Below are 115343 nucleotides of genomic sequence, written 5' to 3' on the forward strand. Positions count from 1 at the left end.
GCGCCAGCTGGCAACGGCCCCAGTCAGCATAACGAGCAACCAACCGATCGAATGCTGGACACCTGGGTCACTCAGCTTGGTCAGTTGACCGCGCAGTTCCGGCCCCATTGCTCGCAAGGTAGAGGTATGGCTCAGTACCAGGTGTTTGACCTCGTCAGGCATCAGAGCCCGCGAGGCGCTATTGGCCAGCCCTTTACCAGCAGCTTTGTATGCGCTGAATACCGCTCCGAAAATGTTGCCTATGGCAGCCTTCGGATCACTGAGCAGTTTGTCGCCAGCAGCGCTGATCTGCTTCTTCGCAGCCTGCACAGAGCCCTTTGTATCGAGCTCACCTTTGACAACGGTTTCAAGTCCTTTCGCAATCTCGTTGATCGCACTCTCACCAAGCTTGCCTGCATCAGAAAGTATGCCGGCCAACTTTCCCTGGGCCTGTTTCGCGAAGTCGTCAATAGTACCGACGATCGTGGCATTCAGATGACCAATCAAGACTTCGATCAATGAGTCGCCGAGCAACATCTTTGCGCTGCTACGCAACTCCTGTCTGACCAGGAACAACGTGGGCCGCAGACTCATGCGTGCCGCAGCCATGCTAGGTGGTGCAGGCAGCACGCCTATCAAGTTGATGCCCAGACTGACCCAATCGAGCACTTCGCGCTTTTTGCTCTTGGATAACGTAACGATGTCACCCAATGCGTCGACCAGCGCCATGATATTGCCAACCACCGGCAACGAGCCCGCAACGTTTTTAATCCGGTCAAGCGTAACAACACCTCCGCTGATGGATTGGAGCCAGGCATCGAATTTAGCCGCTCCGCGTCCAACATCCTTTGCGTCGATAACATTGAGCGGAACGACGGCAACCTGAGGCTCGCGTTTTACAACAGCAGTTTCAGTGGTCATGACAGCATCTCACCCGCCGGCAGGCCCGGGGTTTTAATAGAAGTTTTTGGCAGGGCTGGAGCCGGAAGCGTTGGCAACTTGCCCGCCTTGCTCGCCGCCCCGAGAATCCCCGACGCACTCGGCATCGCCGCACTCGCCAGCTTCGGCAACCCTGCCGCCCCGCCCTGCATCACACCTTTCACCTGCTGCGCCGTTTGCATCGCACCCATCCCTGTCTGTGCCAATTCCTTGCCCTTCTCCAACATGTCCCAGTTCTTGCTCGGCAACGCCTGCGCCACCATCGCCTGCACCTGACTCGGCACGTCTTCGGCACCCGGCGGATTCAACGGCCATTCCGGCTTGCCGATGTAGCTGCCTTCACTCCAGGTGTCCGCCGGATCCTTGCCGAACAGCACGCGCGCCGGCCCCGGTGCGGCGCCGGCAACACTGGCGAAGCCCTTCGCATCGAGCTTGCCCTTGATGCTCTTGCCCAAGGCATCGATGACTTCGTAATCGCCGTCCTTGATGCCCTGACGCCCGGCGTACTGGTTGAACAATTCGAGGTTGCCCTTGCCCGGTTTCGGCGGTTCCGGGAACACACCGGCCAGACTTTTGGCGCCGGTGTAGGCGAAGTTCGCCGCATGCGCGGTGTACGGGCCGCTAGTGGCGTGGGTGATGCCGCCGGCGTTGTAGGTCGTGGCGCTGCCGCCGCCCTGGATCACCAGTTCGGTCTTGGCGGTGATGGTGATCCGGTCGGCGTTGGCGGTGATGTTGAGTTTGGCCAGCAGGTTGATGCTGTCCTTCAGCGCCTTGACGTCGATGTCGCCGGAGGCCGCCACCAGCCGCCAGCCCATGCTCTGCACGAACAGGCGCATGCCGCGACTGGCACTGGCCAGCAGGCGTTTGCCGATGGAAAAACTGGTGTGGCCGGTGCTGCTCAGCGCCAGGTGTTCGCCAGTGGCGATGTGGCTGGAGCGCGGCGTGGTCAGGGCGATGCCGGCGGGACTGGCGAGCACCAGATGCGGCTCGGTGAACTCGGGGAATTCGTTGGCGGTGAGGTTCGCCGGACCGCTGCCGAGTACGCCTTGATGCTGCGCGTGCAGGGCTTTGGCCACGTCGTCCTGATCGCCCGCCTCTTGGGCTTGCAGCTCTTTGGCCTGCGTAGCAAAACCGTCCTGTTGATCGCTGGCGGTGGCCAGGCGTTCGGCGGTTTCCGGCAGGTCTTTGTGGTGTTTCGATTCGTTCGGGCGCGGTTCGGTGGTGATCAACAGACCGGCCCCGGCGCGCACGGCGCCGTGGCGGTCGGTGCGCAGTTCGAAACCTTCGCCCCGTGGCTGGCCGCCGCTCGGGCGCGGATGGGTCAGGTAACCGAGGTTGATCGCACTTGCACCGTGGTCACTGCGCAGCGCGATGCTGATCTCGCTGGTGGTGTCGTCGATGCGCAGTTCGTTGGCGCGGCTGCCCTTGTATTCCTTGCTCTTGACCGTGGCCAGGGTCTTGAAGTCCGGCAGTTTGTACGGCGGCAGGTTGGCGCCGTGGTACAGGCAACCGGTGATCAGCGGCTGGTCGGGATCGCCTTCGAGGAAGGTGATCAGCACTTCCATGCCGACCCGCGGAATGTTGATTGAGCCAAAGGTTTCGGCGGCCCAACTGGAGGCCACGCGCATCCAGCAGGTGGTCTTGTCGTCGTGCTGGCCTTCGCGGTCCCAGAAGAACTGCACCTTCACCCGGCCGTACTGGTCGCAGAAGATTTCTTCGCCCTCGGGACCTGTGACCACGGCGCTTTGCGAGCCAAGGACCTTGGGCTTCGGGTGATCCAGCGGCGGACGGTACGGCACGTCCCAGGGGATGGCGTTGAAGCGGTTGCGATAGCCCTGATGGAAATCGTCCTTGTCGTCGGTGGTGTCACTGGTGACCGACTCTTCCAGCACTTGCGGCTGCTTGCCTTCGTGGAAGATTTCGGTGAGCAGCCACAGGTCGTTCCACGTCGGGTTGGCGTGGTCGGTCAGGGCCAGAAAATGGCCCGTGACCAGAATCGGCTGGTCGCTGTTGCCCTCGGCCAGGCGATAGTCGCTGCGGTGGCGTTCGAGGTTGCGGTTGGCCAGGTGCTTGCCACGTTCGCGGTCCACGAATCGGCCCGGGTAATCGTAGTCTTCCAGGTCCGGTTGGGCACTGCTTTTGGCGTCGCTTTCCAGTTCGATCTTCGGTTTGACGAAGTCGTAATCGCGCCGCGTGGTGCGGCTGGTGCGCGTGGCCAGGCGCAGGCCGAAACGCTTGACCACCGGTTTGTCCGCCACCAGCCCGGAGTCCTGCTGGTAGGCCACGGGCGCGAGTTTCGGGAACACCGTCTGATCATCGCCGAAGGTCAGTTTGTGGCCGCTGGACGTGTGCTGGAAGTGGTAGTGAATCCCCTCCTCTTCGCACAGGCGCTGGACGAAGTGCAGGTCCGATTCGTCGTACTGCGTGCAGTAGATGCGCTCGGGATAGATCGCGCTCAGCTGGAAGTGGTAATCGCTGGCGAGGATGCCGTGTTCTTCCAGCACCTTGCTAATGATTTGCTGCACGGTCATCTGCTGGAAGATGCGCTGATTGAAGCGGTGCGCGAGGTAGGAAAGCTGCGGGCGCAGGGAGATCTTGTAGCGGGTCAGGCGTTTGCCCGCTTCGCCTTGGGCGATGCTGTAGATCAGCCCGTGAATCCCGGTGCCGCTCGGCGACAGCTGAAGAAACGCCAGTTTGTGCAGCAGGCTTTCGAGGTTGATCGAGGCCTTTTCGCTGACCAGTTCCAGCTCGAATTCGAAGGGCGTGTTGAGGGCTTCCCGGCCGGTGAACGACAGCACCTGGAAATCGCTGTCCGCGCCATCGATGGTCAGGTTGAAATGAGGCTGGTTGGCAGGTGAGAACATTCCCTTGTCCCTCGCGCAGTGCTGCAACACACGCCAGATCGGTAAGGATCTGACGTCGAAAAATCATTGAGTTGTAAAGGTACCTCGACCGAAAAAACCGGCCGAGGCGATACAACCATCAGTCGCGATTAAACGACTGGAGCACGCCAGTCATCGGAACCCGAAGTACCGGATACTTCGTGGGTCCAGGTGATTTTGCGGTAGGTGAACTGCACTTCTTCCAGGTGGGTGAAGTGCGCGTTGCCTGGATCCTGGCAGTTGTGCATTTTGTTGTTGATGGCGACGATGATCGCGTCTTCCAGTTTGGTGGTGTAGTAGTGCTCTTGGGTACCTTGAGCCGAAGTGCGGTACCACTGGATAACGATTTCGCTCATGCGCTCGCCGGAGGTCAGAGCCGCTTGCAGCAGCGGCGAAGCCTTGTCGTAGACCTTGGTGATCACAACTGGCTTGTGCACGCGCTGACCGGTTGGCTGACCGGATTGCGGGTCACGCGGGATGATCACGTCGTGGGTGAAAGCCTGAACCATGACCTGGTCTTCGTGGCCTTCCTGAAAGGTGTTGCCAACGGAGTCGGCAGTGAAGGCGCCGGCAGTGATCAGGCCTTGTTTTTCGCCGGTAACCGACATGTACGCGGGTGTTGCCATGGGGTGTGCTCCTTGCTCAAAAGACAGGACCGGACGGCGTGATTGCCTGTCCAGGCGACAAAGGAGGAATCAAAAGTCATGCCAGCCATTACATGGCCATTACCCATCAAGGGCTTACGAATCTCGCGTGAGAATTTTCCATTCTTTGCTGTAGGAAACAGCGAAAAAGTGCGCAAGAAGTTGCGCAGTACTGTGCAACTTCTTGCGCACTTGGCTGGAGGCCTTGATCGGCAAGGCCTGCCGGGGTTTTGACCGTGGTTTTATTACGGACAACTGCGCAACTTTTTGCGCACTTCCTAAACGCCCTTTCAATACATAGCAACAACAGAACCTCGCCATAATCGCCTCAACGGGCCGACACACCTCATTTGGAACCCATGGGCTATCCTGCTGCCCACTTAAAGGTATCGACCGTTTCGGAAAGGAGGTTTGAATGCGTACCCTCGAACTGGCTGGCGTGCAGGTTCCGGTGATTGGCCAGGGCACCTGGCGCATGGGCGAAGACCGCTCGGCGCACAAGCGTGAAGTGGCGGCCCTGCGCAGCGGCATCGAGCTGGGCATGACCCTGATCGACACCGCCGAAATGTACGCCGAGGGCGGTGCCGAAAGCGTGGTCGGCGAAGCCATCGCCGGCCTGCGCGATCAAGTGTTCCTGGTGAGCAAGGTCTACCCGCACAACGCCAGCCGCAAAGGCATTCCCCAGGCCTGCGAGCGCAGCCTGCGCCGGCTCGACACCGATTACATCGACCTCTATCTGCTGCACTGGCGCGGCCAGTATCCGCTGGACGAAACCGTCGAGGCCTTCGAGCGCCTGCGCGAGGACGGCAAGATCGGTCGCTGGGGCGTGTCGAACTTCGACGTGGACGACCTCGAAGAACTGTCTTCATCGGCGTGCGCGACCAATCAGGTGCTGTACAACCTGGAAGAGCGCGGCATCGAATTCGACCTGTTGCCATGGTGCCAGCAACAGCGCATGCCGCTGATGGCGTACTGCCCGATCGGCCAGGGCGGCGCGATGCTCGCCGAGCCGGTGCTGAAACAGATTGCCGCTCGTCACGGCGTGACCCCGGCACAGGTTTCGCTGGCGTGGATTCTGCGTCAGGATGGGGTGATTGCGATTCCCAAGGCCGTGCGTCCGGAACACGTGCAGCTCAATGCACAAGCGGCGCAGCTGCAACTCGATGCCGGGGATCTGGCGGCGCTGGACCAGGCGTTTCACGCGCCACAACGCAAGCAGCGGCTGGCCATGGTCTGAGCCACCGCCGACTGACAGAGGGCTTCGCCATGAGAAGCACTGATCAGGACGATCCATTCAATCTGCAACGTTTCGTGCTCGCCCAGGACCCGGTGTTCGAGCGGGTCCAGCGCGAGCTCGGCGAGGGTCGCAAGCGCAGCCACTGGATGTGGTTTGTTTTCCCGCAGTTCGCCGGGCTCGGCGGCAGTGAGATGTCCCGGCGCTTCGCCATCGGCTCCGCCGGGGAAGCGAGGGCTTACCTGGCCCATGAGCTGCTCGGCGCCCGGCTGCGCACCTGCGCGCAGCTTGTGCTCAATGTGCCGCAGCGTTCGATTGCCGAAATTTTCGGCCACCCGGACGACCTGAAATTCCACTCATCGATGACCCTGTTCGCCCAGTTCGCGGACGACGACAGCCTCTGGCATCAGGCGCTGGAGCGCTATTTCCACGGCATTCAGGACGAATGGACCCTGCAGTTGCTGGACTCAAAACAGGCCCAGTTGCCCCCCGATCAGGGTTGAGAAGTCGTCGTCGACAAACGGCAGGATCGCATCCGCCACCGGTTGCAGCTGGCGGGTGATGTAGTGGTCGTAGTCGATGGCCGCGCGGCGTACTTCCAGCGGCTCGGGCCCGGCCAGGGTGATGACGTAACTGATCCAGCCACCGTTCTGGTATTGCCGTGGCCGCCCGTGCTGCGCGTTGTAATCGTCAGCCAGTCGCGCCGCACGCACGTGGGGCGGAACGTTGCGTTCGTAGTCGTCGAGGGTGCGGCGCAGGCGCTTGCGGTAGACCAGTCGCTCGTCGAACTCGCCGGCCAGGGTCTTGCGCACGTATTCACGCACGTAATCCTGATACGGCTTGCGCTGGAAGATCCGCTCGTACAGCTCCTGCTGGAATTGCCGGGCCAGCAGCGACCAGTCGGTGCGCACGGTTTCCAGGCCTTTGTAGACCATTTCCTCGCTGCCATCGGCGCGGGTCACCAGGCCAGCGTAGCGTTTTTTGCTGCCCTCCTCAGCGCCGCGAATGGTCGGCATCAAGAAGCGTTTGTAGTGAGTTTCGAACTGCAATTCGAGGGCGCTTTCCAGCCCGTACTGCTCGCGCACATGCTCACGCCACCAGTCGTTGACGTGCGCAACCAATGCCCGGCCGATTTGCGCTGCCTCCTCCTGACCGTGGGGGCGACGCAGCCAGACGAACGTCGAGTCGGTATCGCCATAGATCACCGCGTGGCCCTGAGCCTCGATCAGTTGCCGGGTACGCAGCATGATTTCGTGGCCGCGCAGGGTGATCGACGACGCCAGCCGCGTATCGAAAAACCGGCAACCGCTGGAACCGAGCACGCCGTAGAAGGCGTTCATGATGATCTTCAGCGCCTGGGACAGCGGCGCGTTGTGCTCGCGCTTGGCGGTTTCCCGACCTTCAGCGACCCGGGCGACGATGGACGGCAGGCAATGCCGGGTTCGCGAGAAACGCGCGCCGCGAAAGCCCGGCACCGAATCGCTGTCATCGGGATGCTGCAAGCCTTCGATCAGCCCCACCGGGTCGATCAGGAAGGTGCGGATGATCGATGGATAAAGGCTCTTGTAGTCGAGCACCAGCACCGATTCGTACAACCCCGGTTGCGAGTCCATGACAAACCCGCCGGGGCTGGCCTGCGGCGGATTGGTGCCGAGATTCGGCGCCACAAAGCCCTGGCGATGCATCAACGGCATGTACAAATGAGTGAACGCCGCCACCGACCCGCCGCTGCGATCCGCCGGCAGACCGGTGACGCTGGCGCGTTCCAGCAGAAACTTCAGCAGCTCGGTCTTGGCGAAGATTCGCGTGACCAGTTCGCAGTCCTTGAGGTTGTACTTGGCCAGCGCCGGTTTGTCCTCGGCGAACATGCGGTTGATCTCGTCCATGCGCTGGTACGGGTTGTCGATGGACTTGCCCTCGCCGAGCAACGTCTGGGCGACGTTCTCCAGGCTGAACGACGGGAAACTCCAGGTCGCCGAACGCAGGGATTCGATGCCATCGATGATCAGCCTTCCTGCCGCTGCCGCGAAGTAATGATTGCGGCTGCCGTGTTCGCGCCACTGCATTTCCTCGCCGCCGCGCCCGAGCTTGAGCGGCACGCCGAGGCGTCGGGCATGTTCGTGGAGGATGCGCAGGTCGAACTGCACGAGGTTCCAGCCGATGATTGCGTCCGGGTCGTGGCGGGCGAACCAGTCGTTGAGCTTCTTCAAAATCAGCGTGCGCGATTCGCAGTACTCAAGATCGAAGTCGACGATGCTGTCATCACCGTTGGGCGCACCGAGCATGTACACCTGCCGTTCACCGCAGCCTTCCAGCGCGATGGAGTACAGCTCGCCCTGCTCGGTGGTTTCGATGTCCAGCGAGACCAGTCGCAGTTGCGGGCGATAATCGGCTGAAGGCTTGAGATGAGCGTCGAGCAGCACACCGTCGGCATCGGGCGTGCCGCTGAACCACACCGGCGCGGTGATGAAGCGCTCCATCAGGTAACGCTCGGGCGGTCGCACATCGGCTTCGAAGACATCGACACTGTGGCGGTTAAGCGCGGTTTCCAGACGCATCAACTGACCGTGTTGCTGGCAATACAGCCCGAGCACCGGGCGATGTTCGAAATCCTGCAGGGCCAGGGGGCGCAGTTCGACGTTCTTTTCGTCCGCCAGCACCCGCTCGGCCTGCTCGCGTTGCACAGCCGGGATGAACGCCACCGACGGCTGATGCGGCAGGCGTACGCGGCGCGGCCCGGCGTCGGTCGCCAGCCAGAACTCGACTTCGGTGCCGGCCGGGGTGTCGCGCCAATGCCGGGTCAGGACGAAGCCCTGCTGTAAATCCACCACTGCGACCTCAAGAATTGATTCAGACGGGCATTCTACGCGGCATTGCAGCAACGAGTGATAAAGGGCTCGTCATGAAAAAACCCGTCAAATGACGTTTTTTGCGTGTTATCTGCCGTTTTGCGACCTTGCTCTGCGCGCCACGGTCTACGATGCTTGGAGAACAACGACAACACCTGAGTAACCGCCATGAAAACCGTCGCCCAGCTGCTCAAGCTCAAAGATCAGAAAAATCAGGAAGTGCACCAGATCAAGCCCGATCACATGGTGCTCGAAGCGCTGATGAAGATGGCCGAGAAAAACGTCGGCGCCTTGCTCGTGGTGGAAGACGAAAAAGTGGTGGGCATCATCAGCGAGCGCGATTACGCGCGCAAACTGGTGCTGCATGGGCGCTCGTCGGTAGGCACGCCGGTACGAGACATCATGGTGGCGAACGTGATCACGGTGGACACCCACCAGACCGTCGACACCTGCCTGAGCATCATGTCCGACAAGCGCCTGCGTCACTTGCCGGTGGTGGAAAACGGCAAGCTGCTGGGCCTGCTGTCGATCGGTGACCTGGTCAAGGAAGCGATTGCCGAACAGGCCGAACTGATCAAACAGCTGGAGCAGTACATTCGCGGGGAATGATCAACCGGGCCAATGCCTTGCAAAGACCGGCGCCAGCACCGGGTGCCGGTCGATGCGTTGCAGCCACGCATAAAACCCCGGCCGGGCCTGGCGCAGGTGTTCGCGGGTGCCGGCCCAGCGCGTGACCACGGCCGCCAACACATCCAGCGCCCCCGGTGTTTCATCGTCCAGGTACAGCTCGGCGGAAAACTGGTCGGCGAACACTTCCCACATCCAGTGCAATCGCTCCCGGGCGCCGGCCATCAGGTTCTGCCGCGATGCTTCGTCCGGCATCACCAGCCAGCGCTCGGGGTAGTCGATGACGCCGATGGCTCCGTAGCAATTGCTGACGATGTACACCAGGCCGCGAATGGCCTGGTCACGGTCAGCGGTATCGACCGGCAGCAGGCCTGACTTGGGAAAGCTCAGCCCCAGGTGAATCAGGATCGCCGCGCTTTCGGTCAGAGCGCTGCCATCGGGCAATTGCAGGGTCGGAATCTGTTTGAGCGGATTGAGCCTGGCCAGCTCCTGTGCCGCTTCGGCGCTGGCTTCGGTGTCGATGAAGCGATAAGCGATCTGGCACAGTTCGAGCGCGGCCTCGATGGCCGCCGCCCCTGAATTCCTGTGACCGTAAAGTTGATACATGTTCCCCCCTCTAAATAGCGACTCCCCGTCTGCCCTGGAGTGTAGAAGGCGCGGCGGATATCGCCGCCGCGAGCCGATGACTGAATCGTCAATCCCGGGCCATGCAGCGCCGATAACGCTCATCGACCCGCTTGGCAAACCACGCGGTGGTCAGTTTGCGGGTGATCTTCGGGCTTTGCAGGACAATCCCCGGCAGCACCGCCCGGGGCAATGATTTGCCTTCTGCCTTGTCCGCCAGTTCGAAGACCCGTTGATACAGTTCGGTCTCCTCGAATCCCAGGGTGTTGCCCTTCTCCAGTTGCTCGCGGATCACCGGATTGCGCATGCCCAATGATTTGCCGAGTCGGCGCACCGCCAGTTCGGTGGTGCCCGGCATGATCGAGTCATAGCGAATCAGGTCGCCATCCAGCGCCAGCGGCACACCCGACACGCGACTGACCGCATTCTGAAACGCCGCGTTGCGACTGGCGTACCACCCGGCATTGAAGTCGGCAAAACGGTACAACGGTTCGCGATAACTCACCGGATACCCCAGCAAATGGGCGATGCCGAAGTACATGCCGCCTCGGCGGGTGAACACTTCGTGGCGAATCGTGCCGTTCACCGGATACGGATAACCCTTGGCGTGCTGCTCGGCGAATTCGATGCTGACCTGCATCGGGCCGGCGGTGTGCACCGGGTTGAAGCCGCCAAACAGCGTGCGCCCCATCGGCACCATGCCGATGAAGTCATCGAAAATGGCGCTCAGGTCTTTCTCGGTACGTGCTGCACTCAGGCGCTCGCTGTAGCTCTTGCCGTTGGGCGAGCGCACCTGCAAGGCGCCGCTGACCAACAGGCTCGGGATGTGCACTTTGGCGGCGCGCCGGTCGATCTCGTCGCGGGCGATCTTGCCCAGGCCGGGTACTGGCGGGTCGACCTGAAAGGTGGACTCCTGCTCGGCGACGGCCAGCACCGAACACAGGTTTTGCGTGGTCGGGCTGATGCCCTGGGCGGCGAACGCGGTGTAGATGTCCGTGGCCCAGCCCTGGCGGTCGGCGGCTTTCGCCGGCAGCAGGCGCACGATCTGCGCCTTGACCTCGGCCGGCGGGCGCGGGGCCGGTTCATGGCTGCGCTGCCCGGCGCAACCGGCCAGCACCAGCAGCGCGGCGAGGCTGAGAAATATTCGAGGGCTTTGCATAACGCTCCATAAAATCCGTTGAGCCGGGTTTACCCTACGCCCAATCCCGGGTTGCAGGATAGGACTGCGGGCCGGCGACGCTGTTCCATCACCCCGTTTGGCAGGCCGACTGGCCGCCCTCGCCCGCTGATCCATACTTGCTGCTGCACACTCAGTGGCAAAGGGCATGCGAGGAGGACAGACCATGAACCGCAGTGACGTTCTGATCATCGGCGCAGGCCCCACCGGACTGGTACTGGCCCTGTGGCTGAGCAAACTGGGCGTGCGCGTGCGCATCCTCGACAAGACCTCCGGCCCCGGCACGACCTCGCGAGCGCTGGCGGTGCAGGCGCGAACGCTTGAGCTGTACCGGCAACTGGACCTCGCCGAAGCCGTGGTGCGCAATGGGCATCGGGTGGCGGCGGCAAATTTCTGGGTCAAGGGCAAATCCGTGGCGCAACTGCCGCTCAACCGCATCGGCGAAGGCCTGACGCCTTACGCCTTTCTGGAAATCTACCCGCAGGACGAACACGAACGACTGCTGATCGACCGCCTCGAAGACTACGACGTGACGGTCGAGCGCAACACGACGCTGGAGAGTTTCACGGAAAACGGCGACGGCCTCACCGCGCATTTGCGCCTGCCGGATGGCGAGCAGGAGATCTGCCAGGCCTGTTACCTGGCCGGTTGTGACGGCGCCCGTTCGGTCGTGCGCAAAACCCTCGATACCGGTTTCCCCGGTGGCACCTATCAGCAGATTTTTTATGTCGCCGACGTCAAGGCCAGCGGCCCGGCGCTCAACGGCGAACTGCATCTGGATCTGGATGAGGCGGACTTTCTGGCAGTGTTCCCGCTGGCCGGCGAAGGTCGCGCGCGACTGATCGGCACCGTGCGCGACGAACGTGCGGATCGTGCCGAAACCCTGGAATTCTCCGACGTCAGCAGCCGCGCCATCGAACACTTGAACGTGCACATCGAAGACGTCAACTGGTTCTCCACTTACCGCGTGCATCATCGGGTGGCGGATCACTTTCGCAAGGGCCGGGCGTTTCTGCTTGGCGACGCGGCCCACGTGCACAGCCCCGCCGGCGGTCAAGGCATGAACACCGGCATCGGCGATGCCATCAACCTGGCCTGGAAGCTCGCGGCGGTGCTCGGCGGCGCAGCCACGCCAAAGCTGCTCGACAGCTACGAAACCGAGCGCATCGCCTTCGCCCGACGGCTGGTCTCGACCACTGACAAAGTCTTCAGTTTTGTGACTGCGGAAGGTCGCATGGCCGATCTGTTGCGCACACGGCTGGCACCGTTCGTAATCCCGAAAATGGCCTCATTCGAGACCAGCCGCGAATTCCTGTTTCGCACGGTGTCGCAAATTACCGTCAACTATCGGGGCATGGCATTGAGCGAAGGCGTGGCCGGGCACGTCCACGGCGGCGACCGTTTACCGTGGGCCCATGATGGCGAGGGGGACAATTACGAACCGTTGCGCAACCCGTGCTGGCAGGTGCATGTGTACGGCGACACCAGCGACGAGATGATCGCCTGGTGCAATGAGCATCACTTGCCGCTGCACGTGTTCGACTGGCGCCCGGCGTTTGAAACGGCAGGACTGGGGCGCAACGGCTTTTACCTGCTGCGCCCGGATACTTACGTGGCGATTGCCGACAACAGCGCGGATCCGAAGGTGATCGAACGGTATTTCCGTGATCATGGGATCCGGCCGTTTTTCAGTTGTCCCTGAAGGATCAGATCCCGGCCAAGGCCAGGTCCATCGCAAAATAGGTGAAGATCAGATCCGCACCGGCGCGTTTGATCGCGCCGAGGCTTTCGCGCACCACGCGGTCTTCGTCGATGGCCCCGGCCTGGGCGCCGAACTTGATCATCGCGTACTCACCGCTGACCTGATACGCCGACAGCGGCAGGTTCGAGGCTTCGCGGATGTCGCGGATGATGTCGAGGTACGCGCCGGCCGGTTTGACCATCAGCGCATCGGCACCTTCCTGCTCGTCGAGCAATGATTCGCGCAGGGCTTCGCGGCGGTTCATCGGGTTCATCTGATAGCTTTTGCGGTCGCCCTTCAGCGCGCTGCCACCGGCCTCGCGGAACGGGCCGTAGAGCGCCGAGGCGAATTTGGTCGAGTAGGCCATGATCGGAATCTGCGTGAAGCCGGCATCGTCCAGTGCCCGGCGAATCGCCCGCACCTGGCCGTCCATTGCCGCCGACGGCGCGATCACGTCGGCACCGGCGCGGGCGGCAGCCACGGCTTGCTTGCCGAGGTTGATCAGGGTCTGGTCGTTGTCGACTTCATGGTTGTGCATCACGCCGCAATGGCCGTGGTCGGTGTACTCGCAGAAGCAGGTGTCGGACATCACGATCATTTCCGGCACGGCGTCCTTGGCGATCCGCGACATGCGCGAGACCAGACCGTTTTCACGCCAGGTGTCGCTGCCGTTGGCGTCCAGGTGATGGGACACGCCGAAGGTCATCACCGACTTGATCCCGGCACGGGCGTAACGCTCGATCTCGCCGGCCAGTTTGCGCTCCGGAATGCGCATCACGCCGGGCATGCTCTTGATCGGCACGAAGTCGTCGATCTCTTCTTCGACGAAGATCGGCAGCACCAGATCGTTGAGCGAAAACTCGGTTTCCTGGAACAGGCTGCGCAGGCTCGCATTGCGGCGCAGACGGCGTGGACGTGCTTCGGGGAACTGACTGGACATGGGGCCTTTCCTGAAAAACGGGCAGATGAGACGAAAGTCGTAGGGGGCGAAGCTTATGCCTTGCGGGGGACGGGGTACAAACCTGGATCAATCAACAGTGCATTACCGGGCGCGCAATAATGTGCGCACCCGGCTCACATCGGCTTATGAAGGGATGGTCAAACCGCGCACCACCGCCGGCCGTGCCAGAAAACGCTCCAGCACCCGGGTGACGTTCGGGAAGTCCTTGATGCCGACCAGATCGCCCGCCTCGTAGAACCCGATCAGGTTGCGCACCCACGGGAACGTGGCGATGTCGGCGATGGTGTAGCGCTCGCCCATGATCCAGTCGCGCCCTTCGAGGCGGGTGTTGAGGACGCTGAGCAGGCGTTTGCTTTCGTCGACGTAGCGGTCGCGGGGACGTTTGTCCTCGTAATCCTTGCCGGCGAATTTGTTGAAGAAGCCGAGCTGGCCGAACATCGGGCCGATGCCGCCCATCTGGAACATCAGCCACTGAATGGTTTCATAACGCAGTGCGCCTTCCTGGGCCAGCAACTGGCCGCTTTTGTCGGCGAGGTAAATCAGGATCGCGCCGGACTCGAACAAGGGCAGCGGTTTGTCCTCCGGACCGTGAGGATCGAGGATCGCCGGGATCTTGTTGTTCGGGTTCAGCGACAGGAATTCCGGGGACATCTGATCGTTGGTGTCGAAGCCCACGCGGTGCGGCTCGTAGGGTAGACCGATCTCTTCGAGCATGATCGAGACCTTGACGCCGTTGGGGGTCGGCAGGGAATAGAGCTGAATCCAGTCAGGGTACTGCGCCGGCCATTTCTGGGTGATCGGGAACGCGGACAGATCGGTCATATGTAGCATCCAGTCACAAAATGAAAGGCCTGAGCATAATCCACGTTTTCCGCGCTGGCTCGGGTTCTTTTTGTCCCGGCCTGCGGACTTACTTAAATCCGCAACATCCTGTCGCTAACCTGCCCTTCAGCCGCACAGCGACGCCTTTAAAGTGTGCCGCGCCAGACGGATCGAACCAAAGGCCTTCAGAGGGCTCCAAGGAAACCATTCAAGACAGGGAAAACACCCGGCCCCGGCAGCCTGCGGTGCAGAGGTTTGTCAGCCTTAACCGAACAGACTGAAGACCCTTTATTTCATGACGAACTTGATGAAAGTCGCCAGACGCTTCAAACATCGCGCCTACGTTGCCCTGCCCTCGCTGCTGGCGATGAGCGCGCTGTTCCTGTCCCTCGAATCCAGCGAAAGCCGCGCGCAACCGGTGGACGGCACCCAGACCCTGATCTTTCTGCGTCACGGGGAAAAACCTGCCGGCGGCCTCGGCCAGCTCAACTGCCAGGGCCTGAACCGCGCCATCGAACTGTCGACCCTGCTACCGGAAAAATTCGGCAAGGCCGACTATGTGTTCGCCGCCAACCCGACGCGCAATGTCGAGGAAGGCGAGCTGGACAACTCCTACAGCTACATTCGCCCGCTGATGACCATCAGCCCCGCCGCCATCAAGCTCGGCCTGCCGGTGAACATCGAGTTCTCGGCCAATGACACCAGCGACCTGGCCCGGGAACTGATCGCCGACAAGTACCACAACTCGATCATCTACACCGCGTGGTCACACGGTTACCTGCCGGAGCTGATCAACAAGGTCGCCGGCAAGGCAGTGGGCGAAAAGCAGACCATCACCGAAGACTGGGAATCCGGCGACTATGACTCGCTGTACGTGCTGACCCTGACCTGGCACAACGGCAAGGCCAGCCTGCAGAGCCACAGCTACAAGCAAGGGCTGGACAACGGCAAGGTCACTTGCCCGACCTGAGTTTTGTACTGCCTGATCTACCCCTTTCGCGGGCAAGCCCGCTCCCAGATTCGATCTTGTGCCGAACTCAAATGACGGGTTCAGCTGATTTCCGGTGTGGGAGCGGGCTTACCCGCGAAAAGGCCGCTGAATACAGCATCAAGCTTTCTGATTCAGGCGATCATGCAGATACTCAAGGACCGCTTTCTGCTCCCCGGCAAACTCGATCCGCGCACCCTTCTTCTCGCGCTGGAACACATACATCGGGTCGTAATATTCGCGCAGCAAACCTTCGATCCAGCCCCGGTGCAAGTCCACCGAACCGCTGCGCCCCTGCTCGGCCAGCGCGTCTTCCATCAACAGCAGCATCCGCCGGTGGCGTTCGCCGCCCAGACGTTTCTGCACATTGTTCAGGCTCTCGAGCAAGCGTTCGGAGAACAGCTCGAAACCCTGCTCGCCATGCACCGTCGAAAACTCGGCCGACAGGTCCACCACGTAATCACGCAGGATGCGCTGCACCCGATCCTCGAAGCTGTCTTCCAGCCAGACCATCGGGTAGTGCTGCATGCCCTGATACAACGGCAGCGGCAGCGCGCAACTGCCCACCACCCGGCTTTCGTCTTCGAGGACGAACTGGTCGATTCCGGCGTCGCGTTTCTTGAGGAGGTCGATGGCCAGGCGGTTTTCGAAGTCGATGTTCGATGGCTGGCCGGTGGCGCGCTTGCCGAAGCTGGAGCCGCGATGGTTGGCGTGGCCTTCCAGATCCAGGCCGTTGCGCAATTGCACCAGCAGTTCGGTCTTGCCGGTGCCGGTCATGCCGCCCAGCAGCACGAAATCACATTGGGTCACCGCTTGTTCAAGGGTGTCGATCAGGAAGTTGCGCAGCGCCTTGTAGCCGCCACCGATGCGGGGATAGTCGATCCCGGCTTCGCTCTTGAGCCATTGCTGGGTGATCTGCGAGCGCAGGCCACCGCGAAAGCAATAGAGATATCCGTCGGGATGGGCCCGGGCGAATTCGGCCCAGGCCTCGATGCGTTCGGCCTTCACCGCACCGGACACCAGATGGTGGCCCAGTTCGATGGCGACCTGCTGGCCGTGCTGTTTGTAGCAGGTGCCGACCTTTTGCCGTTCGAGGTCATTCATCAGCGGCAGGTTGACCGCCCCAGGGAACGCGCCCTTGTGAAACTCGACCGGTGCGCGGGCATCCATCAGCGGCCGGTCGTTGAGGAAAATGTCGCGGTAATCGGTGCAGTCGCGGAGCATCAAACCACCTCGACTGCGTGGGTCTGTCGCTCGACCAGTTCGCCGATCGGCGCCAGGTTCAGGCCCAGCTCTGCGGCCACCGCGAGGAATTCGGCGTTGCCTTCCGGGGTCACGGCCAACAGCAGGCCGCCGCTGGTCTGCGGATCGCACAGCACCCGCTTGTGCAGTTCCTGCACACGTCCGAGCTTGCTTGAATAGCTGTCGAAATTGCGCAAGGTGCCGCCGGGTACACAGCCCTGATCGAGGTAGTACTCGACGCTGTCCAGACGCGGCACGCGGTCATAGGCGATGCGCGCGGTGAGGTGGCTGCCATCGGCCATTTCCACCAGATGCCCGAGCAGGCCGAAACCGGTGACGTCGGTCATCGCGGTAACCCCGGACAACTTGCCGAAACGGCTGCCGGGCTTGTTCAGCGTGCACATCCAGTCCCGGGCCACGCCGATGTCGGCGTTACGCAGCTTGCCCTTCTTTTCCGCGGTGGTGAGGATGCCGATGCCCAGCGGTTTGGTCAGGTACAGCAGGCATCCGGCGGTGGCGGTGTCGTTGCGCTTCATGAAACGCTTTTCCACCAGACCGGTGACGGCCAGGCCGAAGATCGGTTCCGGCGCATCGATCGAATGGCCGCCGGCCAACGGAATACCCGCCGCGTCGCACACCGCGCGACCACCGCGAATCACTTCTCGCGCCACTTCCGGCGCCAGCACATTGACCGGCCAGCCGAGGATGGCAATGGCCATCAACGGGTCACCGCCCATGGCGTAGATATCGCTGATGGCGTTGGTCGCCGCGATGCGGCCGAAGTCGAACGGGTCATCGACGATCGGCATAAAGAAATCGGTGGTCGACACCACACCGCGTTCGGCATCGATTTCATACACCGCCGCGTCATCACGCGAGGCGTTGCCGACCCACAGTTTCGGGTCGAGGTTCTGCGCGCCGCTGCCGGCAAGGATCACTTCCAGCACCTGCGGCGAAATCTTGCAGCCGCAACCGGCACCGTGGCTGTATTGGGTCAGACGGATGGGTTCGCTCATGGGGCAACCTCTGGCTGGGAATGGGGCGGATTCTAGCAGAGGGGATTGCCGAGCAAAAAAAACCGCCCTTTCGGGCGGTCAAAGTGCTTCGACCACGATCAGAAGCTTTGGCTGAAGCTGATGGTCATTGCGCTGTCGTTGTTGTCGCTGGACACCTGGCCCGAATAGCCGATGCCGAGCTTGCCGGTCGGGCTGATCTGGAAGTCCACGCCGGCTTCGAGCAGCGCACTGTCCTTGGCGATCGGCACGCCCTGGGTGCTGAACGACGCGCCGCCGTCGATGAAGGTCAGGTCGGCATCCGGCTTGGTGTCGCCGTAGGCATGCCGCCAGCCGATGGCTGCGCGCGGGGTCAGTTGACTGCCGTTGGCCAGGGTCACCAGCTTGCCGATGCGCACACCGAGGGTCGAGTAGGTGATGTCCTGATCGGCATCGCCCTTCAGGCGCCCCACCCCGCCTTTTTCCTTGGCGGTGTCGCTGTCGTAGTTGACGTAAGCCAGGCCGGCGAACGGTTCGATGGCCACGCCGGCCGCATTGATGGCGTAACCCACTTCACCGAACACCTGGGCACTGCGGGCGTCGTAGTCGGCCTTCAGACGGTCGTTGTAGGCACCGACGCTGACGTCGCGTTTGGTCTCGATGCTGTGCCAGCTGTAAGCCGCGCCGAGGCGCACGGCCAGTGCATCGAACTGCGAACTCAGGTATGCCGCCAGGTGGTAGCTGTCGACCTTGGCATCGGAGTTGCGATCGTGGGCGTTGAGGTTGCCACGGGTGTAGCCCGCTGCCATCCCGGCGCGCCATTGATCGTCGAGTTGCTTGTCGGTGCCGAGCATGAAACCGCCGAGGCTGCGATCGACTTTCGCCGTGTTGCTGTCGCCGCCCATGTCGCCCCAGGCGCCGATGGCACGGGCCCAGCCGACCATTTCACCGTGGCAACCGTTGCTGCTCAACTGGGTGTCGCTCGGTGCCAGCGTGCGGCGTGGATCGTCCGATGCGCTGCAAGTCGGTTGACGCATCCGGTCATTGACCGCTTCACGCACGAAGCGTGAATCCTCCAAAACCGCGCTCGCGGTGCTGGCATGGATTTCCCCCGACAGACTGTCGAAGGCGTGACGCGCACCGGCCACGCTGAGGTTGACGATTTCGTTCTGCAACGCAGCACCCGCCGGACCGTTGCGCATCAACGCCGAAGCGGTGTTGCGCTGGTTGCGGGTGGCGGCGACGTCGGCGAACGAATTGCCGTTGCGGCTGACCACCAGGTTCACCGCGTCAGGGCTGTACACCAGCGCCGTGTCGAGGAACGCGTATTGCGGCAGATCGGCGGCGCTGAACGTGCCATTCACGCCACCGCCGGCGGTGATCAGCGAGTACACGGTGTTGCCAGTGAACGGCGCCAGGCTGTTCACTTGCAGGCCACCGCCCAGGGTTGCCGTGCCGCCGACGGCCAGAGGCGTAGCGGTTGGCGAACTGACGGTCAGGGCCAGCACACCGTCCGGGGCGTTGGTCAGGTTGCCCGCCACACTCAAGGTGCCGTCACCGCCACCGGAGGCCACCACACCGTGGTTGACCACCGAACCGACGCTGCCGTTACCGCTCAGGGCCGCGCCGTTGGCGACGGTCACTTGCCCGCCCAAGGAAGCCCGGGCTGCCCGGCTGCCGACTTGCAGAACACCCTGATCCACCGACACGGTGCCGCTGAACGGTTGATCGCCGGTCAACAGCAACCGCGCCACGCCACGTTTGGACAGTGCGCCGACGCCACTCAGACGACCGTTCAACTTCCCGTCGGTGTCCTGTTGGAACACCAGCGAAGCGTTGTCGATGATGTTGCCTTGCAGGCTGGTGGTGTTACCGATCAGCGTACCGCCGCTGACGGTGGTGCCACCGCTGTAGGTGTTGGCTGCGGTGAGAATCAGGGTGCCGGAGTCGAGTTTCTCGATCCCGCCAGTGCCAATCAGCGGCACATTGATTTGCGTGGTGGCACCGGCATTGACGCGGATCGGCGCCGGGGTGCCGCCAGGGCCGTTGACCGGGGTCAGCGTGTCACCGGCATCCGGTACCAGGCTGTAGCCGTTGACGAGGAATTGCAGCCCCGTGAAGTTCTGATTGCCCTGCACGGTGACCGTCCCGCCCTGCCCGCCGAACACTGCGAACTGGCCATTGGAGCCCAGCGCCTGAGTGCCGGTCGGGTCGGTCCAGTTGGTGCTCGGGCCCCACACGCCACTGCCGCCGCCGATGCTGCCGTCCGGATTGGTCTTGCCGCCGTTCCAGAACTGCACTTCGCCCGGCGTGTTCTGTACCAACAGGTTGACCTGATTAGCCAGCGCGGTTTGCAGGGTCAGATTGGCCGCCGAAACCGGCAGGCTACCGTAGACCAGACCGTTGTCGGTCAGCGTGCCGCCGTAGCTGAACAGTTGATACACACCAGTGCCGAAGCCGCCGGCGTTAGTGATGTTCAGCGTACCGTCGAGGGTCAGGTTGCCGGCGACATTGACCACGGTGGTGGAACTGGTGGCCGAGCCGAGGGTGAAGTCCAGATTGGTCCCCGAAGACAACGCCAGGGATCCGACCGACAACGGCGTCGCGCTGCCGCCACCCAGCAGGGTCGCACCGCTGGCCAGTTGCACGGTTCCACCGAGTTGCCCCCCGCCGCCGAGCTTCGCGCCGCTGGCGACATCGACGCTGGCACTGTTGAACACGCCATTGACGTTCAGCGTACCGGCCTGAACCGAGGTGTTGCCGGTGAAGGTGTTGTTGCCGGTCAGCAGCAAGGCGCCGGTGCCGGTTTTGTTCAGGATGCCGGCGCCGGTCAGATTGCCGGTGTAGCTGCCGTCGCTGTTCTGCTCGAAGGTCAGCGTCGCGTTGTTGACGATGGCGCCTTGCAGGCTGCTGGTATCACCACGGGTGCTGCCGCCGTTCAGTGTGGTGCCGCCGCTGTAGGTGTTGGCGCCACTGAGTACCAGGTCGCCGCTGCCGTTTTTCACCAGACTGCCGCTGCCGGTGATCGCACCGATCAGCGTGGTGTTCTGGTTGCCGGCCAGGGTCAGTTGCGCGCCGAGGTTGATGGCATTGGCCAGTTGCAGCGCCGAGGTGCTGTCGAGAGTACCGTTACCCGACACACTCAGTGCACCGCTGCTGATCGCGCTGTTGTTGCCCAGAACCAGCGTACCGCCGGCGAGCTGGGTACCGCCGCTGTAAGAGTTGCTGCCGTTGAGGGTCAGGCTCGAAGGTCCGGTCTTGATCAGGCTGCCGCTGCCGCTGACCACGCCGCCGAGGGTCAACGCGTTGGAGCCGGCGACGGTGAGTCCGCCATTGAGCACCACATCGTTGGCCAGGCTGACGGCCGTGTTGCTGTCCAGCGCCGTGCCGTTGGCGGCGGTCAATACGCCAGTGCCGAGGGCGGCGTTGTTGCCGACCACAATCTTGCCGCCGTTGAGCGCGGTGCCGCCGGTGTAGCCGTTGGCGGCGTTGAGCACCAGGGTGCCGGTGTCGTATTTGCCCAGTGTGCCGGCGCCGTTGAGCGCGACGCCAATGGTCGCCGTAGCGTTCGGATCGACCCGCACGGTGGCATTGCCCAGCGAACCGTTGACCAGATTCAGCGAACCCGCCGTACCGTTCTGCAGGCTGTAGCCGTCGGTGACGAACTGCATGCCGGTGATGGTTTGCGCGCCGTTGACGGTCACGGTGCCCGCCGCACCCTGGAACACCGCGAAGCTGTTGGTCCAGGCCTGGTTGGTGGTGCCGTTGACATCGGTCCAGTTGGTGGTCCCGCTGCCCCAGGTGCCAGTGCCGCCATCCACCGAACCGTTGGCGACGAGTTGGTTGCCGTCCCAGAACTGCACGGTGACGCCCGGTGCGGTGACCAGCAGGTTGATCTGGTTGGCCAGCGCGGTTTGCAGTGTCAGGTCGCCCGGGGTGACGCTGCCCGGCACGGTGCCGATCAGCATGCCGTTGTCGGTCAGGCCGCCGGTGTAGTTGATCAACCGATATACACCGCTGCCGAAACCGCCGATGTCGCTGACGTTGAGGGTGCCGTCGAGGGTCAGGTTCCCGCCGACGTTGACCAGCGCGTTACCACCACCGGACACCGGTGCGCCAAGGCCGACGTCGAAGTTTGAGTTGGCGTTGAACACCAGCGAGTTCACCGACAAGGTGCTGCCGGTGGCGCCGGCCAGATGACCGCCATCTGCCACGGTCACCGCCCCGCCGAGCGAGCCGCCGCCGGTCAGGGTGCCGCCGCTGTTGACCAGTACGCTGGCGCTGTCCAGCGAGCCACTGACGTTCAAGGTGCCGGCGTTGACCGTGGTGTTGCCGGTCAGGCTGTTGAGGCCGGTCAGGGTCAGCGTTCCGGTGCCGAGTTTGCTCAGTTCGCCGGTGCCGGTGAGCACGCCGTCGAAAATGCTGCTGGCGTTGTTGCCACCGATGCTCAGGGTGTTGCCGCCGCCGATCAACGCTGTACCGCTACCGGTCAGGCTGGCGAGACTGCCGGAGCCGCCGAGGTTCAACGTCGCCGCAGCGCCGAGATTGACCCCGGCGTTGCTGCCCAGTGCCGAGTTGCCCAGGGTGGTCAGGCTGCCGGACTGCACATCGAAGGTGCCGCTGAAGGTGTTGTTGCCGGTCAGCGTCAGGTCGGCCAGACCGTTCTTGGTCAGGGTGCCGGCCCCGGCGATCACGCCACCGAGGGTCAGGTTGTTGTTGCCCGCCACGCTGAGGTTGGCATTGACGTTGACATTGTTGGCCAGTACCAGCGGCGCCGTGGTGTCGAGGGTCGATGCGCCCGCCACGGTCACCGCGCCGGAGCCCAGGCCCGCCGAGGTGCCGAGGGTCACGGTGCCGGCATTCAGCGTGGTGCCGCCGCTGTAGGTGTTGATGCCATTGAGGGTCAGGTTGGAAGCGCCGTTCTTGATCAATCCACCAGTGCCGCTGACTACGCCGCTAATGGCTACGTCGCTGTTGCCGGTGTTGGTCAGGTTGGCGTTGAGCACCACGTTGTTGCCCAGCGACACCGAGGTGTTGCTATCCAGCGCCGAGGCACCGGCCACGGTCAGGTTGCCCAGACCGAGGGCGCCGTTGCTGCCGGCGGTCAGGGTGCCGGCATTGAGAGTGACGCCACCGAGGAAGTTGTTGGCCCCGCTCAGGATCAGGTTGGCCGCGCCGTTCTTGGTCAGGCTGCCGGCGCCGTTGATGGCTCCGCTGAGGGTCAGATCGTTGCTGCCGACGATAGCGAGGTTGCCCGCCAGGTTGATCGCGTTGGCCGCGCTGAAGGCGCCGCTGGCATCGAGAGTCGTGCCGTTGGCCGCGTTCAGGGTGGCCGAGCCCAGCGCGCTGTTCGACGCCAGAATCAGACCGCCCGCGTTCAGTGCCACCGGCCCGAGGAAGGCGTTGTTGCCGCCGAGGGTCAGGCTGGCCGTACCATTCTTGATCAAGCCGCCGGTGCCGGAAATGACACCGTTGAGGGTCAGCGCATTGCTGCCGAGCACGGTGAGGTTACCGTTCAACGTGGTCGCGTTGGCCAGGGTCACGGCGGTGTTGCTGTCGAGTTGCGTGCCGGCATTGGCGATTAGCGCGCCGGTGCCCAGTGCGGTGTTGCTGCCGACGACCAGGGTGCCGCCGTCCAGTTGGGTGCCGCCGGTGTAGCTGTTGGCGCCGTTGAGTACCAGGGTGCCGGCGTCGAGTTTGTTAAGAATGCCGCTACCGTCGATGTTCACACCGACCGTGGCGGTCACGCCCGGATCGACCCGCATCGCCGTGGTGCCACCGCTGCCGTTGACGGCGGTCAGCAGACCCGACGTGCCGTTGACCACGTTGTAGCCATCGGTGAGGAATTGCATCCCGGTGAACAGTTGCGTGCCGTTGACCGACACCGTGCCCGCCGTACCCTGGAACACCGCGAAGTCGCCGGCCCAGGTCTGGTTCAGCGTGCCGTTGGAATTGGTCCAGTTGGTGCCGCCGGCATCCCAGGTGCCCGTGCCGCCATCCACCGTGCCGTTGGGGATTGTCTGGCTGCCGTCCCAGAAACGCAGGTTGGTGTTCGGCGCCGACACCACCAGGTTGACCTGGTTACCGAGGGTCTGCACGAGGATGTCGCCGAGGCCGTAACCCACCGGCACGCCGGCCACGGTCAGGCCGTTGTCGGTCAGTGCACCGATGTAGTTGAACAGGCGATAGACACCGACACCGAAGCCGCCGGCATCGGTGACGTTCAGATTACCGTCGAGGGTCAGGTTGCCGCCGATGTTCATCAGCGAGCTGGTCGATGGTGTGGCGAGGCTCGCGTCGACATTACTGTTGGCCGTAAGGATCAGCGACGAGGTGGACAAGGTATTGCCCGAGGACAACGCCAGATGACCGCCGCTGTTGATGGTGATGAAACCCAGCGCCGAACCGGTACCTGTGAGCGTGGCGCCGTTGTTGATGTTGAGCTGGGTGCTGGCCAGCGATCCGGTGAGATTCAGCGTACCGGCGTTGACGTTTGTATTGCCGGTAATGCCGCTGCTGCCGGTGAGGTTCAGCGTCCCGGTGCCGACTTTGGTCAGGGCGCCGCTGCCACCGAGGTCGCCGTCGAAGGTGCTGGTGCTGTTCACGCCGCCCACGGTCAGGGTGTTGCCGCCGGCGATCTGCACACTGCCACTGCCACTCAGCCCGTTGAGGCTGGCGCTGCTGTTGAGATAGAGATTGGCACCGGCGCTAATGTTGGCGCCGGAGGTGTTGCCCAGCGCCCCGCTGCTCACGGTGGTGACGCTGCCGGAGGCGATGTTCAGCGCACCGGTGAAGGTGTTGTTGCCGCTGAGCGTCAGGTCGCCGAAGCCGTCCTTGGTCAGGCTGCCGGCGCCATCGATCACGCCGCTGAGGTTCAGGGTGTTGCTGCCGGCCAGGGTCAGGCCGGCGTTGAGGGTGATGTTGTTGCCGATGCTCATGCCGGCGCTGGTATCCAGCGTCGAAGCGCCACCGACGGTCAGGCCGCCACTGCCCAACGCAGCGGCCGAGCCCAGTGTCAGCGTACCGGCGTTGAGGGTGCTGCCGCCGCTGTAGGTGTTGGTGCCGTTGACGGTCAGGTTGGCCGCGCCGTTCTTGATCAACTGGCCGGCGCCGCTGATCACACCGCCGAGGGTCAGGTCCTGGGTGCCGCCGACGCTCAGCGCCGCATTCAGCACGACCGCGTTGGCCAGGCTGACCAGCGGCGAACTGCTGTCGAGGGTTGCTGCGCCACCGACGGTCAAGGCGCCAGTGCCGAGGGCCGAGCTGTTGCCGGCGGTCACCGTACCGGCGTTCAGCGTGGTGCCGCCGACATAGGTATTGGTGCCATTGAGGTTCAGATTGGCCGCGCCGTTTTTCACCAGGCTACCGGCTCCGGCGACGGTACCGGTGAGGGTAAGGTCTGCGCTGCCGCCGACGTTCATCGCACCGGCCAGGTTGACCTGGTTGCCCAGCGTAACAGCCGTATTGGTGTCCAGCGTGGTGCCCGCCGCGGCGTTCAATGCGCCGCTGCCGAGCGCGGTATTGCTGCCGACAATCAGCTTGCCGACGTTGAGTGCGGTGTTGCCGAAGTAAGTGTTGGCGCCGTTGAGAATCAGGTCGGCGGGGCCGCTTTTGGTCAGGCCGCCGACACCGGAGACCACACCCGCGAGGGTCAGCGCGTTGCTGCCGCCGATGGTCACGTTGCCGCCGAGGTTGACGTTGTTGGCCAGACTGGTCGCGGTGCTGGCGTCCAGCGTGGTGTTGTTGCCGGCGTTGAGCACGCCAGTGCCGAGCGCCGTGTTGGAGCCGACGATCAGTGTGCCGGCGTTCAGCGACGTAGAACCGGTGTAGGTGTTGTTGCCGGTCAGGGTCAGGGTCGAGGAGCCGGTCTTGATCAGGTTACTGCCGCCGCTGATCACGCCGCCGAGGGTCAGCGGGTTGGCGCCACCGGCGGTGAGGTTGGAGTTCAGCGCAATGGCGTTGTTCAGCGTCACGTTGGCGCTGCTGTTGAGCGTTGCACCCGCACCGCCCACGGTCAGCGTGCCGGTGCCGAGTGCCGCGCCGTTGCCGACGGTCAGGCTGCCGGCGTTGAGTGCGGTGCCACCGGTGAAGGTGTTGGCGCCGTTGAGGGTCAGGTTGGCGGTGCCGTTCTTGATCAGTTGACTGGCGCCACTGAGCACGCCGCCCAGGATCAAGCCGTTGCTGCCAGCGATGGACAGGTTGCCATTGAGGGCGACGTTGTTGTTGAGGATGACCGAGGTGTTGCTGTCGAGTGTCGCAGCATTGGCGACGGTCAGGGCGCCGCTGCCCAGTGAGGCGGCGTTGCCGACGGTCAGGGTGCCGGCGTTCAGCGTGGTGCCGCCGCTGAAGGTGTTGGCGCCGTTGAGAATCAGGTTGGCCGCGCCGTTCTTGGTCAGCCCACCGCTGCCGCTGACCACGCCGCCAAGGGTAAGGTTGGCGTTACCGGCAATGTTCAGATTGCCGCCGAGGGCGACCGCATTGCTTAGCGCCACGGTGGTGCTGGCATCGAGGGTGGTGCCTGCCGCCGTGGTCAGTGCGCCGGTCCCGAGTGCAGTGTTGGAGCCGACGATCAGCGTCCCGTTATTCAGCGCCGTACCGCCGGAGAAGGTGTTGTTGCCGCTGAGGGTCAGGTTCGCGGTGCCGCCCTTGATCAGGCTGCCGGCGCCGCTGATGACGCCGCTCAAGCCAAGCGCCTGAGTGCCACCGATGGTCAGCCCGCCCGCCAGCGCCACAGCGTTGGCCAGGGTTACCGCCGTGGTCGCATCCAGCGTTGTTCCGGCCGCTGCGTTCAATGCGCCTGTGCCGAGGGCGGTGTTGCTGCCGACGAACAAGGTGCCGCCGTTGAGCGCGGTGGTGCCGCTGTTGGTGTTGTTGCCGGTCAGGGTCAGGCTGGCGCTGCCGCTCTTGGTGATCGCGCCGGTGCCGGAGACGATGCCGGCCAAAGTCAGGGCATTGCTGCCGAGCACGTTCAACGCACCGGTGATGCCGACGTTGTTGGCCAGGGTCACGTTGCCGGTACTGTCGAGGCTGGTGCCGTTGCTGGTGTTGAGCACCCCGGTGCCCAGGGCGTTGTTGTTGCCTACGCGCAGGGTGCCGGCGCTGAGGCTGGTGATCCCGGTGTAGGTGTTGATGCCGTTGAGGGTCAGGCTGCCGCTGCCGGTTTTGGTCAGGTTGGCGGCGCCGCTGATCACCCCGCCCAGGGTCAGCGCGCCGGTGCCGGTTGCGGTCAGGGTGCTGTTGAGCGTGATCGCGTTGGCCAGCGAAATCGGCGCCGTCGCCGAGATGCTCGAAGAGCCGCCGACGGTGATGCCACCGGTACTGAACGCCTGGTTGTTGCCCACCAGCACCACACCGCCGTTGAGCACGGTGTTGCCGGTGTAAGTGTTGATGCCGTTGAGGTTGATCTGGCCGCTGCCGATCTTGGTCAGGCCACCTGTACCGGAGATCACACCGTTGAGGGTCATGCCGTTGATGCCCTGCAGGGTCAGGCCACTGGCGCCCAGATTGATCTGGTTGGCCAGGGTCAAACCGGCGTTGCTGGCCTGAAGGATCCCGCCGTTGGACGTCAGCACACCGCTGCCGAACGCGCCGTTGTCGTTGAACTGTGCGACACCGCCATTGAGGGTGGTCGCACCGCTGACCAACGGACCCTGCAAGGTCCAGGTGCCGCTGTTGAGGGTCAGGTTGTTGAAGTTGACATAGACCGCGCTGGACGCCGTGCCGGTCCCGGTGGTGCCACCGCCGAGGCCGATCGGGTTTTGCAGGATCAGTGTGTTGGTACCGGCTGCGCCGCCGTCAATCGTGCCAGTCGGGGCGAAGGTCAGATTGACGCCGATCAGACCACCAAGGCCCACGGAGACTTGCACACCGTCACCGACGTTAACGCTCGAACCGGTGATCGCGTAGAAGGTGTTGGTGCTGCCCGCCCCCATCGACAAACCGCCGGTGATGTTACCGGCGTTGGTGAAGGTGTTGCCCGCCACTGACGTTTCGAACGCCATCCGCCCGTTGATCGTGCCGCTGGCGCTGTTGGTCATATTGACCTGCGAACCGCCATACACCCCGACCACCGGCGTATCGGCCAGGGTGATTCCGCCGACCGACAATCCGGTGGAGGTGATGGTGCCGTCGTTGGTGATGGTCGTCGTGCCCGACACCGAGTTGTTCACGGCAATCCCCAGACCGTCGATGCTGGTCAGGTTGAGGCCGAGCAACATGCCGGTGCCGCGAATGATCCCGGTGGTGTTGTTGGCGATGCTCACCGTGCTGGTCGCGCCGGTGCCGATGAACGCGCCGCCACTGAGAATCGACACCAGGCCGAGCAACGCCGGGTCGAGGGTGCCGGAGTTGTTCAGGTTGATGTTGGCCCCGGTCAGGTTGATCACCTTGCCGCCCAGCGTCGCGTTCATCTGCGCGCCGTTGGTGACGTTGACCGTCACGCCGCTGCTGGCGCTGCTGTAGTCATTGAGAAACAGCGGCAGCGTCGGAACACCCGAACAGGTGATCGTGGAGCCCGCGGCCGAGCAGGTGGCGAACGCCTGCTCGCTGGCCCCGCCGAACAGAAGTCCGGCGACGCTCAGGTGCACTGCAAGGGAAAGTGGGGAAAAGCGCGAAACGAGGGCGACACCAAACCTTGCTTCCACGGGTTACTCCTTTCGTGGCCAATTTCATCCTTGAAGGCGTGCGACGGCGGCAAGATTCAACACGCGTATCAAGCGTATGACGGTCATCAGATAAACCGTCTATTCCAGACACACGCTAGTTGATGCCCTGCGATGGGGCATTGATTAAATAGTGTTAATACTTTTGTGCGATAAGGCGCTGCGGTGATACTTCCAGCCGTTCTGAACAAGGTTTTGAGGTGCTTGATACGGGCCAGGCCTGCACCTGACCGAGGTGCCAGATAAACCACCGAATTGATCGATTTTTCAGGGCATTGCGAAAACTGGTACGGCTTGTGCAAACGTTTGCGAGTCGCTGTTGACCGCATTTTCGTAACAAAACCGTACAGCCCCGAAAAACCGGGCCCTGATCCGCAAAAAGGACTTTGAATGCACGCTTCTTCCTGCCGCCGCCGTCGTGGTGCGCGACCATTTGCTGTTTCCCTGCTACTGGCCGGCGTTACCGGAGTTCTCAGCCACACGGCGCTGGCGCAACCTGCCTTGCCCGAAGAATCCGCCCAGGGCGAAGCCCTCAGCCCCGAAGCCAGCCCGCCGAAAAAAGGCGCGTACCTGTCGGACTGGTATAACCAGGACCTGATGCTGATCGGCAGCAAGGACATCAGCTTCGGCCCGCAACCGGCGGACGATATCTACCTGGAATACGAATACTTCGGGCGCAAGGGCCCGTTCGAGCTGTACGGCTACATCGACATTCCGAAGATCTTCAACATCGGCAACAGCCACGACAAAGGCGTGTGGGATCACGGCTCGCCGGTGTTCATGGAGCACGAACCGCGCATCTCCATCGACTACCTCGCCGGCCGCAGCCTGGCCATCGGGCCGTTCAAGGAATGGTACGTGGCGTTCGACTGGATCTACGACCACGGCAGCCGCAAGGAAAACCGCGCCAACACGCTGTACAGCGGTCTGGGGACCGACATTGACACCCACTCGCGGGTCAACCTGTCGGCCAACCTGTACGGGCGCTACCAGTGGGAAAACTACGGCGCCAGCAATGAATATTCGTGGGACGGCTACCGTGCGCAGCTCAAGTACATCGTGCCGATCGACAAATTCAGCAACGGTGCCTCGCTGACCTACATTGGCTTCACCAACTTCGATTTCGGCTCGGACCTGCACAAGGACAACCCCGCGCGCACCGCCAATGCCACGGTGGCGACCAACGTCTTGCTGTACTCGTTCACCCACCTGCGTTTCACCCTGGTGGGTCGTTACTTCCACAACGGCGGCAACTGGGAGGACGGCAGCGAGCTGAACTTCGGCGACGGCAACTTCCGCGCACGTTCCAACGGCTGGGGTTACTACGCCGGCATCGGTTATCAGTTCTGAATCCAGGAGCCATCATGAAAGCAATGACGCGTGTATCACTGGCCGCTGCGGCCCTGCTCTCCTCCACCGCCTGGGCGGCCGAGGCACCGATTCAACCGAAAGTGGTGCTGATCACCATGTTCGCCCCGGAGGCGCAAAACTGGATCGAGCGCCTCGAACTCAAACAGGAAATCCGCGTGCCGGGCCTGTCGGCCGAGTACCCGACCATCCGCTGCAACACACAGCAGGTGTGCCTGATGACCACCGGCATGGGCCAGACCAACGCAGCCGCCTCGACCCTGGCACTGGCGCTGTCACCGAAATTCGACCTGCGCAAAAGCTACTTCCTGATCGCCGGGATTGCCGGCATCAGCCCGAAACACGGGACCATCGGCACCGCTGCCTGGGCGCATTATCTGGTGGAGTTCGGCACCCAGTGGGAACTGGATTCACGCGATGCGCCGTCGAGCTGGCCGACCGGTTACCTCGGCATCAACACCAAAGGCCCGAACGAAAAGCCGCCGCTGGACTACAAGACCGAGGTCTTCGAACTCAACCCGAAACTGCAGGCCAAGGCCTTCGCCCTGAGCCACAAGGTCGAACTGAGCGAGAGCAAGGAATCGGCCGCGTGGCGCCAGAAATACCCGGCAGCACCGGCCAATCAGCCACCGGTGGTCACCCGCTGCGACACGCTGGCAGGCAACACCTGGTTCTCCGGCACGCGCCTGAGCGAACGCGCCGAGGTCTGGACCAAATTGCTGACCGACAACAAGGGTGAATACTGCACCACCCAACAGGAAGACAACTCCACCTACGAGGCTTTGCTGCGTGCCAGCCGCGAGGGCCTGGTGGACGTGCAGCGCCTGGCCGTGGTGCGCGCCGGCTCCGACTTCGACCGCCCGGCGCCGGGCGGCAGCGAAGTGGACAACCTGCTCAAGTACGCCGACCAGGGCGGATTTGTGCCGGCATTGGAAAACCTCTACCGCACGGGGAATCCGCTGGTGCAGGACATCCTCAAGCACTGGTCGGCGTGGGAGAACGGCGTGCCGGACGCATAAGCATCAAGGCATCAGGATGACCTTGTCGCCGCTGCCCTGATTGACATCGGCATAGCGCGCCAGCCCTTCGGCCAACGGTGCTTCGACCAGTCCTTGCGGCAGTGGCAGCAGGTCTTCGTCGAAGAACCGGCCGAACTGCTCGAGCATTGCCGCACAGGCTTCAACGCCGTACAGCAACGAGTTGATGCCGACCACGGAGCCACCCTTGCGATACAGGGCCAGCGCCGGCAGTTGTACATAGCCGTCCACCGGCGCAGCGATGATCGCAATGCGTCCGAACGGTGCCAGCGCCGGCACCGAGGCCGGCAGCCAGAACCCGGTGGTGTCGAAGATCACGTCGGCGCCGCCGCGGTATACCGCATTGACCTGCGCGCCGAGCTCTTCAGGCTTGTCCAGCTGAATCGTCTGATAACCCTGCGCCTGCAAGTCCTTGACCTGCTCCGGCCGCCGCGCCGCCGCCAGCAACTGCGCGCCACGCACTTTGGCCAGCGCCAAGGCTGCCGTCGCCACCGCCCCGCCGCCGATCACCAGCAAACGGGTTTCTGCATTCACCAGACTGCGCTCCAGCGCATCCCACGCCGTGGTGTAAGGCACGCCGAGGCTGGCGGCCTGGGTGAAACTCAGGTGCGAAGGTTTGTGCGCCACGCCATTGGCCGGCAGTTTGACGAACTGCGCATGGGAGCCATCGGCAAAAAAGCCCAGCTCGCGCCCGGTGCCCCAGACTTCCTGGCCGATCAACGCCCGCGGCCCTTCGACCACCACCCCGGCAAAGTCCCGACCGGGAATGCGCGGCAGCGTGGTGTACGGGAAACGCCCGAGCACGTTTTTCACATCGCTGGGATTGAGGCCTGCCGCCTTGATCTGCACCAGCACCTCATCGGCCCCCGGCACCGGCGTCGGCACCTCGACGAAGCGCAGGGAAGACAGGTCGCCGGTTTTATCGAATTGCAGTGCTTTCATGAGTTCATCCACCGAATGAAAAAAGGAAATTCAGGACAACCAGCCGCTGACCAGTTGCCGGCCCAGCGGCCACAACTGCTCACCCGCCAGCATGCCCAACAGGCCGACCCGCGCGATGGCCGGCGGTGCCGGGGAACGGAAATCCAGCGCGCCATACAACAGGCCGACGCCCAGACCGATGCCCAGGGAAATCAGGTAGTTCATGGGATCACTCCGCCACATAAAGGGAATGGGCAAAGTCTAGGGAAGGCTGTGCGAAAGCACCGGCCAAGGACTTCTGAATTTCGGCCAAATCAGCCTGAAAGCTGCCCGACACCGAACTGCGAAGGCGCCACGCCCAGCTCACGACGGAACATGTCGCTGAAACTGCTCGGCGAATAACCCAGCTCCCGGGCAATCGCGCTGACCGGCACGCCCTGAATCAACTCGGCCACTGCCGTCGCCAGTTGCACCTGCCGCCGCCATTCGGCGAAGCCCATGCCCAGACCTTCCTTGAACAACCGCGCCAACGTTCGCACGCTGGCCCCGGCGTTTTCGGCATGTTGCTCGAAAGGAATCTCCAGCGATGGCGCGGCCATCACCGCCTGACACAGACTCATCAGCCGCCGGTCGGCGTCGTCCGGCAACGGGATCTTCAACTGTGAACGCCTTGCGCGTTTCAGCTCCAGCAGCGCCAGCCCGACCAGCGCTTCGTAATATTCGGCATCGCCGCTGTCACCCTGCTCCACCAGCCCGACGATCAGCTCGCGCAGCAAACCACCGACCTCGATCACCTGCACCGTCTGATCCAGCGTCGCCGCCAGCGCCGGGCGCAGGTAGATATTGCGCATCTGCAAATCCGACACCACGCGAATCCCGTGGGGCACTCCCGGCGGCAACCACACCGCCCGTTGCGGCGGCACCACCAGCGCCTCGTGCGGGGTTTCGACCCACATCACCCCGCTCATCGCATACAGCAACTGCCCCCAGACATGCTCGTGCGGTTCGATAAACAACCCACGCGGATAGGTACGCGCCAGCGGCTGCACCGGCACATCGGTATCACTCAGATCGGGGGGCGCGGCAAGGGCCATGGCGAACATTCATCAGAGTTGGCGAAGGCGTCATGGTAACCAGTGCACCCGGTCAATCGCCATTGATAGATACCGTCGGACAATCCGAGTGAATTTTCCCGGTGCGCAGCGATCCTTCTATTACCACAGGGAGGAAGAACGGCTTTATGAACAACGCAAAACTGTACGTCATCGATTACACCCTTCACGGCACGCCAAAGTCGTTCATTATCCGTTCGGACAAAATGGACAACACCGAGGCGTGGCACTGGGCAAGCTGCGACGCCGGGGTGGGCCGCATCCCGCGCTTCGGCCGGGAAAAAGTGCAAAAGACCAGCAAGCCGATGGCAGAAAAATTCGGCGTGGAAAATGTCACCTGGCGACCGGCAAGCTAAGCTTGCGCGCAGGCGGGGACACTTTCGGGGGAACACACATGACAACCATCAGCAGCCCGGCGCATCTGGACTACAGCCTGGACACCGCAACCGGCCGGGTCACCCGAAGCATCGACTGCCCGGTTGGCCTGGAACCCGTCGAAAACGATCCCTACTGCTTCGCCCTGCGCGCCCCGGCCCCACAACCGGAAGACCTAGAACGAGCCACAACCGTCGACGTCCGGGTCGAAGGCCGACGCCTGCAAGGCACCGTCCGCCACACCGAACGCCTGGACGACGACAGCCTGAAACTGCAAGTGGAGCCTGACTAGGCTCCACTTTTTCATGCAGCCCGTTATTTCGGGTGCGCGCAATGGCAACCCTTGCCAGAGCACTCTTCACCACCCTTGTGGTGATGAGCGCAGGCCTCACAGCAATAGTGCTTGCCGTGCGCCACGTAAGAATGCTCGCCTTCCTTGATCTTGCAGCTACATCCCGGGCAATCGCATTTTCTGTCGGCCATGAAACAGACTCCTTTGGTAGTGGTTGTCTGAGGCTGAAGGAACAAGCCGTGCTACCAGTGTAGAAGCTGAAAAGCACTCAACAACCAAACCACTCACCACTCACCACGATGAGCGTTAGCTCGAGTACCGCTTTTGATCGCGAGGCCCGTCGGCAGGCTGAGTGGAGGGATTGATCCGGGGGTGGGAGCGCAGCGACCGTGCGGCGCAGCGACCGTGCGGCGCAGCCGCATGCATCGAGAGGAGGTGCAGCGAAGCAAACCGTAGGCGATGCCCCCGGATCGATCCCGGAGCGAAGGAACCCGAGCCACAGCGAGGGCCGTACGTCAGGGCCTAAGACCTTTGGTTACTTTGGGGCGTTTGCCAAAGTGACTCGCTGTAAGAGCCATCCCTTTCAAGGTCTTTTCGTTTTAGCGGCCTTGATTACCCGGTCCGTTGAAACATGTGCATGCACCGCAGTGCCTTGCACCCATGTTTTGGGTTTAGGCACCTTGGGGCCCCGTGGACTTTTCGCAACTTGTTTGGGTTGGATGTTTCTGGCCAGTTCCAACAAGCGCTGGGCCAGTTTTTCCAGAGGTATGACGGGAAAATATTCCAGGGGCAGCGCGATTTGCAGGCCTTCATAACCACTCCGGACCTGAACCGCCAAGTGATAGGTTGAGGCTTCCCAGCCGTCAGGCTGAGTATCCTGATGGGCTTGCTCGACGCTTCGCTTGAGTACGGCCAGGACGTTGTAGGCCAATACCGCGGTAGCGAACCCGAGCAATGCAGCCTTTGGACTACCAAGGGTTTCGATTTCGCTTTCCAGGATTGCTTCCAGTCGCTGGAACATGCCTTCTATGCTCCAGCGACGGCGATAGAGTTCCGCGATCTGCTGTGCGCTGATGCTTTCAGGCAGGTTGCTCCAGAACATCAAGCTGCTGTCACCCGAGTCCGTTGGCGAGTGAAGCGTCAGTTCAACACGCCGACACTGGTAACCGCCTCTGACCTGAATAATCTGCTCACGCACAGTGCCCGTGTTTACAGGCACTGGTTCTTGCCAATGCCCCTCTTGAATCAGGCGTGGATGCTTGGCTTGTTGACGAATGACAAAGGAGGTTTTGACCTGCTCGCAAGCCTCCATGACCGGGAGCGTGCAATAGAGTCGATCGGCCAGCCACACCTGGCCCGGCTCGGCATCGGCCAAGAGAGGCAACACGCAAACACGCTCGCTTGCGTAGGCATCCTCGCACGCCTGCAGGTCGATGACCTGGTCCAGGTCGGGGTCGTAGACAACCACCGAGAAACCGGGTCGAGCGGCACCACGCTCGTGGCGTAAAGCCCCCAGTCGTTTCTCGGTGGATGCCAAGTGATTACCGTCTACCACCCGGACCTGCCACTCCGGCAGCATCTGCGTGCAACCCAACTCCTTGATGGTTGGAGCCAGGCGCTGCGCACAGCCCGTGACCAGTGCGCGCAACAGAGCTGGCTCGGTACGACTGATCTTGTCGTAGAGCGCCGCCAGACTGACAGGAAGATCTTCCAGTTGCCGCGCGGCGGCGTGCAGGGAAGGCTTCAAGCCCAATGAAACAAGGGACATCAGCTTGATAATGGTCGAGAACAACAGCTCACGAGAATACTGCCGTTGCCGATGTTCTTCGAAGACCTGATCAACCCACTCAGGGGCAATAGCGTGCTCCAGTGCCAATTTGGCCATAACGCTGGCAGGTGCTTTTTTCTCGAACCTCGCTAAAACCTCTGCCCACATCGCTTCGTCGTCCTGACTGAATTTTTGGGGCATTTTAACCAAAGACCTTGAAAGGGATGGCTGTAAGAGCGAAACCGCCAGCGCCAGCACCCGAAGAAACGGATATGTACCCAATAACCCGGGAACCTGGTCGGCCCAAAGGCCGCCACGTTCAAACAGCCTGCCGAACACTACTGCGAAACATGAATACCAACGCCAGCCCCAAACAAACCATCGCCAAAACCCGACTCGAAGACAACTCAATCGCCGGATTCCCCAACCACCCAAAATTATCAATCAACATCCCCATCCCCAGTTGCCCGACAATCACCGCCACCGTCGCCACCGCCGTCCCCACCCGAGGCACCGCCCCCACCATCACCATCATGTACACCACGCCGAACAGTGCACCGCTGAGTTGCCACTTCGGCACCTCAAGCAGACTCACCGCCTGCGCAGGCTCAAAAAACAGAATCAACAACCCCGTAGAAACCGCCCCCACCACAAACGTCAACAAACTGCTGCGCAACACACCAACGGTCTCCCCCAACCGCCCATTGATCGCCGCCTGCACACTCAACACCGCACCCGCCAACACCACCACCGCCAACAAAATAACCAGACTCATCACTCACCCCCGCGCAATCAAAATCAGTGCCGCCACAATCAACCCCAACGCCAGCCAACGCTCGCCGTTGACCTTCTTGCGCGTAGCGCCAAACCAGCCGAAATGGTCGATCAGCACACTCTTGCCCACCTGCCCCGACAGAATCGCAATCATCGTCATCGCAATCCCGATGTGCGGCGTCGCCAGCGTCAGCACCACCACGTACATCGGCCCCAGAAACCCGCCGATCAACTGCCAGCGCGGCAGATCCGTCAGCGCCGGGCCTTTCTGTGGCCCCGCGAACAGCAACAGCAAAAACAGAATCGCCGACCCCACCCCAAAGATGCTCAAAGTCGCCCACAGGTGCCCGACCTGCTCACCCAGCGGCCCGAGCAACCCGGCCTCCACCGACAAACCCATGCCGGCCAGAATCACCAGCGACAACAGCAACAAGCGCAAACCCGGCCGGGCGACCGGAGCCGGCGCGGCACTCAATTCATCAAACGACTGCATCTGAAAAACCTCTGAAGGACACGATGGCGCGGATTATCGGCTGGCGCAGCTGTGCGATAAATGGGAGCATCCGGACAACACTTTTGCGCAACTCGCACAACAGGACACTCGATGCACGGGCTCAACGAACTGGGATTCAAGGCGCTAAGGCTGTTTGTGGCGGTGCTCGACCACGGCAGCTTTTCCGAAGTCGCCCGCCGCGAGGGCGTGGCACCCTCTTCAATTTCCCGGCAAATCCAGTTGATGGAACAGGCGCTGAACCAGCAACTGCTTTACCGCCACACCCGCGCAGTCACGCCGACCGAAGCCGGGCGCATGCTCGGCCACCACGCGCGGCTGGTGCTGGTGCAACTGGAGGAAGCCGAACAGGCGTTGCAGGAACAGCAAAGCGAGCCCACCGGGCTGGTACGGATCAACGCCCCGGTCGTGTTCGGCCAGCGCCATCTGACGCCATGGCTCGGCCAATTGTGCGAGCGTTATCCGAAGCTGCAACTGGACATCCAGCAAACCGATCACTACATCGACCCGCTGCAGGAAGGCGCCGACCTGCTGTTCCGCATCGGCCCGTTGCATGACTCGAGCATGCAGGCACGGATCCTCGCGCCGCACCGGTTTCAGGTCGCGGCCAGCCCGGCGTATCTCCAGCGTTTCGGCACGCCACAGCATCCTGAAGACCTCGCCCGCCATCAGTGCCTGGCCTACAAGGGTGCGACCGGCCAGCAGCGCTGGTTCTTCCGGCAGGATCAGGGTGAATGGACGCCGTATTCGGTCAAAGGCCCGATCACCGGCAATCACGCCGACACCCTGACCCAGGCCGCCGAACAGGGTTTGGGGCTGGTGATGTTTCCGTCATGGCTGATTGGCGAGGCAGTGCGTGAGGGCACGCTGGTGCCTGTGCTGGGGGATTTTCAGGTGTCGAACAGTGTGGAGCCGCAGCAGATTGCGGTGCTGTGGCCGGGGAGCCGGCGGTTGTCGGTGAAGGTGCGGACGGTGATTGATTTCTTTATCGAGTGTTTTGGGGAGGTGCCGTATTGGGACAGACCTTGACGGCCTGCCCCGACAACGCCATCAGATCCGGAACTGCCCGACCAGTTTGCCCAACCGCTGCCCCAACTCAGCCAGACTCCGCGAAGTCTGCGCCCCCAACTGTGTCTCATCCGCCACGTTGTCCACCGCCACCGCAATCTGATGCACGCTACGGTTGATCTCTTCGGCCACGGCCGTCTGCTCCTCAGCGGCACTGGCGATCTGCGCGTTCATCGAGTTGATTGTGGCGATCAGATCCGCCATGGCATCCAGCGATGCCCCCGCCTGATTGGCCTGAGCCGACGTGCCGTCACCCGCTTCACTTGAGCGGCGCATCGCTTCAACCGCCGACTGCGTACCGGCCTGCAAGCGATCAATCATCCCCTGGATTTCCTGAGTACTGATCTGCGTGCGCGAAGCCAGCGCCCGCACCTCGTCCGCCACCACCGCAAACCCGCGCCCGGCCTCGCCGGCCCGGGCCGCTTCGATTGCGGCGTTGAGCGCCAGCAGGTTGGTCTGCTCGGCAATCGAGCGAATCACCCCGAGTACACCGACAATCGATGACACGTCCTGCTGCAAGCTGTCTAGGGACACGCCGCTGCTGCGGATGTCGTCCACCAACGCATGAATCTGTTTGATGCTGCCGGCCACCACGCGCTTGGCGGTCTGGCCTTCTTCGTCGGTCTGCTGCGCGGCGACGGCGGCGTTCTGTGCGCTCTTGGCGACTTCTTGCGCGGCGGCGGACATTTCGTTGATCGCCGTGGCCACCTGATCGGTCTCGTGGCGTTGACGCTCCATGGCCTGATCCGAACGCTGGGCCTGATCCGAGACTTGCGTCACCAGCCCGGTCAGTTGTGTGGTCATCTCGGTGATCTGCCGCACCAGGCCGTGGATCTTGTCGACGAAGCGGTTGAACGAGCCGGCCAGTTCGCCGAGCTCGTCCTGACTGGTGATGGTCAGGCGCCGGGTCAGGTCGCCCTCGCCCGCTGCGATGTCATCGAGGTTGGCTTTCATCAGGTTCAGCGGCCGCAGAATGGTATTGGCCAGCACCAGCCCCGCCACCGCGATCACCAGCAACACGACCACCGCCACGCCGACGATGCTCAGCACCACGCCTTCCATGCGCTCCTGAACCTGGGCCTGGACCAGCGCTACTTGCGCCTCGATGCCGTCGAGATTGACCGACGTACCGACCGCCATGTCCCACTTCGCCAGGTATTCGGTGTAGCCGAGTTTCGGCACCAGCACTTGCGCATTGCCCGGCAGCGGCGAGCTGTATTGCAGGTAGTGAGTACCGTCCTTCGCCACTTTCACCAGGTCGCGGTTGACGTAGACGCCGTTCGGGTCGCGGTTGTCCTTGAAGCTTTTGCCCACGCCTTCGGGATCGGTGGACTTGAACAGGCGCACGGTCTCGGAATCGTAGCCGAAGAAGTAGCCGTCCTTGCCGTACTTGATGCCCGACAGCAGCTTGATCACCTGCGCCCGTGCGTCGGTGTCGCCGGGCGCGGCAGCGTCGTAAAGCGGTTTGATGGTGGTCATGGCCACCGCAACATAGCTGGCCAGAGTGGCCTTGGCATCACCGAGCAGGCGTTCGCGGGTCTGTTCGACTTCCTTGTGCGCCTGTTCCTGGAGGATGAACAGCGTGGTCAGGCTGATCACCAGTGCAAAGAGCAAGACCGGAAGGACGGCAAGGGACAGGACTTTAGCCTTGAGACTCAGGCGCATGGGGGCTCACTCTTTTGGTTTTATTGGCGTGGTTAAAGGCGTTAACGGCACGCGAAAGCAAAAGTTGAGTCTGGAGACACCTCATGTCCTTGTGGGAGCGGGCTTGCCCCGGGCGGCGATCCGACGATAGCGGTGTTTCAGTCACATAAATATTGAATGTGCGGACGCCATCGCGGGCAAGCCCGCTCCCACAGGGAATTTGGTTGTTACAAGACCATTGCGGCCATCCAGCCGGCCGCCAGCAACGGCAGGTTGTAGTGCAGGAAGGTCGGCACCACGGTGTCCCAGATGTGGTGATGCTGGCCGTCGATGTTCAGGCCGGAGGTCGGGCCGAGGGTCGAGTCCGAGGCCGGCGAGCCGGTGTCGCCCAGGGCCCCGGCTGTGCCGACGATGCAGACGATCGCCATCGGACTGAAGCCCAGCTGCACGCACAGCGGCACGAAAATCGCCGCGAGGATCGGCACCGTGGAGAAGGACGAACCGATGCCGATGGTCACCATCAGCCCCACCAGCAGCATCAGCAAGGCGCCGATGGCCTTGCTGTGATCGATCTGCGCCGCCGCGCTTTCGACCAGCGTGCGCACCTCGCCAGTGGCCTTCAGCACTTCGGCAAAACCCGAAGCGGCGATCATGATGAAGCCGATCATCGCCATCATTTTCATGCCTTCGGTGAACAGGCCGTCAGTCTCGCGCCACTTGACGATGCCCGAGGCCGAGAAAATCAGGAAACCGGCCAGCGCCCCGATAATCATCGAGTCCAGCAGCAGCTGGATAATGAAGGCTGCAGCAATAGCCAGACCGGCAATCCCGATGGTCATCGGGTTGTAGGCGACGCTGACCTGCTCAACCTGTTCGATCTTCTCCAGATCGTAGACACGCTTCTTGCGGTAACTGAAGAACACCGCCATCAACAAGCCAAACACCATGCCTGCCGCCGGGATGGCCATCGCATGCATGACGTTGACCTGGCTGATGTCGACGCCGGCCTTGCTGACGTTGGCCAGCAGAATCTGGTTGAGGAAGATGTTGCCGAAGCCCACCGGAAACACCATGTACGGCGTGATCAGGCCGAAGGTCATGACGCAGGCAATCAGCCGGCGATCCAGTTGCAGCTTGGTCAATACATATAGAAGCGGCGGCACCAGCAACGGAATGAACGCAATGTGGATCGGCAGGATGTTCTGCGAAGCAATCGCCACCACCCACAGCAGGCCGATCAGCAGCCATTTGACGCTGCCACCACCGGATGCGTGCTGACGATCGACCATCGCCAGGGCCTTGTCGGCCAGTGCATGGGCCAGGCCGGACTTGGCAATCGCCACGGCGAAAGCGCCGAGCAACGCGTAGGACAACGCCACCGTCGCCCCGCCGCCCAGGCCACTGTTGAAGGCCTTGAGCGTGGCGTCGATGCCCAGGCCGCCGGTCAGGCCACCGACCAGCGCACCGACGATCAACGCGATCACCACATGCACCCGGGACAGGCTGAGGATCAGCATGACGCCGACCGCAGCAATCACTGCATTCATTTCACTACCTCAAAAACACGACGGTAAAGCCATTCACCGCCAGACAGGATGAGTCCGGCCGGCAAGCCACGAAGGTCGCCAGCGGATTTGCATAGAGGGTCTTATTAGAAGGGCGCGCACTGTGCCGCAGAGCGCGCGCAGTGTCAAAGCGACCGGTCGCGTCACTGTGTAACTTTCCATGATCAAACCGGTGACAACGGCATATCCGCCACAAAGTGCGTCAATTCGCCCTATTGCGTTTGCGCCATAAAGAAAGTCGAAACGCGGCCGTTACAGTGCAAAGTCTCAGATATTTATCGAATAAGGACGTCTCCATGTCGCTCAGACAACTTTCCATCCAATGGAAAATCACCCTGCTCGCCGGCCTCTGCCTGGCCGGTATCGTGACCCTGTTGGTGGGTCTTTCGCTGTATCGCATGGAGCACAGTTCCGAACTGGTCAAAGCCTCCAGCATGGAGATGCTCACCGAATCGGCCCAGGCGCGCATCGAATCCCAGGGCGAAGTTCAGGCCGCGGGCATTCGCCAACAGTTCATGGACGCCTATCAATATGGCCACGGCTTCTCGCGCCAGGTGCTGTTCCTGCGCGAACAGGCCGAGAAGCGCTTCCTCGATGCCTTCGACCTGCGCGAAGACATGACCCGTCAGGTGAAATCGGCGTTGCAGGCCAACCCGGAACTGCTCGGCCTGTCGCTGGTGTTCGAAGCCAATGCACTGGACGGCAAGGACGAGCTGTTCGCCGGGCAAAGTGAATTAGGCAGTAACGACAAGGGCCGCTTCGCCCTATACTGGTCGCAGCCGACGCCGGGCAAAGTGACCTCGATGGCGCTGCCGGAAAGCGACATGGCCGACACCAGCACCGGCCCTAGCGGCCAGGCCGCCAACGCCTGGTTCACCTGCCCGCGCACCACGCTCAATCCGTGCGTGATCGAACCGTACTTCTATGTGATCGACGGGCAAAAGGTGCTGATGACCAGCATCGTGTTCCCGCTGATGGTCAACGGCAAAGTCATCGCCTCGCTGTCGGTGGACATCAATCTCAACAGCCTGCAGGCGATCAGCCAGGGTGCCAGCAAAAAGCTCTATGACGGCCAGACCGCCGTGAGCATCATCAGCCCCGCCGGCCTGCTCGCCGGTTACAGCCCGGACGCCAACAAACTCAGCCAGCGCCTGGATGCCGTGGACACCACCAGCGGTGCCGAACTGCTGCGCCTGCTGGCATCGAGCAAATCCGTCAGCAGCCTGCACAGCAATGCACAGCTGAAAGTGCTGTCGCCGTTCCAGCCGATTCCTGGTGGTCCGTCGTGGGGCGTGCTGCTGGATGTGCCGGAGAAAGTCCTGGTCAGCCGTGCCGAAGCGCTCAAGCAGCAACTGGACGCCAGCAACACCTCGGGCACCCTGATCGAACTGAGCCTGGGCGTGCTTGCAGCACTGCTCGGCCTGCTGCTGGTGTGGCTGATGGCACGCAGCGTGACCAAGCCGATTCTCGGCGTGGCGCACATGCTGGAAGACATCGCCAGCGGCGAAGGCGACCTGACCCGCCGTCTGGCCTACGACAAGAAAGACGAACTCGGCCAACTGGCCGGTTGGTTCAACCGCTTCCTCGACAAGCTGCAACCGATCATCGCCGAGGTGAAACGCTCGGTGCAGGACGCGCGCAACACCGCCGACCAGTCTTCGGCCATTGCCACCCAGACCAGCGCCGGCATGGAGCAGCAATACCGTCAGGTCGATCAGGTCGCCACCGCGTCCCACGAAATGAGCGCTACCGCCCAGGACGTGGCCCGCAGCGCGGCACAAGCCGCCGAAGCAGCCAAGGATGCCGACCGCGCCACCCGTCAGGGCCTGACCGTGATCGACCGCACCACCGCCAGCATCGACACCCTCTCCGCCGACATGAGCGCGGCGATGGTGCAAGTCGAAGGCTTGGCCGCCAACAGCGAGAAGATCGGTACGGTGCTGGAGACCATCCGCGCCATCGCCGAGCAGACCAACCTGCTGGCCCTCAACGCCGCCATCGAAGCCGCCCGTGCCGGTGAAGCCGGACGTGGCTTTGCCGTGGTCGCCGACGAAGTGCGCAACCTCGCCCGCCGCACCCAGGAGTCGGTGGAAGAAACCCGCCAGGTGATCGAGCAATTGCAGAACGGCACCCAGGACGTGGTCGGTTCGATGGGCAACAGCCATCGTCAGGCCCAGGGCAGCGTCGAACAGGTCGGCCAGGCCGTAACCGCGTTGCGCCAGATCGGCGATGCGGTGACGGTGATCAGCGACATGAACCTGCAGATCGCCAGCGCCGCTGAAGAACAGAGCGCGGTGGCCGAAGAGATCAACAACAACGTCGCGACGATCCGTGATGTGACGGAGTCGTTGTCGGGGCAGGCGAATGAGTCGGCGCGGGTGAGTCAGTCGCTCAATAGCCTGGCGAATCAGCAGCAGAGTTTGATGGATCAGTTCCGGGTCTGACGCTCAAACCCGCTCACCACAGATTCCTGTGGGGGGCGGGTTCACCGCCGGGGCAACTGAATCTCCACCTTCAACCCGCCCCACTTACTTTCGCCAAGCAACAAAACCCCGCCCCAAGTCTCGACAATATCCCGCACAATCCCCAGCCCCAACCCATGCCCATGGGTCTGCTCATCCAGCCGCGTGCCCCGACTGAACACCTGATCGCGCTGCGCCTCGGGAATCCCCGGCCCGTCATCTTCCACGCTCAGCACAAAACCTTCAGCCGTCTCGACCACGCTGAGACGCACCTCGGCATCCGCCCACTTGCAGGCGTTGTCCAGCAGGTTGCCAAGCAGTTCCAACAGGTCCTCACGATCCCACGGCAATTGAAGTCCCGATGGCGCAACGTAACTCAGCGAAAGGTGTTCGCCGTGGATCATGTTCAAAGTCGCCAGCAACCCCGGCAGCTCCGCGTCGCAATCGAACAGCGCGCCCGGCAGCGCATCACCGGAAAGCCGCGCACGGTTGAGCTCGCGGTTCAGCCGCTGCTGCACCTGTTCCAGTTGTTCCTTGAGGATCCTGCGCAGTTCGGGATGGGCATCGAGCTTTTCGTTCGAGGCCAGACTCAACAGCACCGCCAGCGGGGTTTTCAGCGCGTGCCCGAGGTTGCCCAGGGCATTGCGCGAACGCTTGAGGCTGTCTTCAGTGTGCGCCAGCAAGTGGTTGATCTGCGCCACCAGCGGCTCCAGTTCTGCCGGCACTTGCTCATCGAGTTGTGAGCGCTGGCCTTGCTGTAACTGGGCGATCTGTTCGCGAGCCTTTTCCAGTGGTCGCAAGGCGCGGTGCACGGTCAATCGTTGCAGAATCAGGATCAGCAGCAACCCGGCCAGCCCAAGGCCGAGACCGATCTGGCGCATGCGCTGGAAGCTCTCGCGCACCGGGGTGTAATCCTGGGCCACGCTGATGGAGATCGACTGGCCGAGCCGTCGGTAATCCGAGCGCAGTACCAGCAGTTGCTGCCCGTCCGGCCCCAGTTGCAGATTGCTGTGCAGACCGGGCTCCGGTAGCAGCGGCAGATCCTGATCCCACAGCGAGCGCGAACGCCAGTGACTGTCGGCAAAGTCGATGCGGAAATAATGGCCAGAAAACGGCCGCTGATAAGCCGGCGACAGGTGTCGCTCATCCAGTTGCAAGCCTTGCGGACCACGCACCAGAGCCACCAGCAGGCTTTCACTGTCATTGCGCAGACCGGCTTCGAGGTAGCGCTGCAAACCCACTTCGAACAGCCACAGGCTGGTTTGCGCCAGTATCACGCCGACAACCACCATCACGCTGATCAGGCCAAGGCTCAAGCGGCGCTGGATCGATCTCACGAAGCCTGTCCGCCGAACAGATAACCCTGGCCGCGACGGGTTTCGATCACACTTTTGCCAAGCTTGCGTCGCAGGTGGTTGACGTGGACTTCGAGGACGTTGGAGTCGCGCTCGGTCTCGCCGTCGTAGAGGTGTTCGGCGAGATGGCTTTTGGAAAGTATCTGCTCCGGGTGCAGCATGAAGTAGCGCAGCAGGCGAAATTCGGCGGCGGTCAGTTGAATGTCGGCGCCGTCACGCACGACACACTGGCGGCCCTCGTCCAGATGCAGCCCTGCGGCCTTGAGCGTCGGCTGGTTGGCCTGCCCCTTGGAACGGCGCAGCAGCGACTGGATGCGCAGATGCAGTTCTTCCGGGTGAAAAGGTTTGGTCAGGTAATCATCGGCGCCGGCCTTCAGGCCCTCGATGCGTTCGGCCCAGGAATCCCGGGCCGTGAGGATCAGCACCGGCGTCGCCAGCCCGCCGGCACGCCATTGCGCCAGCACTTCAAGGCCCGGCACGCCCGGCAGGCCGAGGTCGAGCACAATCAGGTCGTACGGTTCGCTACGGCCCTGATAGACCGCATCGCGACCGTCCGCCAGCCAGTCCACGGCATAACCCTGACGTTGCAGGCCGGCGATCAGCTCATCGGCCAGGGGGACGTGGTCTTCCACCAGAAGCAAACGCATCGATCAATCTTCCTTGTCTTTCAGCAAACGGCCGGTGGCGGCTTCGAAATGCAGCTCGCGGGCCTCGCCTTCAGCGGTCAGGAGCTCGATTTCATAGATGTACACATCGTGTTTCTCTTCCAGCTCGGCTTCCAGCAATTTGGCACCGGGGTAGCGTTCCATCGCGTTATGCAGCACCTGCTCCAGCGGCAGAATCACGCCTTGCTGACGCAGGCGCAGGGCTTCGTCCTGATTCAGGTCGCGAGCAAGCGTCACCGAGCAGAACGTAACAAGCGCCAGGGCCAGAAGTCCCGTGGCGCGCGTCGATGAATACGGCAAAAACAGTTTCATTAAGTGTCCTGATGATCCCTGCGCAGCAGCCCGTCGCTCGCGTCCAGTTCCATTTCCCATTCCACGCCTTGCGAATCTTTCAGCTCGATCTGGTACAGATAAATGCCGTAACGCTTTTCCAGTTCGATATCGATGACGGTCGAATCCGGATGGCGAGTCATGACCGTGGCCTTGACCGTTTCAATCGGCACAATGGTACCAGCGTCGATCAGTTTTCGGGCTTCATCCGCCAGCAGATCGCGGGTATGGGCGAGGTTCGAGGTCAGACCGTAAAGAAGGAGCGCGATGAACAGGGGCGCGAGAATTTTCATGGGTTTTCCTGATGTCCGGTGTTTCTTCCTGAGCGCCACCTTAGTGATTCGAACTTAACTGAAGCTGAATGGCCATCACCGGGCCAGTTTCAGCAAGGCCGGCAACATGTGCTTATAATCTTTCGCTTGCTAACGATCGAGACCGGTATGACAGCCATCCACATCAAGTTCCCTGCCCTCACCCTCAAGGCTGGCCCGCGTGCCATGGCACGCATCCGCGCCCAGGGCCTGAACGCTGCCGACGTCGGCACCCTGCCCGGTGCGGCCGGCGGACCGAAGGCGCTGGGGATTCAGGGTCTGGATCTGGCGCTGTTCGGCGAGTGGCTGCCGGCGGCTCCCCGTGAGCGTTCGCTGATCGGTGCGTCGGTGGGCTCCTGGCGCTTCGCCAGCGCCTGTCTGCCGGACGCCGCTGAAGGCATTCGCCGCCTCGGTCACCTGTACACCGAGCAGAACTTCAACAAGGGCGTGACCATCAGCGACGTCAGCCGCAGTTCGCAGCGCATGCTCGATGACCTGCTCGACGGCCGCGATGCGGTATTGCTCGACAATGCCCATTACCGCTTGAACATCATGGTGGTCAAAAGCCACGGCGGGCTGGCGGACGACCATCGTGGCCGGCTCGGGCTGGCGCTGGGTTCGGTGATCGCCGACAACCTGCGGGGCCGGGCGCGGCTGTCGCGACACTTCGAACGGCTGATCATCCACGACCCGCGCCTGGCGCCGCCGGTGCATGCGCTGAACGATTTCCCGTCGCGCTTCGTCACCCTCAATGCCGGCAACCTGCGTCAGGCGCTGCTGGCCTCGGGGTCGATCCCGATGGTCATGGAAGGCGTGCGCGACCTGCCGGGCGCCGGTGCCGGCACCTTTCGTGACGGTGGCCTGCTGGACTATCACCTCGACCTGCCCTACAGCGGCGACGGCATCGTGCTTTACCCGCACTTCACCGACCGGGTGATCCCGGGCTGGTTCGACAAGACCCTGCCGTGGCGCAAAGCCTCGACCGAGCGCCTGCAAGACGTGCTGCTGCTCGCGCCGTCCAAGGAATACCTGACGCGCCTGCCCTACGGCAAACTCCCCGACCGTAACGACTTCAAGCGTTTCATGGGCGATGCACCGAGCCGGCAGAAATACTGGCGCGCGGCGATGGACGAGAGCCGCCGGCTGGGCGACGAGTTCCTTGAACTGACTGCCAATGGTCGCCTCGCCGAGCGCTTGCTGACCCTTTAGTCAGCACAGCCGGGGACAAGCTGGTAAACTCGCCGCCTGCCCGAATTCGCTGCGGCGAACGCCATCTGAACAGAGCTGAAATCACTGTGGAAATCTTCAAGGAATTTACGTTCGAATCCGCCCACCGTCTGCCCCACGTACCGGACGGCCACAAGTGCGGACGCCTGCACGGTCACTCGTTCAAAGTGGCGATTCACCTGAGCGGCGACCTCGACCCGCACACTGGCTGGATCCGTGATTTCTCCGAGATCAAGGCGATTTTCAAGCCGCTGTACGAGCGTCTGGACCACAACTACCTGAACGACATTCCGGGCCTCGAGAACCCGACCAGCGAAGTGCTGGCCAAATTCATCTGGAATGAATTGAAGCCCCTGCTGCCGGAACTCAGTGCGATCCGCATCCACGAGACCTGCACCAGCGGTTGCATCTATCGCGGCGAGTAACTCCCACGACACAAAAAACCACCGAGACCGGTGGTTTTTTTACGCCTATGCTTTTTGGCTCGAACCCGCCAAGAGGACAGGCCCATGACGGACTGGCTGCTGGATCAGGTCTTTGATTTCAACGGGCGACAGATTCGCCACGGAGTGCGCGGCGACGGCCCGCCGCTGGTGTTCGTGCATGGCACGCCCTTCTCTTCCTGTGTGTGGCACCGCATCGCGCCGCATTTTTTCGCCAGCCATCGGGTGCATTACTTCGACCTGCTGGGCTACGGGCGCTCCGAGCAACCGGACGCCGACGTCTCCCTCGGCGTGCAGAACGAATTGCTCGCACAACTGCTGGATCACTGGGGCCTGCAACGCCCGGACGTGGTTGCCCACGACTTCGGTGGCGCCACCGCCCTGCGCGCGCACCTGCTCAACGGCAAGGATTACCGCACCCTGACGCTGATCGACCCGGTGGCGCTGACGCCCTGGGGTTCGCCGTTCGTGCAGCACGTGCGCCAGCATGAAGCAGCGTTCAGCGGCCTGCCCGATTACATCCAGCGCGCCATCGTCCCGACCTACATTCGCGGGGCCGTTCACCGGGATATTCCCGATGATGAACTGGCGCCCTACGTGCAGCCGTGGCTGGGTGATCCGGGGCAAGCGGCGTTCTACCGGCAGATCGCGCAGATGGATCAGCGCTACACGCAGGAAGTACAGCCGCTGTACCCGACGATCCGCTGCCCGGTGCAGATTCTCTGGGGCGAGGAAGATCAGTGGATTCCCATTGAACGCGGCCGGGCCTTGCACCAGATGGTCCCCGGATCGCAGTTTCATCCGATTCCGAATGCCGGGCATCTGGTGCAGGAAGATGCGCCGGAAGCCATTGTCGCCGCGCTGCTGCGTTTTCTCTGAGCCGAAAAACAACCGGCCTGATGGCTCCCTCATTGTGCTTCAGCGGAGGCAGGCGCACCGCTTTCGCGCCAAATCCGCTCCCTCGTCTATACATAACCTCGCCAATCGGTAACTGGCACGACCGCTGCAACCTCCTCGCGTCCTCCCCTTTCCAGCAAGGAACGCCCGCCATGACGCAGAACGATCCCGGCAACGACTACCCCCTCAGCGAAGTCCCCATGCACGCCCGCAAGGGCCTGGCCTCGACGGCCATGGTGCTGCTGGGTTTCACCTTCTTCACCGCGACCATGTTTGCCGGCGGCAAGCTCGGCGTGGCGTTCGACTTTGGCGAGATGATGGCCGTGATCATCATCGGCAATCTGCTGCTGGGCCTGTACGCCGCAGCGCTGGGTTACATCGCCTTCAAGAGCGGCCTGAACTCGGTGCTGATGGGGCGCTTCTGCTTCGGCGAAGTCGGCAGCAAGCTCAGCGACCTGATCCTGGGTTTCACCCAGATCGGCTGGTACGCCTGGGGTACGGCGACGGCAGCGGTGGTGCTCGGCAAATATTTCGCCCTGGACGACGGCACGGTGCTCGGGCTCATGGTGCTGTTCGGCCTGGTGTTCTGCGCCACGGCTTATGTCGGGTATCGCGGGCTGGAGATTCTGTCGTACATCGCGGTGCCAGCCATGATGTTGCTGCTGATGCTGTCAATGTGGGTGGCCACGGTGAAGGTCGGCGGCCTTGATGGTTTGCTGGCCGTGGTGCCGACCGGTTCGCTGGACTGGTCGACCGCCATCACGCTGGTGTTCGGCACCTTCGTCAGCGGCGCGACCCAGGCCACCAACTGGACGCGTTTCTCCCGTTCGGCGCGGGTAGCGGTGCTGGCCAGCCTGATCGGCTTTTTCATCGGCAACGGTCTGATGGTGCTGATCGGTGCCTATGGCGCGATCGTCTATCAGCAGCCCGACGTGGTTGAAGTGTTGCTGCTGCAAGGTTTCGCCATGGCCGCGATGGCCATGCTGTTGCTGAACATCTGGAGCACCCAGGACAACACCATCTACAACTTCGCCGTCGCCGGCTGCAACCTGCTGCGCACCGGGCGCCGCAAGACCGTGACCCTGGCCGGTGCGGTGATCGGCACGCTGCTCGCGCTGTTGGGCATGTATGACATGCTGGTGCCTTATCTGATCCTGCTCGGCACCGTGATTCCGCCGATTGGCGGCGTGATCATGGCCGACTTTTTCTTCCGCTGGCGCGGTCACTATCCGCGTCTGGCCGACGCACGGCTGCCGGCCTTCAACTGGCCGGGGCTCGGGGCCTACGCGGTTGGCACCCTCGCGGCGTTTCACTCGCCGTGGATCGCGCCGCTGGTGGGGATCGCCGCTGCCGCGCTAACGTATGTCATCGTCACCGGCCTGCTGGGCGCCCGCCGCGCCAGCGCGCCACTACAAGACCTATAAGAAGGATTTGCCTGATGCACATCATCAACGCCCGCCTGCGCAACCAGGAAGGTCTGCACGAATTGCACCTGGAAGACGGCCTGATCCGCAGCATCGCGCGCCAGACCGAAGCGCCGACCCTGGGCCCCGACGACCTCGACGCCGGCGGCAATCTGGTGGTGCCGCCCTTCGTCGAGCCGCACATTCACCTCGACGCCACCCTGACCGCCGGCGAGCCGCGCTGGAACATGAGTGGCACGTTGTTCGAAGGCATCGAATGCTGGGGCGAGCGCAAGGTCACCATCACCCAGGAAGACACCAAAACCCGGGCGAAAAAGACCATTCAGACGTTGGCCGCCCATGGCATCCAGCACGTGCGCACCCACGTCGACGTCACCGACCCGCAACTCACCGCGCTCAAGGCGATGCTCGAAGTGCGCGAAGAAAGCCGTCACCTGATCGATCTGCAAATCGTCGCGTTCCCCCAGGAAGGCATCGAGTCGTTCCGCAACGGTCGCGAGCTGATGGAAGAAGCGATCCGTATGGGTGCGGATGTGGTCGGCGGAATTCCGCATTTCGAATACACCCGCGATCAGGGCGTCAGCTCGGTGAAGTTTCTGATGGACCTGGCCGAGCGCACCGGTTGCCTGGTGGACGTGCACTGCGACGAAACCGACGACCCGCACTCACGCTTCCTCGAAGTGCTGGCCGAAGAGGCCCGCAGCCGCGACATGGGTGCCCTCGTGACGGCCAGCCACACCACCGCGATGGGCTCCTACGACAACGCCTACTGCGCCAAACTGTTCCGCCTGCTCGGGCATTCGGGCATCAGTTTTGTCTCCTGCCCGACCGAAAGCATTCACCTGCAGGGCCGCTTCGACAACTTCCCGAAACGCCGTGGCGTGACCCGCGTGAATGAATTGCTTGAGGCCGGGATGAACGTCTGCTTCGGCCAGGATTCGATCGTCGACCCTTGGTATCCGCTGGGCAATGGCAACATCCTGCGCGTGCTCGAAGCCGGGCTGCACATCTGCCACATGCTCGGTTACCGCAACCTGCAAAGCGCACTGGATCTGGTCACCGACAACAGCGCCAAAGCCATGCACCTCGGCGAGCGTTATGGCCTGGAACAGGGTCGCCCGGCCAATCTGCTGATCCTGTCGGCGGACAGCGATTACGAAGTCATCCGCAGCCAGGGTCTGCCGCTGTATTCGATCCGTGACGGAAAGGTGTTGGTGAAGCGGCAGATGCCGGTGGTGGAGTTCGTCTAAGGTGTAGAGGTCGGCGTCGCAACGGCGCCGACCTTTCCCGATGGACGCCCTGTCATGCCGTAGTTCGCGCGTAGTTGCTCCGCTGCCATCCTCATTGCTGCATGAGGACGCGACATGAACCCCAAAACTGCTTCCGATCCCATGGCCACGCTGTATCGCGAAGGCCGTCATACGTTCATCGATCTGGTGCCCGATGGCGGCGCCCGGCTCGATGCCTTGTTTCATACCGCTCCCGCGTTGGGCGAACTGGCCGTTGGCGTGGTGTACGGGTATTTGCACGCGCGCCCCGGTCTCGACCCGCGATTGCGCGAGGCCGTGTCATTTGCCTCCGTTGTGGCATCGGGCATGGTGGGGCCACCTCTGAGCGTGCACCTCAAGACCGGGCTCGCATCTGGCCTGGCGCCCGGCGAAATGACAGAGGTGCTGCTGCAAGCCTCAGCCTTTGCCGGTTTTCCGCGAGCCGTCAGTGCGGCGGAGCAGCTCAATCATTTATTTGCAGAAGCAGGCCTGGCTTCACCGTCACCGCCCACACCAAGAGAAATCTCCCTGAAATTCTGCACAGCGGTTCGCGAGGGCCACCCACCGATCCCGGTCAGTGCGGCGGTGAAACGGCAGCTGCGCGACGCTGACCGGCTGGCGATACAGGCCTGCGCGGCGCAAGCGGTCATCGTCGAATGTTTCAAGGATGCTCAAACCACTCCGCAGGCACTGCTGCATTTGACGGTGGACACCACTGCCGTGGTTGCAGTGAAACTGTTCAAGGCTCACTGAATCGAGGAATTAGAAGGTTATGGTTCGCGGCGGCCTTATCGCAAAACGATAGAGCCGCCCTGTCAGATCTGACAGGCGACAACCACAGCGAACCGGCTCACAGTGAAGTCCAAGGGATCCATCGTTCCCGGGGGGACGATCATGAAAGGGACTTCATCTTTTTGTCTGATGCGCGGTGCCGAACAGACGCACGCCAGTCAGTTCACCGCCCTCTTCTTCCAGTAATACCGGTGCCGTCCCGCCCGGCATGACCACCTGTACTTCTCCCGCCGACACCCAGCCCGCCCGCCATGCCGCACACGCCACCGCACTGGCGCTGGTGCCGGAAGACGCCGTCGGCCCCTCGCCCCGTTCGAATACTCGTGCGGCGATGCGTTGATCGCCTGCGTGCATCGCCCACTGCAGATTGATCCCGGCCGGGCACGGCTGGCCGGCGCCGACGGGCATGGCGTACGCGATGGCGGTCAGGCTGTCAGCCAGCGGCGATTCAAGCATCTGTGCATTGCTCGGCAGTGCCGCTTCATCCTGCACCAGCGTCACGCAATGGGGATTGCCGATGCGCACGAACTGGCTGTGTTCCCAGGCAGGATCGAGTTGCGCCAATGGCCAGACGCGGCTGACTTCCACGTTGTTGAACTGCACGGGTTCAACGCCGACTGCACCGACGGCCGCCGGACCGAAACCGGGTTGCCCGAGATCCAGCCAGAAGCCTTGCACGCCCGCCACCTCAGCCGGCTTGACGGCAACGGGCACTGGCGATGACGCATCCTGCTTGTCGTGATGCACCTGCAACGATGCGCCCTCTTCCGGCATCAGCCCTTGCTCAAGCAGCGCCTGAGAGAAAATGGTCAAGCCGTTGCCACTGCGCTCGGCCAGCGTGCCGTCGGTGTTGACGATCAGCAGATCAAAGGGTGGCGAGGACTGGAACGGGCCGATCAACAAGCCATCGCTGCGGTGGGACTTGCTGCCGGCAGGTCGCTGACCGTCGGGCCAGTCGCAACACAGGGCAATCGCGGCGCGGCTCCACGCCTTTCGAGACAAGGCACATTGCGCGGCATCAATGGGCAGGTCGATGCCCGACTCCCGCAGCGCCCGCGGTGAGATCACCCCGTAGATATTGCCCCGTGCATCGTAGAACTGCGTCATCAACCGGCCCTTGTTTTCCTGTTTTCTGAAACGCCACTTTAAAACGCAATTCACCGCAAGGGCGAGCTGTGCAAGGATGCCCACTGCTGAAACGTTTTTTGCCAAGGATTCCCATGACCAGTCTCACGCCCAACGACACCTTCGTCCCCGGACGCCTGCAACAGATGTCCACGCGCATCGCCTTCTTCATCGCCGGGCTCGGCATCGCCGCATGGGCGCCGCTGGTGCCGTACGCCAAGGCGCGGGCCGGGCTCGATGAAGGGACGTTGGGTCTGTTGCTTTTGTGTCTTGGCGTCGGGTCGATTCTGGCAATGCCGCTGGCGGGGATTCTGGCCACGCGGTTCGGCTGTCGGCGCGTGGCCACCGGAGGCACGTTGCTGATCTGTGCAGCGTTGCCGTTGCTGGCGACGGTGTCGTCGATACCTGCGTTGATCGCTACGTTGTTCATGTTCGGCGCCGGGCTCGGCACGGTGGATTCGACGGTGAACCTGCAAGCGGTGATCGTCGAGCGGGCCAGCGGCAAGAACATGATGTCGGGGTTTCACGGCCTGTTCAGCCTCGGCGGGATCGTCGGCGCGGCAGGCGTCAGCGCCCTGCTTGGCCTTGGGTTGTCGCCATTGGCGGCGATGCTGGTGGTGGTCGTGGTGCTGATCGCGGCGCTGTTCAAGGCTGTGCCGCACATGTTGCCTTACGGCAGTGAAAGCTCGGGGCCGGCGTTCGCGATCCCTCACGGAATCGTGCTGTTCATCGGCGGCATGTGCTTCATCGTGTTCCTCACCGAAGGCGCGGCGCTGGACTGGAGCGCGGTGTTTCTGGCGCAGGAACGCGGGATCGATACGGCGTATGCAGGGCTGGGTTATGCCGCGTTCGCGCTGACGATGACTGCGGGCCGTTTGACCGGTGACCGGATCGTTCGCGCACTGGGTGCGACGCGGATCATTCTGTTCGGCGGTCTGCTGGCGGCGGCGGGATTGTTTCTGGCGACGTTCGCCCCAAGCTGGGAAGCCGCGCTGGTCGGCTATGCACTGGTCGGTGCTGGCTGCTCGAACATCGTGCCGGTGCTGTACACGGCGGTGGGCAAGCAGACGGTGATGCCGGAAAGCATCGCCGTGCCGGCAATCACCACGCTGGGTTACGCGGGGATTCTGGCGGGGCCGGCGGTGATCGGGTTTGTCGCCCATGCCAGCAGCCTGAGTTTCGCCTTCGGGTTGATGGCGACGCTGCTGGTGGCGGTAGCGATAGGCGGCAAAGCCCTCAAGGTCTGAACCGGCTCGTTCCCACGCCGTGCGGGAACGAGCCGCGCACGGTCAGAAACCGACGCTGGCCTGCACGAAGAACGTACGCGGCGCGCCGACATACATCCCCGAGTTGTTGTCGCTGGAGCGGGTGAAGTACTGCTTGTCAAAGATGTTTTTCACCCCGGCGCCGAGCTTCAGGTTCGACAGCTGCGCACCGAAGTCATAGCCGCCGCGCACGTTCCAGGTCACATAACCCGGGATGTCGCCGTACTGCCCGTCCGCCGTGCCTTCGGTGATGTAGTTGTTGCTGAAGCTGCCATCGGCATTCACGCCGGTGCCCGGTGAACGCTGTTTGGACTGGGCGAAACCGTCGATGTTGTAGGTCCAGCGATTGATGTCGTAACGCAGGCCGACGGTCGCCACCTGACGCGAGTAGAACGGCAGGTCGCGGCCCTTGAAGCCTGGAATCTCGCCTTCATACGTGGCGCGGGTGTAGGTGAAACCGGCGTTGGCGGTCAGGCCATCGAGGCGCGGATCGAGCGCCGCCATGTCGTAATGCACAGAAGCCTCGATGCCCTGGTGCTTGGTGGCGCCGAGGTTGGTCCAGCCCACGTCGTTGCTGATGTATTGCAGTTCGTCGTCGAAGTCGATGTAGAACAGCGTCACTTCTCCGCCCCACACGTCATCGTTGTAGCGGGTGCCGATTTCGTAGGTCTTGGCCTTTTCCGGCTCCAGGCCGTTGGCGGTCTGGTCACCCGAGCCGCCCTGCCCCAGCTGGAAATACTGCAGACTGCCGAACGAGGTTTCGTAGTTGGCGAACAGCTTCCACGCATCCGACAGGTGATACATCACGCTCAGCGCCGGCAGCGGTTCGTTGCTCTCGATGCTGCGGTTTTTCTCCGGCACGCGTTTGCCGGCGGTGTCGAGCACGGCGCGGTCGTGCCAGTCGGTATTGATGTGCTCGAAGCGGATGCCCGGGGTGATGGTCCATTTGCCGACGTCGATCTTGTTGTCGACGTAGACCGCGTTGGCCTCGGTGCCGCCGGTACGGTCCTGGAACACGTGGCCGTCGGACGTCTTGGTGACCACCGGCTCATTGTTGACCAGCGCCAGACGGCTCGATTGCTCGTGCATCGCTTCTTTCAGGTAGCGATAACCGACGCTGACTTCCTGAGTGGTCGGGCCGACGTCGAATACCCGCGAGACACGTGGCTCGATGCCCAGCGTGTAGTAGGAACGCGGGTACGAGCTCAGGGTTTTCAGGTCGCGGGCAGCGATGGTGCTGCCACGGAAACTGTCGGTGTAATAGGTCAGCACTTCGGCCTGGGTGCGCTCGTCGATCTGGCGGATCCACTTGAACGACACGTCCTTGCGACGGCCGCTGAAGTTGTCGTAGTCGCGCACCGAGTCATACGGCTTGTCGTCGTACTGCTTCTGCGTCAGGCCGCCGGGCATGTCGGCGCTGGCATCGTAGTAGTGGAAATTGAGACTGAAATCGTCCTGATCGGTCGGCGCCCAGTGGGTCTTGAGCAGCACGTCGTCGATGTCGTTGCCGTTGTTGCGCTCGCGGTAACCGTTGCCGTTGACGCCGGAGTACAACAGCGCCACCCCCATGCCGTTGTCGGCCGTGCCGCCGAGGAAAGCGGTGTCGATGTGTTTCCAGCCGCCGTAGCGAGTGGTTTCCAGGGTGGTGCCGATTTCACCGGTGGCTTTTTCCGGGATGGCACGGGTCACGAAGTTGATCACGCCGCCGACGTTCTGTGGCCCGTAACGCACGGAACCAGCGCCGCGCACAACGTCGATGCTGTCGAGGTTGCCGGAAGAAATCGGAGCCATCGACAATTGTGGCTGACCATACGGCGCGAACGCGGCCGGCACGCCGTCGATCAGTACGGTGGAGCGCGGCGACAGACGCGAAGTCAGGCCACGAACGCCGACGTTCAGCGAGATGTCGCTGCCGCCGGTGCCGTTGGAGTCCTGCACCTGCACGCCCGGCACACGCTTGAGGACGTCGCTGACGTTCATCGCGCCCTGCTCGACCATGGCCTCGCGGCGGATCACCGTGCGCGCGCCCGGATGGTTCTGCACCACGGCGGCATCGGCGTCGCCGAGCCAGTCACCGACCACTTTGATGTCGGTCACGCCCAGTTCCAGCGGGCCGTTGGCGGCTGCGGTCGGCGCTGGCGACAGGGTCACCGAGCCTTCATTGATCTGATAGTTCAGGCCGCTGCCTTGCAGCAACTGACGCAGCGCGTCTTCCGGCGAAAGATCGCCATCGACGGCCGGCGCCTGTTTGCCGGCGACCAGGTCCGGGCTGAAAAACACCTGCAGCGAGGTTTGCTGACCCAGTTCGCTCAGCGCCTGGCCCAGGGGCTGCGCGCGGATATGAATGGCGTCGGCGGCAAATGCCAGTGGCATCGCAGCGTTGACCGCCAGCGCAAGCGCCAGCGGCAACCAAGGGGATTTTTTGTTGTTGGCAGTGGTGTTTTTCACGTCGTACGGAGTCCTGTGGATCGCAAGAGTGTGCGGCTGTTAATGCAAACCAGTTGCAGTTGAACAGGAAGACGACGAACTCGAAAAAAACCTGAATTTTATTTTGAAATTATTTCCTGACTGCCGTCGGCGTGGGTCCGCACGGCCACCGGAAGGATGCTCGGCAAGGCCTTGAGCAAGGCGTCGGTGTTGTCGGATTTGAACACGCTGGTCAGGCGCAGACTGGCCACGGCCGGGTTGGCGACGGTCAACGGCTTGTCACGGTAACGGGACACTTCTTCGACCACTTCGCTGAGACTGGCGTTGTTGAATACCAGTTTGCCGCTGCGCCACGCCGTCAGCTCCGCCGGGTTGACCGCGTAGGCCTGAGCCACAACGCCATGGGTGTCGACATGGGTGCCGAGACCAGCCGTCAGATTGATGAATTGGTTGTCCGGCGCATGCCGCCCCTGCACCTTGACGGTGCCCTGCTCCACCGCGACCCGGGTTTGCGTCACGTCGCGACGCACATCGAAGCGCGTGCCGGTGACCGTGACTTTGCCACTGCCGGCCTCGACCACGAAAGGGCGGGACGTGTCGTGCTCGACGCTGAACATCGCCTCGCCTTCGGTCAATTCGATCAGTCGCCGATCCTTCTCGAATCGCACCTGCAGGCGGCTGCGGCTGTTGAGATCAATCACCGAGCCGTCCGGCAATGCCACATGCCTGCGCTCGCCCAGCGCCGTGACGAATTCGGCGCTGTAACCCGCCGGGTGATTCAAGCCACTGAACAGACCGAGCCCGAGGGCCACCGCGACCACACTCGCTGCCACGGCATAACGCAGCAGCGGACGACGTTCGCGACGCGCTGGCGGAGTCTCACACAGGGCCTTGAGCCGTGGCGCCGGCAGCAGATCCGCCGCCGTCCACAGGCCTTGCAGCAACTGGAATTCGTCACGGTGCTGCGGATGTTCGATCAGCCAGGCTTCGAAGTTCCGATATTGTTCGGCGTCGACAGCAGGCTCCTGCAAACGCACAAACCAGCGTGCCGCCTCATCGCGCACCGTTGTTTGCCCGCACGCGCAATCACGAGTATCCATCATGGAATGTCCTGTTTGGCTGGGGATGAAAAGACCCTGCGTCTCATGATTGCGCCCCGTCCAGGCGATCACGCAGATGCCGCAGGGTGCGGATCATATACTTTTCCACCATGTTCTTGGACAGGCCCAGGCGCTCGGCGATTTCCGCCTGGGTCAGGCCCTCGATCTTCTGCCAGACGAAAATCCGCCGGCAGTTGACCGGCAACTCGGTGAGCGCGCGTTCGATGGAATCGGCCAGCTGGATCGCATGCATATAATGCTCCGGGTCACCGGTCGGCGACTCACTGTGATCGATCGCCTCCGACTCCATGGCACCCCGCCGGTCCTCACGCCGATAGCTGTCCACCGCGATGTTGCGCGCCGTCTGATGCAGATACGCCCGGGGTTGCTGCACCGCCGATGAATCGGATTCGAGCACCCGCACAAAGGTGTCGTGCGCCAGATCCTCGGCCTGCGAGCGATTGCGCAGGCGACGGGTCCAGGTGCCGATCAACTCTTCGTAATGCTCGAGAAAGCCGGGTCTGCGGGGCAGCATGGGGATCATTGCGGCGTGCTGAGGAAAGGGGCGGGAATGGTAATACTTCCTATTAAGCCCGGCAAATCATTCCTCGGCCCCTCGACAAGAGGATGCAAACACCCTATTTGACTTTGACCTTGCCGATACCTTTTCCCTGATCCGGGTCGACAATCCCGAAGCAGCCCACCGGTGGGTGCAGGTACTGATACAGGGGATTGACCAGCAGGTGCGCATCACCGCAAGTAATCAAATGCATGTGGTCACGGTAAGTGTCGATGAGGTGCTGGATCGAAGGCGCGATGTAGGGATGAATGCCAGTGCGCAATCCCATGCCGGCCTTCACGTAGTTCGAATAGAGTTCTTTGAACTTGCCACCGTCCTTGGCTGACAGCCGCGTAGTTGGCGATGGGGGAGCACTGAACAGATCCTGAAACTTCTCGAACCCCGTCCTCTCTCCCACGTAGGGCCTGGCAAAATCTGTGAGGGCCTTGTACTCGGCCTTTAGAAATCCCATGTCCGCGACTTTTTTGCAGTCGTCCAGCATGCCTTGGACGAATGCAACCATGACATTGGCGGGAAAGTCTTGCGCTTTGTTGTAGTAATTCTTCATCAGGTTTTCAAGGATCGGGAAAACCGAGTGCTCCCAGCCGAAAACCTTGCCCCGGTCGAAAACCGGCGCGAACAACGGCGGCACTGACTGACGCGTGACGTCCCTTGGATACTGCTCGACATGGCAGACGATCTTGTTGTCTTCGATCAGCGGACCGAAGAAGTCTGCCCATACACCCTGAGCCGCCCACTGAAACGGCGGTTCCCGGTGGGCATCGCCGGTGAGAAAGATCATCGGGTCGTACTCATCCGGAAAATGTTTGGCGGCCGCTGCAAGATCCTCCGCCCGCTCATCCGACATCAACACCCCTTCATCGATCCACCAACTGCTGCCGAACTTCTTGCCCATGAAATTGCACTCCGTCAGTCCCTTGCAGTGAGCATCCGTTTCATGACGCTAGCCGTCATCCGGGATTTTTCCAGCAGCCCACGACACCCGGGGCTCCTGGAAAGACCCGAGCGCTGTTTCTGCGGCAAAAAATTGGGTTTGGGGGATGGCTGAAATTTTGGGCGGATTGATATTGGTTGGCTGCGATGAGGCGCCGTGTTGGGCCGAAATGGCGGTCAGCGACTTCATAAAATGTTCATGACGGGCTTTCTTTAACAATAGGTCTCAGCGTGCGTCCTGAATCGCCCCGGGTTTCGTAGACTCCTCCGTCGCTCTAACTCGCGGCAATCTCTGCCTTGCGCGAGCAGAACCACCCGTGCATCAACCCCGCCTGAAAGAACTGCACCGGCGCCTCGAACCCCGCCGACTCGATCAGTCCGGCGACCTGTGGCGCCGGCAGGATCGCCACATCGCTGGCATACGCCGCTCGCGCTCGTTCGAGCATTTGCGCCGGCACCTGGGCCGAAGCCATCAGCGTCATCCAGTGACGCAGCAATGCTTCGTAGGCTGGCGACGCAGTGTCAGAAGCGAGATCAGCGTTCGCCAGAATCCCGCCCGGCACCAGACGACGGGCAATCTCGTGGAAAAAGCCGATACGGGCCTGCGGGTCGAGCAAAAACTGCGACACCAGAAAACAGGTCGCCCCGTCGTAAGCGGATTCATCCGTCAGCGTATCGAGATAGCCTTCGTGAAAACGGCAACGGGCCAGGAAGCCGCCTTCGGTCGCTCTTTGACGGCACACCTCGAGCATCGCGCCCGAAGGATCGACCCCGGTGAATTGCCAACCGGGAAACCGCTGCGCCAGGTGCGCCATTTCCACACCGGTGCCCACGCCGACACAGAGAATCCGGGCATTTTCCGGCAGGCCCGCGAACACCGAATCCAGCAGCAAATAAAGAGCATCACGAATGGGCGCCATGCCGCTCCACTGCTTGTCATAGACAGCGGACTGCTGGTCGAACAAAGCCTTGAGTGCTTGATTGTCCATGGAGAAATTTCCTCTGCATCATGATCGCGTTGAAGTTTCATTATCGCAGGGCTGTCAAGGCCTCCCCGGTCCAGCCTGCGATTGATCATTCCGTCCAGCAACTGGTCGCAATCCATCAACCCCCACACCGCCCCGCACCCTAGATTAGATCCCACAACAACAAGCCGTGGAGATCGCCTCATGCACAGTTTCCAGACCCGCAAGCAGCACAGCCCGGTCGACGCCTGGGATCAGCAGGATCCGGAGCAGGCTTTCACCCTGCCCTCGCGCTATTTCTACGATGACAGTCTGTTCCGTGCCGAGCGCGACAACATTTTCATGAAGGCCTGGCATGTCGCCGGGCATGTCAGTGAGTTCGCCGAGCCAGGGCAGTTCGTGGTCACCGATCTGTTCGATCAGAGCGTGGTGGTGGCGAAGAACCGGCAGGGGCAGATCCATGGTTTTCACAACGTCTGCCAGCATCGCGGCAATCGCTTGCTCGAAGAACGCCGTGGCACCACCGGCGGCGTGGTGCGCTGCGCCTATCACTCGTGGTGCTACGAGATGGACGGCAGCCTGCGCGGTGCGCCGCGTTGCGAGCGGATGAAGAATTTCGAACTGGCGCAGTTCAACATTCCCCAGGTGCGCACCGAAGAACTCGGCGGCTTCGTCTACTTCAACCTCGACCCGAATGCGCCGTCGCTGCGGGATCTGTTCCCCGGTGCCGATGAGGAAATGCGTCGGGTGTTCCCGGATCTGGCCGACATGCACCTGATCGAGGAACAGGACGTCATCGTGCCGGCCAACTGGAAGGTGATCATGGACAATTCCATCGAGGGCTATCACTTCAAACTGTCCGGCCCGTGCCACATCGACCTCGCCCGGTTGATCGACTTCAAGGGTTATCAGTTGATCAAACGCGACAACTGGTGGACCTACGCCGCACCAGCCAATCTGTCGGCGACCGAGGCCTATGGCGTGCCGCTGAAAAGCGAGCTGAATCCGCAGGAATGCTTCTTCAACATCGGCATGTGGCCGAACAACACCTTCTACACCTTCCCGTTCTCCGAGTTTCTCGGCTCGTTCATCATGATTCCGCTGGATGCCGAGCGCTCGCTGCTGCGCTTCGGCTACTACTCCAGCAACCCCGAGACCGCCGCCGTCAGCATGGCGTGCATGAAGTGGATGAACGAAGACCTCGGCCCCGAAGACATCGCCCTGAACATCTCGGTGCAAAAGGGCCTGCGCTCGCTCGGCTACGACCAGGGCCGCTACATGATCGACGCCCAGCGCAGCAACGAAAGCGAGCATCTGGTGCATCACTTTCATCGCTTGGTGTTCAACGGCATTCACGGCCAATCCGTGGACTGATCCGCCCTTCCCTCGTCATTTGTCAGAACGGAGCAAACCATGGACGAAACCGGGTTTGATTACCTGATCGTGGGCGCCGGCTCGGCCGGTTGCGTGTTGGCCAATCGCCTGAGCGAAGATCCGAGCGTGCGCATCCTGCTGCTGGAGGCCGGCCCCGAGGACAAGAGCTGGTCGATCGACATGCCGTCCGCCGTGGGCCTTGTGGTGGGCGGGTCGCGCTACAACTGGCGCTATCAGTCGGAGCCGGAGCCGTACCTCGACGGGCGGCGGATCGGTACGCCAAGAGGACGCACCTTGGGCGGTTCATCATCGATCAACGGCATGGTCTACATCCGTGGCCATGCCCGGGATTACGACGGCTGGGTCGAACAGGGCTGCACCGGCTGGAGCTATCGCGAGGTGCTGCCGTACTTCAAGCGTGCGCAGACTCACGCCGACGGTGGAGATGACTATCGCGGCGCCAGCGGCCATTTGCACGTCACTCCCGGCGATGTCGAAACACCGTTGTGCGCGGCGTTCATCGCGGCCGGGGTTGAGGCCGGTTATGGCGTCAGCGAGGACTTGAACGGCTATCGGCAGGAGGCTTTCGGTCCGGTGGATCGCACCACGCGCAACGGTCGACGCTGGAGCACTTCGCGCGGTTATCTGAGCGAAGCGTTGGCTCGGGGCAATGTGCGGGTGGTCACCGATGCATTGGTGCTGCGCATTTTGTTCGAGGGGCGGCGAGCGGTCGGGATTGACTATGAACAGAACGGCGAAACCAACACCGTCCGCGCCCGTCGGGAAGTGCTGCTGACCGCCGGGGCGATCAACTCGCCGCAGTTGCTGTTGCTCTCGGGCGTGGGACCGGCGGCAGAATTGCGCGACCTCGGCATCAGCGTTATCCACGACCTGCCCGGCGTCGGCAAACGCCTCAACGATCACCCGGATGCGGTCGTGCAATTTCGCTGCAAGCAACCAGTGTCGCTGTATCGCTGGACCACCGCGCCGGGCAAATGGTGGATCGGCGCGCGCTGGTTCGTCCGTCACGATGGTCTGGCGGCAAGCAATCATTTCGAGGCCGGCGCGTTCCTGCGCTCCCGGGCCGGCGTCGAGCACCCGGACCTGCAACTGACCTTCATGCCGCTGGCGGTGCAACCCGGCAGCGTCGAGCTGGTGCCGACCCACGCGTTCCAGATCCACATCGATCTGATGCGCCCTACGAGCCTGGGCAGCGTGACGTTGCACAGCGCCGAACCGCGGCGGCCGCCAAGGATTCTGTTCAACTACCTGAAGACTGCGCAGGACCGTGCCGACATGCGCGCCGGCGCACGGCTGGTGCGCGAGATCCTCGACCAGCCGGCCATGGCTCCGTTCAAGGGCGAAGAACTGGTGCCGGGCCGTTCGGTGCAGACCGACGCCGAGCTCGACGCCTGGGCGCGGCAGGTCACGGAAACCGGCTACCATGCCAGCGGCACCTGCAAGATGGGGCCGGCGGGCGATCCTGAAGCGGTGGTCGATCCACAATTGCGGGTGCATGGCCTCGACGGTTTGCGGGTGGTGGATGCGTCGATCATGCCGGTGATCGTCAGCGGCAACACCAACGCGCCGACGGTGATGATCGCGGAAAAGGCCAGTGACCTGATCCGCAACCTCGCCCCGCTACCAGCCGCCGATGTACCGGTGTGGACCCATCCGCACTGGCAGACCGAACAACGATAAAGCAGAGATGGCGATGACCCGACCCGCTGAAGCTGTACCGCGCCATGAAGCACCGCTGCGAGTGGCGGTGCTGTTGTTGCCGGCGTTTTCCAATTTCGGTCTGGCGGCAGTGCTGGAACCGCTGGCCATCGCCAACTGGCTGAGCCAGCGTACGCTGTTCGAGTGGACGCTGTTGTCGTTGCAGTCCGGCCCGGTGACGGCCAGCAACGGTCTGGCGAGCATCGCCGAGGACGGTTTGAACACTGAGCAGGCTTTCGACGCCTGCGTGGTGCTGGCCAGTTTCGAGGTGCATCAACACAGTCGCAATCCGGCGCTGAAGAGTTGGTTGCGCAAGCAGGCGTTGTTCGGCGCGGTGTTGATCGGCGTGGAAACCGGAACTGAATTGCTGGCGGCTGCCGGTGTGCTCGATGGCTACGAAGCGGCGGTGCATTGGGACAACCTGCAGGGTTTTCAGGAGAGTTACCCCAAGGTCCGCGCCCGACCGCAGCTCTACACCCTCGAACGCCAGCGCCTGACCTGCGCCGGCGCGACCACCATTCTCGACATGCTGCTGGGCTGGATCGGCCAGCGCATCGATCCTGATCTGGCCCGGGAAATCGGCCTGCACCTGTTGATGGGCCAGATGCGCGCCCCGGCGGACAATCAGCTCGACGGCGGTCTGGGCAACAGCGGGATGTACGGCAACAAGATCCGCCGCGCCGTGCAGTTGATGGAAAAGGCTCTGGAAGAACCGCTGGACTGCGAGGCGATTGCCAGCGAAGTGGGCCTGTCGCGGCGGCAACTGGAGCGCCAGTTCAAACATCAGACCGGGCTCTCGCCGCTCAAGTACTACATCACCCTGCGCCTGGCCCGGGCGCACAACCTGCTGCAACAGACGCAAATGAGCGTGGCCCAGGTGGCGGCGTGTTCGGGGTTCGGCTCGCTTGAGCATTTCTCCCGCACTTACCGCGCACGTTTCGGCTGCCCGCCGAGCGAGGACCGGCGCCAGGCGTGGAGCGCGCCGGTGATGCGCCAGCCGTTGAGCAAGGCGCACTTGTCGCAAGAATGAGTCACTGCCGGTACGCCGGCTCTTCCTCATCAAGAATGCCCATCAATGCATTGAAATGCTTGTCGGCAAACCCCGGATAATCCAGCCACTGCCGACACGTCTTGCGCGCCACTTCATCGCCAGCCACCCGCAACTCAAGCCCGGTAGCCAGTGCGGTGATATACACCTCGCAAGCCCGCTCGAAGTAATACAGATCATCAAACGCCTGGGCCACGCTCGGCGCCGCGACCAGCAAGCCGTGATTGCCCATCAGCAGGATCGGCTTGTCGCCAAGTAGCCTGCTGACCCGCTCCGCTTCGTCTCCAAGGCCCATCCCATCAAAGCCGTCATCAATCGCCACCCGCTCGAAAAACCGCATGCTGTTCTGCTCGATCGGTGGCAGTCGTGAGTCCTTCAGGCAGGCCAGGGTCGTCGCGTATTTGCTGTGGGTGTGCAGGATGCAACGAGCCTGGGGCTGGTTGCGGTGCAAGGCGCTGTGCAAGGCCCAGGCGGTGATGTCCGGGGCGTTCGGGCGGTCGAGACTGGCCGGATCGTCGGCATCGAGCAACAGCAGATCACTGGCGCGGATCCGCGAGAAATGCTTGCCGTAAGGATTGATCAGAAACTCGCGGCCGTCCGCTAAAGTGGCCACGCTGAAATGATTGGCGATGGACTCGTGCAGGTTCAAGCGCGCAGCCCAGCGCAGGGCACAGGCCAGCTGGATTCTCAGGTGTTGGACGTTGTCGTGCATGGCGCGGCCTCTCGGTTTCATCCGAGTGTAGAGCGCATGCATTCATCGACTTGACGGGAAACGACAGTGGCTGCCGTTTTGAGCGGGGAATCCATCAGAAGCGGGAGCGAGCTGGCTCGCTCCCGCCGGTTTCACTGACGGTGAATCAACCTTTTTCGTCGATCCCTGCTTGCAGGGACTGACTGTCCAGATGCCCGCTCAGGGTCACCGGGCCGACTTTCAGGTTGCCGTTTTCAAGGGAAACCTTCGGTGCGTTTTCTTCGCTTTTGTGTGGCAGGTCCAGACCGGCTTTCACGCCGTAGTCGCGATTGCTCAGGTCGCTGCTGTTGACCTTCGAACCACCCAGATCGACCTTGCCTTCAGTGGCGGAAATCCGCGCACCGGTCAGCTGCGTAGCGCCGCCGACAGTGAGGTTCACGCCCTGGCTACCGCTGATGCCGGAGGCCTGTTTGACGCTGTCCTTGTACGCGTATTCGCCTTCGGCTTTCAGCGTCGGCTTGTAGTCGGTGCCCGCGAGTTTTCCTTTGTCGTCGGCCGGGGTCTTCTTGGCAGTCAGACCCAGATCGACATCGACCTTGGCGTGAGTGCTGGAGTCCTGACGGCTCTCGACCGACAGATCACCGGCCACGTTGCCGCTGACCTTGCGCGCATCGATCCGCGCACCGCTCAGGCTCGCATCGCCCGCGCTGTTCAGCACCACAGTGTCAGCCTTGATCTGACTGTTCTGCTGGGTGGTGCCTTGCAGGTAGTCCACGCCCACCTTGGCCCCGGCATTGAAGCCGTGATCGCTGCTGACTTTTTCATCGGCGGCGGTCGGCGTGCTTTTGCTCAGATTGCCACCGGCGTTCAGCGCAACGTTCCAGTTATTGCGGCTGTCGGTGGACTGCGCGGACTCTTGAACGAAACCACCCTTCTGCGCGTCGATGCCGACATTTGGCGCAGTGACCTGAGTACCTTGCAGGCGCACCGAGTCACCGCTCAGCGCGATGCCGTTCTGGCTGTTGAACTGGCCACCGGTGAGGGTCTGTGTGTTCTCGTTGACCCGACCGATGTTGAAGTTGCCGCTGAGGTTGCCGCCCTGATCGCGGCTCTTCTCGCTGCTGGTCTTGCTGCCGCCCGCCTTCAGGCCACCGCCGAGATTACTGCCGGTGGCGACGTGCGTGTCAGTGGCCGCTTGCAGGTCGAGTTTGCCGCCGGCCTTCAGGTCGATAGCACCAGCGCTGTCGATCTTCGTGCCCTGCTGAACCTGATTGCCGCCGCTGCTCAGTTGTACCGGACCGGTGCCGCTGAGGCTGGCGACGTGCGCCTGGGTATCGGTGGTCTGGTTGCCTTTGTGATCGAGCTGGAACCCGGCGCCGAGATCGACGTTGGTGCCGTCGGTGCCCGGCAAGGTGCCGACGGTCAGCGAGCCGTTGCCGCGCAGGCTGGAGCTGTCGCTGCTCTGGCGGTCGTTGGCCTGATTCAGCGCCAGGTCACCGCCGGTCTTGATGCTGACACCACCCTGCCCGCCATCGAAACGGCTGCCTTCGAACTGTGCATCGCGGGTGACATTGATGTTCACACCCTGATTGCCGGCGTAACCGCCGACCACCGCCGTGGAACTGTCCTTACTCGACTGGCTGCTGCCACCCGCGCCGCTACCGGCCACGTTCACGTCTTCACCTGTCTTGGTGTAAACGCGCACATCGACCTTGGCATCCACCGAATTGTCGGTGCTGCTGCGGGTGTTGCTGGCCGCGTCGGCCACCAGTTTGTCGGCGCTGATGTTCACTTTGCCGGCGCTGGCGTTGTACTGGGTGCCCTGGTCGTACAGCGTGCCGCCGACCTTCACGTCCACGGTCTGGCCGTCGAACCGGCTGACCACGGCATTGCTGCTCTGCCCGGTTTTATCGGTGCTGGAGTGACCGATCGCCACGTCGATACCGACGTTCGGCTGACCGAGATTGGCCAGTGCGTCCTTGTCCGGCACCTTGCCGTCGAGCACGTCTTTCACCGCGCCGGCAATCGGCCGGGCGATGTCTTTGTACTCGACGTTGGCGCCGATGTCTGCCGACCAGTTGCTCTCGCTGTGGGTGCTGCTTTCGGTGTTGCTGGCGGCACGGTTGTCGACTTCGTTGGCAGCGACGTTCAGGCCGTTGCCGGACTTCAGTTGCGCGCCTTCGGTGGCGAGTTTGTCCGCATTGATGTTGAGGCTGCCGCTGCTCTGCACGCCGGTGGTTTGCGCGGTGGTTTTGCCGGTGGTGTCTTGCGAAGTGCTGTGCGAGAAGTCCACGCCGCTGCCCGCGCGGTCGAGGCCGCCGGTGTAGTAGAAACCGCCGCCGGTGCTGCGGGTTTCGGTCGAGGTGCTGTGGCTGTCCTGCTCGGCCAGCAACGAAACGTTCTTGCCGCTCAGCGTGGTGTCGCCAGCGGTGGATTTCACCTCGGCGCCCTTGAGCGTCACGTCGCCGCCCGCCTTCACTTGCACGGTGCCGCCGCTGAGGCTGGAGCCCTGCTGGGTGACGTCGTTGGCAGTGACGGTTTGCGCCTTGTCTTCGTAATGCACGCCGGCGCGGTACTGCTCTGCCGTTTGCTCCTTGGCGTAAGCGTCGAAGCCACGGGTCTGGGTGCTGTTGCTGCTTTCGTTGGTGTTCTGGGTGGAATGCACATTCACATCACCCGCTGCCTCCGCCGTCAGCGAACCGCCGGCCTTGACCGTGGAGCCGGCGACTTCGATGTCCTTGGCGCTTTTCAGCTTGAGGTTGCTGTCGGAAGCCAGCTCGCTGCGCACCGTGGTGCTGTCCTTGCTGTTCTGCCGGGACTCGTCCTTGGTGATGCCGAAGAACTTGCTGTCCTTGTCGTGATTGTTGCTGTGCGAGGTGTCCTGCACGCCGTCGATGGTCAGCGAGCCGTTGTCGCTGATCACGCTGGCGTCCTTGGCGCCACGCACCTGGCTGCCGCTGATGCGCACGTCGTCGGCCTTGACCAGCAGCTTGCCGGCGGCGTTGATCTTGCTGCCCTGATGCTGGGTCTGGCCCTTGTCGGCGTCACCGGTCTTGCCGAAGAAACCGCCGCCGACCAGATCACCGGAATAGCGGTTGTCGCTGCTGCGATTGGTGCGGGTCGCGGTGGTGATTTCCACCTGTTTGCCGGCCAGTTGCAGGTCACCGGCGCTGTCGATTTCGGCGCCTTCGGAGCGCAACAGTGCAGCGGTTTGCAGGGCGATGTTGCCGCCCTTCAACTGGCTGGTGACGCTGCGCTGCTCTTCGCTGCTGCTGTCCCAATCGGCTTTCCACAGGTGTTTGCGGTGCTTGCCCTGATCGGTTTGCACGTGGCTTTCAGTGGCGGCGGTCAGGCGCAGGTCGCCGCCGCTTTGCACGCTGAGGTTGTTTTTCGCGTCGACCTTGGCGGCCTTCAGTTCGGTGTCTTTACCGGACGACAGTTGCGCGTCGCGGCTGGCGATGATCTGGCTGCCGTGCTGGCGCGAATCGCTGTCGGTCTTGGTGCGCTCGTAGGTTTCCCAGGTGATGCCGATGGTGCTGTTGTTCCAGTTTTCGCGCTGTTCCTGGAGCTTGCGGCTTTCGACGGTGGTCAGGGTCAGGTTGCGCTTGGCCTCGACCTTGACGTCACGACCGCTGACATCGGTGGCGGCCAACGTCAGGTCCTTGCCGCTGTGCAGGCCGACGTCGCCCTGGCTGCTGCGGATGCCGGCACGGGTCACGTCGAGGCTGTCCGGGATTGCCTGGCCGCTGACGCTCAAGTCGCCAGCCGAACGGATCTGCACACCGTCACGCCCGGCGACTTGCACAGCCCCGACCTTCACGCCCGCGCCTTCAGCGGTGCTGACGATGTTGATGCGCCCGGCCTGCATCGCGCCGAACAGGCTGGCGTCAATTCGTTGATCGGTGGTGTTGCCTGCCGGGTCCACGGCTTTCACCTGACCGCTGGCGTAGTCGATCTGATTGCGCCCGACGGTGAGGTTCAGTTGATCACGGGCACTGATCGCACCCTGGCTGTCGATGCGCGGTGCGATCAGGTTGATCGAGCCTTCGCCGTTGCGCAGGCCGCCGCTCTGGATCTGCAACTGACCGGTGGCGTCGCGGGTGCTCAGGGCTTGCAGCTTGCCGTCGTTCAGCTCGGGACGGCCGACCACCAGATTGGCGTTCGGCGTGTTGATGAAACTGCCGCCGTTCACCGAAATGCCGTTCGGGTTGGCGAGTACATAGTCGGCGGCGCGACCGAAGATTTCCTGGGCGCCGTTGATGGCCGACGGATTGCGGCTGATCACTTCGTTGAGGATCACACTCGCCGCCTGCCCCTGCAATTGCGGGTTGGCTGCCAGTTGCCCGGCGAGCTGCGATTGCCCTGCCTGCAAGGCGTTGTTCAGGACCAGGCCCTGACGATCGACGTTGTAGTCGAGGAACTGGTTATGCGACAGGCCCGAGCCGTTCGGCGCGACAATGTTGACGATCGGGACGCCGCCCTGGGTTTGCAGTTGCGCGGTGCCGCCGGGGCCGGGCGCGACCACCACACCGCCGGCCATGGCGCCCGGCAGGTGAGCGACCAGGAACAGGCTGGCGATGGCCCAGCGCAGTTTGCCCCGTGGGGAAAGATGAAACGCAAAGGTATTCATTGGCATAAAAAACTCTCCATGTAGTGCGGCATCACGTTGCGCGTTGAGTTGAAGGCCACGGCTGTCGCGCTCAGGTCCGATGGCTGTTGTTCACTGACGTTCATATCTGTAATCCGACGCGCATCAGCCAGGTTTCAGGCTCGCGGTGCAGGCCGGTCGGGGTGTTCAGGCTGCGTTGGTAATCGACATCCACCTGCAGGTTTTTCCAGCCCAGATTGAGGCCGATGCTGGCGCCGCTCAGGCGTTGAACCGGGGCGCCGTGATCGGCCTTGATCCAGCCGTGGTCGAGACCGACACGCGGGGTGAGCTGCACCGGCAAATCGGTGCGCAGCGGCAGGCGCAGGGTGTTGCGCCAGATCGCACCGCTGGCGCCGGACGCACTGCTGACCCGGTAACCGCGCACGGCGGAATCGTCGGTGCCGAGCAGTTGTTCGATGGCCGGCAGCGGATCCGGGCTGTACTGCACGTTCAGTTGGCTCTGCCATTGCCAGGCTTGCGCACCGAACTGGCCGTTGCGCCACTGGCTGAGGCCGGCGCGGTACTTGCGAAACTGTGCCTTGGGCAGGTTCTTGACCTGATGATCGGCATCGTCGTCAGCACCCAGCCAGCGCAGGCCCTGGGCGTAGTTGAAGTCGAGGTTCCACACCGCACGGTCGAGCCAGAACAGATTGAGCCCGGCTTCGGCCACGGTCAGGGTCGGGCTCTGGATGCCGAGGCGAACGTTTTCCAGATAGCTGTCGACATCCTTGTGCGCCAGTTGCAGGTTGGCGCTGAGCTGATGGCTCTGATCGCGCCACAACACGCGGTCGGCGCGCAGGCTGAGCTGATCGGTGATGCCGGTGCTGTACAGGGTCGTGCCCGGCAGTTTGAACGGCGCACGGTATTCGGCGTGGCTGGCGAACGTGCTGAACGTCCAGTAGCCGTAGGGAATTGCGTAATAGAGGCTGGCGTTGCGGTTGTAGCGGTCGCCTTGGTTGAGGGTGTCGCTGGCACTCACGCTCAACAGGTCGTTGAGTTCCAGCGGGCTGTCAAGGCTCAGGCTCAGCGTGTTGCGATCGCGCCCGGTGCTGGCACTACCGAGGTTGTCGAAACCGGCACCGAGGGCCCAGCGTGACTGCCCGGAAGTACGCGAGCGCAAGATGACTTTTGACGCACCGGGCTGGCTGCCGGGGGCGATGTCAGCGGTCAGATCGAGCGAGCGCAGACGGTTCAACTGATCCAGCCCCTGCTCCAGATCACGCAGGTTCAACGGTTTGCCGAGCATGCCCGGGAATGCACCGCCGAGAGACACCGGCAGGCTCTGGTCGGCCAGTTCGATGGACTCGATGTAGCCTTCGTCGATCAGGATATCCAGCGACTGCCCCGCCGCTGGCGCGCTGCTCAGATATGGCCGGCTGGCGATGTAGCCCTTCTCCACGTAGAGCGCGGTGATGGTCGCCAGCAGATGGTTGATCTGGCCGACGCCCATGCAAGGCGCCAGCAGTGGCTGGATGCGGGCGTTGAGCTGGTCTTTGTCGATCAGCGTGACCCCGCCGATGCGCGTGCCGCTCAGGGGCCAGCAGCGTTCGTCGGGTTTGATCGAATCGGGAATGGCCGGGGTGGCAGGCGTCGGGCCGAACGCGCCGCGCTCCAGTTGCCGCTTGCGCTGTTCAAGCTGCAGTTGTTGCAGGTCGCGCTGTTGCTGTTGCTGCTGGCGCAGCACTTCCTGGCCTGGATTCGACAGTTCGGCGGCGAAAAGGCTGGGCGCACACACACTCAACAACAAGGCCGACAACAGCGGACGAGGCAGATAACTACGACGAGAAACAGCGCGAATCGAATACGGCACTCAACATCCTTGCAATCAAATGGCTTAATGCCATCCCATCAATTGCAGTGATAGTCAGAGCCTTCCTACACAAATGCAAGACGCTTCCTACATCGCTTACATTTCTTAAACAAATGCGTTTTTAGCATGGATCGCCAGCGATAACGCCAGCAAGTTGCAGACCATCAGGGTTTCCCCGAGGGCCTGAGACCATGCGGCCAACATCAATCCCGCACCGATCAGCAGGTAATAAAACAGCCCCAGCAATGCACCGGCGGTGCCCAAACGATCCGTGTAATTGCGCAAGGCTGCGCCGAGGATATTCGGGATTGCCATGCCAAACGCCAGTACCACAAGGAGCATCGGCAGCACGAACCAGACGTGCGCTTCTGACAGCCACACGCCGATGCCACCGAGCAAACCGGTCAGCGCTGCCAGGCGAATCAACTGCAGTGGACGACAACCGATTTGCAGCAATTTTTTGTTAAGCCATGCTCCAAACCCTGAGGCCAGCGCGAGCATCACGCCGCTGTAGCCGAACCACTCGCCGCTCAGGCCGAGACGTTCGAACTGGAAAGGTCCGAGGCTGTAATAGCTGAACAACGCCACGTTGAACGATGCGATCCACAGTGCTGATCGCCAGATGCCCGGATCACGCAACATGTCGCCCATGGTTGCGAACAGGCCGACGGAGGTGAGTTGTGGCGGACGGGTTTCCGGCAGGTTGCGCCAACTCCAGATCCACAAGATCGATGCCAGCAGCAACAACGCAACGAGCACGCCGCGATAGCCGAAGCCTTGAACCAGACTCGCCCCGCTGAACAGACCGATGGCCGGGCTGGCCGCCAGCGCCATGCCCACCAGAGAAAACACCTGGGCCAGTTCGGTCCCGCGAAAACGATCGCGCAATAAAGTCTGGGTCACCACCGAGCCAACCGCAGCGCCGAAAGCCGCCAGCGCCTGGGCCATCAACAAGCCGTTGAAACTGCGAACGCTCAAGCCCAATGCGCAGGCAAGCGCATAAATCGCAAGACCGGCGAGCATCGAAGGCCGCCGGCCAATCCGGTCACATACCCGGCCCCACGTCACCACGCCAAAGGCAAACGCCAGGAAGTACACCGACAATGTCTGCGCCGCCACTTGCGGACCAACATCGAACGCACGGCCGATATCCCCCAGCGCCGGGCTGAACAACGTCTGGGCGATCTGCGGAAACATCAGCAGCGCAATCGCCAACACCAAAAACTTTCTATGGTTCATCACCATGACTCCTCACAAAAACGCCGAAGAGTTTAAAAAGCCGTGACTGGCGTATTATCCGAACCCTGACAATTTATCGTTGAAATCGGACAACCCATGGCCTGGCTCGAAGCCCACGACCGTTTTGACCCGGATCGCTTTCCGGCGCCGGTAGTCGGCATCGCTTCCACCCTTGGCGATCACGACTCCGGCCTGCATCGGCATCAGCGCGGGCAATTGCTCTACACCCGACAGGGTTGCACCCGCATCACCCTGGCGCAGCAGTTGTGCCTGCTGCCGCCGTCGCGGGCGGCGTGGATTCCCGGTGGTGTCACGCATCGAGCGGTGATGCAGCAAAGCGTTGATTACCGCTCCATCTACCTGACGCCCGAACTGTGCCGCGAACTGCCGCAACAGGTCTGCGTGATCGAGGTCAGCCCCTTGCTGCGCGCCGTGCTGGAACCGATGGCGATTGCCGATTTCGATACCGATTGGCAGCAGGGCAAATTCGTCCATCTGCTGGGGCTGTGCCTGAGTGAAATCCGTGACGCGGCGCAGCAACCGATGCTCCTGCCCCTGCCCCGGGACAAACGTCTGGCACCGCTTCTTGCCACACCCGAAAAACTCCCCCCGGAGCTGCAAGTGCTCGAGCAACAGATCGGCGCCAGCAGCCGCACCATCGGCCGGATCTTCCAGCGCGAAACCGGCATGAGCTATCAGCAATGGCGCCAACAGTGGCGATTGATGCGCGCCATGGAATTGCTCGCCACCGGGCGCAACCTCGGCTATTGCGCATTTGAACTGGGCTTCGCCAGCGACAGCGCATTCATTGCGTTCTTCAAATCCATGACCGGCAGTACACCCGGCGCCTGGCTCAGATAAGCAACTGACGACCGGCGATAAAAATCAATTGCCACAAAATATTACTCGCGTCATATTACAGCCGTAATAACACCCTCGCTTCGCAGGTATTACGCCATGACCAGCATGCCCACCGTTGAACCCGACCTCGCCGTTCCGGTCAGCACTCCCAAACCTCCCTTGCTCAAACGCCTGCTGTTGCCCACTGCGGGGCTGGCCGCGCTGGTGTTTGCCGGGCTGTACGCCGCGCATTGGTGGAGCGCCGGACGCTTTCTCGAAGAAACCGACGATGCCTACATCGGCGGTGACGTCACGGTGATCGGGCCGAAAGTTGCGGGTTACATCGAAGAGGTGCTGGTCAGCGACAACCAGTCCGTGAAGGCTGGCGACGTGCTGATCCGCCTCGACGCCCGCGACTATCGCGCCAATCTGGCCAAGGCCGAAGGCGCGGTCGCCGCTGAAGAATCGCTGCTGGCCAACCTCGACGCCACTGAACAACTGCAGCAGGCAGTGATCGGCCAGGCCCGCGCCGGCATCGATGCCGCCGGTGCCGAAACCGCTCGTTCACGGGATGACAACGCACGCTACAAACGTCTGGTCACCACCAATGCGGTTTCGGTGGAAGCCGCACAACGGGCCGACGCCACCTTCAAGACTGCCCAAGCCCTGAGCGCCAAGGCCCAGGCCGAATTGCTCGCTGCGCAACGCCAGCTCTCGGTGATCGAAACCCAGAAACAACAGGCCCGCGCCGCCCTCCAGCAGGCCCGGGCCGAACGCGATCTGGCGCAACTCAACCTCGGCTACACCGAGCTGCGCGCCCCGGTCGACGGCGTGATCGGTAACCGTCGCGCGCGGGTCGGCGCTTATGCCCAGGCCGGTTCGCAACAGTTGTCGGTGGTGCCGGCCAGCGGTCTGTGGGTCGATGCCAATTTCAAGGAAGACCAGTTGGCGCGGATGAAGCCGGGCCAGCGCGTGAGCATCCGCGCCGACGTGTTGTCCGGCCAGGAATTCCATGGCCGCCTCGACAGCCTTGCCCCGGCCACCGGTTCGCAGTTCAGCGTGCTGCCGCCGGAAAACGCCACCGGTAACTTCACCAAGATCGTGCAGCGGGTGCCGGTGCGGATCTTGCTCGACCCGGCTGACAGTGTGCTCGGCCATCTGCGTCCAGGCCTCTCGGTGACCGCTGAAGTCGACACCCGCGCCCAGCCAGAAACCACCGCCGTGGCCAGCGCGCCATGAGCCGCGCCCTCGCCGTTCCTGCACAGCCGTTCAATGCCGCCGAAATGGCGACGGCGACCAAGGTGTTCGCCTTCGCCACCATGTGCATCGGCATGTTCATCGCGCTGCTGGACATCCAGATCGTCTCGGCTTCGCTGCGGGATATCGGCGGCGGACTGTCCGCCGGCACCGATGAAACGGCGTGGGTGCAGACCAGTTACCTGATCGCCGAGATCATCGTGATCCCGCTGTCGGGCTGGCTGTCGCGGGTATTCTCCACGCGCTGGTTGTTCTGCGCCTCGGCGGTCGGTTTCACCCTCGCCAGCCTGTTGTGCGGTGCGGCCTGGAACATCCAGAGCATGATTGCCTTTCGGGCGCTGCAAGGGTTTCTCGGCGGCTCGATGATTCCGTTGGTGTTCACCACGGCGTTCTTTTTCTTCACCGGCAAACAGCGAGTGATTGCTGCCGCGACCATCGGCGCCGTGGCTTCGCTGGCACCGACGTTGGGCCCGGTGATCGGCGGCTGGATCACCGATATTTCGTCCTGGCACTGGCTGTTCTACATCAATCTGGTGCCGGGGATTTTCGTCGCCGTGGCGGTGCCGATGCTGGTCAAGATCGACCAGCCTGAACTGTCGCTGCTCAAGGGCGCGGACTATTTGAGCATGGTGTTTCTGGCGCTGTTTCTCGGCTGCCTGGAATACACCCTCGAAGAAGGCCCGCGCTGGAACTGGTTCAGCGACCAGACCATCCTCACCACCGCGTGGATCAGCGCCCTGGCCGGCGTGGCGTTTGTCGGCCGAACGCTGCACGTGGCCAATCCGATCGTCGATCTGCGCGCCCTCAAGGATCGCAATTTCGCCCTCGGCTGCTTCTTTTCCTTCGTCACCGGCATCGGCCTGTTCGCGACGATTTACCTGACGCCGCTGTTTCTCGGCCGGGTGCGTGGTTACGGGGCGCTGGACATTGGCCTGGCGGTTTTCTCTACCGGGGTGTTCCAGATCATGGCGATTCCGCTGTACGCCTTTCTGGCCAATCGCATCGACCTGCGCTGGATCATGATGGCGGGCCTGGCGTTGTTCGCCTTGTCGATGTGGGAATTCAGTCCGATCACCCACGATTGGGGTGCCGGGCAGTTGATGCTACCGCAAGCCCTGCGCGGGATTGCCCAGCAACTGGCGGTGCCGCCGGCGGTGACGTTGACCCTCGGCGGTCTGGCGCCGGCACGGTTGAAGCACGCCTCGGGCCTGTTCAACCTGATGCGCAACCTGGGCGGTGCAATCGGGATTGCCGCGTGCGCGACCATTCTCAACGACCGCACCAACCTGCACTTCACCCGGTTGGCCGAGCATCTGAACAGCAGCAACGAAGCCTTGAACCAGTGGCTGGCCCAGGTCGGTGGCAACTTCGCCGCACTGGGTCAGAGCGGTGACGTGGGCATCACCGCCGGCCTGCATCAGTTATGGCTGCTGACCTACCGCGAGGCGCAGACCCAGACCTACGGCGATACGTTCCTGATGATCATGGTGTGCTTCGTGATCGCCACGGCGATGGTGCCCTTGATGCGCAAGGTGCAACCACCGGCCGCGCCGAGTGCCGATGCACATTGACCGATCAGGCTTGTGGGGTTTTGCGAAAGCCCACGGCCAGACGGTTCCAGCTGTTGATGGTGCTGATCGCCACGGTCAGATCGACCATTTCTTTCGGTGAGAACTGGGCAGCGACGGCTTCGTAATCTTCGTCCGGGGCGTGGGTCAGGCTCAGTTGGGTCAGGGATTCGGTCCACAGCAGCGCGGCGCGCTCGCGGTCGGTGAAGAACGGCGCTTCACGCCAGGCCGTCACGGCGAACAACCGGCGTGGGGTTTCGCCGCCTTTGATCGCGTCAGCGGTGTGCATGTCAATGCAGAACGCACAGCCGTTGATTTGCGAAGCGCGCAGTTTCACCAGTTCGATCAGGGTCTTTTCCAGCGGCAGTTTCGAGACGGCGGTTTCCAGAGCGATCATCGCTTTCAGGGCATCTGGGGAGGCGGTGTAGAAATCGGCACGAGGTTTCATGGTGGTTCTCCGGGGCGAGTGAATGTGTGGCTACGTTAGTCCCGGGGCCGGGCCAAACAAATAGCCAATCTCCCGGAAGACGGGTAGGCCACTCCTTTCTGACGTCAGAAAAGAAAGTGCAACAGGGCAATTGCCAGCGCTCGTTCCGCGCCACTAGAATGCGATCAATTCTTAATTGCACTCTAATTGCAGCCAGGCATCGGATGCCCGCAACGAGTATCTGCCGCCCATGTCGTCTTTCGATCCGCCATTGAATCAGCAAGTCCAGACGCTCTACAGCGAACACCACGGGTGGCTGCAGGGCTGGTTGCAACGCAAGCTGGGCAATCGCTGCGATGCGGCTGACCTTGCGCACGATACGTTTTTGCGCCTGCTCAGCCGTCAGGTGGTCAAACCGCTGGGCAGCGAACCCCGGGCGCTGCTGACGCACATTGCCAAAGGTCTGGTGATCGACCGCTGGCGGCGTCAGGACATTGAGCGCGCCTACCTGGAAACCATCGCCAGCCTGCCCGCCGCCGAGGTGCCGTCACCGGAAACCCGCTACCTGATTCTCGAAACCCTGTGGCGCATCGAAGCCTTGCTGCGTGAGTTGCCGGCGCAGACCCGCGATACCTTCCTGCTGTCGCAGATCGAAGGCCTGACCTACGCGCAGATCGCCACACGCCTGAATGTTTCGCTGATCACCGTCAAACGCCATATGCGCGCCGCGTTCATTGCCTGCCTGAGTGTCGCCTGATGAGTTCGTCGATGATCAATCCGCAGATTCTTGGTGAAGCCGCCGACTGGCTGGTGCAGTTGCATTCCGGCACGGCCTCCCCGTCCGATCATCAGGCCATCGCCCAATGGCGCAACCGCAGCGCCGAACACGCCATCGCCTGGCAACGAGCCGAAGCCCTGCTCGGTGATTTGCGCAGCGTGCCAGCCAACGTCGCGATCCAGACCCTGCAACGGGCTTCGCGCAAGGAAGGCCTCAGCCGTCGCCAGACCCTCACCCGCCTCGGCCTGCTGTTGATGGCCGGGCCGTTGGGCATCGCCTCGCAACATGTGCCGTGGCAGCAATGGACCGCCGATCAGCGCACCGCCGTCGGCGAGCAAAAAAACCTGCAACTTCCGGACGGCACTCAGCTGCTGCTCAACACCGACAGCGCCGTGAACATCGCTTACAGCCCGGTCGAGCGCCGAGTGCTGCTGCTCAACGGCGAAGTGCTGATCAACACCGCCAGCGATGCTGCCGCCCGCCCGTTGATTGTCGAAACCCCGCAAGGCCTCGCCCGCGCGCTCGGCACGCGGTTCTGCGTGCGCACCGAGGGTTCTCGCAGCCTGGTGTCGGTGCTGGAGGGCCAGGTGCAAATCACCCCGGAATTGCTCAAGCAAAACGCGATCATCACGGCCGGCGAGCGCCAGCGCTTCAAGCTGAACAGCTTCGACAGCGCCGAAACCTTCGACACTGCCAGCCTGGCCTGGGACAAGGGCATGCTGCTGGCCAGCAACATGCGTCTGGACGAGTTGCTCGGCGAACTGAGTCGCTATCGTCGCGGCGTCTTGCGCTGTCATCCGGACGTCGCGGCGATGCGCGTGTCCGGGGCGTTTTCCCTGCGCGACACCGACGCCAGCCTGCGTCTGCTCAGCGACACCCTGCCGCTGAACATCAACAGCCTGACCCGCTATTGGCTGTCGGTGGAGCCTCGCGTCTGAGCCTTTGGAAAATAATTTCAATGTTCACTGATACCTTTTCGCGCCTCGTCCGGTGAGTGGATAGACCTTTAATTCCACGCGCCCGACAGGATCGCCGAATGACCGCATTGCCCACGCCCCGCCCCGCCACTTTTCCATTCAAGGCCCTGAGCCTGGCCCTCGCTTTCAGCGCACTGTTGCCGACTGTCGGCCACGCCGCCAACAGCGTCAGCGAAAGCACCAGCCAAAGCGTCAACATCGGCCCCGGCCTGCTCAGCCATGTGCTGGCGCAATTTGCGGTCAGCGTCGGCGTGCCGCTGTCGTTCGACCCGGCGCAACTGGGCAACCGTCAGAGCCCGGGCCTGCAAGGCAATTACACCGCGCAAAGCGGTTTTGCCCGGTTGCTGGAAGGCAGCGGTTTCGAACTGATCAGCACCGGCGACAACGGCTACACCGTGGCGCCGAAAGTCGCGGCGGACGGCGCGCTGGAACTGGGCGCCACCACCGTCAGCGCCCTCCACGACAACAGCGACGACACCTACGGCGGCGAACAGGTCGCCCGTCGCGCGCAGGTCGGCATGCTCGGCAATCAGGCAGTCAACGACCTGCCCTTCAGCGTCACCAGCTACACCGCCAAAACCATGGCCGACCAGCAGGCGCAAACCATTGGCGATGTGTTGCTCAACGACTCTTCGGTTCGCCAGTCCAACGGCTTCGGCAACTTCTCGCAGATGTTCATGATCCGTGGCCTGCCGCTGGCCTCCGATGACATTTCCTATAACGGCCTGTACGGCGTGCTGCCCCGGCAGATCATCGCCACCGAAGCGCTGGATCGCGTCGAGCTGTTCAAGGGCCCGAATGCGTTCGTCAACGGCGTCACCCCGAGCGGCAGCGGCATCGGCGGCGGGATCAACCTGCAACCGAAACGCGCCCTGGACACCCCGACCCGCAGCGTCACCCTCGACTACAGCGCCGACGGCCGAGTCGGCACGCATCTGGACCTCGGCCAGCGTTTTGGCGAGGACAACCGCTTCGGTGCCCGGGTCAACCTGATGCAGCGCGAAGGCGACACCGCGGTCGATGAAGAAGACCAGCGTTCGTCGCTGTTCAGCGTCGGCCTCGACTATCGCGGCGAGCGCCTGCGAGTCTCGACCGATTTCGGCTATCAGAAGCAAGTGATCAATCAGGGCCGCTCGGTGATCTACGTCGACTCAAGCCTGAGCAAAGCTCCCAAGGTGCCGCACGCCAACGCCAGCTACGCCCAGAGCTGGAGCTACTCGCAGCTCGAGGACACCTTCGGCATGGCCCGCGCCGAGTACGACCTCAACGATAACTGGACCGCCTACGTGTCCGGCGGCGCCAAGCACACCCGGGAAAACGGCGTGTACTCGTCGCTGACCGTCACCGACCTCAACGGCAACGCCCGTGGCGGCATGCTCTATCCGCCCCACGACGAGGACAACCAAAGTGCAATGGCCGGCCTCAACGGTCATTTCGACACCGGCCCCGTCAGCCATCAGTTGAATGCCGGCTGGGCGGGCATCTGGGGCGAGCAACGCTCGGCGTTCGAAACCATCGGCAATGCCTCGCGCTACTCCACCAATCTGTACAACGTCACCGACAAACCGCGCCCGCCGGCCACCTCGTTCGCCGGTGACATCAACGATCCGCGCGTCGTCGGCAAGAACACCCTGCGCAGCGAAGCGATTTCCGACACCCTCGGCTTCCTCGACGACCGCGTGCTGCTGACCCTCGGTCTGCGCCGCCAGCAAATGAAAGTCGATGGCTGGGCCACGGCCACCGGGGCCCGCACTTCGAGTTACGACGAATCGATCACCACTCCGGTCTACGGCCTGGTCATCAAGCCGTGGGAACACGTGTCGTTCTACGCCAACCGCATCGAAGGCCTGGCCAAGGGCCCGACGCCGCCGACCAGCGCGATCAACCGCGACGAAACCTTCGCCCCGGTGCGCAGCAAACAGGTCGAGGCCGGCGTGCGGCTGGACATGGGCAGCTATGGCGCCAGCCTCGGCGTCTACCGCATCGAGCAACCGTCGAGCTACACCCAGGACGGGATCTTCCGGGTCGACGGTCAACAGACCAACAAGGGCGTGGAACTCAATGTCTACGGTGAACCCGTCGACGGCCTGCGCCTGCTCAGCGGCGCGACCGTGATGAAGACCGAACTCGACGGCAGCAGCAACGGCGTCAACGACGGCAACCGCGCCATCGGCGTGCCACGCTTCCAGTTCAACATCGGCGCCGACTGGGATGTTCCGGGCCTTGAAGGCGCAGCCCTCAGTGCACGGATGTTGCGCACTGGCGGTCAATACCTGAACGCGGCCAACACCCAGAGCATCCCGTCGTGGAACCGCTTCGACCTCGGCTCGCGCTACGCCTTCAAGCTCGATGAAAAGCAGATCACCCTGCGCGCCAATCTGGAAAACGTCGCCAACGAAGCCTATTGGGCCTCGGCCAATGGCGGCTACCTGACCCAGGGCGCACCGCGCACGTTGAAGGTTTCGGCCACCGTGGATTTCTGAGTACCGCTGGTCACCCGGTCGGCACCAAGCGATGCGCGCTTCAGACCAATATCAGGTAAATCCCCTTTCTGGAGACGTACCATGAAGACGCGCACATTGACCTCGATGCTGCTGGCCGGTTTGTTGGCCACAGCGTCCGCCGCCAGTTTTGCCGCCAATGACGGTGCCAACACGTCGGGCACCCAGTCCGGCGCCAACGGCGGAACGAGCATGCCGCCGGACAACACCACTAACCGACCTAACGACGGCCCTTCCGACGGGATGAAAACAGGTACCGGAACCAACGGCAGCGCCAGCGGCTCAGGCTCGGGCGCCGGTGGTGGAACGGGCGCAGCAGGTGGCGGAACGGGTGGATCCGGGGCCGGTACCGGCGGCTGAACGAACAAGAACAGGCCATGGTGAACGCATCATGGCCTGTGTCTGAACCCTTTTTCCGTCAGCGATCCGAACGCATCAACTCACCAATGCCGCCGTCCATGGACAACACTGCCGCACGGTTACGGCCCGCGTTCTTGGCCTGATACAGCGCCGCATCGGCGCGCTGGATGAACAGTTCCGGGCTGTCGTTGCCCAGCGGAATGAACGAATAACAGCCCAGGCTCACGGTGAGATAACCGGTGGGCGAGCCGCTGTGGGTGATGTGTTTGTCCATGACGCTGCGGCGGATCTGCCCGGCAATCGCCAGCGCGCCGTTGATGTCGGTGTCCGGCAACAGCACCGCGAATTCTTCGCCACCGTAGCGCACCGCCAGATCGGATTTGCGCTGGCAGCAGTTTTTCACCACCAGAGCAACCTGGGTCAGGCAGTGGTCGCCGGCCACATGGCCGTAGGCATCGTTGTAGCGCTTGAAGAAATCGATATCGAGCATAATCAGGCTGACCGGGCTCGACTGCCGGGCGCCCCGGGCGAACTCAATTTCCAGCGACTGCTCGAACAGGCGCCGGTTGGCCAGCCCGGTCAGGCTGTCGTGGGTGGCAATCAGCTCCAGCGCCCGCTGGGCCTTGATCAGGTTTTTCTCGATCCGCTCACCGTCGCGCACCTGATGAATGAACACCCAGCCAAACAGCCCCACGCCGAGCATCACCAGCGCCACGATCACGCTGGATTGAAAGGCACGGTCATGCCAGCCCTTGAGAATCGTGTCCCGGGATGAAGAGGCAGACACCACCAGCGGATAACTGTCGAGCTGCCGATAGCCATAAAGGCGCGTGACCCCGTCGACCACCGAGTCGATCATTGCCGTGCCGGCCGAGGCGTTGGGGAGCAACGTCTGATAGATCTCGCCCTTGGCCAGCGAGGTGCCGATCAAGGACTCGTCGAACGGCCGGCGCGCAAGCAAGGTGCCGTTGGTCAGGCCGAGGAACATGGTGCCGTTGTCGTCCAGGCTGAAGCTTTTGAAGAACTTGTCGAAGTACGACATCTTGATGCCGGCCATCAGCACACCCTGAAAATTGCCGGCGTGGTCGTTCACTCGCTTGGAAATCGGGATGATCCACTCGCCGTTTTCGCGACTGCGGATCGCCGGGCCGATGTGCGCCACGGACGACACGTTCTGCTGGTGATATTTGAAGTACTCGCGATCGGCCACGCCGTTGCCACGGGGCAGATCAGGGAATGAGGTAATCACCCACTGCCCTTCGCGATCGAACAGGAACATGCCGTGCAACTGCTCCAGCTGCTGCACCCGGCGTGCGAAGGTTCTCTGCAAACGCGGTTTCTGCGCCGCGCCATAGCCGTCTTCCTGAATCCAGTCGACCAGGCTGGTCATTACCAGATCGGCAGCCAGAAAGGTGTCTTCGGCCTGCTGCGCCATCGCCCGGGTCAGGTTGGCCGAGGCCATCTGCGCATTCGCCAGATCCTGCCGACGTGACTGCTCGATCTGCAGATACAGCAGACCGGACAGGCACAGACACACGGCAACGATGAACAGCACCGCCGCCTTGCGCAGGGGCAGACGCTTGAGAGTGCCGCCGGGGGCCTGATGCGGATCGTGAATGGGGATAGGCAAAAGCGTGTCCTGGGCAGGTACGACAGGGGCAAAGGCCCGAAACCCTTGTTTTTTGTGAGCGTAGCCCACCGGATAGTGCGGGGCAACCAAGTGCCACCGAGACAATCCCGACCCCGTTGATATCGGCGCGCAGTGGAAATGGATGACCTGCGATGCGATTTATTTTTCAGAACTCGCCATGCTCTTAGTCCACCAACGACGGTTGGGTAGCGACCGAGACGACAAACAGCACTACGAGTGCCCAGAACATCACCACAAGTATCTGCATGACGACCTTCAAGCTTTTATAAAGCCAGCGCAACCAATGGCCTTCAGGTTTAGCTTCCGAGCGAGTTCTGAGTACGCCATTCAAATAAAAGCCAAGAAGGGCCAACAGTGCGCCATCAATGAACAGCGCAGGCAGACCGGCTGAGGGGAAAATGCTTCCCCACCGATAAAAAGACGACCGGCTCAGGAACACCACATAACACGTGAGGCTGCCGTAGGGGATGGCTCTCCACCATTTGCCGGTCAGCGCTCCGGCCATCAGGCACATCATCACCATGAACGGATTGAGGAGAATATGGATCATCCAATCCAGTACGTTGGGGAAGTAGTCAGGGGAATTGATGCTGCGCCAGATATATTCAAACATTATTCAGCTTCTTGCCTTCTATAGAATCATTGGTGCTTCCGTGCCGCTGTACGGTATCGGCGTATCCTCGGATGACATAAGCCCTGTGGTGTAAACATAAAAAACAGGCGCCTGAAAAGGCGCCTGTTTTTTATGGCCGGTAACCGATTGAGTTACCGCGACGGTGGAACCCGAATATCCCCCGCCCGGCACTGGGTTTTCACGCCTTTGCCGCACGCGCCGAATTGCAGGTCCTTGCCCATGCACACCCGCACTTCCGAGAGCTCCGGGCCGCTGCAGATGACGGCGATGCCGTCGGCCGGGATGCCCGGATTGCTCTTGCGGAACAGGTCGGCGATTTCCTGTGCTTCGAAGTAATAAGAGTTGCTGAACGGTTGCAGCTCTTGCGGGATTGTCACCGCCGCCACGGCTTTGTCCGCTTCGTCGAAGTAGCCCATAGCGCCGAGGCCGCTGCAGGTGCCGTGCTTGCTCCATTCGTGGTCGAGGAGTTTTTTCGTCGGAAACAGCGTCATGCCCTTGGCTGTTTCAGCAGCCGAGAGCGTGGTCACTGGCGGGCAGGATTCCGGCCAGCCGCCCTTGGCGTATTGCGGCCACAGGCCATGCAGGACAAAACCGTAGCCCTTGCCGGTGCATTGCGGGTCGTCCTTGTGGGTGAGGCAGAACGTCGGCGACCAGGACAGCGTCAGCAGGTAGTAATCGAACACCCCCGCCACCGACTCCGTCGGTGCCTTGTTGGCGTGTGACTGGCGCGCCGAACTCAGGCCGATGCTACCGACCGTCAGCGCAATCAGCGCCATAATTGTAAAAAGCTTTTTCATGTTCCCGTTCCTTGGGACGCGTGCGTCCGTGGTTTTTGTGGTCTGACCGTCAACTGGTCAGAGGCTGATTGAGTCATGCCAGTGTTGCAGGCGCATGACGCAAGGCAAAGCTGTACTACGTTGAAAGGTCTACGATTAATAAGCAGACACCACAAACAGGGATCCCGACATGAGTAAAGCAGACGAACTCGCCGCGAAGCTCAAGCAAACCCGGCACACCCACGCGGACGACATCACCTGCGCCGAACTGGAAATCGATTGCTGGCCGGCGGTGGTCTACGACCTGTATCACCGCATCGAGGGCTGGTTGCAACCGGTCACCGAGGTGGGACTGAAGATTCGGCGAAATCCTACCCATGTTTGCGAAAGTTCACCGGACGGCGAACCCCACGACTACGCCATCGACCAATTAATCATCGAAGCCAACCATCACAACCTGACGTTCGACCCCATTGCGCGATTCACCGAGGACGGTGCCGGTCGCGTGCAGATCGTCCTGCCGGGCCGGGACACTTCCCTGCTGCGGACCGTCGACGAACACGGCGAGAGTCATTGGTGGTTGCAGACCCTGGAGACCGGGCAACAGTTGGACGCAATTGCCCTGACAGAAAACAACCTGTTGCTGGTAGTCCAGGAAGGACTCGGCCTCTAAGTCGAACCTGACGCAACTGTAATCCGCGCCTCAGCCAACTGAAAGCTGCCGCTGGTTAGCCTCCCCGTCATTGGTCAAACGGGGACTTCCAGCGCATGCTTTCCAACACCTCAAGACGCACCTTCGTCAAAGGCCTGGCCGCCGGCGGTCTGCTCGGTGGCCTCGGCCTGTGGCGCACGCCAGTGTGGGCACTCAACAGTTCCGGTCAACTCAACGAACTGACCGGCACCGACTTCGAGCTGTTCATCGGCGAAACCCCGGTCAACTTCACCGGTCAGTCGCGCACCGCGATGACCATCAACGGCGGCGTCCCCGGTCCCCTGCTGCGCTGGCGCGAAGGCGACACCGTGACGCTGCGGGTGCGCAACCGGCTCAAGGCCGACACCTCGATCCACTGGCACGGCATCCTGCTGCCGGCCAACATGGACGGCGTGCCGGGCCTGAGCTTCAAGGGCATCGAGCCCGGTGGCGTGTACGTCTATCAATTCAAGGTGCGTCAGCACGGCACCTACTGGTATCACAGCCATTCCGGGTTGCAGGAGCAGGCCGGCGTCTACGGGCCGTTGGTGATCGACGCCCGGGAGCCGGAGCCGTTCCAGTACGACCGCGAGCACGTGGTGATGCTCAGCGACTGGACCGACGAAGACCCGGCCAGCCTGATGAAGACCCTGAAAAAGCAGTCCGACTACTACAACTACCACAAGCGCACCGTCGGCGATTTCATCCAGGACGTCGGCGAAAAAGGCTGGGGCGCCACCGTTGCCGATCGCACGATGTGGGCGCAGATGAAGATGAATCCCACCGACATTGCCGATGTCAGCGGCGCCACGTACACCTTCCTGATGAATGGCCACGCCCCCGATTCCAACTGGACCGGCCTGTTTCGCCCCGGCGAAAAGCTGCGCCTGCGGCTGATCAACGGCTCGGCCATGACCTACTTCGACGTGCGCATTCCCGGATTGAAAATGACCGTGGTCGCCGCCGACGGCCTGCACGTCAAACCGGTGACCGTCGATGAACTGCGCATCGCCGTGGCGGAAACCTATGACGTGATCGTCGAGCCTGCCGCCGACGCCTACACCCTGTTCGCCCAGGCCATGGACCGCACCGGCTACGCCCGCGGCACCCTCGCCGCCCGCGCCGGGTTGTCGGCCCCGGTGCCGACGCCGGACCCGCGACCGCTGGTAACCATGGACGACATGGGCATGGGCGGCATGGATCATGGCTCGATGGACATGAGCGCCATGGACCACGCCAGCATGAACATGGGCCCGATGCAGTCGCACCCCGACAGCGAAAAGGACAACCCATTGGTGGACATGCAAGCCATGACCACCGCGCCGAAACTCGACGACCCCGGCCTCGGCCTGCGCAACAACGGTCGCCGCGTGCTGACCTACGCCGACCTGCGCAGCACCTTCGAAGACCCCGACGGTCGCGATCCGGGCCGCACGATCGAACTGCACCTCACCGGCCACATGGAGAAATTTGCCTGGTCGTTCAACGGCATCAAATTTTCCGACGCTGAACCGTTGCGTCTGAAATACGGCGAGCGCATCCGCCTGGTATTGGTCAACGACACGATGATGACCCACCCCATCCACCTGCACGGGATGTGGAGCGATCTGGAAGACGAAAACGGCAACTTCCAGGCGCGCAAACACACCATCGACATGCCCCCCGGCACCCGCCGCAGTTATCGCGTGACCGCCGATGCGCTGGGCCGTTGGGCCTTTCACTGTCACCTGCTTTATCACATGGAAATGGGCATGTTCCGTGAAGTGCGGGTGGAAGAATGAGGACGCCGACCATGACTCCATTTGCCGTGTTTTCGTTGTCACTTCTGTCGCTGTCTTCGGCGTTGGCCGCCAGCGACATGCAGGGCATGGACCACAGCCAGATGGGCGATCTGCAAAGCATGGACGACGGCATGATGCAGCCCGCCGCGCCGACCGAAAGCCGCACACCGATCCCGAAGTTGACTGACGCCGACCGTGCCGCCGTGTTCACCAGTCACGGCGGCCACCAGGTGCACGACAGCGTCATCAACACTTACTTCCTCGCCGACAAACTCGAATGGCAGAACGGCGACGACGCCAGCACCCTGGCCTGGGATTTGTCCGGCTGGATCGGCGGCGACATCGATCGCCTGTGGCTGCGCTCCGAAGGTGAACGCAGCAACGGCAAGACCGAAGACGCGGAAATCCAGGCGCTCTGGGGCCACGCGATTTCGCCGTGGTGGGACGTGGTCAGCGGCGTGCGCCAGGACTTCAAACCCGGCGCCCCGCAAACCTGGGCTGCGTTCGGTCTGCAGGGCATGGCGTTGTACAACTTCGAAGCCGAAGCCACGGCGTTCCTCGGCGAAAACGGCCAGAGCGCGGTACGGCTGGAGGGTGACTACGACATCCTGCTCACCAATCGGCTGATCCTGCAGCCCACCGCCGAACTCAACGTCTACGGCAAAAACGATCCGCAACGCGGGATCGGCTCAGGCCTTTCGAACACCGAAGCCGGCTTGCGTCTGCGCTATGAAATCCGCCGCGAATTCGCGCCGTACATCGGCGTGACCTGGAACCGCACCTACGGCAACACCGCCGATTACGCACGGGAAGAAGGCGAGGATCGCAGCGAAGCGCGACTCGTCCTTGGCGTGCGGATGTGGTTCTGAATCCCTTCAAAAAACAACACAGAGGTCCTGCATGCGCACACTGAAAATCTCCCTCGTCCTCGCCGGCGGTTTGCTCCTGAGCACGTTGGCCCAGGCCCACCCGAAACTGCTGTCGTCGACCCCGGCCGAAGGCGCGGACGGCGCACCACCGGAGAAAATCGAACTGCACTTTTCCGAGAACCTGATGACCCAGTTCTCCGGCGCCAAACTGGTGATGACCGAAATGCCCGGCATGGCCCACTCGCCGATGCCGATGAAGGCCAAGGTCAGCGCCGGCAGCGATCCGAAAACCATGTTCGTTACCCCGCTCTCGCCCTTGCCGGCCGGTACCTACAAGGTCGAATGGCGCGCGGTGTCGTCGGACACCCATCCGATCACCGGCAACGTCACGTTCAAAGTGAAGTGACCGATGGCCGACCTGATCAACATCCTGCTGCGGATGGCGTTGTACGTGGATTTGCTGCTGTTGTTCGGGATGGCGTTGTTCGGGTTGTACAACACTGACTCGACGCTGCGGTTTCGGCCGATGCTGCGCGGGATGGCGTTGATCGGAGCAATGTTGTCAGTGGTAGGACTGGTGCTGATGACCCGCACCATGAGTGGCGAAACGGAATTCGCGGCGCTGTGGTCGCATCTGCAAATGATGCTGTTTGAAACCGATGTCGGCGTGGCGTGGGCGGTGCGGATGTTTGCACTGATCGTCGTGATGATCTGGCCGGGTGTGTGGCTGGCGTCGATGGCCGGCGCGCTCGCCCTCGCCTCTCTGGCCTGGAGCGGGCACGGCGCGATGGATGGCGCCTGGCACCTGCTCAGCGACATCCTGCACCTGCTCGCGGCGGGTGCGTGGATGGGCGCGATGTTGGCGTTGATCTTGCTGTCGCAGCTCGACTCACTGTTCAGCGAAGCGCGCATTCGTTCGCTGACCGATGCCGTCAAACGTTTCGAAGGCGTGGGCGCGGCGATTGTGCTCATCCTCTCGGTGACCGGTGTGGCGAACTACCTGTTCATCGTCGGCCCGACACTGGACGACATGTTGCTCCGCACCTACGGAATGCTGCTGGGGATCAAGATCGTGCTGTTTGCCGGCATGCTGGTTTTAGCGGCGCTGAACCGCTTTCACCTCGGCCCGTTGCTGGAACAATCGTTGCGCGACGGCCAGCATCAAGTCGCAGCCAACGCGCTACGACGCAGCGTTGCCGTCGAGCTCGGGATTGCGCTGTTGATCGTGGCGCTGGTGGCGTGGCTGGGAACGCTCGGGCCGGACGCGGGATGACACCCGGCAAACCCTTTCACTACACTGGCCCGCACTCCCACCGCACAAGCCCGATCACAATGACCATTCGAAAAAACACGATGATCTTCTGCGGTCTGCTGGCGCTGGCCGGCACCGCTCAGGCACAGGAACCAGCCTCGCACCTGGACACCATCCAGCAACAAGGCCAGTTGCGCGTCTGCACCACCGGCGACTACAAGCCCTACACCTTCAAACGCGAAGACGGCGGTTTCGAAGGCATCGACATCGCCATGGCGCAATCGCTGGCCGACAGCCTCGGCGTGAAGATCGAGTGGGTGCAGACCACCTGGAAAACCCTGATGCCGGACATGCAGGCCGGCAAATGCGACATCGGCATGGGCGGGATTTCGGTGACCCTGGAGCGGCAGAAAAAGGCCTATTTCAGCAACACCCTCGACGTCGACGGCAAGATCCCGCTGGTGCGTTGCGCCGACCAATCGAAGTACCAGACCATCGAGCAGATCAACCAGCCGAACGTGCGCCTGGTCGAACCCGCCGGCGGCACCAACGAAGCCTTCGTCCACGCCTTCCTGCCCAAGGCGCAACTGGCGTTGCACGACAACGTGACCATCTTCGAACAACTGCTCGACAACAAGGCCGACGTGATGATCACCGACGCTTCCGAGGCGCGGTATCAGCAGAAACAGAAACCCGGTTTGTGCGCGGTCAACCCTGAGCAGTTCATGCAATACGGTGAAAAGGCTTACCTGCTGCCCCGTGATGACATGAGCTGGAAGCTGTATGTCGATCAGTGGCTGCACCTGAGCAAGGTCACCGGGAAATATCAGAAGGTCATTGGCGAGTGGCTGGCAGGGCCGCAGTAAAACGCTTCAAGACGAAAAAAGGGCGCCTCGATGGGCGCCCTTTTCTATTCAATCGTCATGCAACATGCCGGAGCTGTACTGGTTGAGACTGGCACCAATACCGGTGCCGCCGAACTTCAGCGTATTGGCGCTGGCGCGCCCTTCCGGCGACTGGCAATCCGAAGAAAAACAACTGGTGGTGGTCAACCCACCGGAGCCCGAACAGGCACTCAATACCGAGACAGCTGCAGCGATCAACAGCACTTTGACGACATTGGCACTCATGGCACGGCTCCCCTTGGATGAAACGATCTTATCGCTGCATCCTAGGCGCCCGCGCGCGCCGACAACATGAAACTTTCGCCATCGACAGCGCGGGTTCAGGCAGACCGGCGATTACTCGTTCAGATCCTTGACCAGGTAAGTGCCAACAATCTGCGAAACACCGGTCAACGCCTCACGGACCAGCTCCGGCTCGGTGCGATAACGCAGCGGCTCGTAACCAAAGGTGTTGGCGCCGTTGAAGGGAGTGATGGGTTCCTTGCGCTGCCAGATCAACTCATCGCCACGCTTCAGGGCACCGTTCACGGCAATCGTCGGATACACCACACTGCTGAAACCTTGTGTCAGCGCAAAGCCCCAGGTGACCACCGTCAACTCGATCTGCGCATCGGCGGGCTCATTATCGGCGACGATCTTGAAACGACCGCTGGCCGCCAGTTGATCCTCGAACCCCTTCTTGACCAGTTTGCCCAGGTCGATATCAGCACTCGTCATGTTGTACTGAATCGCCTCGACCGTAGACATCGACGCCAGATCCCCGGCCTTCAACCCCGCCGCAAACCCGGCCCCGCTGAGCGCCGCCGTCCCCAGTTTCCCGGCATGGGACGCCATCCCGACACCCGCGCCGACACCGGCCCCGATTGCAGCGCCCCAGGCCTGCTCGCGGCCCATGTAGGTCATTTCCTTGAAGCTCCAGGTCACCGGAAGGACTTTCACCGTGTGGATCTGGGTGCGGTATTCGGGTTTGAACTTCTGATTGGCGCAACCTGCGAGAAACAGGACGGCGAACATCACGACAACTAGTTTTTTCATGGACAACTCAAAACGCGGAATGGAATGCGTAAGTTGTCGTCCACGTTGGGGAAATCTGAAGAAACACTGCCCTCCCGTGGCGGCATCCGCCACGGGAGGTATTTGCACTTACGACTTCGGCTCGACGTGATCCAGCGCCTGATTCACCGCCAGCCCCGCGACCATCACCACTTGCGCGATGCCCAGCGCCGTTTTGCGATGACCGGGTTCCAGGATCGCGGCGAAGTTGCTGAGCATTTCACTGGCGGAATCGAGGGACTCGCTGGCGTTGGCCAACAGGGATTCGCTGGTGTAGGCAGGGTTGGCCAGGAACATGGGGTCGTGTTGGGTGTGACTGCCCATGATGCGTTGTTGCGGGGTGAGGTAATGGTCGAGGGCGCGTTCGGCGGCTTCGTTCAGGGTTCGGGAATCGGGGAATTTGTAGGGGGAGACTGGATCGGTTTCTGGTGGGTTTGGGGTTGGTTTGATCATGGATGAAACTCCTAACACTCTTAGTGAAGGCTTCACCCTTTCGCTACCAAACGAAGGGTGGCGGCCATGAACAGGTTGGTAGACCGGGTGTTAGGAGCCGGCGCGCCCGAAGACGCCCTGTACATGACCACCATAAACCCCGATCAAAAGCACGACCGGAGACGATGACGCTGTACATCTAACACGCGGGCTACCAAACCCGATCACTGGTTTTCAGTGACCCGAGAACGATAAAAGCCACGGCCTAGACGCACAAGCCGGCGGATTCTGTCTTAGGTGTAGGGGGTGGCGCAAGGTTGTGTAGGGCTAGGATGACGAAAGAATGAGTCATTTAAACGAGTAAGATTTTAGGTTTAGAACAGTCCTAGTTTTTTGGCTTGCAAGGCGCCGTCTCTACCGCAATGCTGTGACGTACTGAAGCTAACCATTTCGCGCCTTATCAAATAGATGCGGGTCTTCAGGGGCTCTGTGATGGGAGCAAAGAGGACAATCGCGTGTGCCAAGATTTTTCCGGTGACGACAGAAGAGTGGCGGCTGTAGCCGCCAAAATCCGAGCTGAAGTAAAAGCTAGCAACGTGAGCTTAATTAGCCGCAACCTACGACAAGGACAGTAATGAGCTATATCACCCGCATCTGTCAAAATGACTCCAATTGGCAGTACCCCACTAGGAGCTCAGCCGAAGCATCCAATACCTTTTCCTCGCAGCACGGCTATGGCCATGAGGAATGGCTTTTTCGATTTGAATGGCAAATTGGCGGTTGGCAATATGGCTTTCTTCAAGGAGTAAACAAGGGCTGGGAGTCACGACTCGCACGTGGTGAGCGTGCCGGTGATGTTGTGCTCTACGCTCTTACTCCTGATGGGCGCCGCTATGTGGCCCATATTCGTCATATCGAGTTCCTAGATGAAGCTCAAGGCATTGCGGCCTTGGATCACTACAAGCGGCTTGGTTGGTATGACCGCATGCTGGAGGAAATTGACTCCGTAAATGGTGATAGAAGTGGCCTGGGGAACGGTGACTGGGCCCCTTACGTATTGAATGTTCGTTTTCGCCCAGAAGATGTGGAGTGGTATCCGCCAAACACATTTGCTGAGGCAGAGGACCCCGTGCAGCACTACAATCGTTATCAGCTCATTGAGCTTAATTACGAGGCCTCCCTGCCAGAAACGGTGAATACCCGCCGCCCTATTCGGAAAGGACAGAACCTTCCTCCAATTCAAGACAGCTATTTTAGGAGCGGAAGCTCGGGACGGGAGTGCTCGCCAGAGCATGGGATAATGCAGGCCGTCCTGCTTGAAGATCTGAAGGTTGAATACCCTGGGGCGCATATCGTCTTCGAAGAAAATTTTGTAGATGTCACCGTAACGACGGAAACGGAGAAAATCTTCTTCGAGGTTAAGTCAGATTTCTGCACGCGTAGGGTTTTGCGCTTAGCGATTGGTCAGTTGCTCGAGTACGCTTACTACTGGAATGAGCTATCAGAAAAAACGGTTAGGCTGATTGCAGTTGGTCGGACTGCACTGAGCACGGAGGACGAGAGATATCTCGAATACCTTACGGGACAATTGAATCTTCCACTTGAGTATCGCCAAGTCAAGCTTCCCTCTGAGGCTTAGAAGCACCTCAAAATCGGCAACAAAATGGGGACTGATTTATTTACTATCTAAAAAACCGATAAAAATAAATCTGTCCCCTTTTTTCAAATACTGAACGCCGACAACAAAGTAAAAGAAACCGCGCGACAAGCAACAATCCTTGGCGCCGGAGCCGCCGGCGGCTTCCTCGCGGGCCTGGGTGTGAGCGCAGTTTGCGGCCCGGCCGCGCCAGCATGCGCCGTAGCTGTGGTTTTAATAGGCAGCATGGCAGGTGGCATCACCGGAAGCGTCGTCGCAGATACCTTTGACGAAGAATTAGAGGAGCTTTCCCATTGGGAAGTATTTTAACTCCGGAAGATAAGGCCAAGATCCAGATAGCGTTGGGTGAAGCCTTCGTTGATAACGAAGTCGACTATGCATACATCGCGGAGCGAATTAAATCCTACGATCTGAAAATTGTTGAAGACATACTATATTCAGAAGTGGCTCCCGTGTGTTTTGGTAATCTTGAGACTCCAGTACCGCCAATTTGGACAGGCTTCAAGGATGAGTGGTTGTTAGATGAGATTGAAAACGAACTGCATGCACGTAAAAAAAGCAGGGCGCGTCGAATTTTTGACAAACTCAAGGTTATTTGGCTTCGATATAGCTATGGCTACATTTGGAAAGAGATCTTAAAAAACACAAACACTAAATAGCTCAGACACTTAAAGCGACAACAAGGAATAATATGGACAGATTTATTTATGACACATGAATTTTTCCCCTTTCGCTCCCCCCCCTTAAAACCATGAAGCCCTACCCTCCTAGGTTGTCCCCTTTTTTCCCTCTTTTTCCCTGAAGACTGCTCTGCTCTGGAAAGGTCTTTGTATCAAAGCTATAGTGCACCGAGAACAACAACTACGACAGAAACAAACTACTGATTTCGCTCAAAGAAGATCAAGGTCAAACATGAAAAACTTAAGAGATTACGACCCTATTTGGATGGGTATACTGACTGGCTTGGCAGCCTTGGTCTTGTGGTATTTTTCGAGCCTTGCAATCGACAAAACGATTACTCCTTCTACAGATAAAATCTGGCCATTTTTTTCTGCAGGCCTTGGCGCTTTCTCTGGATCTTATTTTGCGTATTTATTTAGAAAGCACGAGGAAAACCAAGCAAAACTAAAAAAAAGAAAAATCGCTTTAGACACTTGCCTCTTCACTTCTTTTAGGCAATACAACGCCATGCTTCAAATTAAAAACTGTTTTGACGCTTTTGATACAGACCTTGAACAAGCGTTCACTATGCAAGCCTACAAATTCCCTGATTACAAGGACGTTAGAATTGATTTTGATAGCTTAAATTTTTTAATTGATCTAGGAGAAGTCGAACATCTTCTCGATCTAACTACTGAGCAGGAGCGATTTGAACAAGCTATTGCTAGCATGGAGATGAGAAATAACTTTCACGCCGAACACCTCCAACCGGCGCTTGAAAAGTATGACATTGACGGAAAAATACTTACACGAGAAAACATCAAAACTCTAATCGGACCACGCATTTTTTATACCGCAATAAATAATGCCAAACAAACCCACGAAATGGTTTGCGAAAACTTAAACTCAAATCATCAGCTCCACCTAGCCACTTGGAATATCGCAAAAAAAATATTCCCTGAGCACGCCTTTTTATTACCATCACAAATTTCCCCGCCAACAATCGATAGCAAACGAGAGGACTGAAAACAATGGGGACCAAACAATGGGGACAGATTTATTTGTTGCCTCCTTTCAGTCCTACATTGACAGCGATCAGGAAGACGTCGGCTCACGGTGTGAATCATTTCTCCTGCCGCGGCGAGCCAGGAAACCAATGATCGCCGTATACACCGCACCGGCAACCAGACCGATGACGAGATAGACGATCAGCCCCGGCCAGAACCCGCGAGGCGACAGTTCTGCGCCTTTCAGAAGGGCTTGCGGCTTTGCCAAAAAAACCGGTGCGACAGACAGCAGCCAGACAAAAAAACTGCTCATCACACCGCCGATCAGGTAGCGCAGGCGCGTGGTGAGAAAACGCTCCACCAGCCAGAGCATCGGCCAACTGACCAGCATGCTGATAAGCCCACCGATGAGGAACAGCATGAAGAACATCGAGACAATACTCAGCAGACCACTCGACTGACTGATAGTCGCAATGACGGCGACGGTGCCCAGTGCCAGCCCTCCCGACAACGGGATGGCAACAATCGCCCCCCAGCCACGTGCTGCACGGTCCTGGTTTGAGGCAGGGATTTTTTCTATGGCGCCGAGGGCCAGGGTATACAACCCGCCCAATGCGACACCGCCGACAACTGATATCAACAGCAGTTGCCAGAGCGGTCCCCGGTAGGAAAGGCTGACCAGCAGGCTTTGAATCAACCAGCTCAGCACATGCCGCACCCGAGACTCTGGGCAACGGCGGTCGCCCAGGAGCAGAAAGGGAATGCCCAACACGGCAGAGAGGATGCAGCCAAAAAGAAAGCCGGAGAACAGCACTGCATCGCTGAAGCCGTAGACCATCACTTTCACGGCGGCATAGACGAGGCCTCCGCATAGCGGTGTGACGAACAGCCGGAGCTCGTTATGGAGCCTCTTTTCAAGCGTGTTGCCGGGCATTCAGGTCGTCCTGACAGGGGAGTATTTCGAGCTGGCTATTCGAATCGATCACTGGGCTTGTCGCAAGCAGAGAAGGTGTTTTTCCATAAAACAGAAATGGGGACTCGTCTATCAGCCCCCTTTTTCAAGCTGCAGCACCTGTCAGAAAGCCTCTCAGATGCCTCCCAAGCCCCACCCCGCCATTCCTGATAAACTCCCCCACCTCCCAGCCACACCGATTCCGTACCCCCAATGCCCCCAATCACCGCCACACCCGCCCCACTCTCCCGCCGTTTCTCCGTCGCGCCGATGATGGATTGGACTGACCGCCATTGCCGGTACTTCCTACGCCTGCTGTCGAAAAACGCCCTGCTCTACACCGAAATGGTCACCACCGGCGCTCTGCTCAACGGCGATCACGAGCGTTTCCTCCGTCACAACGAAGCCGAGCATCCTCTGGCCCTGCAGTTGGGCGGTAGTGTCCCGCTGGACCTGGCCGCTTGCGCGCGTATGGCGCAGGAGCACGGTTACGATGAGGTGAATCTGAACGTTGGCTGCCCGAGTGATCGGGTGCAGAACAACATGATTGGTGCGTGCCTGATGGGGCATCCGCAGTTGGTGGCGGATTGTGTGAAGGCGATGCGTGATGCGGTGTCGATTCCGGTGACGGTGAAGCATCGGATCGGGATCAACGGGCGGGACAGTTTTGAGGAGCTGTGCGATTTCGTCGGCACGGTGCGGGATGCCGGGTGCACGAGTTTTACGGTGCATGCGCGGATTGCGATTCTGGAGGGGTTGTCGCCGAAGGAGAACCGTGACATTCCACCGCTGCGTTATGACGTGGCGGCGCGGTTGAAGGCGGATTTTCCGGAGCTGGAGATCATTCTGAACGGCGGGATCAAGACGATGGAGGCCTGCCATGAGCATCTGCAGACCTTTGACGGGGTGATGCTGGGCCGTGAGGCTTATCACAATCCGTATCTGCTGGCCGAGGTGGATCAGCAGTTGTTCGGCAGTTCGGCGCCGGTGATCACCCGGGCCGAGGCGTTGGCGCAGTTGCGGCCTTATATTGCCGCGCATCTGGCGACTGGCGGGGCGATGCATCACATCACGCGCCATGTGCTGGGCCTGGGCACCGGTTTCCCGGGGGCGCGCAAGTTTCGGCAGTTGTTGTCGGTGGATATTCACAAGGCCAAGGATCCGCTGGCGTTGCTGGATCAGGCGGCGGAGTTGTTGGCGGGTCGTTGATCGATGCGTTGATTGTGCGGGCAACGAATGACCGTTGCCCGCTGCTGTAATTCTTTTGATGTGCTGACAGGATGTCTTTTGTTTATGCCCGCGTTGAATTTCTCTGGCTTCAAGCGCTGCACCTTCCTTGCCTTGTTTTGCGTCACGTCCAATGTTCAGGCCCACTGCGATGGGTTGTGTCTGGGTAACACCGATACGCCATGGGAGGTGACCAAGCTGTCTGGCTTCGCGCTTGTCTCTTTGCTGCTCACGCCCTTTACGGCCTCGCAAGAAACCACCGACAGCCATAAACGCGTTTACTCCGCTGCGGAGCTCGAGGACGCGCGGCTCTATCTCGCCAGCGACGGCATGCTGCAGGCCGCGTATTTCACATCAGCCTTGCAGCGTTTTCGTCGTGAGTCGCCCGATACAGAGTTGAGCGACCTCGCCGTCGCCGCACTGATCAGCAGTCAGTGATCAGGCCGCGGCTTCCGTCCAGTTCACCCAGCCAAACACCCACGTCGCCAGAATCAGCAAACCAAACGCAATCCGGTACCAGGCAAACGCGGCGTAGCTGTGGTTCGCAATGAACTTCAGCAGACCGCGTACGGCGATCATGGCGAACACGAATGCGGTGACGAAGCCCAGGGCGAAGACCGGCAGGTCGCCGGCCTGAAACAGGTCGCGGTATTTGTAGCCGGAATACACTGCCGCACCGACCATGGTCGGCATTGCCAGGAAGAACGAGAACTCTGTGGCGGCTTTACGCGACAGGCCGAACAGCAAACCGCCAATGATGGTGGAGCCGGAGCGCGAGGTGCCGGGAATCATCGCCAGGCACTGTACGAAACCGATCTTCAGCGCGTCGGACCAGGCCATGTCGTCGACGTGCTCGACACTCACCACATGTTTACGCCGTTCGGCCCACAACATCACGATACCGCCCACCACCAATGCGACCGCCACGGTGATCGGGTTGAACAGGTAATGATGAATGGCGTCGGCGAATAACACGCCGAGAATCACTGCCGGGAAAAATGCGATCAACAGATTAAGGGTAAAACGTTGAGCATTGCGCTGGGTCGGCAGGCCTTTGACGATCTCGAAGATCTTCGGGCGAAACTCCCAGACGACGGCGAGAATGGCGCCCAGTTGAATAATGATGTTGAACGCCATGGCGCGTTCGCCACCGAAGTCGAGCAAGTCGGCAACGATAATCTGATGGCCCGTACTGGAGATGGGCAAGAACTCGGTGAGACCTTCTACCGCACCTAAAACCAACACCTTGAACAAGGTCAGTAAATCCATTAATCCTCCGTCAGAACGCTCTTCAAGAGCGCCCGGTCAACTGCATTCAGGCATTGAGTATCTGCAATTAAACAATTGGCAGATCTACAGTCATTGCCCGATTTGGTGACGGAGAATATGTCTTATCAAAAGACACACTCAAGCCATGTTAATAATCGTCTGTCTGTGAACTTGTTCACTTAGTGGCAAAAATAACCTTGCGCCCCTAAAATGTGACCCACCTCACACTCCCCTGATTCTGGCGACGAACCATACTGGCCATAGGACATAAAAACCGGTCGCCATAATTACAAAATAGTGGCACCATTGCACATCGCCACCATCTAACGACGTTCGTTTCGTTAGTTCAGCACCCCGAGAAAATCAACTAAAAGCTTGAAAAGCTTAATTATTGTTAAAAAACTCGGGAGCCACGTCTAAAAATCGCGCGAATGTTACCAATTGTCAGTCACAGATGAGAACCGGTGCTTTAACATCCCGATGTCCGCACTTTTTCGAGTCAAGGCATGATGCTTACAGGGAACTTAGCGACTAGAAGCTCGCACCAGACAAACGACGCGCCAGGTGTTCTTGCCCTGGCGCGTACCCGCGCTGTGGCCGAACACTTCAGAACGCTAATCGCCAAACATGTGCAGACCGGTCTGGCACTGGAAGCCGACTCTTTCACTAGTTCATATCAGCCAAACGAATATCACGGCGCCTATCGCGCCATTTTCATCGTCATCGATACTCCGCAAGCACTGGAAGACAATCTGGCGCTGGTGGAGAACCTGCGCACCGAGAACTTGAAGCCGATCATTTGTGCGGTGATTACCGGTCGCGGCGCCCACAACAAGATCAAATACCATCTTGCCGGGGCAGACTTCTGTATCAAGCTCAATACCCTTTCCGATGAGGGCGGCGAGTTGCTGAATGAATTCTTCAGCAGTGAAGAATGGCTGCGTGACATTGATCTGATACTGGACCCGACCCGTATCTGCCTCTCCGACACCAGCAAGAAACTGGACATTTCCTTTGCCGAGATGAAGATCCTGGAAGCGTTTTCGCAAACCAGCAATCACATTCTCAGCCATGACGAAATCGCCGGCATCATGGGGCTCAACACGCATTTCTACGACCCTCGCGCACTGGAAAAATCCATCAGCCGCTTGCGTGGGAAAATCAAGGACGTGTACGGTACGAACGCCATACAGAGCATTCGCGGGTATGGCTACCGTCTGATGAGGGGGTTGATCTCGACCGCCTGAGTCAGGGAAATCACCATTTGCAGCATACGAGGGAACGTCTGATGCAACGCTACAACAATCCAAAGTCTCATCGCTTTACTCGCAACACCTGCCTAATAAAAAGCTGTCAATTGAATGAGCGCTGCAACACTTAAACATAACAATAAATCATTACTCTAAAAGCAGACCCAGTGGAACTTGTCGCGGGCCAAAATCGGGCCCAGACCCTGCCTGTCGATTATTTCCGAGCGCGTTATAACTCGTCTGCCGATTACCTTTTAGCCAAATTTGGTGCGTTATTCAGGAGAGAGACATGGAAACCAGTACAACCCTCCCACGCAAATATTTTGTTGTCGTGACCAATAACTCTGCGTCGCAACGTGAACTCGAGAGCATTCTCTCCAGTGAGCGTTTCAATTCGTTCGGTACGTCCCAGGCACAAATGTTTGTTGAAGGTGTTGCTTCGCCCTCTTCCACTCCCACGCTCATGGAGTTCACTTACCCACGCGGCACAAGGAAAAGCGTCGCTCGCAGTATTGAACATGATACACAGCGCATATTGGCCACCCTCGAATCCGAGTGGCTGGCGGCACAATCGGTAAACTCGCTCCAGAACTCACCCGCAATAGAAGACACCGGCTCCATTGAAGGCAATGTTCCCTGCACAGAGGCCTGGCATCTGGACAATGACCAGGGCGCCCTCGTCAAGGAAGGTGTCGAGATCAGCCTCACCGGCCTCGAAACCGCACTGGTCAGAAAGATGCTGCACCACGAAGAGCGTGTTGTCAGTCGCGACGATCTGATCCTCAGCATCGGCCGGGAACCGGAACAATATCGCGGACTGGAAATGTGCCTGAGTCGACTTCAAGACAAGTTCAAAAGTGCCAGCAATGGTGAACGGCTGTTTCGTGCCGTGCGCAATCGTGGTTATTGCCTGATCCAGGAAGTTGTTGCCTGAGCACAGCCTCCACATCCAGAAATTGAAGCAAGTGCAATAACAAAAATAAAAAAGCACTTTGCTTGTTTGAACCTCCTTTTCAGTAATGCTTCCCTCCTCACCCTTCCTACGATAGCAAACAGATTATTGTTTGTTCACCCTTTGCCCTTTGACCTTTTCTAACGTTCGATTATTTCCCCAATCAATTGATTGGCACTTTGCCATCTTGTTAGAACTCGTCAGACAGCTTCTTCCCCAATAACTTAGTCTATTGATTGACGACAGTTCGGCATACCGATGTTGTTACCTCAGAACATGGGCACCTAAAACAAAAACAACTCTGCTTAACAACTCGGATTTCAACTGTCGAAACCTGAATGGAAGTCTTTTGGGGATATCGCATATGGATCTCACTCTACGTATCAACCGAAACACCGGCCTCAAGGGACTTACCTTCTGGGGCCAATGGGCGCTGGCACAGTGCTTTATTGTTTCACTGTTATTTGTATTGGCTGAGCAGCACACGGGAACGGTCGAGTTCTATTACCGGATGTGCACCATGCTGGCCGTGCTGGCTTCGGTTCCGGCCTACACGTTCAGCGGCGCCTACCGCAAGCGCGACAACTACCTGACCGGTCTCGGACGGCTGCTAATGGGCTGGTCGATGACCATGGCCGGGCTGACGTTCATCGCGTTCATCTGCAAGGCCGATGAGCTGTTTTCGCGCCAGGTGATTCTTGACTGGGCGGTGTACGGTTTCCTCGGTCAGGCGCTGCTGTATGCGCCGCTGCATGCGTTTTCGAAGTACTACCAGCGTTCACGCAAAAGCGAGCACAAGACCCTGATCGTCGGCACCGGCGAACTGGCCCTGGGCCTGGCGAAGAAACTCAGCGAACACGAAAACCTGCCGCTGGTAGGTCTGGTCAGCAACGGCACCCTGCCCGCTCTGGACGCCAATGCTCCACGGGTCGTCGGCGATCAGGAAAACTTGCTGGAGCTGATCAAACGCCACGATATCCGTCGTCTGTACATCACGCTGTCGCTGTCCGAAGCGGCGAAGATCGAAGCGATGTATGTCGATCTGCTGGATGCCAACGTCGACGTGGTCTGGGTGCCGGACCTGAACAGCCTGACGCTGCTCAACCACTCGGTAAAAGTCGTGGACGGCCTGCCGGCGATTTACCTCAATGAAAGCCCGCTGACCAGTCGCCCGACCGCCGCCCTGAGCAAGAGCCTGATGGAGAAAAGCGTCGCGCTGCTGGCGATCATCCTGTTGAGCCCGGTACTGCTGCTGATCTCGTTGGCGGTGAAGCTCAGCTCGCCGGGCCCGGTGTTCTTCAAGCAGGATCGCCATGGCTGGAACGGCAAGGTGATTCAGGTCTGGAAGTTCCGCTCGATGCGCGTCCACGATGACCGCGACGTCAAACAGGCCAGCCGCAACGATTCGCGCATCACCGCCGTCGGGCGCTTCATCCGCCGCACTTCGCTGGATGAACTGCCGCAACTGTTCAACGTGCTGCAAGGTCACATGGCACTGGTTGGCCCACGTCCGCATGCCGTGGCGCACAACAACTACTACTCGGGCAAGATCCTCGCGTACATGGCGCGCCACCGAATCAAACCGGGCATCACTGGCCTGGCGCAGATCAGCGGCTGCCGTGGCGAGACCGATACTCTCGACAAGATGGAGAAGCGTGTCGAGATCGACCTCAAGTACATCAACAACTGGTCGCTGTGGCTGGATGTGAAGATTCTGGTGAAGACGCCGTTTACCCTGTTGTCGAAGGATATCTACTGAGACGCAGAGCTTCAGGAAGCAACACCGCAAGGGGACGAAAGTCCCCTTTTTTGTGGGCGGGATTTGGGGATTGGCGGGAGGCTTGCACCTGCATTGGGTCAGTTGCAGTAAGGTCGGCTGAACTGACGTCATCGCTGGCAAGCCAGCTCCCACAGGGGCTTGTGGTGAAACACAACTAACGATCCGACCACAATCACTGTGGGAGCTGGCTTGCCAGCGATAGCGCCGGATCATTCAACACTGGACTTGATCTCGCCGTCCCCTGCTCCTTCAGCTACGGTGAAGGCTCAAGAAAGACATCCACCCCAAACCAAAACGGGAGCCCAAGGGCTCCCGTTTTGACTTCCCGGTCTCCCGGACTTACTCGGTAATCTTCCCGAAGTTGCGATAGAACATGTCGTCCTCACGGCTATCGGTCATCGAGTGCAGTTGGAAGCTGCGGCTGAGCCGCGCACCACCGTCACGGGTCAGCGGCGCCCAGACCAGGTTGGCCCGGCGCATGGTCGACATGCTCATCATCTCGTCGAACGGAATCGACAGATAAATGCCCTTGTCGAAGCTGCCTTCGCCGTATTCCGTACTGCCCGCCGTGGTGATGGTCGCCCAGGCACCGAAGCGCACGCCGTTGGAAAACTCCCGGGAGATATCCAGCGTACCGCCAAAGTCGCCGGCCAGATAACGCCCGACGCTGACCGCCGCCAGTGTTTCGTAAGGCAGATCCGTGTAACCAGTGATATGGCCGGTCAGTACCGAATAATCACGCAGGCCGAAACCCTGATCGAATTCACGCTGACGTACGTAGTTCAGATCCGCACCGATCGCCCAGCGCTCGCCGGTCGGACGAAACAGCACCTCGCCGCCCACCCCGGCAAACATCGACTCCAGATAACCGCCGTAGACCATGCCGTACAGATCCTTGTCCAGTTGCTCGGCATGGCTGACCTGAAATAACGGCATGGTGGTGTCGGACGTGGTCAGGTACTGACGCAGATCCGTACGCACACGCGGCAAGCCGCTGGGTGCGTCGTATTTGAACTTGTCGAAGTTGTTCGTCAGGTTCTGGCTGAGCATGCCGCTCCACCAGGTGTTGCGATTGAAGCGGAACTCGGCGTCGAGGTCGGCGCTGAATTGATAGAGCAAGCCATCCGGGCCACCGACGTTCTGCTTGAAGCCCAGGCCGGCGCCATAGCTGAAGTGCTGCAGCGGCTGGGTGTAGAGCGTCTTCTCGTTGTGCGGCATCGCCGGGTTGACCTCGGTGGTGCGGTGCAACGTTTGCAGCGGCTCTTCGTTGTTGATCACTTCGCGGAAGGTCTGGCGCGGCACGCTGGTTTCTTCCAATGGCAGGTCGTAACGCTTGTTCACCAGGGTGAACCAGTCGATGTCGTCGTTGACGCTGTTGTCCAGCACCCGGCTCGCACGGCCCACCGCTTTGGAGGAATGGAAGTAGCGCTGCTGCTCGCCGTACACGATCAATTCGGAATCACGCTGGGCGATGCGCTCGACCCGGTAGCCCGCATTCTGTTGCAGGCGTTGCGATACGTTGGCCCAGTCAACCTGATCCATCGATGTAGTCGGTGCCTTCGCCGGCAGCGGCTCCGGCGGTGGATCGAAATTCTTGGCCGGGGCCTTGCGGCTGACGAAATTGGTGTGGAAGGTGACGCCGAACATCGCCGTGTTGCCCCGCTCCCACGCGGCGCTCACGTCGAGGGAGTCCGTCACCTTGAACACCGCGCCAAGGTTGATCGGCGAGTCCTGCTTGATCACGTTGTCCTTGGGTTCGTGTTTGTAATCGTTGCCTTCGTATTCGAGTTTCAGACTCAGTCGATCCCAAGGGGTCTGGTAACTCACGCCGCCGAAGAACGATGGCTGGCCGCGAAAGTAGGAACCGGCGTTGACGTCACCGGTGCCTTTCAGGGACGGGCGCGTCTTGAAGCGATCATCGAGATAGCCGAACGGGTTGTCGATGTCGCCGCGATTACCGATGTAGCCCCAGGCGATGCCGGCGCTGAAATCCAGGTTGTCGTAGCGCTTGTTGGCCACCAGAAATTCACTGGCGAACAAACCCGTACCGCCGACGTCTCGGAAGCCCAGAGCAACGTCGGGCGCCCAGTGGGTTTCCTCCCAGAGCCGGACTTTGACGTCGACCGCCTTGTCCTTATAGCTCTGGTTGCCGCTCATCGACTCCGGGCCGTACGGGCGGTTGGTGATGGCGGTGTAGCGAAACGAGCCTTCGAGCCAGTCCAGCGGCTGCAACGAAACGCTGTAGCGGCTGTAGGGCTCGGTGCGGTTGGCATTGACGCTCAACTCGCCGGCCGGGGACATGCGCGCGGTGGGCGTCTGCAACAGACCGGTTCCACCAAAATCGCCCTGGGTAATTCGCGGCTCGGCATGGACCAGGCCGCACGGCAATAACAACACAGCTGCAAAACGCAAATTCAACGAACCACCTCAGCCAACTGCGTGGCAATAAATTCGGCCAACTGCTGATTCAGTTCAGGGATAGGCGGATCCAGATCATCGTTTTTCAACGGCACCAGAATTTTGCTGCCGGCAACGGGAAACTGCCCGCTCTCACGATTCCAGTGGGCAATGCCAACGCGCCGCGAAACCCCGTTGGGCTGGATCAGCCACAGGTAATCGGCGTCGGCATCGTCCTCCAGCAGCACGCAACTGCTGAGGTATTCACGGGCCTCGAGCAGTGGCTGATAAGGCAGCCGGCAGGTCCCGGCGACCGCGCCGAGCACTTCCACTTCATCGACCCGCTGCGGGTAGATCAGGCGATCGCCGTCATCCAGACGAATGTTGCGGGCGAAGCCGACTTCCAGCGCCACCGGATCCAGGTCCGCGATCTGGCGCCCGGTGACTGGCATCTTCTGCACGTCCTCGGCCATGCGCACCGCCAGGGCTTTGCGGCTCGGTCGATCAAACAGATCGGCCATGCGCTGCAACACGTCCAGATCGAACAGCACGCCGACCTTGAGCCGGGTCTGCTCTTCCAGCAATGACTGACGCAGCAGCACACCGGCCAGCCAGTAACCCTCGGCGTTAGGCACGGCCTCGCTGATCACATCGGTCAATCGGCCGCCCGGCGGCAACGTCACCGGCCCGGGATTGGCGACATCGCCGCTGACCGTGACCGCCGCCTGACTTGCGCCGGCGAGCAACATCAAACCCGCCGACAGAACCCTCAAGCGCTTCATGGCAGATGCCTGCGATCAGGGGTCAGCTGCACGATCTTCACCCGCAGTTGCGAGGTCAGTTGCTGCTCGCTCTGCACAATGAAACCGTCCACCGGGTCAACCCAATAACGATTGGTTGCCCGTAGGCCGATGGCCGGGACGTCGATACGTTCATCGACACGCAGCACGGCGTATTCCTTGTTCAGAATCTTCAGGGTTTCCACGGATTTGCGGGTGAAGCGGCTGTTGACGATCAGCCCGACTTCCTGGCCCTTGTAGAGGTCGATCCAGCGCTGGCTGGTCTGGCCATCGGTAACGTGTTGCAGACCGCGCTTGAACGGCGAGGTATCGGACAGCCGCGTGCCGTCCAGGTCGCCCTCCGCGCCCAGGCCGATGCTGCGCACCGCGAGACCGTCGCGCAGCAGCAGGACCTGCTTGCCGGACGCCACCCAGAACTGCAGGTCATCGCGCTTGCGCACCAGCGCCAGCACACCGGAACCGGACGGCGTGGTGAGTTTGAGTTGCGGATAACTGACCTCGGCCACCTGGGCCGGCGTCACGTCGATATCATCCGGGCCGACCACCGCCGACTTGAGGTTGGTCACCGACGCGACCATCAACGGATTACAGCCACACAGCAACAAGGCCGCCATCAGGCAGACGCCAACATTCAAGGTTTTCAAAGTCGGCGGGCCTTATTTGCTGTTGTTGGTGAATTCGCTCCAGTTCTTCGCAGCGGAAGCGCCGGTGCCGACAATCGATGCCGACGGCACCAACTGGCTGATCAGGCGGTTCCAGCGAGTCACGTTGGCAGGCCCTACATAAACGACATCCTGCGGGCGCACTTCGAAGTGCGTGGCGAGGACCATGGCAGTCGGCGATTCGGCTTCCAGTTGATAGATCTTCGCCGGCTCGACATCGAGGTTTTCCACCCCGCGAATGACGTACACGGCATTGCCGTTGGCGGTGGTCTGGCTCAGGCCGCCGACCGAGCCGAGCACGTCGGACAGGTTCATCGTCGCCGTCTTGAAGCTCAGGGCGCGCGGCTGGTTGACCTCGCCCATCACGTAGATGCGCTTGTTGTCGTTGTACGGCAGATACAGTTTGTCGCCACCCTGGAGGTAGACGTTCTGCAACTCGGAATCCTGTTGATTGAGGGTATCCAGATTCAGCGGATAGACCCGCCCGTTGCGCGTCAGCAACAACCCGGACAGGTCGGCATTGTTGGTGTCGATCCCCGCCGAACCCAGGGCTTCGACCACGCTCAGCGGGTTGGTGGAAATCGCTTGCGGGCCAGCCTTGGCGACTGCGCCGGTGACCACGACTTTCTGGCTGGCGAAACGCAACACGGCGACGTCCACTTGCGGCTCGGCGATGAACGCCGACAGCCGTTGTTCGATGTCGTCGCGCAGTTGCTGGATGGTCCGGCCGGCGGCCTGGACTTCCTTGATGTACGGGTAATACAGCGTGCCGTCGGAGCGCACCAGACGGCCGTTGGCGTCGATCTGCTGCTGCGCGCCCGACGGCGCCGTCAGCTCGGGGTGATCCCACACGGTGATGTACAGCACGTCGTTGTTGCCGATGCGGTACTCGGCCGGCGTCGCCAGCAATTCCGTGGGCACTGACTCACGCTTCTGCGTGGCGCGGTTCATGGAGATCAGCTTGGGGGTGATCGGAATCAACTCGACCCGGCTGCTTTCACTGGCGCCCTGGCGGGTGATGCCAAAGGTGCTCAGGTGTTGACCGGGGGAAAACATGCAACCTTGCAGAGCGAGACTTGCCAGCATTAAAAGAGAAAAACTACGAGTCATAATGGCACTACGCTATTCAAGGGCGAATCCAAAACAAAGTCACCCGACTTTCGTCGGGCGACCTTGTACTGCACCAACAGTTACTTCAGTTAGTTGTGCGTGCCGGTTGTACCCGTGGTACCGGTGGTACCCGTTGTACCGCCGTTGGCACTTCCACCACTGTTGGACGCCGCTACGGCACTGGCAACCATTGCAGTACTGGCAGCGGGCGCTGTAGAAGCCGCGACACTGCCCGATACATTGGTTACCGCTGTAAGCGGCGCTTCAGCTGCGGATGCCCAGTTGCTCAACATCGTCAACAAGGCAATCGCCATCACTTTTTTCATATCAACTCCTTTCTAACATTGCACCGTTACATCGGGTGTTTCGTTAGAGGTGGTAGAGTTCAAGTCGCAAAAAGCGCGAACAAGATCCGTTGTTCTTTCACAGTCCTACGCAACTGATAAAAGTCGAACGGCAGGTTTATATCTACGGACTTGCAAAAGGCATTGCCAGTGTAATTTCCCGACGATATCTAACAACCTGACCGAAAATAACATTGGACTAAAAGGCCATCATTCCAGATAGCCGTTGGGATGATTCGACTGCCAGCGCCAAGTATCGGTAACCATATCCTGCAAATTGCGTGTGGCTTTCCAGCCCAGTTCTTTTTCCGCTTTGGAAGCGTCGGCCCAACTCTCGGCAATATCCCCCGAACGCCGTGGCATCACCCGAAACGGCACTGGCTTGCCGCACGCCTGTTCGAAGGCTCGCAGCACTTGCATCACGCTGTAACCGTCGCCGGTGCCGAGGTTCCAGGTATGAATGCCGGTGCGCCCGTCGATGGCCTGCAAGGCCTTCAGGTGCCCGTCCGCCAGATCGACGACGTGGATGTAATCGCGCACGCCGGTGCCGTCTGCCGTGGGGTAATCGTCGCCGAAGACCGACAACTCCTGCAGGCTGCCGACCGCCACCTGGCTGATGTACGGCAGCAGGTTATTGGGGATACCGCTCGGGTCTTCGCCCATATGGCCGCTGTCATGGGCGCCGATCGGGTTGAAGTAACGCAGCAGCGCGATACTCCAGCGCGGCTCGGCCAGGCTCAGGTCGCGCAGGACGTTTTCGACGATCAGCTTGGATTGGCCGTAGGGATTGGTCGGGATGCCGGTGGGGAAATCCTCGCGGATCGGCATCTGCTCAGGCTCGCCGTAAACAGTGGCCGAAGAGCTGAACACCAGCCGGAAGACCCCCGCCGCCGCCATCGCCTGGCACAGCGTGATGCTGCCGCTGACATTGGTTTCGTAATACTCGAGCGGCTTGCGCACGCTCTCGCCGACCGCTTTAAGCCCGGCAAAATGCAGGACGGCGTCAATTGAATGCTGCTGGAATATCCGGTCCAGCAACGCCCGGTCGCACACATCGCCGCGAATCATCAGCGCACTTTTGCCGCAAATGCCTTCCACGGCGTGCAGTGCCGCGTCGCTGCTGTTGCAAAGATTATCCAGAACGACAACTTCATAACCTGCTTCAAGCAATGCGAGTGTGGTGTGCGAGCCGATATACCCGGCGCCACCCGTTACCAGAATCTTCATAGCGCGGTCCATAGTGGGAAAGTGCCAACTAGCGTGTCAAGCCCAACTTGTTTAATGTGTGTCTTGCTTCACACAAACAGGGCGACAACAACCCAAAACAAAAACAGTTCCATCGCTGGCCAAAAATATTTTTAAAGGCCAAACTGTATTGCCCGGTACTTATTAGCACTCCCGCACTTTCACCACTATCAACAGATACCGACTAAAAATAACTGTTATTTATCAAGCCGACATCTAATAACATTATCCTCTTTTACACTAAGCTAACGTTGTCACTCATAACCTGACTCAGGTATTAAAGTACAGCTTCATCAACTTGCAACTTTTCCTTATTGCAATGTAACCGATGGCTGTATGCCATGAATGTCCAGGAAACTTCTATGATTCGTAAATGTTTGTTCCCCGCTGCCGGCTACGGCACGCGTTTCTTGCCGGCCACCAAAGCCATGCCGAAAGAGATGCTGCCGATCGTCAACAAGCCGTTGATCGAATACGCCGTTGAAGAAGCGCGGGACGCCGGCCTGCAGCACATGGCGATCGTCACCGGTCGGGGCAAGCGCGCACTGGAAGACCACTTCGACATCAGCTACGAACTCGAACACCAGATTCGCGGCACCGAAAAAGAGAAGTTCCTGGCCGGCACTCGCGAACTGATCGACACCTGCACCTTCTCCTACACCCGTCAGGTGGAAATGAAAGGCCTGGGCCACGCGATCCTCAGCGGTCGCCCATTGATCGGCGACGAGCCCTTCGCCGTGGTCCTGGCCGACGACCTGTGCCTGAACCTTGAAGGTGACGGCGTGCTCACCCAGATGATCGAGCTCTACAAGAAATTCCGCTGCTCGATCGTCGCCATCCAGGAAGTCCCGCGCGACCAGACTCACAAGTACGGCGTGATCGCCGGCGAGGCAATTTCCGACGGCATCTACCGGGTCAACCACATGGTGGAAAAACCTGCGCCACAGGACGCTCCGTCGAACCTGGCGATCATCGGCCGCTACATCCTGACGCCCGACATCTTCGACCTGATCGCCGACACCGAGCCCGGCAAGGGCGGCGAAATCCAGATCACCGACGCCCTGATGAAACAGGCGCAGAACGGTTGCGTGCTGGCCTACAAATTCAAGGGCCTGCGCTTTGACTGTGGTGACGCCGAGGGTTACCTGCAGGCGACCAACTTCTGCTACGACAACGTCTACCTCAAGGGCCGCTGAAAGGCGCCCCACGTGCATCCGACGAGGCAACCATGAACATTGCACAACATTCGACAGACATTGAACGGGAGGTGGACAACCTCGGGGTGATGAGCTGGTTGTCTCGTCATCAGCCGTTGCCCAGCGCCAATGAATCCTGGCTCGGAACCATCCTGCTGGTGGAGCGGATCGGCATGTTTCCATCGTCCGGGGACATTCGCCGGCCGCTGCGCGATCCCTATCCCCTGCTCGCCCATCTGAAACGGATCTATGGCGAGCAGGCGCTGGAGGTCGATGACCGCGACGGCCTGAAGGTGATTCTCGGCGACTGGCGATTCCGCGTGCGCCTCTGCTGCAACGAGCCGGCAATCATCATCAATGTGGAAACTCGTTGTGTGACGCAGTTGATGCCGCAGAAGACCGCAGAGCTTCTGGGTCACGTCGACACCTTCGACAAGGGTTGAGTTCTTATTCCGAGGCGGCGCCGCAGGAAGTCCCGTGGTTGCCGCCGACGATCATCCGATAGAAGTAATCGGCAATCACCTTCCCTCCCGTGGCCGGCAGCGGATGTATCTTGTCCGGGCCGATCATCGCCGCCGCATAACGTTTGACGTCCGTACCGAACGCGCACTGCAGATTGGCGAAACCCAGATGCTGCTCGCGGGCCCAGGGCTCGAGCACCTGCGCGTAGGCCGACATTGGATAGGCGCTGGAGCGTGTGGTGTCCTGACGCATGATCAGGTTGACGCTCGCTCCTGGCTGAATCTCGCGGATCATTCCGACCAGTCCCTGAATGTTCTTCAGGTACTGCTCGGGCTTCACGCCGAAACCCTGATCGTTGCCGCCAAGCATGATCAGGTAGACGTCAGCCGGAATCTTCGACACCACCGCTTTCCACTGGGTCTGCCACTGACCGTCGGCATGATAGAAATCGCCGGACGCAGCGCCCGATGCGGCCAGTTTCGACATCCGCAAACCGGCCTGTTCGTTGCTCATCCACAGACCGAACAGCGTTGGCGCGCCCTCCACCACTTCCAGCCTGAAGGACCAATCCGTCGCGGCGGATGTACCTGACAATGGGACTTCCTGAACACCGACGCCGCTCAACTTCAACGGCTGCCAGGATTGCGAGGGTGCCCAGCGATAACGCAGTTCACTGGATTCGCCGTTGCCCAGATAAAGTAACTTCGCCTGGGTGACAGCGGTGTTTATCGCTTCGCTCGGATGCGCATCGACCTGCAGCCATGCACCGGGACTTCCGGTCACGGTACGGCTGTCGGGACTCGCCACGCCGAGGTTCGACACCTTCCAGTCGCCGCCGAAGTATTTCTCGCTGCTGCGGGTGTACTTGAAATGGCTGCCGCCCAGCGCCGCGCCATGGTTGAAGCCGACATAACCGGGGCCGGCAAAACCGACCTCCCCGACCAGCCGCTGCACCAGTTTGTTCAGATAGAAATCCTGCCCGGCGCTGTAGCTGTCGCCGATCACCGAAACCGACAACACCTTCCCGGCCTTGCCTTCGCGCCACTGGGCAAAACGCTCGCGAGCATCACCGACTTCAACCACCGACGCCGCGACCGGCGCTGCGTCATCCACTGCAACCATCAAGCACTTCCTTTAGCCGAAACCTGCGCCGGGGAGACGTTCCCCGCCGGTTTTTTCGTCGCCGCACGCTCGCCCAGAAACAGCACCGACGTGAAGTTGAACCGGCTGAAGATCGTCGACAGCAACACCGGCCCGAGCAACCCGCAAGCCACACCGCAGAACACCAGAATGCTTTCGTCCTTGATGCCCAGACGCCCGAGCACCGAGCGCGAGGTGGCGGCGAACAACACATGAAACAGGAAAATCGCGTAGGAGTAACCACCGAGCCAGGTCAGCGCCTTCGAGCGCATGTCACTCGACAGCAGCGCAAAGCAGGACACGCACCCCACCGTCAGGCCGATCAGGCTGCGGCGGTCGATGATCAACTCGCGATCCAGCGCCGCAATGTACAACAGCGTCAGCGAAATCAGCACAAACACCAACGGGCCGACGACTTTGAACCGCTGCTTCAACGCACTGACATTTTCCTGGCCAATCATCCCCGCCACAAAAAACGGCAAAAGATAGGTTGCCCCGTTGATGCCGAACGCATCGAACTTGAACGGCGGCAACAGAAAAACCGCGGCGGAAAACGCGAACAGCAGGTACAGACGCGTCGCCGAGCGCAGCAATCCACGCCATTCCAGCAGGCCGACAAACATGAAAATGATGAACACCGCCTGCAGGAACCAGAAGTGGTTCACCGGCACATAAAACGACAACAGCGCATCGATCACACCGACGTCCTTGTTTACGCCCGGCCCCACCGCCTGCAACACCGAGAACGGCACACCCACGCAAAACAGCGGCACGATCAGCCGCCGCACCTTGCCGGTGAAGAACGCCGAAAAGTCATTGCCGCGAATCTTGTAGATGGAATAGATGTAGCCGGAAATGAAAGTGAACAGCGGCATGCGCACGTACACCATGGAATCGGCGATGACCCGGAACGGCGAGCCGATATCGATCTTCAAACCGCCGCCCAAAGGGCCGATCACGTGATAGAGCACCAGCAGCAGGCACGCGAGGCCGCGCAGGGTTTCGATCTCCAGGGACTTTTTCTTGCTCGACATAAAGCACCCGCCTCAATTCAGAATTCTTGATTCGACCCGCACCGGTTTGTTCGCCCGCAGCATCAAACCCAGGCCCACGAACAACACCGGCACCACCATCGAGAAGTGTCGGGCGAACGAGCCGAAGTCCGGTTCGAACAAGCCTTGAACCAGCAGAAACGCCAGGGGAATCGCGATCAGCTCCTTGGGTTTGGTCTGGATCGGCGCGCCCTTGTAATCGGTCGAGGTGATGACTTTGAACAGCAGCAGCGCGGTCATGATCATCAGCGCCACGAAGATCACCTGGCCCGGCCCGGAGAGCAGGATCAGCTCCACCGGGAACGACAGGCGGAAGAAGATGATCATCGAGTCCAGCGCCTGCGAAACGAAGTCGCTGCCGCTGAGCCACGAGACGATCAGCGACTTGGAACCCTCCTCGCCCGCCGTGCGCAGTTCGTTGTTGCTGGCGCGAATCGATGACACCGGAAAGCCCAGCGCCAACTGGATCGCCATGGCCACCGCCAGGTAGAACAGGAACAGCATCACGAAGAAGGTCATGCGCGACACGTACTTCTTCATCATGCAAACGCCGACCCAGGACAGCGAAAACAGAATCCAATAGGGCCGAATCAGTACGCCGTAGATCACCGCCGACAGGAAAAACCCGCCACGATATTTACGCGTCAGCGAGCTAAACAGAATGCTCAGCACCGCCACCGACACGATGATTTCCTTGGTCAGGTTTTCCAGGAAGAACGAGCGCACCACGCCCCACAGACACAGGGTCCCGAAGATCGCCAGCGGCATGCGCCGGAACACCACCACCGGAATCGCCGTGAGGAAGAAATTGCAGAACATCCCGTAGGCCCAGGCGTTGGTCAGGTTGATCCCGGTGGGCCGCAGCAGGAACGCCGAACACTCGTAGGACGAGCGATCCGGCGAGAACGGGTTCCAGAAATTGCAGTTGTCGGCCCGGGCATAGGACGACCACAGGGTCATCGCATCCGGGCCGGGATCGCGGGGGATCAGCAGCGGCATGGCCACCGACAGAAACAGGCCGGTGAACAGGATCAGGAACGAGAGAGAGGAATCGAGTTTCTTGCCGCGAAACTCGATGCACGGCAGTTTCAGGCCCATGACACGACAGCCTTTTTCGCACGCGTCGCACGGGTCAGCAGCGCAATCACGCCGAGCTGCACGATGATCCCGAAGACGTTGCCCCAGGCCGCGCCATAAATCGAATAGTGCTTGATCAGCACATAGCTGACCGGCACCGAAATCAGCAGGCAAAGGGCCGAACTGGCGAGGGAGACCCGGCTGTTTTTCGACGCGATCAACCCACCCCAGACGATGTCGCCGATGGCGCGCAGGGCGAAGGAAAAGATCAGTACGCCAAGAATTCCGTTGTCCGGACGCGGCACCGCTGCACCGACGTAATCGAGCACGACATTGAAGAACAGATAAATCGCCACCGCGACTGCCGCTGAAACCACCAGCGAACGCGCGACCCATTTGTTCACGAACAATTGCCTGACCGTGAACGCTTGTTGATCGGCCTGGTAACGCTTGGCGAGCACCGGAATGCCGACCACCGCCACCACCGCGTAGGACAACGCCTGCAAAGTGTTGGCCGCCGACCACGCGTACACGTATTTACCGAGGCTCGCGTAAGGTTCGAGGTCGATGATCAGAAAGCGCTCGGCGTACTGACTCACGGCGATCAGGCCGGTGCCCAGGTAGAACGGCAATCCGGCTTTCCAGACGGTCGCCGTCGCCAGCGTCCCATCTTCGCGCCCGCGATGGACATTCACCACGATCAGGTAACCGGCGACGATCACCAGCACGTTGGCGATGACCCACAGCCATAGCACGCTGGCGATCCCCGACACCCAGCCGAGCATCATTCCGCCCACGGCGAGCAGTGCCCAGAGGCCGGTCTTGATGAAGAACAGCAGCGCCCCTGCCGTGGCTTTCTGTGCGGAAAACACGAACGAGTTGATTTCGAACGACAGGTGCTCGGTCAGCAATACCAGGGTCACACAGGCGATCAGTGCAGCCGTCGCCTCGACCTGCTGGAACAGCGAATAGATCAGCACCGTCAGCACCGACAACAGCAACCCTACGGCCAGGTACAGCAGCAGAACCTTGTCGACCACACGCTTCGAACTGCCGCCGACACTGATCAGCCGATTGATCTCGGAACTGAAACCGACGCTGTAGAACTTCGACGCGATCAACGACGCCGCGACCACCACGCCGTAAAACCCCAGCGCCTCGTAACCGAGGTAATGGGTGATGGCGAGCACCAGCAAGAACTTTGCGCCCAGTGCTCCGCCGCGCAGCAACAAGCGGAATATCATCGAATGACGCCCTTGATGATGTCGTCCATGGCCACGGTTTTGGCTTCGATTTCACGGCAAGTGTCGGTCAGGCGCTTGCCGAAATCCGACAGCGCATTCGGCGCAAAAACCGTGTCGATGATGGTGTCGACATCGATGTCGCCACCGTTGATGACCCAGTCCTCGACACCCATGTCCTGATAGGCACCAAAGCCTTTGCGCTCGTAGCTGATG

General features: G+C 61.2%; 99 protein-coding genes and 3 pseudogenes (2 of these 102 only partly in view). 46 read left to right on the forward strand and 56 right to left on the reverse strand.

Translation table 11 applies throughout. The features are described 5' to 3' along the window. From IF189_RS18515 to IF189_RS18525, 3 genes are all read right to left on the reverse strand, one after another. On the reverse strand, positions 1–900 hold the 5' end (the start) of the coding sequence (locus IF189_RS18515; RefSeq protein WP_134827453.1) for an RHS repeat-associated core domain-containing protein. It extends 3786 nt beyond the left edge of the window; 900 of the gene's 4686 nt are visible here — the first part of the coding sequence; its start codon is at positions 898–900; its stop codon lies beyond the left edge, outside the window. Continuing rightward, the gene (locus tag IF189_RS18520) at positions 897–3782 is read right to left on the reverse strand and encodes a type VI secretion system tip protein VgrG (RefSeq protein ID WP_192552041.1); all 2886 of its coding nucleotides are present in this window, start codon (positions 3780–3782) and stop codon (positions 897–899) included. Before IF189_RS18520 ends, IF189_RS18515 begins: the two co-directional genes overlap by 4 nt. Before the next feature lie 128 nt (positions 3783–3910). Beyond that, positions 3911–4426, reverse strand: a complete 516-nt coding sequence (locus tag IF189_RS18525) for an Hcp family type VI secretion system effector (protein ID WP_008084998.1) — start codon at positions 4424–4426, stop codon at positions 3911–3913. 433 nt (positions 4427–4859) lie between these two features. On the opposite strand from IF189_RS18525, the gene IF189_RS18530 reads away from it, so the two are divergent. Next, positions 4860–5681 (forward strand): aldo/keto reductase, encoded by an 822-nt coding sequence (locus IF189_RS18530; protein ID WP_134827457.1) that lies wholly within the window; start codon positions 4860–4862, stop codon positions 5679–5681. A gap of 29 nt (positions 5682–5710) precedes the next feature. Beyond that, a complete protein-coding gene (locus IF189_RS18535; protein ID WP_085712507.1) occupies positions 5711–6181 on the forward strand; it encodes a DUF1810 domain-containing protein in 471 nt (156 codons plus the stop codon). Here the strand turns inward: IF189_RS18535 and IF189_RS18540 are convergent. Beyond that, positions 6146–8506 carry a DNA polymerase II gene (locus IF189_RS18540; RefSeq protein WP_167748770.1) on the reverse strand — a complete coding sequence of 787 codons (2361 nt, stop codon included), beginning with the start codon at positions 8504–8506 and terminating at the stop codon, positions 6146–6148. The genes IF189_RS18535 and IF189_RS18540 overlap by 36 nt on opposite strands. 189 nt (positions 8507–8695) lie before the next feature. Here IF189_RS18540 and IF189_RS18545 point away from each other — a divergent pair, with 189 nt between their 5' ends. Then, positions 8696–9136, forward strand: coding sequence for a CBS domain-containing protein (locus IF189_RS18545; RefSeq protein WP_085712511.1), 441 nt, complete (start codon positions 8696–8698; stop codon positions 9134–9136). Here IF189_RS18545 and IF189_RS18550 read toward each other — a convergent pair whose 3' ends face one another. Both IF189_RS18550 and IF189_RS18555 read right to left on the reverse strand, forming a co-directional pair. Beyond that, entirely contained in the window at positions 9137–9760 is a 624-nt protein-coding gene (locus IF189_RS18550; protein ID WP_134827459.1) for a glutathione S-transferase N-terminal domain-containing protein, read from the reverse strand. An 88-nt stretch (positions 9761–9848) separates the two neighbouring features. Beyond that, positions 9849–10937, reverse strand: coding sequence for a DUF1615 domain-containing protein (locus IF189_RS18555; protein WP_192552042.1), 1089 nt, complete (start codon positions 10935–10937; stop codon positions 9849–9851). A gap of 184 nt (positions 10938–11121) precedes the next feature. On the opposite strand from IF189_RS18555, the gene IF189_RS18560 reads away from it, so the two are divergent. Beyond that, complete coding sequence (locus tag IF189_RS18560) at positions 11122–12657, forward strand: FAD-dependent oxidoreductase (RefSeq protein ID WP_134827461.1); 1536 nt, start codon at positions 11122–11124, stop codon at positions 12655–12657. A gap of 4 nt (positions 12658–12661) precedes the next feature. On the opposite strand, the gene hemB is transcribed toward IF189_RS18560, so the two are convergent. Both hemB and IF189_RS18570 read right to left on the reverse strand, forming a co-directional pair. Next, positions 12662–13636, reverse strand: coding sequence for a porphobilinogen synthase (hemB, locus tag IF189_RS18565; protein ID WP_102622587.1), 975 nt, complete (start codon positions 13634–13636; stop codon positions 12662–12664). A 144-nt stretch (positions 13637–13780) separates the two neighbouring features. Next, on the reverse strand, positions 13781–14479 hold the full coding sequence (locus IF189_RS18570) for a glutathione S-transferase family protein (protein ID WP_085712517.1): 699 nt from the start codon (positions 14477–14479) through the stop codon (positions 13781–13783). Positions 14480–14774: 295 nt separating this feature from the next. On the opposite strand from IF189_RS18570, the gene IF189_RS18575 reads away from it, so the two are divergent. Continuing rightward, entirely contained in the window at positions 14775–15449 is a 675-nt protein-coding gene (locus IF189_RS18575; protein WP_134827463.1) for a histidine phosphatase family protein, read from the forward strand. 138 nt (positions 15450–15587) lie between these two features. Here IF189_RS18575 and mnmH read toward each other — a convergent pair whose 3' ends face one another. The 3 genes from mnmH to IF189_RS18590 form a co-directional block, all read right to left on the reverse strand. Further along, positions 15588–16691 (reverse strand): tRNA 2-selenouridine(34) synthase MnmH, encoded by a 1104-nt coding sequence (gene mnmH / locus IF189_RS18580; protein WP_134827464.1) that lies wholly within the window; start codon positions 16689–16691, stop codon positions 15588–15590. Then, entirely contained in the window at positions 16691–17725 is a 1035-nt protein-coding gene (gene selD / locus IF189_RS18585; RefSeq protein ID WP_134827465.1) for a selenide, water dikinase SelD, read from the reverse strand. Before selD ends, mnmH begins: the two co-directional genes overlap by 1 nt. A 98-nt stretch (positions 17726–17823) precedes the next feature. Further along, positions 17824–28344 (reverse strand): autotransporter-associated beta strand repeat-containing protein, encoded by a 10521-nt coding sequence (locus IF189_RS18590; RefSeq protein ID WP_192552043.1) that lies wholly within the window; start codon positions 28342–28344, stop codon positions 17824–17826. 408 nt (positions 28345–28752) lie between these two features. Between IF189_RS18590 and IF189_RS18595 the strand changes: the two genes are divergently transcribed. Together IF189_RS18595 and IF189_RS18600 are read left to right on the forward strand one after the other, a co-directional pair. Next, complete coding sequence (locus tag IF189_RS18595) at positions 28753–29712, forward strand: nucleoside-specific channel-forming protein Tsx (RefSeq protein WP_192552044.1); 960 nt, start codon at positions 28753–28755, stop codon at positions 29710–29712. A gap of 14 nt (positions 29713–29726) precedes the next feature. Further along, on the forward strand, positions 29727–30749 hold the full coding sequence (locus tag IF189_RS18600; RefSeq protein ID WP_192552045.1) for a purine-nucleoside phosphorylase: 1023 nt from the start codon (positions 29727–29729) through the stop codon (positions 30747–30749). A gap of 3 nt (positions 30750–30752) precedes the next feature. Here IF189_RS18600 and IF189_RS18605 read toward each other — a convergent pair whose 3' ends face one another. From IF189_RS18605 to IF189_RS18615, 3 genes are all read right to left on the reverse strand, one after another. Then, a complete protein-coding gene (locus IF189_RS18605) occupies positions 30753–31709 on the reverse strand; it encodes a quinone oxidoreductase family protein (protein WP_134827469.1) in 957 nt (318 codons plus the stop codon). Positions 31710–31739: 30 nt separating this feature from the next. Next, positions 31740–31913 carry a DUF1427 family protein gene (locus IF189_RS18610; protein ID WP_192552046.1) on the reverse strand — a complete coding sequence of 58 codons (174 nt, stop codon included), beginning with the start codon at positions 31911–31913 and terminating at the stop codon, positions 31740–31742. Positions 31914–32002: 89 nt separating this feature from the next. After that, positions 32003–32791: an AraC family transcriptional regulator gene (locus tag IF189_RS18615; RefSeq protein ID WP_192552047.1), complete on the reverse strand. Its 789-nt coding sequence runs from the start codon at positions 32789–32791 to the stop codon at positions 32003–32005. Positions 32792–32928: 137 nt separating this feature from the next. On the opposite strand from IF189_RS18615, the gene IF189_RS18620 reads away from it, so the two are divergent. Together IF189_RS18620 and IF189_RS18625 are read left to right on the forward strand one after the other, a co-directional pair. Further along, positions 32929–33156, forward strand: a complete 228-nt coding sequence (locus IF189_RS18620; RefSeq protein WP_064597962.1) for a DUF6555 family protein — start codon at positions 32929–32931, stop codon at positions 33154–33156. A gap of 38 nt (positions 33157–33194) precedes the next feature. After that, the gene (locus IF189_RS18625; RefSeq protein ID WP_192552048.1) at positions 33195–33467 is read left to right on the forward strand and encodes a hypothetical protein; all 273 of its coding nucleotides are present in this window, start codon (positions 33195–33197) and stop codon (positions 33465–33467) included. A gap of 23 nt (positions 33468–33490) precedes the next feature. On the opposite strand, the gene IF189_RS18630 is transcribed toward IF189_RS18625, so the two are convergent. From IF189_RS18630 to IF189_RS18645, 4 genes are all read right to left on the reverse strand, one after another. Beyond that, the gene (locus IF189_RS18630) at positions 33491–33658 is read right to left on the reverse strand and encodes a metallothionein (RefSeq protein WP_085686659.1); all 168 of its coding nucleotides are present in this window, start codon (positions 33656–33658) and stop codon (positions 33491–33493) included. A 392-nt stretch (positions 33659–34050) separates the two neighbouring features. After that, a complete protein-coding gene (locus tag IF189_RS18635) occupies positions 34051–35352 on the reverse strand; it encodes an IS4 family transposase (protein ID WP_134828704.1) in 1302 nt (433 codons plus the stop codon). A 202-nt stretch (positions 35353–35554) separates the two neighbouring features. Then, entirely contained in the window at positions 35555–36010 is a 456-nt protein-coding gene (locus IF189_RS18640; protein WP_134827472.1) for a DMT family transporter, read from the reverse strand. Positions 36011–36013: 3 nt separating this feature from the next. Further along, entirely contained in the window at positions 36014–36502 is a 489-nt protein-coding gene (locus IF189_RS18645) for a DMT family transporter (RefSeq protein WP_192552049.1), read from the reverse strand. A 111-nt stretch (positions 36503–36613) separates the two neighbouring features. On the opposite strand from IF189_RS18645, the gene IF189_RS18650 reads away from it, so the two are divergent. Continuing rightward, positions 36614–37549 (forward strand): LysR family transcriptional regulator, encoded by a 936-nt coding sequence (locus IF189_RS18650; RefSeq protein ID WP_192552050.1) that lies wholly within the window; start codon positions 36614–36616, stop codon positions 37547–37549. A gap of 21 nt (positions 37550–37570) precedes the next feature. On the opposite strand, the gene IF189_RS29155 is transcribed toward IF189_RS18650, so the two are convergent. The 3 genes and pseudogenes from IF189_RS29155 to IF189_RS18660 all read right to left on the reverse strand — a co-directional run bounded on the left by IF189_RS29155 (position 37571) and on the right by IF189_RS18660 (position 40779). After that, positions 37571–38392 (reverse strand): methyl-accepting chemotaxis protein, encoded by an 822-nt coding sequence (locus tag IF189_RS29155; protein ID WP_413038531.1) that lies wholly within the window; start codon positions 38390–38392, stop codon positions 37571–37573. Between the two features lie 84 nt (positions 38393–38476). Further along, positions 38477–39253: pseudogene (locus tag IF189_RS29160) on the reverse strand (cache domain-containing protein); the annotation flags it as partial. A gap of 206 nt (positions 39254–39459) precedes the next feature. Beyond that, the gene (locus tag IF189_RS18660; protein WP_085712531.1) at positions 39460–40779 is read right to left on the reverse strand and encodes a Na+/H+ antiporter family protein; all 1320 of its coding nucleotides are present in this window, start codon (positions 40777–40779) and stop codon (positions 39460–39462) included. 1499 nt (positions 40780–42278) lie between these two features. Between IF189_RS18660 and IF189_RS29165 the strand changes: the two are divergent. Together IF189_RS29165 and IF189_RS29170 are read left to right on the forward strand one after the other, a co-directional pair. Next, positions 42279–42335: pseudogene (locus IF189_RS29165) on the forward strand (hypothetical protein); the annotation flags it as partial. A 201-nt stretch (positions 42336–42536) separates the two neighbouring features. Next, a complete protein-coding gene (locus tag IF189_RS29170) occupies positions 42537–43241 on the forward strand; it encodes a methyl-accepting chemotaxis protein (protein ID WP_413038532.1) in 705 nt (234 codons plus the stop codon). A 41-nt stretch (positions 43242–43282) separates the two neighbouring features. On the opposite strand, the gene IF189_RS18670 is transcribed toward IF189_RS29170, so the two are convergent. Genes IF189_RS18670 through IF189_RS18685 form a run of 4 tightly spaced genes read right to left on the reverse strand, consistent with a single transcriptional unit; the run spans position 43283 to position 45902 of the window. Then, positions 43283–44596 carry an ATP-binding protein gene (locus tag IF189_RS18670; RefSeq protein ID WP_134827476.1) on the reverse strand — a complete coding sequence of 438 codons (1314 nt, stop codon included), beginning with the start codon at positions 44594–44596 and terminating at the stop codon, positions 43283–43285. After that, positions 44593–45261, reverse strand: coding sequence for a response regulator transcription factor (locus tag IF189_RS18675; protein ID WP_114884224.1), 669 nt, complete (start codon positions 45259–45261; stop codon positions 44593–44595). The genes IF189_RS18670 and IF189_RS18675 overlap by 4 nt, the downstream gene beginning before the upstream one ends. Before the next feature lie 3 nt (positions 45262–45264). Then, positions 45265–45591 (reverse strand): PepSY domain-containing protein, encoded by a 327-nt coding sequence (locus IF189_RS18680; RefSeq protein WP_085712535.1) that lies wholly within the window; start codon positions 45589–45591, stop codon positions 45265–45267. Further along, positions 45591–45902 (reverse strand): PepSY domain-containing protein, encoded by a 312-nt coding sequence (locus tag IF189_RS18685; RefSeq protein ID WP_085712536.1) that lies wholly within the window; start codon positions 45900–45902, stop codon positions 45591–45593. The genes IF189_RS18680 and IF189_RS18685 overlap by 1 nt, the downstream gene beginning before the upstream one ends. 147 nt (positions 45903–46049) lie before the next feature. Between IF189_RS18685 and IF189_RS18690 the strand changes: the two genes are divergently transcribed. From IF189_RS18690 to IF189_RS18715, 6 genes are all read left to right on the forward strand, one after another. Next, positions 46050–47129, forward strand: a complete 1080-nt coding sequence (locus IF189_RS18690) for a patatin-like phospholipase family protein (RefSeq protein ID WP_192552053.1) — start codon at positions 46050–46052, stop codon at positions 47127–47129. Between the two features lie 86 nt (positions 47130–47215). Then, a complete protein-coding gene (gene queD / locus IF189_RS18695) occupies positions 47216–47572 on the forward strand; it encodes a 6-carboxytetrahydropterin synthase QueD (protein ID WP_007955941.1) in 357 nt (118 codons plus the stop codon). 84 nt (positions 47573–47656) lie between these two features. Further along, positions 47657–48469: an alpha/beta fold hydrolase gene (locus tag IF189_RS18700; RefSeq protein WP_192552054.1), complete on the forward strand. Its 813-nt coding sequence runs from the start codon at positions 47657–47659 to the stop codon at positions 48467–48469. A 170-nt stretch (positions 48470–48639) separates the two neighbouring features. Next, positions 48640–49911 (forward strand): cytosine permease, encoded by a 1272-nt coding sequence (gene codB / locus IF189_RS18705; RefSeq protein ID WP_119428495.1) that lies wholly within the window; start codon positions 48640–48642, stop codon positions 49909–49911. A 14-nt stretch (positions 49912–49925) separates the two neighbouring features. Next, complete coding sequence (codA, locus tag IF189_RS18710; RefSeq protein WP_192552055.1) at positions 49926–51161, forward strand: cytosine deaminase; 1236 nt, start codon at positions 49926–49928, stop codon at positions 51159–51161. Positions 51162–51275: 114 nt separating this feature from the next. Continuing rightward, complete coding sequence (locus IF189_RS18715) at positions 51276–51932, forward strand: carboxymuconolactone decarboxylase family protein (RefSeq protein WP_134827481.1); 657 nt, start codon at positions 51276–51278, stop codon at positions 51930–51932. Positions 51933–52085: 153 nt separating this feature from the next. On the opposite strand, the gene IF189_RS18720 is transcribed toward IF189_RS18715, so the two are convergent. Further along, a complete protein-coding gene (locus tag IF189_RS18720) occupies positions 52086–53078 on the reverse strand; it encodes a diaminopimelate epimerase (RefSeq protein WP_192552056.1) in 993 nt (330 codons plus the stop codon). Between the two features lie 113 nt (positions 53079–53191). Here IF189_RS18720 and IF189_RS18725 point away from each other — a divergent pair, with 113 nt between their 5' ends. Then, on the forward strand, positions 53192–54343 hold the full coding sequence (locus IF189_RS18725) for an MFS transporter (RefSeq protein WP_134827483.1): 1152 nt from the start codon (positions 53192–53194) through the stop codon (positions 54341–54343). Between the two features lie 42 nt (positions 54344–54385). Here the strand turns inward: IF189_RS18725 and IF189_RS18730 are convergent, their stop codons facing one another. From IF189_RS18730 to IF189_RS18755, 6 genes are all read right to left on the reverse strand, one after another. Then, entirely contained in the window at positions 54386–56809 is a 2424-nt protein-coding gene (locus IF189_RS18730) for a TonB-dependent siderophore receptor (protein WP_134827484.1), read from the reverse strand. Between the two features lie 98 nt (positions 56810–56907). Then, positions 56908–57891 carry a FecR family protein gene (locus IF189_RS18735; protein ID WP_134827485.1) on the reverse strand — a complete coding sequence of 328 codons (984 nt, stop codon included), beginning with the start codon at positions 57889–57891 and terminating at the stop codon, positions 56908–56910. A 40-nt stretch (positions 57892–57931) separates the two neighbouring features. Continuing rightward, positions 57932–58432, reverse strand: a complete 501-nt coding sequence (locus IF189_RS18740; RefSeq protein WP_134827486.1) for a sigma-70 family RNA polymerase sigma factor — start codon at positions 58430–58432, stop codon at positions 57932–57934. A gap of 94 nt (positions 58433–58526) precedes the next feature. Next, positions 58527–59363 carry a hypothetical protein gene (locus IF189_RS18745; protein WP_134827487.1) on the reverse strand — a complete coding sequence of 279 codons (837 nt, stop codon included), beginning with the start codon at positions 59361–59363 and terminating at the stop codon, positions 58527–58529. Between the two features lie 48 nt (positions 59364–59411). After that, positions 59412–59591, reverse strand: coding sequence for a hypothetical protein (locus IF189_RS18750; RefSeq protein ID WP_134827488.1), 180 nt, complete (start codon positions 59589–59591; stop codon positions 59412–59414). Between the two features lie 85 nt (positions 59592–59676). Further along, positions 59677–60390 (reverse strand): class I SAM-dependent methyltransferase, encoded by a 714-nt coding sequence (locus IF189_RS18755; protein ID WP_134827489.1) that lies wholly within the window; start codon positions 60388–60390, stop codon positions 59677–59679. Between the two features lie 180 nt (positions 60391–60570). Between IF189_RS18755 and IF189_RS18760 the strand changes: the two genes are divergently transcribed. Genes IF189_RS18760 through IF189_RS18770 form a run of 3 tightly spaced genes read left to right on the forward strand, consistent with a single transcriptional unit; the run spans position 60571 to position 64489 of the window. Further along, positions 60571–61740 carry an aromatic ring-hydroxylating oxygenase subunit alpha gene (locus IF189_RS18760; protein WP_134827490.1) on the forward strand — a complete coding sequence of 390 codons (1170 nt, stop codon included), beginning with the start codon at positions 60571–60573 and terminating at the stop codon, positions 61738–61740. Between the two features lie 39 nt (positions 61741–61779). Beyond that, on the forward strand, positions 61780–63441 hold the full coding sequence (locus IF189_RS18765; RefSeq protein WP_192552057.1) for a choline dehydrogenase: 1662 nt from the start codon (positions 61780–61782) through the stop codon (positions 63439–63441). Between the two features lie 13 nt (positions 63442–63454). Further along, a complete protein-coding gene (locus IF189_RS18770; protein ID WP_192552058.1) occupies positions 63455–64489 on the forward strand; it encodes a GlxA family transcriptional regulator in 1035 nt (344 codons plus the stop codon). 1 nt (position 64490) lies between these two features. Here IF189_RS18770 and IF189_RS18775 read toward each other — a convergent pair whose 3' ends face one another. From IF189_RS18775 to IF189_RS18790, 4 genes are all read right to left on the reverse strand, one after another. Next, a complete protein-coding gene (locus tag IF189_RS18775; protein WP_134827493.1) occupies positions 64491–65219 on the reverse strand; it encodes a class II aldolase and adducin N-terminal domain-containing protein in 729 nt (242 codons plus the stop codon). 145 nt (positions 65220–65364) lie between these two features. Further along, entirely contained in the window at positions 65365–69834 is a 4470-nt protein-coding gene (locus tag IF189_RS18780; protein ID WP_192552059.1) for a hemagglutinin repeat-containing protein, read from the reverse strand. A gap of 94 nt (positions 69835–69928) precedes the next feature. Next, positions 69929–71656, reverse strand: coding sequence for a ShlB/FhaC/HecB family hemolysin secretion/activation protein (locus IF189_RS18785; protein WP_192552060.1), 1728 nt, complete (start codon positions 71654–71656; stop codon positions 69929–69931). Between the two features lie 105 nt (positions 71657–71761). Further along, on the reverse strand, positions 71762–72895 hold the full coding sequence (locus tag IF189_RS18790) for an MFS transporter (protein WP_192552061.1): 1134 nt from the start codon (positions 72893–72895) through the stop codon (positions 71762–71764). A gap of 96 nt (positions 72896–72991) precedes the next feature. Between IF189_RS18790 and IF189_RS18795 the strand changes: the two genes are divergently transcribed. The 3 genes from IF189_RS18795 to IF189_RS18805 all read left to right on the forward strand — a co-directional run bounded on the left by IF189_RS18795 (position 72992) and on the right by IF189_RS18805 (position 76563). Then, positions 72992–73756, forward strand: coding sequence for an AraC family transcriptional regulator (locus IF189_RS18795; protein WP_192552062.1), 765 nt, complete (start codon positions 72992–72994; stop codon positions 73754–73756). A 96-nt stretch (positions 73757–73852) separates the two neighbouring features. Beyond that, positions 73853–74974, forward strand: a complete 1122-nt coding sequence (locus IF189_RS18800; RefSeq protein ID WP_192552063.1) for an HlyD family secretion protein — start codon at positions 73853–73855, stop codon at positions 74972–74974. After that, positions 74971–76563: a DHA2 family efflux MFS transporter permease subunit gene (locus IF189_RS18805; protein WP_096822022.1), complete on the forward strand. Its 1593-nt coding sequence runs from the start codon at positions 74971–74973 to the stop codon at positions 76561–76563. The genes IF189_RS18800 and IF189_RS18805 overlap by 4 nt, the downstream gene beginning before the upstream one ends. A gap of 4 nt (positions 76564–76567) precedes the next feature. On the opposite strand, the gene IF189_RS18810 is transcribed toward IF189_RS18805, so the two are convergent. After that, positions 76568–77008 carry a carboxymuconolactone decarboxylase family protein gene (locus IF189_RS18810; protein ID WP_085712558.1) on the reverse strand — a complete coding sequence of 147 codons (441 nt, stop codon included), beginning with the start codon at positions 77006–77008 and terminating at the stop codon, positions 76568–76570. Positions 77009–77237: 229 nt separating this feature from the next. Between IF189_RS18810 and IF189_RS18815 the strand changes: the two genes are divergently transcribed. From IF189_RS18815 to IF189_RS18830, 4 genes are all read left to right on the forward strand, one after another. Then, on the forward strand, positions 77238–77744 hold the full coding sequence (locus tag IF189_RS18815) for a sigma-70 family RNA polymerase sigma factor (protein ID WP_192552064.1): 507 nt from the start codon (positions 77238–77240) through the stop codon (positions 77742–77744). After that, complete coding sequence (locus IF189_RS18820) at positions 77744–78703, forward strand: FecR domain-containing protein (RefSeq protein ID WP_192552065.1); 960 nt, start codon at positions 77744–77746, stop codon at positions 78701–78703. The genes IF189_RS18815 and IF189_RS18820 overlap by 1 nt, the downstream gene beginning before the upstream one ends. Positions 78704–78801: 98 nt before the next feature. Further along, positions 78802–81225, forward strand: coding sequence for a TonB-dependent receptor (locus IF189_RS18825; RefSeq protein WP_192552066.1), 2424 nt, complete (start codon positions 78802–78804; stop codon positions 81223–81225). 81 nt (positions 81226–81306) lie between these two features. Continuing rightward, positions 81307–81603, forward strand: coding sequence for a hypothetical protein (locus IF189_RS18830; protein WP_134827502.1), 297 nt, complete (start codon positions 81307–81309; stop codon positions 81601–81603). 58 nt (positions 81604–81661) lie between these two features. Here IF189_RS18830 and IF189_RS18835 read toward each other — a convergent pair whose 3' ends face one another. From IF189_RS18835 to IF189_RS18845, 3 genes are all read right to left on the reverse strand, one after another. After that, complete coding sequence (locus IF189_RS18835) at positions 81662–83233, reverse strand: diguanylate cyclase (protein WP_192552067.1); 1572 nt, start codon at positions 83231–83233, stop codon at positions 81662–81664. 184 nt (positions 83234–83417) lie between these two features. Continuing rightward, the gene (locus IF189_RS18840; RefSeq protein ID WP_134827504.1) at positions 83418–83867 is read right to left on the reverse strand and encodes a hypothetical protein; all 450 of its coding nucleotides are present in this window, start codon (positions 83865–83867) and stop codon (positions 83418–83420) included. A gap of 152 nt (positions 83868–84019) precedes the next feature. Beyond that, positions 84020–84685, reverse strand: a complete 666-nt coding sequence (locus IF189_RS18845; protein ID WP_085712570.1) for a ribonuclease T2 — start codon at positions 84683–84685, stop codon at positions 84020–84022. 169 nt (positions 84686–84854) lie between these two features. On the opposite strand from IF189_RS18845, the gene IF189_RS18850 reads away from it, so the two are divergent. From IF189_RS18850 to IF189_RS18875, 6 genes are all read left to right on the forward strand, one after another. After that, positions 84855–85337, forward strand: a complete 483-nt coding sequence (locus tag IF189_RS18850; protein WP_192552068.1) for a hypothetical protein — start codon at positions 84855–84857, stop codon at positions 85335–85337. Positions 85338–85432: 95 nt separating this feature from the next. Further along, a complete protein-coding gene (locus IF189_RS18855; RefSeq protein ID WP_192552069.1) occupies positions 85433–87136 on the forward strand; it encodes a copper resistance system multicopper oxidase in 1704 nt (567 codons plus the stop codon). 11 nt (positions 87137–87147) lie between these two features. Then, positions 87148–88005 (forward strand): copper resistance protein B, encoded by an 858-nt coding sequence (locus IF189_RS18860; protein WP_192552070.1) that lies wholly within the window; start codon positions 87148–87150, stop codon positions 88003–88005. Between the two features lie 31 nt (positions 88006–88036). Then, positions 88037–88411 (forward strand): copper homeostasis periplasmic binding protein CopC, encoded by a 375-nt coding sequence (gene copC / locus IF189_RS18865; RefSeq protein ID WP_192552071.1) that lies wholly within the window; start codon positions 88037–88039, stop codon positions 88409–88411. Positions 88412–88414: 3 nt separating this feature from the next. Then, positions 88415–89278, forward strand: a complete 864-nt coding sequence (copD, locus tag IF189_RS18870; RefSeq protein WP_192552072.1) for a copper homeostasis membrane protein CopD — start codon at positions 88415–88417, stop codon at positions 89276–89278. 59 nt (positions 89279–89337) lie between these two features. Beyond that, complete coding sequence (locus IF189_RS18875) at positions 89338–90123, forward strand: transporter substrate-binding domain-containing protein (protein ID WP_192552073.1); 786 nt, start codon at positions 89338–89340, stop codon at positions 90121–90123. A 48-nt stretch (positions 90124–90171) separates the two neighbouring features. Here the strand turns inward: IF189_RS18875 and IF189_RS18880 are convergent, their stop codons facing one another. From IF189_RS18880 to IF189_RS18890, 3 genes are all read right to left on the reverse strand, one after another. Continuing rightward, positions 90172–90387, reverse strand: a complete 216-nt coding sequence (locus tag IF189_RS18880; protein ID WP_085712578.1) for a hypothetical protein — start codon at positions 90385–90387, stop codon at positions 90172–90174. 111 nt (positions 90388–90498) lie between these two features. Then, entirely contained in the window at positions 90499–91197 is a 699-nt protein-coding gene (locus IF189_RS18885; protein WP_192552074.1) for a hypothetical protein, read from the reverse strand. A 108-nt stretch (positions 91198–91305) separates the two neighbouring features. Beyond that, a complete protein-coding gene (locus tag IF189_RS18890) occupies positions 91306–91668 on the reverse strand; it encodes a DUF6124 family protein (protein ID WP_192552075.1) in 363 nt (120 codons plus the stop codon). A gap of 613 nt (positions 91669–92281) precedes the next feature. On the opposite strand from IF189_RS18890, the gene IF189_RS18895 reads away from it, so the two are divergent. The 4 genes and pseudogenes from IF189_RS18895 (at position 92282) to IF189_RS18905 (ending at position 94990) form a co-directional block, all read left to right on the forward strand. Beyond that, positions 92282–93286: a hypothetical protein gene (locus IF189_RS18895; protein ID WP_192552076.1), complete on the forward strand. Its 1005-nt coding sequence runs from the start codon at positions 92282–92284 to the stop codon at positions 93284–93286. Between the two features lie 81 nt (positions 93287–93367). Next, a pseudogene (locus IF189_RS28885) lies at positions 93368–93613 on the forward strand (hypothetical protein); the annotation flags it as partial. Then, complete coding sequence (locus tag IF189_RS18900; protein WP_192552077.1) at positions 93598–93963, forward strand: hypothetical protein; 366 nt, start codon at positions 93598–93600, stop codon at positions 93961–93963. The pseudogene IF189_RS28885 and the gene IF189_RS18900, both read left to right, overlap by 16 nt. Positions 93964–94216: 253 nt before the next feature. Then, positions 94217–94990: a hypothetical protein gene (locus IF189_RS18905; protein ID WP_192552078.1), complete on the forward strand. Its 774-nt coding sequence runs from the start codon at positions 94217–94219 to the stop codon at positions 94988–94990. 69 nt (positions 94991–95059) lie between these two features. Here the strand turns inward: IF189_RS18905 and IF189_RS18910 are convergent, their stop codons facing one another. Further along, a complete protein-coding gene (locus IF189_RS18910; protein WP_192552079.1) occupies positions 95060–95905 on the reverse strand; it encodes a hypothetical protein in 846 nt (281 codons plus the stop codon). Between the two features lie 231 nt (positions 95906–96136). Here IF189_RS18910 and dusA point away from each other — a divergent pair, with 231 nt between their 5' ends. Both dusA and IF189_RS18920 read left to right on the forward strand, forming a co-directional pair. Beyond that, positions 96137–97132, forward strand: coding sequence for a tRNA dihydrouridine(20/20a) synthase DusA (dusA, locus tag IF189_RS18915; protein WP_192552080.1), 996 nt, complete (start codon positions 96137–96139; stop codon positions 97130–97132). Between the two features lie 27 nt (positions 97133–97159). Then, on the forward strand, positions 97160–97588 hold the full coding sequence (locus tag IF189_RS18920; RefSeq protein WP_225739913.1) for a DUF2388 domain-containing protein: 429 nt from the start codon (positions 97160–97162) through the stop codon (positions 97586–97588). Here IF189_RS18920 and IF189_RS18925 read toward each other — a convergent pair whose 3' ends face one another. Then, the gene (locus IF189_RS18925) at positions 97589–98419 is read right to left on the reverse strand and encodes an undecaprenyl-diphosphate phosphatase (RefSeq protein ID WP_192552081.1); all 831 of its coding nucleotides are present in this window, start codon (positions 98417–98419) and stop codon (positions 97589–97591) included. 506 nt (positions 98420–98925) lie between these two features. Between IF189_RS18925 and IF189_RS18930 the strand changes: the two genes are divergently transcribed. From IF189_RS18930 to IF189_RS18940, 3 genes are all read left to right on the forward strand, one after another. Next, positions 98926–99666, forward strand: a complete 741-nt coding sequence (locus tag IF189_RS18930) for a winged helix-turn-helix domain-containing protein (protein WP_192552082.1) — start codon at positions 98926–98928, stop codon at positions 99664–99666. Positions 99667–99958: 292 nt separating this feature from the next. Further along, a complete protein-coding gene (locus IF189_RS18935) occupies positions 99959–100603 on the forward strand; it encodes a winged helix-turn-helix domain-containing protein (RefSeq protein WP_085713181.1) in 645 nt (214 codons plus the stop codon). A gap of 382 nt (positions 100604–100985) precedes the next feature. Further along, positions 100986–102380, forward strand: a complete 1395-nt coding sequence (locus tag IF189_RS18940; protein WP_192552083.1) for an undecaprenyl-phosphate glucose phosphotransferase — start codon at positions 100986–100988, stop codon at positions 102378–102380. 360 nt (positions 102381–102740) lie between these two features. On the opposite strand, the gene IF189_RS18945 is transcribed toward IF189_RS18940, so the two are convergent. The 6 genes from IF189_RS18945 to galE form a co-directional block, all read right to left on the reverse strand. Then, a complete protein-coding gene (locus IF189_RS18945) occupies positions 102741–104819 on the reverse strand; it encodes a YjbH domain-containing protein (protein WP_192552084.1) in 2079 nt (692 codons plus the stop codon). Then, a complete protein-coding gene (locus IF189_RS18950) occupies positions 104816–105580 on the reverse strand; it encodes a capsule biosynthesis GfcC family protein (protein ID WP_192552085.1) in 765 nt (254 codons plus the stop codon). Before IF189_RS18950 ends, IF189_RS18945 begins: the two co-directional genes overlap by 4 nt. Beyond that, positions 105577–106242: a YjbF family lipoprotein gene (locus tag IF189_RS18955; protein WP_134827551.1), complete on the reverse strand. Its 666-nt coding sequence runs from the start codon at positions 106240–106242 to the stop codon at positions 105577–105579. Before IF189_RS18955 ends, IF189_RS18950 begins: the two co-directional genes overlap by 4 nt. Before the next feature lie 12 nt (positions 106243–106254). Beyond that, positions 106255–107316, reverse strand: a complete 1062-nt coding sequence (locus tag IF189_RS18960; RefSeq protein ID WP_085713176.1) for a polysaccharide biosynthesis/export family protein — start codon at positions 107314–107316, stop codon at positions 106255–106257. Between the two features lie 143 nt (positions 107317–107459). Continuing rightward, positions 107460–107696 (reverse strand): hypothetical protein, encoded by a 237-nt coding sequence (locus IF189_RS18965; protein ID WP_003226528.1) that lies wholly within the window; start codon positions 107694–107696, stop codon positions 107460–107462. A gap of 228 nt (positions 107697–107924) precedes the next feature. Continuing rightward, on the reverse strand, positions 107925–108941 hold the full coding sequence (gene galE / locus IF189_RS18970; RefSeq protein ID WP_134827552.1) for a UDP-glucose 4-epimerase GalE: 1017 nt from the start codon (positions 108939–108941) through the stop codon (positions 107925–107927). A 380-nt stretch (positions 108942–109321) separates the two neighbouring features. On the opposite strand from galE, the gene galU reads away from it, so the two are divergent. After that, the gene (gene galU / locus IF189_RS18975) at positions 109322–110155 is read left to right on the forward strand and encodes a UTP--glucose-1-phosphate uridylyltransferase GalU (RefSeq protein WP_134827553.1); all 834 of its coding nucleotides are present in this window, start codon (positions 109322–109324) and stop codon (positions 110153–110155) included. A 32-nt stretch (positions 110156–110187) separates the two neighbouring features. After that, positions 110188–110598 carry a mannose-1-phosphate guanylyltransferase gene (locus IF189_RS18980; protein ID WP_114884347.1) on the forward strand — a complete coding sequence of 137 codons (411 nt, stop codon included), beginning with the start codon at positions 110188–110190 and terminating at the stop codon, positions 110596–110598. Between the two features lie 4 nt (positions 110599–110602). Here the strand turns inward: IF189_RS18980 and IF189_RS18985 are convergent, their stop codons facing one another. The 5 genes in view from IF189_RS18985 to IF189_RS19005 are tightly spaced (at most 12 nt apart) and all read right to left on the reverse strand, a layout consistent with a single transcriptional unit that may run on beyond the window. Further along, positions 110603–111739: an SGNH/GDSL hydrolase family protein gene (locus IF189_RS18985; RefSeq protein ID WP_192552086.1), complete on the reverse strand. Its 1137-nt coding sequence runs from the start codon at positions 111737–111739 to the stop codon at positions 110603–110605. Next, entirely contained in the window at positions 111739–112791 is a 1053-nt protein-coding gene (locus IF189_RS18990) for an acyltransferase family protein (RefSeq protein ID WP_192552087.1), read from the reverse strand. The genes IF189_RS18985 and IF189_RS18990 overlap by 1 nt, the downstream gene beginning before the upstream one ends. Before the next feature lie 12 nt (positions 112792–112803). After that, positions 112804–113907, reverse strand: a complete 1104-nt coding sequence (locus IF189_RS18995; RefSeq protein WP_134827557.1) for a hypothetical protein — start codon at positions 113905–113907, stop codon at positions 112804–112806. Then, positions 113898–115130 carry a phosphoribosylaminoimidazole carboxylase gene (locus IF189_RS19000; protein WP_134827558.1) on the reverse strand — a complete coding sequence of 411 codons (1233 nt, stop codon included), beginning with the start codon at positions 115128–115130 and terminating at the stop codon, positions 113898–113900. The genes IF189_RS18995 and IF189_RS19000 overlap by 10 nt, the downstream gene beginning before the upstream one ends. Continuing rightward, positions 115127–115343, reverse strand: partial view of a polysaccharide pyruvyl transferase family protein gene (locus tag IF189_RS19005; protein WP_134827559.1) — the 3' end only. Its footprint extends 896 nt past the window's final position; 217 of the gene's 1113 nt are visible here — the last part of the coding sequence; its start codon lies off the right edge, out of view; its stop codon occupies positions 115127–115129. The genes IF189_RS19000 and IF189_RS19005 overlap by 4 nt, the downstream gene beginning before the upstream one ends.

It is taken from the genome of Pseudomonas sp. IzPS59 (assembly GCF_014863505.1).
Lineage (GTDB): Bacteria > Pseudomonadota > Gammaproteobacteria > Pseudomonadales > Pseudomonadaceae > Aquipseudomonas > Aquipseudomonas kribbensis.

What these genes read in the sequence shown, in the direction of transcription:
- IF189_RS18520 (WP_192552041.1), bottom strand. Translation starts at nt 3,782, where the DNA reads ATGTTCTCACCTGCCAACCAGCCTCATTTCAACCTGACCATCGATGGC.
- IF189_RS18525 (WP_008084998.1), bottom strand. Translation starts at nt 4,426, where the DNA reads ATGGCAACACCCGCGTACATGTCGGTTACCGGCGAAAAACAAGGCCTG.
- IF189_RS18530 (WP_134827457.1), top strand. Translation starts at nt 4,860, where the DNA reads ATGCGTACCCTCGAACTGGCTGGCGTGCAGGTTCCGGTGATTGGCCAG.
- IF189_RS18535 (WP_085712507.1), top strand. Translation starts at nt 5,711, where the DNA reads ATGAGAAGCACTGATCAGGACGATCCATTCAATCTGCAACGTTTCGTG.
- IF189_RS18545 (WP_085712511.1), top strand. Translation starts at nt 8,696, where the DNA reads ATGAAAACCGTCGCCCAGCTGCTCAAGCTCAAAGATCAGAAAAATCAG.
- IF189_RS18550 (WP_134827459.1), bottom strand. Translation starts at nt 9,760, where the DNA reads ATGTATCAACTTTACGGTCACAGGAATTCAGGGGCGGCGGCCATCGAG.
- IF189_RS18555 (WP_192552042.1), bottom strand. Translation starts at nt 10,937, where the DNA reads ATGCAAAGCCCTCGAATATTTCTCAGCCTCGCCGCGCTGCTGGTGCTG.
- IF189_RS18560 (WP_134827461.1), top strand. Translation starts at nt 11,122, where the DNA reads ATGAACCGCAGTGACGTTCTGATCATCGGCGCAGGCCCCACCGGACTG.
- hemB (WP_102622587.1), bottom strand. Translation starts at nt 13,636, where the DNA reads ATGTCCAGTCAGTTCCCCGAAGCACGTCCACGCCGTCTGCGCCGCAAT.
- IF189_RS18570 (WP_085712517.1), bottom strand. Translation starts at nt 14,479, where the DNA reads ATGACCGATCTGTCCGCGTTCCCGATCACCCAGAAATGGCCGGCGCAG.
- IF189_RS18575 (WP_134827463.1), top strand. Translation starts at nt 14,775, where the DNA reads ATGACGAACTTGATGAAAGTCGCCAGACGCTTCAAACATCGCGCCTAC.
- mnmH (WP_134827464.1), bottom strand. Translation starts at nt 16,691, where the DNA reads ATGCTCCGCGACTGCACCGATTACCGCGACATTTTCCTCAACGACCGG.
- selD (WP_134827465.1), bottom strand. Translation starts at nt 17,725, where the DNA reads ATGAGCGAACCCATCCGTCTGACCCAATACAGCCACGGTGCCGGTTGC.
- IF189_RS18595 (WP_192552044.1), top strand. Translation starts at nt 28,753, where the DNA reads ATGCACGCTTCTTCCTGCCGCCGCCGTCGTGGTGCGCGACCATTTGCT.
- IF189_RS18600 (WP_192552045.1), top strand. Translation starts at nt 29,727, where the DNA reads ATGAAAGCAATGACGCGTGTATCACTGGCCGCTGCGGCCCTGCTCTCC.
- IF189_RS18605 (WP_134827469.1), bottom strand. Translation starts at nt 31,709, where the DNA reads ATGAAAGCACTGCAATTCGATAAAACCGGCGACCTGTCTTCCCTGCGC.
- IF189_RS18610 (WP_192552046.1), bottom strand. Translation starts at nt 31,913, where the DNA reads ATGAACTACCTGATTTCCCTGGGCATCGGTCTGGGCGTCGGCCTGTTG.
- IF189_RS18615 (WP_192552047.1), bottom strand. Translation starts at nt 32,791, where the DNA reads ATGTTCGCCATGGCCCTTGCCGCGCCCCCCGATCTGAGTGATACCGAT.
- IF189_RS18620 (WP_064597962.1), top strand. Translation starts at nt 32,929, where the DNA reads ATGAACAACGCAAAACTGTACGTCATCGATTACACCCTTCACGGCACG.
- IF189_RS18625 (WP_192552048.1), top strand. Translation starts at nt 33,195, where the DNA reads ATGACAACCATCAGCAGCCCGGCGCATCTGGACTACAGCCTGGACACC.
- IF189_RS18630 (WP_085686659.1), bottom strand. Translation starts at nt 33,658, where the DNA reads ATGGCCGACAGAAAATGCGATTGCCCGGGATGTAGCTGCAAGATCAAG.
- IF189_RS18635 (WP_134828704.1), bottom strand. Translation starts at nt 35,352, where the DNA reads ATGGCCAAATTGGCACTGGAGCACGCTATTGCCCCTGAGTGGGTTGAT.
- IF189_RS18640 (WP_134827472.1), bottom strand. Translation starts at nt 36,010, where the DNA reads ATGAGTCTGGTTATTTTGTTGGCGGTGGTGGTGTTGGCGGGTGCGGTG.
- IF189_RS18645 (WP_192552049.1), bottom strand. Translation starts at nt 36,502, where the DNA reads ATGCAGTCGTTTGATGAATTGAGTGCCGCGCCGGCTCCGGTCGCCCGG.
- IF189_RS18650 (WP_192552050.1), top strand. Translation starts at nt 36,614, where the DNA reads ATGCACGGGCTCAACGAACTGGGATTCAAGGCGCTAAGGCTGTTTGTG.
- IF189_RS29155 (WP_413038531.1), bottom strand. Translation starts at nt 38,392, where the DNA reads ATGACCACACAACTGACCGGGCTGGTGACGCAAGTCTCGGATCAGGCC.
- IF189_RS18660 (WP_085712531.1), bottom strand. Translation starts at nt 40,779, where the DNA reads ATGAATGCAGTGATTGCTGCGGTCGGCGTCATGCTGATCCTCAGCCTG.
- IF189_RS29170 (WP_413038532.1), top strand. Translation starts at nt 42,537, where the DNA reads ATGAGCGCTACCGCCCAGGACGTGGCCCGCAGCGCGGCACAAGCCGCC.
- IF189_RS18675 (WP_114884224.1), bottom strand. Translation starts at nt 45,261, where the DNA reads ATGCGTTTGCTTCTGGTGGAAGACCACGTCCCCCTGGCCGATGAGCTG.
- IF189_RS18680 (WP_085712535.1), bottom strand. Translation starts at nt 45,591, where the DNA reads ATGAAACTGTTTTTGCCGTATTCATCGACGCGCGCCACGGGACTTCTG.
- IF189_RS18685 (WP_085712536.1), bottom strand. Translation starts at nt 45,902, where the DNA reads ATGAAAATTCTCGCGCCCCTGTTCATCGCGCTCCTTCTTTACGGTCTG.
- IF189_RS18690 (WP_192552053.1), top strand. Translation starts at nt 46,050, where the DNA reads ATGACAGCCATCCACATCAAGTTCCCTGCCCTCACCCTCAAGGCTGGC.
- IF189_RS18700 (WP_192552054.1), top strand. Translation starts at nt 47,657, where the DNA reads ATGACGGACTGGCTGCTGGATCAGGTCTTTGATTTCAACGGGCGACAG.
- codB (WP_119428495.1), top strand. Translation starts at nt 48,640, where the DNA reads ATGACGCAGAACGATCCCGGCAACGACTACCCCCTCAGCGAAGTCCCC.
- codA (WP_192552055.1), top strand. Translation starts at nt 49,926, where the DNA reads ATGCACATCATCAACGCCCGCCTGCGCAACCAGGAAGGTCTGCACGAA.
- IF189_RS18715 (WP_134827481.1), top strand. Translation starts at nt 51,276, where the DNA reads ATGAACCCCAAAACTGCTTCCGATCCCATGGCCACGCTGTATCGCGAA.
- IF189_RS18720 (WP_192552056.1), bottom strand. Translation starts at nt 53,078, where the DNA reads ATGACGCAGTTCTACGATGCACGGGGCAATATCTACGGGGTGATCTCA.
- IF189_RS18725 (WP_134827483.1), top strand. Translation starts at nt 53,192, where the DNA reads ATGACCAGTCTCACGCCCAACGACACCTTCGTCCCCGGACGCCTGCAA.
- IF189_RS18735 (WP_134827485.1), bottom strand. Translation starts at nt 57,891, where the DNA reads ATGATGGATACTCGTGATTGCGCGTGCGGGCAAACAACGGTGCGCGAT.
- IF189_RS18740 (WP_134827486.1), bottom strand. Translation starts at nt 58,432, where the DNA reads ATGATCCCCATGCTGCCCCGCAGACCCGGCTTTCTCGAGCATTACGAA.
- IF189_RS18745 (WP_134827487.1), bottom strand. Translation starts at nt 59,363, where the DNA reads ATGGGCAAGAAGTTCGGCAGCAGTTGGTGGATCGATGAAGGGGTGTTG.
- IF189_RS18750 (WP_134827488.1), bottom strand. Translation starts at nt 59,591, where the DNA reads ATGAAGTCGCTGACCGCCATTTCGGCCCAACACGGCGCCTCATCGCAG.
- IF189_RS18755 (WP_134827489.1), bottom strand. Translation starts at nt 60,390, where the DNA reads ATGGACAATCAAGCACTCAAGGCTTTGTTCGACCAGCAGTCCGCTGTC.
- IF189_RS18760 (WP_134827490.1), top strand. Translation starts at nt 60,571, where the DNA reads ATGCACAGTTTCCAGACCCGCAAGCAGCACAGCCCGGTCGACGCCTGG.
- IF189_RS18765 (WP_192552057.1), top strand. Translation starts at nt 61,780, where the DNA reads ATGGACGAAACCGGGTTTGATTACCTGATCGTGGGCGCCGGCTCGGCC.
- IF189_RS18770 (WP_192552058.1), top strand. Translation starts at nt 63,455, where the DNA reads ATGACCCGACCCGCTGAAGCTGTACCGCGCCATGAAGCACCGCTGCGA.
- IF189_RS18775 (WP_134827493.1), bottom strand. Translation starts at nt 65,219, where the DNA reads ATGCACGACAACGTCCAACACCTGAGAATCCAGCTGGCCTGTGCCCTG.
- IF189_RS18780 (WP_192552059.1), bottom strand. Translation starts at nt 69,834, where the DNA reads ATGCCAATGAATACCTTTGCGTTTCATCTTTCCCCACGGGGCAAACTG.
- IF189_RS18790 (WP_192552061.1), bottom strand. Translation starts at nt 72,895, where the DNA reads ATGAACCATAGAAAGTTTTTGGTGTTGGCGATTGCGCTGCTGATGTTT.
- IF189_RS18795 (WP_192552062.1), top strand. Translation starts at nt 72,992, where the DNA reads ATGGCCTGGCTCGAAGCCCACGACCGTTTTGACCCGGATCGCTTTCCG.
- IF189_RS18800 (WP_192552063.1), top strand. Translation starts at nt 73,853, where the DNA reads ATGACCAGCATGCCCACCGTTGAACCCGACCTCGCCGTTCCGGTCAGC.
- IF189_RS18805 (WP_096822022.1), top strand. Translation starts at nt 74,971, where the DNA reads ATGAGCCGCGCCCTCGCCGTTCCTGCACAGCCGTTCAATGCCGCCGAA.
- IF189_RS18810 (WP_085712558.1), bottom strand. Translation starts at nt 77,008, where the DNA reads ATGAAACCTCGTGCCGATTTCTACACCGCCTCCCCAGATGCCCTGAAA.
- IF189_RS18815 (WP_192552064.1), top strand. Translation starts at nt 77,238, where the DNA reads ATGTCGTCTTTCGATCCGCCATTGAATCAGCAAGTCCAGACGCTCTAC.
- IF189_RS18820 (WP_192552065.1), top strand. Translation starts at nt 77,744, where the DNA reads ATGAGTTCGTCGATGATCAATCCGCAGATTCTTGGTGAAGCCGCCGAC.
- IF189_RS18825 (WP_192552066.1), top strand. Translation starts at nt 78,802, where the DNA reads ATGACCGCATTGCCCACGCCCCGCCCCGCCACTTTTCCATTCAAGGCC.
- IF189_RS18830 (WP_134827502.1), top strand. Translation starts at nt 81,307, where the DNA reads ATGAAGACGCGCACATTGACCTCGATGCTGCTGGCCGGTTTGTTGGCC.
- IF189_RS18840 (WP_134827504.1), bottom strand. Translation starts at nt 83,867, where the DNA reads ATGTTTGAATATATCTGGCGCAGCATCAATTCCCCTGACTACTTCCCC.
- IF189_RS18845 (WP_085712570.1), bottom strand. Translation starts at nt 84,685, where the DNA reads ATGAAAAAGCTTTTTACAATTATGGCGCTGATTGCGCTGACGGTCGGT.
- IF189_RS18850 (WP_192552068.1), top strand. Translation starts at nt 84,855, where the DNA reads ATGAGTAAAGCAGACGAACTCGCCGCGAAGCTCAAGCAAACCCGGCAC.
- IF189_RS18855 (WP_192552069.1), top strand. Translation starts at nt 85,433, where the DNA reads ATGCTTTCCAACACCTCAAGACGCACCTTCGTCAAAGGCCTGGCCGCC.
- IF189_RS18860 (WP_192552070.1), top strand. Translation starts at nt 87,148, where the DNA reads ATGACTCCATTTGCCGTGTTTTCGTTGTCACTTCTGTCGCTGTCTTCG.
- copC (WP_192552071.1), top strand. Translation starts at nt 88,037, where the DNA reads ATGCGCACACTGAAAATCTCCCTCGTCCTCGCCGGCGGTTTGCTCCTG.
- copD (WP_192552072.1), top strand. Translation starts at nt 88,415, where the DNA reads ATGGCCGACCTGATCAACATCCTGCTGCGGATGGCGTTGTACGTGGAT.
- IF189_RS18875 (WP_192552073.1), top strand. Translation starts at nt 89,338, where the DNA reads ATGACCATTCGAAAAAACACGATGATCTTCTGCGGTCTGCTGGCGCTG.
- IF189_RS18880 (WP_085712578.1), bottom strand. Translation starts at nt 90,387, where the DNA reads ATGAGTGCCAATGTCGTCAAAGTGCTGTTGATCGCTGCAGCTGTCTCG.
- IF189_RS18885 (WP_192552074.1), bottom strand. Translation starts at nt 91,197, where the DNA reads ATGAAAAAACTAGTTGTCGTGATGTTCGCCGTCCTGTTTCTCGCAGGT.
- IF189_RS18890 (WP_192552075.1), bottom strand. Translation starts at nt 91,668, where the DNA reads ATGATCAAACCAACCCCAAACCCACCAGAAACCGATCCAGTCTCCCCC.
- IF189_RS18895 (WP_192552076.1), top strand. Translation starts at nt 92,282, where the DNA reads ATGAGCTATATCACCCGCATCTGTCAAAATGACTCCAATTGGCAGTAC.
- IF189_RS18905 (WP_192552078.1), top strand. Translation starts at nt 94,217, where the DNA reads ATGAAAAACTTAAGAGATTACGACCCTATTTGGATGGGTATACTGACT.
- IF189_RS18910 (WP_192552079.1), bottom strand. Translation starts at nt 95,905, where the DNA reads ATGCCCGGCAACACGCTTGAAAAGAGGCTCCATAACGAGCTCCGGCTG.
- dusA (WP_192552080.1), top strand. Translation starts at nt 96,137, where the DNA reads ATGCCCCCAATCACCGCCACACCCGCCCCACTCTCCCGCCGTTTCTCC.
- IF189_RS18920 (WP_225739913.1), top strand. Translation starts at nt 97,160, where the DNA reads ATGACCGTTGCCCGCTGCTGTAATTCTTTTGATGTGCTGACAGGATGT.
- IF189_RS18925 (WP_192552081.1), bottom strand. Translation starts at nt 98,419, where the DNA reads ATGGATTTACTGACCTTGTTCAAGGTGTTGGTTTTAGGTGCGGTAGAA.
- IF189_RS18930 (WP_192552082.1), top strand. Translation starts at nt 98,926, where the DNA reads ATGATGCTTACAGGGAACTTAGCGACTAGAAGCTCGCACCAGACAAAC.
- IF189_RS18935 (WP_085713181.1), top strand. Translation starts at nt 99,959, where the DNA reads ATGGAAACCAGTACAACCCTCCCACGCAAATATTTTGTTGTCGTGACC.
- IF189_RS18940 (WP_192552083.1), top strand. Translation starts at nt 100,986, where the DNA reads ATGGATCTCACTCTACGTATCAACCGAAACACCGGCCTCAAGGGACTT.
- IF189_RS18950 (WP_192552085.1), bottom strand. Translation starts at nt 105,580, where the DNA reads ATGAAGCGCTTGAGGGTTCTGTCGGCGGGTTTGATGTTGCTCGCCGGC.
- IF189_RS18960 (WP_085713176.1), bottom strand. Translation starts at nt 107,316, where the DNA reads ATGTTTTCCCCCGGTCAACACCTGAGCACCTTTGGCATCACCCGCCAG.
- IF189_RS18965 (WP_003226528.1), bottom strand. Translation starts at nt 107,696, where the DNA reads ATGAAAAAAGTGATGGCGATTGCCTTGTTGACGATGTTGAGCAACTGG.
- galE (WP_134827552.1), bottom strand. Translation starts at nt 108,941, where the DNA reads ATGAAGATTCTGGTAACGGGTGGCGCCGGGTATATCGGCTCGCACACC.
- galU (WP_134827553.1), top strand. Translation starts at nt 109,322, where the DNA reads ATGATTCGTAAATGTTTGTTCCCCGCTGCCGGCTACGGCACGCGTTTC.
- IF189_RS18980 (WP_114884347.1), top strand. Translation starts at nt 110,188, where the DNA reads ATGAACATTGCACAACATTCGACAGACATTGAACGGGAGGTGGACAAC.
- IF189_RS18985 (WP_192552086.1), bottom strand. Translation starts at nt 111,739, where the DNA reads ATGGTTGCAGTGGATGACGCAGCGCCGGTCGCGGCGTCGGTGGTTGAA.
- IF189_RS18990 (WP_192552087.1), bottom strand. Translation starts at nt 112,791, where the DNA reads ATGTCGAGCAAGAAAAAGTCCCTGGAGATCGAAACCCTGCGCGGCCTC.
- IF189_RS18995 (WP_134827557.1), bottom strand. Translation starts at nt 113,907, where the DNA reads ATGGGCCTGAAACTGCCGTGCATCGAGTTTCGCGGCAAGAAACTCGAT.
- IF189_RS19000 (WP_134827558.1), bottom strand. Translation starts at nt 115,130, where the DNA reads ATGATATTCCGCTTGTTGCTGCGCGGCGGAGCACTGGGCGCAAAGTTC.